The sequence below is a fragment of the Hoylesella timonensis 4401737 = DSM 22865 = JCM 15640 genome (assembly GCF_000455445.1).
Classification (GTDB): domain Bacteria; phylum Bacteroidota; class Bacteroidia; order Bacteroidales; family Bacteroidaceae; genus Prevotella; species Prevotella timonensis.
The window spans coordinates 32,287-123,162 of sequence record NZ_HG417092.1 but is presented as its reverse complement, the minus strand read 5'-3'; the positions used below and the strand labels follow the sequence as shown (position 1 = coordinate 123,162).

The following is a 90,876-nucleotide window of genomic DNA, read 5'->3' as shown; positions in this document are numbered from 1 at the left end:
GAGACCTCTGCAAAACTCATTGTTCAAAATTTGCTCATTTCATCATATTTTTGTACCTTTATAGTATGAAACAATGTCCTTCTTCTCCGAGTTTTGCTGACCTAATAGTTGGTCATCGTAAGGTTAAACAGACCTTTTTCTTTCAAATTGATCAGATAATCGACTGGAATCCCATTCGTGGACTTATTGAAATTGCTTACACCAAAGGCAATCGTCCCACTGGTCGTCCAAGCTATGACAGCCTTGTGTTGTTCAAGACCGAGCTTCTTCGTACATGGTATGGCTTGAGTGACGGCGAGGTCGAAGAGCAGGTAAATGACCGTCTGTCCTTCAGTCGCTTTGTTGGTTTAGGATTGGATGACTGCGCTCCAGATAGTACAACTGTATGCCGTTTCCGTAACATTTTGGTTGAAGCCGACCTTTATGATAATGTGCTGCAAGAGATAAATCGCCAGTTAGAGTTGGCTGGTGTTTTGGTTAAGCGTGGTGCTATCGTTGATGCAAGTATCACGGATAGTCCTCGTCGACCTCGCGGCCGTAAGGAATACGAAGTAGTTGAGGATCGCAATGAGGAATCAGGCAGGGATGTAGCAGAAAACGCAATGGTTAAAGAGATCGTCAAACCCAATGTTGATGGTGAAGCACGTTGGGTAAAGAAGATGGGGAAGCTACACTTCGGTTACAAGCGACATTCGGTTACAGATGAGAACGGTTTGGTGATAGCCGAGGAAACCACACCAGCTAACGAAAGTGATATCAAACATTTGGAAAAGCCATTAGAAAAAGCTAAACTTCCACAAGGTACACCTGTTTATGCCGACAAGGGTTATGATTCTACAGCAAACAAGGATGTACTTAAACGTATGAAGCTCAAGAGTCGTATCATGCACAAAGGCGTAAGGGGACGTAAGCTAACGGAAAGAGAGCAGCGTGTTAATGTAGCTATCAGCAAGACACGGTACAAAGTGGAACGTACCTTTGGCTCTATTCACAGATGGTTTCATGGTGGGATAGCCAGATATGTAGGTTTAGATAAGACTCACGCACAACACATCATGGAGGCTATTGCCTACAATTTATATCGAACTCCAGGGATAATTGTGTCTAATTCTCTCAAATAAAGGGAGAATATGAGATGAAATAGAGCATATACAGCCTAAAAATCAAAAATATAGACCGCAGGTGAGCCAATAGTGATCAAAAACAAGAATAATAGAGAATGGGGTAAGGTTTTGCAGAGGTCTCGGTTCATTGAATAAAGGAAAATGAGAGAAGGTTTTAACAATTTCAAAAGGTGTTAAATAGCAAAATGCAAGTGTAAAAAATTAAAACAAAAAAAACATTGCTTTTCAAAAATGCTTATATTTACAACGTAACAAAACAACTTTTGGATTTTTTGTATTACGATGTAATAGTCTTCTAAGAGTTACGAATAATTGATTTGTAGTTAAACCTTAAAAAGAAAGAGAGGCATGAATGAAAAAGTATGTTATGATGTCTTTATGGGTCGTAGTTGCCACTTTATGTGGTTGTACACAAAAGGTTGGGGATGTTGATGAAAAAGCAAAAGACAGCTCATTAGATCCTAAAACAGAAAAGCTATCCCAAGTAATGTCTTCGGCTTTGGAACAGTTTGCAACTCAAAAGCAACAAGTGGGGTATATCATGTATAATGCTAAAGAAAACAAATATTTTACATGCCCAGAAGATGAATATCAATTTCTATTGGCTTGTGCAAAAGTTGTGGTAAGAGACGATAAAGATGTGCTAACACGCACTGGAGACGATTCGCTTAGTTGGAATAATGGAGGGAAAGGGAGCAGTGTAACCGATGTGACGGGCATTGCAAAAAACATACAATCACAGGTTCCTCATGAGCGCAGTTTTCAAATAAAGACCGTAGAAGCTTCAGACGGAAAGCATTTTACGGTTTATTGGCGACTGATTTAGTAGGTTTTTCATTTCAATACAGAAAATCGTTATGCGATGATTTCTCTTTTTGGGAGAAAATACTTCGTATAACGATTGTTTGATAATATTCATCATCTTCTTTACTTCGAGACGTAAGTACGAATTAAATTAAATGATACTTGTTCGTTTCGTAAATTCAATAATCTCGGGTATATAACCGAATGCCAAACCCGTGACGGTGTCGGCACAACCGTAGTAAACGGCAACGCGACCTGTATTGGGATCATGTACCTCTGCACAGGGGAAACAAACATTAGGTACGTCGCCAGTCAGTTCATACTGTGTTTGTGGCGAGATGAGATAAGGACCTGAACGATAAATTGGCTTCCATGGTTGTTCCAAGTCGAGTAGGGCAGAGCCAAAGCTGTACACGTAGCCATTGCATGAGCGTAGCACACCATGGTAAAACATCAGCCAACCTTCGGATGTCTCAATGGGGATAGGACCGGCACCTATCTTCATGCACTGCCATGCACTTACTTCAAAGGCGGCAGGCGACATGACATGGCGATGCTTGCCCCAATAGACCAAGTCGGGCGATTCGCTATAGAAGATGTCTCCAAAGGGAGTATGTCCCGTATCACTTGGGCGACTGAGCATGGCGAAGTTGCCATTAATCTTCTTTGGGAACATCACACCGTTGCGGTTGTAGGGCAGGAAAGCATTTTCCAATTGGTGGAAAGTCTTGAAATCAAACGTGTATGCCACACCAATGGTAGGTCCATGATAGCCGTTACACCATGTAACGTAATAGCGGTCATTGATAAAGCACACACGTGGGTCGTAACCGTACACCCATTCACCAATCTCTTTATTGTCACACTCAAAACGGAGCGGTTCTTCATTGATGTTCCATTTCACGCCGTCATCACTGAAACCGACGTGTAATACCATACGTCGGTTGGTGTCATCACAGCGGAACACACCTGCGTAACCGTCTTTGAAAGGTACTACGGCACTATTGAAAATACTGTTGGAGGTGGGTAGCAAATTCCTTGGAATAATGGGATTCGCCGAGCAACGCCACATGACTTCTTTACAATCTGCCGCACGGTCTTCCCACGGCATGTTGGGCAAAGGTTGCCCTTGAATGATTAATTTGGACATAGAAATATTATTTAGTTGACGAGTTTACAAGTTTACAAGTTGACGAGTTGATAGTTTTAGTTGATGAGTTGACAAGTTTTTAGTTGACGAGTTGATAATTTTAGTTGACGAGTGGACAAGTTTTTAGTTGACGAGTTGATAGTTTTTGAGTTTCTAGTTATTGAGTTGACGAGTTCAAAGTTGACGAGTTCACCAGTTGATAGTATTGATAACCAAAAGTTCAAACCTCAAGGTTCAATGCTTTCAGCTAATTATTCCCCTCCTTGGGAGGGGTTAGGGGAGGCCTTAAATGGTACAAACCAAGTGATGAGTAAGGCGGGAATGGTACATAGTAACACGAACACGAAGAAGTGTCGATAGCCCAATGCATCGCTCACCGCACCACTAAGCATGCCCGGCAACATCACACCAAGGTTCATGATGCCACTGGCAAAGGCATAATGTGACATCTTGTGCTTGCCCGGTGCAATTTGTTGCATCATGAAGAGCGTCAATCCCACGAATCCAAAGCCATAACCAAAGTACTCCAGTCCAATGGCACTGCCTATAAAGACAAGGTCTTGTGGTTGATAAATCGCCAAGAGGTTATACGCCACAAATGGCACATTGAACACCAATGCCAAAGAGAAAAGTGTCTTTTTCAATCCACGATGTGCGATATAGTAGCCGCCCAAGATAGAACCAATGACGAAGGCAGCAGCTCCAACAGTGCCATAGCACAGTCCAATCTCTTGCTCTGTCATACCCAATCCTTGCTCCGCAACAGGTGCTTTGAGGAAGAGTGGCACTATCTTCATCACAAATCCTTCGGCAAACCGATAGAGAATGATGAAGCATATATAATAAGTAATGTGTTCCTTTTTGAAGAACTCTGCAAACACCATCCATAGTTCTGTCCATATCTCACGGGCACTCTTTCTTTGCTTATCAGATTTTTCGTCTGTTGGAAGCATGAAAAAGTGATAGCATCCCAAAACGAGCATGGTTGTACCAGTAATCAACATAATGAACATCCATGCTTTGGTCACACCGTAGCTCTTGATGAATATTCCTGCTAAGTACACTAATCCTCCTGTTGCAAATATCTTCGCCACGTTGTAAAACGCACCTTGCCAACCTATCCAGCGTGCTTGTTCTTCGGTGGATAGTACCGACATATATGTTCCGTCGGCTGCAATGTCGTGCGTGGCACCACTGATGGCAATCACTGCTAAAATGCCAATGGTGATGGCAAAGAAGTTAGAAAGGTTCAAAGCGAAAGCCAATAAGGCAAACATCACGCCACAAAGCAATTGGGTAAGCACCACAAAAAACTTCTTGGTCTTGTAGATTTCAAGGAAAGGACTCCAAATGGGCTTCAATGTCCAAGGCAACATAATCAGTCCTGTCCAAAAGGTGATTTGCGTATCAGAGATTCCTAACCCCTTGTACATGAGTGAAGTCACCATGTTGAGCACCACAAAAGGCATCCCCATGGCAAAGTATAGCGTGGGTACCCACGCTATGGGATTCAGCTTCTTATTGGGAGAAGTTGTAGAATTTAGGTTCATTTTAGATATGTTCTTTTACAGATGATGTTTATACATTCAATGAACGGGAAAGTTTACAATATATAATAAGAACATAAGACGTTGTCTTTGTAACTCTTACCGTTCATTCAATTGACGTTTAGGGCTTATTCTTTAGGCGTGGGATTTGTCTCTTCATTGGTCATATCCACCACTTCTGTAGGTTCTGTTACTGAAGGTTCTATCTCCGTAGTTTCAATAGCAGTTTCTTCTAAGGTAGGGTTTTGCTTGTATTTTTTGTTCACCGACATCACTTTGAAGGCGTCGATACACTCGATGACACCGTACAGTACGAGGGTCCAACCTAACACGAAGAGCGGTGCAGAAGCAATCCACCTTGGTGCCACGATAGCGATAACTCCGATAGCTAATACAAAACAGGGCAAAAGCCAAAAGATAATGCCTACTCGTAGAATACGATTGATTGTTGCCAAAATAACAAATTGGTTGATAGCTCCTAATATTAAGATAGCAGCAAGGATATATACCAAGCCCGTCATAAACACGGTTGGCATCAGTGCCAATATGGCTCCCAACACCATGCTACCCAACCCAACGATAGGAAACGTGGGACGGAAGCCAGAAATCTGTCGCCCATTGGCATCAAGTACTACGGTTTCGTCTTGATGTTTCTTATCAATAAAATAGGTGATACATGAAATCAAACCTGATAGAAAGAATAAGACACCAATCAGAATGGTTAGCCATGTCACGGTTTCCTCACGATATCGAATTAAGAGAACACCAATGATGATAGCACACAATGAGCGGATGAATGAATTTTGTACTATTTTCATAAAAATCTTTATATACGTGACAAATGTACAAACTATCTCCCATAATTCCAATTCTTTTTTATTATTTTTGCGCAAAATCATAAAGATATGACAATTTTATATTTGGTGAGACACGGCGAAACGGTAGAAAATGTGCAAAAAGTGATGCAGGGACAAACGCCTGGAAAGCTCAGTGAGTTGGGTGAGCAACAGGCGGAACGCCTTTGTGAGCAGTTTCGTTCTGAAGCGATAGATATGTTTTTCTCCAGTGACTTGCAGCGTGCTGTGCAGACTTGTGCGTGTATTGCCGCTCCGCATCAGGCTGTGGTACACCAAACGCCGCTCCTTCGTGAGCGCGATTGGGGCGACTTTACGGGTTGTTATATTCCTGATTTGAAAGACAAGCCTTTTCCTGACAATGTAGAAAGCATCGAAGCACTCAAGCAACGAGCAGCGGCTTTCCTCGAAGAGGTGAGGCGGCGTTGCCCCTCAGGTACTGTTCTTGCGGTGGGGCATGGCATCATTAACAAAGCTATTCAAAGTGTGTTTTATCGTTTGCCCATGTCAGAAATCGCACGAATGAACAATGCAGAGGTGCGAAAGCTACAACTGTAACATTCGCACCTTCTGAAGTTTTGCGTTGTGTGCTAATGACTGACGTCAGTCATTGCCACTGTCTGTTTCCTGAAACAGCTTTAATGCCTATAAAAGAATCTATCATTTTGGATTTCACCTATTTTATTTCTTACCGATAGTATCTACCTTCTTCCCCCAAAGTGAACCGTAGAACCATTGTTATTGTTGCCATTTCCTCTCGGTACAGACCTGCCTATCGAACTCCTTCCCCCTCTTGATGCAGCACCAAAGTTGCGTGATGGAGGCGTTGAGGGGTTGCGCATCACATTGGAACGTTGTGGAGCGTATTGTCTACTTGGACGGGATGATTCGTTCGGGGTAAATGTTCGATTTGGGACAGAGGGTCTGTTATCAGGAATTTGATACGATCTGCTACCACCGAAACTTCCACTCCTGCTTCCGTTGTCGTTGGGTGCAGGCTGTGTAACAGTGGTACGTGTACTACTGCGCCTGCGTCCAAACACCGTGTTGGAATTTTGGTCAGGTACGTTTTGATAATCACGAATAGCTCCCGAGCGATTGTACATGTCGCCATTACCGCTACCTCTTCCATAGGTAGAGATTCTTCTTTGCGGTCCATTGCCAAAGGAGCGACTGCCATTGTTGTAATATCCGCTGTGGAATCTGTCGCGCATGCCAATGCCATTGTTACGATAGTCGTTTCCGTAGCTTCGTCCATAGTACCATGAGCGGTTGCCGTTGCGGTGCCAACTATGACCGCCACGGTAGACGGTGTAAAATCGTGGCGTTCCAAAGTAGAAGTAGTCTCGTCGTGGATAGCGTGCATAAACGGAAAAATGCCAATAGCCTGCATTCCAATATAAGGGACGATAGAAGTAAGTAGCATCGCAGTACAACCGATATTGCCAATCGAAGAGGATGTAGCTCAAGTCCATGTTGCGCCTGTTCCAATAAACGCCATATAGGTCATCGTAATCGTCTATCCGCATCAGATAGTCGAGGTTTATCTCGTAAGCCGCCTCATATTGGTCGTCGGTAAGGTTGAGCTCATAAGCCATCTTGTCCGTTAAGAAGAGTGCCTGCTGACGAGCTTGCCTGTAACTCATGGCACTTGCCGAGACGGAAATAAAGAAGAGTGCTGCGAGGGTAAATATAAGCTTTTTCATCATAATAGGGTTTTGTTGATTCGTAAATATGGTTGTGACGTCACGATGCGGTCTTTAACGACCATTGGTGACGGAGTCTGCTGATTTGACAGCACCTTTTTCCTTTCATCACATTGCAAATATAATGATTCATTTTTTGTGTCCAAAGGGCTTTTCCCTACATCATTGAGGAAATTCCCTATCGTTTACGAATGTTAGCGGTTGGTGAACGTGCCCACAGCGCTTTTATTGAAGTATCATTTTTTACATCGAGCAATATCAACGAAGCAGCATTTGTAAAATTAGGATATGCTACACGGACTCATTATTAATGCTGAATTTTCTTTACAAAGCACCTCTCAAAACTCGCGTGAAAACAACCAACAGCAAAGTTGGTCGCAAATACGCGAGTTATGAGAAAGTTTCATAATTCGTTGTCATTGAATACGTTACGCTTTTAATGCTTCTTTTTCTGCCTATTTTTATCATTTCTTTTCGATGAAAGCATTGAGTTAAGCCTCCTATTTGCATGCTTTAAGGCTGCTGAAGCATGTGAATAACAGCTCAAATGTATGTTTCCAAGACCGTAAAATCATTGTTTCAGCTGTAAAAAGCGTCTTTTTTGTTAAAATCAGCCCATTTTTGCAGTTCATTTGCCTATTAAATTTTTCTATTTTGAAGATTTTAGATGGTCGATTTTTGGTAAAATAACAGGACAAAAACCACTTCTGTCTTTACCAAGTAGCAGCACCCCAATCTATCAAAAAAAGACGAAAAACATCGTTACAGACTTTTATTTTTGATGAAAGGTAGGAGAGGGGTTGCACCTCATTTTCTTTCGTTTTTATCGCCAGAGTGCCTGCGTTTCTTTGCCTTCTTTTTATCGCATGGACATTTTCGTGTTTTCTGTTGATTTCGTTGTTACTATGTTGTTGAACAACAAATGAAAGCTAATCACATCAATTGCTTTCATTTATTGTAACAACAATTACGCTTTGATGAAAGAGTTGTATCTTTGCCATATCTTACCGACAATTACCAGATGAACGAACAAATCAACCACAAAGATGACGATACTCCATAGTAGAACAGTGGGTGAATAGATTAAAAAAGAAAAAATGATACCTAAAAAGGACAAGAACAATATCCCCGATGTAGCTGTAAGCCATTCTTTTCTTTTTCTAATTCTTTGTAGTATTTCCTTATCATTTAACCACCAAAGAGAAATATAAACTCTTTCATTCCTTTATTTCTGGACTTGCGAAAGTTCAGAAATAAATATAGATTTTCACATTGGTTTTGCAATGACTAAACCTCGGAAATATAAAAACAATAAAACCGGTACACGACCTGCCTTTTTCGTTTGTGGAACGACAACGCATCATGCACCGGTGTTATTCTTTTATAAGTTTGCAGAAAGGTTTAGCTGCCTGGTTACTTAGTTGTAATTGCTGTCCTGAACGAGTATGCCGTTTGCCTTGTCTATCTCCGTTTGTGGCAATGGGAAATACTCAAAGGCAGGCTTTACTACCTTCTTATAGTTTGGATAGGCGGGATCCACAGCTCCGTCAACCAACTTTTGTAATAGTTTCCATCGCTTGAGCTGGAAGTAGCGAAGACCTTCGAAGCATGTCTCTACACGCCACTCGTTTCGTATGCGGGTACGCAGTTCGTCCTGTGAGATGCCCTTCTCTATGGCTGGCTGGTGCGAGCGGGCACGCACATGGTTGATGGCCTCAAGTGCCTTGTCTGTCGGGCCGTTGGCTTCGTTCTCAGCCTCGGCAATCATGAGCAGCACATGTGCATACCGCATGATGACAACGTCGGCATCAGAAATAGTGCTGTATTCAGCTACCTTTTTCGAAGGTTGGAGCAGTTTCTTCACTCCGTAACCTGTGAATGATACATTGTTGAACTCAGTTACCTCCACATTGGTGACACCCTCTAGTCCATCACGCTCATAATTTGTGAAACGTGAATTGACCACCGCATCTTTCAGACGCTCATCTCGATTTTGGAACAACTTTGCACGTTCAGCTCTTTTTTGCTCTTCTGACGATGTGCTGGAGTAGAGTACACTCTCGTCTGGTTTGACACTGAGTGGTGACTCTCCCCACTTCTTGCCGTCAGTACACTCAAAAGCGTTGATGAGGTCAGTCGTGGGGTCAAGACAGGCCCATGCGCCATAATAGAGATCGATGCTGTTGGTAATGTTGGGCTGAAGATAGCGCACCGAAAACATTATTTCAGGTGACGAAGCCTGGTTGACTGCCAGGAAGTTGTCACGCGTACGTTTCATCAGGCTCTTCTGTGGGTTGTAATTGCTTATGCCATCCAACGTGGCCAGCACCTCCTTCATCTTGGCCTTGTCTGCGGTGCCGTCGTTGTTGTAGGCATCAAACAAAAGTTCCTTGGCTTTCAGAGCACGTACAGCATCGGCCGTGAAGTGTCCTGCGCCAGCTCCCTCGTTGTAGCCAGTGTTCCACAGCATGCCAATGGCTTTGTCGTAATCGCTGACAATCTGCTTTTTTATGTCCTCACGCGATGCCTTGGGTTGGTACATGTTGGTTGTATTGAGAGTTTCTGTCACGAGCGGCACCTCACGGTAGCACTCGTATAGCCACGAGTAGTAATAGCCACGCAAGGCGTAGCACTCACCAAGCATGTGGTTGCGTTCGGTCTCGTCGATGTCGTTGCCTTTATAATTCTTCAGGTTTTCCATAATGAGGTGTACGCGTGCAATGCCCCTGTAGCAAACGTCGTATACCTGCTTTACAAAGCCATCTGTGTTGGGCGTCATGTCGCCCTGGGCGGTGGTCAGCACAGAACCGTATGTCGTCTCGTTATGACGCACAATGGCGTTGTCGGACAGTCCGTCGAAGCATGGCATGACCTCTGACAGGGCGCCTGGCCATGTGCGTACTACCGAATATGCTCCTGCTATCGCCGACTCAAAGTCACTCTTGCTTTTCCAAAATACGCTCTGTGACGGTGACGAGGGCGGTTGCTTGTCAAGTAAATCGGAGCATGACGACATTCCCAATGTCAGTACTCCTATTGTTAATATGCTTTTCAAATATTTCATTGTCAGTGTTTTTTCAGAATTCTACATTAATGCCAAACGAATAGATCTTATTCTGTGGATACATGGCGTCGCGCCCGTCGCCTGCACGTTCTGGGTCAAGACCTTTGTATGAGGTGATGGTGAGCAGGTTGTCGCCAGAAAAGTATATGCGTACTCTCGACAGTTCCAGCTGGCTGGTCCAAGCCTTAGGGAGCGTATAGCCGAAAGTGATGTTCTTCAGTCTGAAGTAGGATGCGTCCTTGAGCAGGTACGAGTTTGCCCTTGTATTTTTCGATCCTCCCAGGTTACTCCAGTATAGTTTGGGGTGCTTTGCCCCATTCGGGTTTTTCTCAGTCCACATGCCGTCTATGTAGTCGCGGTTGGGAGCTGAACCCTGTATGAACGGCTGGACGCCCCATCCGTTGGTGAAGAACTTCTTGTCAGCCACGCCTTGTCCTATGAGCGACAGGTCGAAGCCTTTCCAGCTCGCGCTTGCATTGACACCGTACTCAAAGCCTGGGAAGCGTCCCGAGAAAGTGCGGCGATCGTAGTCGTTGATCTTGTTGTCGGGTTTGCCGTCGGGGCCAGAGATGTCCTTGTATTTGAGGTCGCCCGGCTGTGTGTCGTCGTTATACTGCTTGGGCGAGTTCTTGATCTCCTCCTGGTCAGCGAACACACCGATGCACTCCAGCATATAGTACTCATTGTAGGGCAGTCCCTCGCGACGTATGTAGTATCCGCTTGTCTCCTCGGCACCGAACTTGGTGAGCTCGTTGCGTGAGCGGTCAAAGTACAGCCCTGCGTTGTACCGCAGTCCTGAGAGCAAGCCGCTCCTGACCATATTGCTGTAGTTGAGGGATAATTCGATACCGGTGTTCGTCACGGTTCCGTTGTTGACGGTTGGTGCCGACAGTCCCAGCAGGCTCGATACCTGTGAGGCGCGCAGGATGTCCTTTGTTTCCTTCTTATACCAGTCAAATGTGATGCTTAGCCCGTCAAGCACCTGAAGGTCGAATCCAATATCCGTGATAGTCGTTGTCTCCCACTTGATGTCACGGTTGGCATATGCTGTTTGCTGATAGCCTGTCACCACGCCGTCGGTCGTCTTTGAGAATGGGTAGTCGCCCACATGGTCTATCATGGCCTGGTAGGGGTACAGTCCAATGTTCTGGTTACCCAGCTGTCCCCAACTGGCACGCAGTTTCAGATTGTTCAGCCAGCCATAGTTCAGCTTCTGCATGAATGGCTCCTCCGTCACGCGCCATGCTCCAGAGAATGATGGGAATACGCCCCAGCGGTTCTCGCTGGATATGCGCGAGGTGCCGTCGTATCGTACATTGGCCTCAAAGAGGTAACGCTCCTTGTAGTTATAGTTCAGCCGTCCGAAAACAGACTGTATGGCCCATTCCTCCTCGCCGCCATTGTTCGACCAATTGGCCGTTCCACCCGCATTGATGGTGGGCAGATTGAAGGCATAGTCCTTTCTGTAAGCTCCGAGCGTCTCTGTCTTCTCGTTCTCCTGGTTGTAGCCTATCATGGCACTGATGTTGTGCATGTTGTCCATAAGGCCCAGGTCGTAGCGCAGGTAGGTGTAGAAGTTGGTGTAGAACACGCGGTTATCCGACACTGTGAGTCCAGCTCCGCCTTTGTCGAGGGTTCCCGACTGTGCGCCTGTGTGGTAGTTGTATATTGGCGTTGGGCTTCCTATCCAGTCTTTTTCCTTGCCTGACCTCAGTCTGGCAGCTCCCTTGGTGTACCATGTTAATCCTTTTAGCAGGTTCACCTCCACCCACATCTGTGTGTTAATGTCGAAGTTTCTGCGGCGTCTCATGGCGTTGTCGCCGATGATGGCCACCATGTTCTTGTTGTGTTCTTCGGCTGGGTAGGCACTGCAGGTCCATCTCCTCAAACCCGATCCGTCATCAGGTAGCCACGGCATGTAGGTTGGGGCTTGCGACAGGGTTGAGAGGAACGCGTCTGACTGTCCCTGGCGTGGCTGGTCTATCTCACCGTACATCATGTTGGTGTATGTGCCAAACCTGATGAAATCGGTCAGTTTAGCCGTGAAGTCAACTGTAGCGTTGTATTTCTTGTAGTCGAATCCACGCATGGTTCCAGGTTGATTCACATAGTTGAGCGCCACGTTGTAAGTAGCTTTGTCCGTTCCACCCGTCATGTTGAGGTTGTGGGTCTGTACGGCAGTCGTGCGGAACATGTAGTCCTGCCAGTCGAAATTAGGATACTTTTCGCTGCCACCGTTCTTGCGGTAGGCTTCGATGACATCGCCTGGGTACAGTTCTGAGAGGTTAGAGTTTTTGCGCGCCATGTTGGCCAGCTCCATATACTCCACCGAGTTGTTCACTCGATTGTACAGGCGTGTGGCCGAGTGCAGGCCCACGTTGCCATGATAAGAGATATGGGTTTTGCCTTGCGTGCCCTCCTTGGTGGTAATGAGTATAACACCGTTGGCCGCACGCGCACCGTAAATGGCTGCCGATGCAGCATCCTTCAGCACGGACACCGACTCGATGACGCTCGGGTCCAGTGCCGACATATCGCCAGGAACACCGTTGATGAGTATCAGTGGGTCGGAGCCTGCACTCGAGAAGGTGCCTTGCCCACGAATACGGAACGATACACCCTCTGAGCCTGGCTGTCCATATCCTTGGTTCACGCGCAGTCCGGGCACTTGACCTTGTAGCATGACTTGTGCGTTTGCCACGGGTCGCTTTGCTATGTCATCGCCGTTGATTGCCGACACGGCGCCAGTGAGGTTCTCTTTCTTCTGCGTTCCGTAGCCCACTACAACCAGCTCTTGCAGGTTGTGAGTGTCCTCCTTGAGAACGATGGTGCCTACCTGTCCGTTTTGCACCTTCACTTGCTGTGGCGTGAAGCCAACATACGTCACGTTCAACGTGGTGTTGGCCATTGATGCGTTGAGCGTAAAGTTGCCGTCTATATCGGTGATGGTACCGTTGGTAGTGCCTCCTTCCATAACGGATGCTCCGATGATGGGATCACCGTTGACGTCAACCACCTTTCCCTTGACGACTGCTCCCTTGTTGCTCTGCTGCGTGACAGCGTTTGACTGACCTGGGGCATTGTCATCCATCGCCAAGGCGCTGCTTTGGCCGCATATAGCTATAAGGGCAAGCAATAGTAATTTGTCCAAATGCTTCATAATTGTTAATTTAGGTTTATATATATTAGTTAGTGTCTTTTATGACCAGCGGGTAACTTTTCTTTTTGTTTAACTTTGCAAAAGTAATAAAAATATTTCAAAAATGGGAACGAGAATCATTTTTTATTGCTGTCCAGTAAAACTTTTTTAAGAGAAGTTCGTATAAAGTAGCTGATTGGATGTGAGGTGGAAATTAATCGGGAAAACCCGTGCCAGTGAATATATCCAATCCGCCCTCTTGTTCCAAGCGGTATATCTTACCGACAATTGCCAGATGAACGAACAAATCAACCACAAAGATGACAATACTCCATAGTAGAACAGCGGGTGAATAGATCAAAAACGAAAAAATGATACCTAAAAAGGACAAGAACAAAATGCTCGATGTCGCTGTCAGCCATTCTTTTCTTTTTCTAATTCTTTGTAGGATTTCCTTATCATATTCAACTTTAATATTTGTGTTTATTCTTTTCATGATAGATATTCCTTTTTTGTTGTAAATGTAGGATTGAATCAAAAGGCTTGAGAATTAATCCCAAAAATTGAAAAAACCGAATGGATATAATGGATAATGAGAGTCATCAAAAGACAAGATGTTACAAATGAGGGCAATCGTACAAACAATAAAGGAATAGGCACAGACGGTGTGCAAGTTAAACAATACTGCTATAACAAAAGTGATGAATGAAAATAAGGCTGTATATGACGAAAAAACTCTCAAATATCTTCTAAAAACGCTATGCTTTTGCATGATGATTCTTCCTTTCTTCTACAAATATAAATTAAAAAATGAGAGTGGTCAACACGGATATCCAGAGTCACCTGAAAAGATGTCCATATCAAGCTCTTTTTCAAAGTCATAAATCTTACCAATGATAAGTAGGTGTACAAACAAAGCAATGGCGAAAACAGATAAGAAAATCAAAAAGAGCATGGGCTTTTCTGTTAAAAAGAAAATACATGAAAGGATGAATGAGAGCAACCATGTTGCGCACATGACAGGTACTCGGTTTCTCCACTTTTTTATTTTTCTCGTCAACTCTTTGTCGTATTCAATTTTGAATTCGATCTCAATGTTTTTGACAGTTTTTTCTTTTTCCATGATAGCTTCTCCTCTCTTTCGCAAATATAAATTAAAAGAGGGATATTGCAAGGAAATAAGCAAAAAACAATATAACATGGATGCGGCTCTTTCCATTTCTAAAAGGTTGTTTCTTGTAGCATCCATCTTTTTACTTTTGTTTCAAAAACAAATCTAATGGATGAAAGCAAATGTAACAAATAAACTCAACAAGGCAATGAACGCAAGCGTTCTGCGAATGCAACAAATCTACCGACATCAACTTGTTGTGTGTCTTTGCCAAATTCGCTTTCAACGAACGCCTGCGTTCTTTGTCTTGTTTTGTGCTTTCGTTGTTCAACAACATTGCCTGCAAAGAAAGAACCGTGGCATGTGCCAAAATGAATTTGAAACTTATATAATAATGTGGAAAAAACTCCGTTATCTGTGCATATAGAAAAACAATGAAACGCCAAATAATATTTTATTGTCTGTTCTTCTTGGCGCAAAGTGTGTGCGCGCAAATGAATTATCAAGAAAAACAAACAGAAAAATTGAATCTCGGAAACAACATGAACTATCATGTTGAGTTCCAAAGTTCTTTTGCCAATGGGCATACACCTTTATGGATGCATTCCAATCGACACGGCTTAGGTTCGTTGGAATCGGTTAACGGCTACCTTCGTTCCAGCATCATCAGACCATTGCGCACAGACTCACTTCGTCGTTGGGGAGTTGGATATGGCGTTGATGTGGCGATACCTTATCATTTTACGAGTAAAGCCATTGTGCAACAAGCCTTTGCTGAAGTGCGTTGGTTGCATGGCTCGCTCTCCGTTGGAAGCAAGGAATATCCTATAGAACTCAAGAACAATGCCTTGAGTAGTGGTTCCCAAACCTTTGGCATCAATGCCCGACCCGTGCCACAAGTACGATTGGCATTGCCCGATTATTGGAGGTTGCCATTCGGAAATAGGTGGCTACATATCAAAGGACATATTGCTTATGGACGGATGACGGATGACAATTGGCAACATGACTTTACGCAACGACAATCGAAATACGTCGATCAGGTGTTGTATCACAGCAAAGCAGGATTTCTGAAGATTGGCAATGAAGACCGATTTTGCCCTTGGTCTTTAGAATTAGGCTTGGAGATGGCAACACTCTTTGGAGGAACAAGCTATCAACCTCGCAGCAATGGCGAGACTAAGGTTGTGAAAGGCAACACCAATATGAGGGCTTTTTGGAATGCGTTTATGCCTGGAGGACATGATGCACCCGAAGAGGGCATTGTGTATCAGAATGTAGAAGGCAACCAATTGGGAAGTTGGCTCTTCCGTATGAATTACGAAGGCGACAGTTGGTTTGTAAGATTATACGGAGAAAAATACTTTGAGGACCACTCGTCCATGTTTCAACTCGACTACGATGGCTATGGAACGGGGGAGGAATGGAACGTCAAGAAGAAAAGAAAGTTTTTTCTCTACGACTTCAAGGATATGATGTTGGGACTGGAACTGAACCTAAAATACAACCATTGGTTACAGAGTCTCGTCTTTGAATATTTGTACACGAAATACCAAAGTGGACCAGTGTACCATGACCATACGCAGAACATGAGTCATCATATTTCAGGGCGAGACAATTTCTACAACCACTATATTTATCCGGGGTGGCAGCATTGGGGAGAGGTAATCGGCAATCCACTGTACCGCTCACCGCTTTACAATGAAAATGGGACTATAGAAATCCAAAACAATCGATTCAAGGCATTTCACTTGGGACTGTCGGGCGAACCTGCAGAGCGGCTCAATTACCGATTCTTGGCAACTTATCAAGAAGGTTTCGGAACCTATAACACCCCCTTTTTCAAGAAACATCACAACGTAAGTTTGTTTTTAGAGACCGCTTACCGCTGGCGATATGGCTGGCGTTTCATGGCTTCCTTCGGAGCTGATTTTGGCGGAATCTTAGGAAATAATCAAGGTTTTCAGTTAACAGTTAGTAAGCATGGGATTTTCAATTTATAGTTTTCAAAAGAGCGTACGCATGCGGCATTTTGCCTATGTAGTGGTGCTGTGCTTGTCTTTATGCGGGATAACCTCCTGCGAAGTGGAGACATCAGGCAACGGGGAGTTAGATGGCTTTTGGCACTTAGAGCGAATAGATACCTTACAGAATAGTGGTTCGAAAGATTTAACTTTGCATCGAATATTTTGGTCATTTCAAGGAAAAATACTGATGCTCAATGATATGGATTATCAACATCCTGAATGTGTCATGACATTCAAACACCACGACCAGCAACTGCTCATAGTCAATCCCTTGTTGTCCGACCGAACAAAAGGCGACCCTCGTATAAAGGATGTAAAGGTGTTAGCACCGTATGGCATTCATCAGTTAGATGAACGTTTTGAAGTAGAGACTTTGAGCAATCGAAAAATGATACTTCGAAGTCAGCGGTATCGACTTGTCTTTATCAAATTCTGAGTTCAATCGAAATGAGCCTTTCAGCAGATGTTTCATTTCTAATTGAAAGAGCCGTGTTATAAATACGATGAAGTTGCCAAAATCTAAAAAATTTTGCCAAAGAGGATGTTGATAAAAGTCTTGGTGAGAATCTTAACATCAAACCACCACGACCGATGTTCCAAATAATACAAATCCAAATCCAATCGTTTTAGCATCTTTTCCATGGTGTCCGTGTAGCCATTGTACAACGTGGCATACGAAGTAACACCGGGGCGGATTTGGTAAAGGTAAACATATCGTGGGTCATGTTTTATAATCTGATCAATATAGAATTTTCGTTCTGGGCGTGGACCGATGAAAGCCATGTCACCTTTGACCACGTTCCACAGTTGCGGCAGTTCGTCCAAGTGGTGGGTGCGCAGGAACTTGCCTATTTTTGTCATCCTGTGCTCATGCTCGTGTCCATACAACTGAGGTCCGTCTTTCTCGGCATCTATGCACATACTTCGAAACTTATAAATGGTGAAAGGTCTGCCGAAACGCCCGATGCGTTCTTGCTTAAAGATAGCAGGACCGCCATCTTCGCGTTTAACAAGGATGTAGCACAACAAGAAAGCAGGTGAGAAAACAATGATGGCAACGAGTGCTATCAGGAAATCGCAGCAACGTTTGATATTGCGTTCAAACTCATTCATCCCATCTGGAATGAATCGTTTATTCTGAATGTCATTGTTATACTTTATATAGGCAGGTATTTGCTTCACCTTGTTAAAATGTTTTATAATATAACGCTGTTTTGTTAAACATATTATATGCTATGCTGTATTTTTATAATAAAGCCGTGTTGTACAGTTGTTACGATGTTCCTCCGTGCCTTTCCGTTGCAAAAACAAGGTATTTTATTTATTGCTACAAAAATTGTCCTTAAATGAAAGCAATGTGACCTAATAAAACATTTTTTTTTGCTAAAAGATATTTATTTCAAAAAAAAGGTTATTTTTGCAAAATAATAAGAAAAAGAAGACTATAAACTGCACAGTTTTGTCTAAATCTATCTAAACAATTGCTACCGGATTACTATTTCAAACAAACGTTCCTTACACCTTATTATATATAGGGTGAAAGAACAAGGAGCGTAGACTTCAAGAATAACCAAAACAACTAAATAATTATTTTTTAACCAACATGAAGAAAAGTAAAATTTTAATGGTAGGCGTACTTGCATGTGCCTTATTTGCAGCATGCAGTGACAAAGACACCAGTACGGCTGGTGCAGCCTTCGATCCATCAAAGCCAATCGTAGTGGACGATTTCTATCCCGACTCGGGTGGTGTTGCCACATCGATGATTATCTCGGGTAGCAACTTCGGCACCGACACCGTTGGACTACGCGTGATGTATGTAGACGAGAACGGCATCGAACACCGTGGCGGATTGGTATCCTCGAACGGTGAGAAAATCTATTGCACCGTGCCAAAAGGGCTTACCTACAAGCGTAACATCGGCATCAAGGTGATGCGAGGAGAAGGAGAAAAAGCTATTTCTGGCGAAGCTCCCAACAAGTTTATCTATCGTACACAGACGGCAGTAACTACCGTGGTGGGACAACCCAACTCTGAAGTACAGCCCACCGTGCCAGGTACGCTGACTTCTACTACGCTGTCGGCACCAGCATACATTTGCTTGGACAATGAAGACAATATTTTCATCTGTGAACGAACTCATCACACGGGTCGAGCTGACGGGTGTCAGGCAAGGAATAGTAAAAATGAGAATAAGGACGGAAACGTGCTGATGGCATCACTAAAACGCAACAATGTGAGGTTTCTTGGTGAAGACTGCGGTGTGGTAAACGCTCCAGCCTTCTCTGACGAGTCGGGAGTGGAGACTATGTATGCACCTTTAGATGCTGGTATGGACTTTTACCGTTACCAAAAAGCCTCCAATTTTGCACAACAGAAATTACGTATCATCAAGACAGAGGATACAAAGACTCTTGATGAGCATAACTGGAAGTTTTGCGTCGTAGTCAACAAAAAAGACCACCAGCTTTATACTGTCATGCACCAAGGGCAGCTGGTAAGAATCAATCCTAAAACACGCAAGGCAACTGTCTTGCTCAAGAAGATTGGTATCCATGGGGCGAACAACAATGGTAGTGACTCGTATTTCGCTTTTAGCCCTACCATGCCCAACCGTCTGTTCATTTGTCAGACCGACAACAACGAGATATGGTATGTGGACATTGATCAGTTGGAAGGAAAAGACCCTAACGAATACCATGGTGAGAAATATGCTGGACGCGCATGCTGGGAAGGAACCAGTGCTGGTAGTGGCTGGGAGGATGGTTTGTTAAAGAATGCCAAGTTTAACTATCCACGACAGATATGTTTCACAGCCGATGGCAAGATGTACATCGCTGACAGTATGAACAGCTGTATCCGTTGTATTGATACCAACCAACCTGACAATAAAGCCACTGTGACCACCGTCATAGGTCTGCCAGGATCGGCTGGATTCAAGGAAGGAGGTCCCGACGTGGCACAGTTCCTTTATCCCCGTGGTGTGGCAGTGAATGCTGATGGTAGTATCGTGTACGTTGCCGACACTGGCAACCGCTGCATCCGCAAGCTGACGATTGAATAAATCCATGAAATAATAGTATATCAAACCAATATGAAACAATTTATCTATATGTTGGCTCTGTTACTCGCTGTAGTCACAAACGGCTTTGCACAGAATGCCAACGACAAAACCAAGAGCAAGACATTCACCGTGTCGGGAGTTGTGGTTGACGAACAGGACGAACCGTACCCAGGCGCCACCATCATCATCAAAAACGTTCCGGGACGAGGAGTGGTTTCCGACTTGGACGGAAAGTTCACCATTAAGGTAGACCCAAACGCCACCCTCGTGATACAGGCTGTGGGTATGAAAACCATAGAGAAATTAGTGACCAAAGATCTTGCTGACCAAAAGTTCGTGCTCAAAGAAGATGCCAGCACCGTTGACGAGGTGGTGGTAACGGGCTTGAGCTCGCAAAAAAAAGTGTCAGTAGTAGGAGCTATCTCTACTATCGACCCCAAGGAATTGAAAGCTCCGGGCATGTCGCTGAGCAACATGCTCGGTGGACGTGTGGCAGGTGTCATCACCATGCAAACCTCAGGAGAGCCAGGTCGTAACCTTTCGCAATTCTGGATTCGTGGTATCAGTACCTTCGGTGCCAACGGGTCAGCCTTGGTGTTGATTGACGGTATTGAAGGAAAACTTGATGATATCGACGTGGACGACGTAGAGTCGTTCTCTATTCTGAAAGACGCATCAGCAACTGCCGTTTACGGTGTGCGTGGTGCAAACGGTGTAGTCATCGTGACGACTAAGCGTGGTGCCATGGGTAAGCTCAGCATTACGGGGCGCGCCTCGGTAAAGCTGTCGCAAATCAAGCGCATACCACAGTATCTCGGTGCTTACGACTATGCCCTGTTGGCTAACGAGGCACGTGCCATGTCAGGCGAATCGGACTTGTACACACCACTTCAGCTCGACTTGATCAAGCACGGACTGGACAGAGACTTGTATCCTGATGTGAACTGGACCGACGAGATTATGAAGAAAACGTCGTTGCAGCAAAACTACTATATGAGCGCACGCGGCGGTGGCGACATCGCACGCTACTTCCTGTCATTGGGTTACCAAGACGAGGGCGCAGCTTACAATCAAAAAGGCAACGTGTTCAATAAGCCGTTGACATACCGTAAGATGACGTATCGTGCCAACATTGACATGAACCTCACCAAGCTCACCACCCTGTACTTTGGTGTTGACGGAAACATCGTGAACTACACCACGCCAGGCGGTATGGGTACCAATGCAGTATGGAACAACATACGCGTGATGAACCCGCTGATGATGCCCGTGGAATATTCCGATGGCACCATACCTACTTTCGGGCGCAACAACTTGATTTCACCCTACGCTGCACTCAACTACTACGGTTACAAAGACCAGAACACAACCCGCAACATGACAACGCTGAAGCTCACGCAAAAGTTCAATGGTGTGTTGCAGGGATTGGAGGCATCGGTACAGGCCATGATGGACCACACCACAGACTTCAACGAGCGACGTATTATCGCTCCCGACTTGTATCACGCCACGGGTCGTAGCGCACAGGGTGCACTTATCAAGAGTCTGAACAGTCGTGCGCTAGACATGGTTTACGGCAGTAGCAACAGCGGATGGCGCAAATACTATCTTGAGGCAAAAGCCAACTGGAACCGCACCTTCGGTGACCATAACATGGGTGCTTTGATTTTCTACTACATGGAAGACACCAAAGGTACCGATTGGGGTAACGATGCCATGGGCATCAATGCCATTCCCGCTCGTAGACAGAACCTTTCGGGACGTTTGCACTACGGCTATAAAGACACCTACTTCATCGATGCCAACTTCGGTTACACGGGTTCGGCACAGTTCAAGAAGGGCGAGCGTTTCGGATTCTTCCCATCTATTGCTGCAGGTTGGATTCCATCCAACTACCAGTGGTTCAAAGATGCGATGCCTTGGTTTTCTTTCTTGAAGATACGTGGTAGCTACGGATTGTCGGGTAACGACCAAATTACAGGTACACGCTTCCCTTACCTCACACTCATCGACCATACGGCACCCACCTACTGGGGCTATCAAGGATTAGGTATTCGAGAGACACAGATTGGAGCCGACAACCTGAAATGGGAGGTATCTAGAAAGAGTGACGTGGGTATTGAAGGAAAATTCTTCAAGGATAGACTCGCCTTCACCGTAGACTTCTTCTACGATGTTCGTGACAACATCTACCGCCAGCGCGTCACCCTGCCAGAATATGCGGGTATGATTACCATTCCATTCTCTAACGTGGGTAAGATGCACAGCTACGGATCTGATGGAAACATCTCATATCATCACCCTATTAACAAGGACATGAGTTTCACTGTACGTGCCAACTACACGTTCTCTGAGAACATCGTTGACAATTTTGAGGAACCTCTCTACGCATACGGTTACCAGAGTTCGAACGGAAAGCCATTGTATATCTTGCGTGGTCTTATTGCTGAAGGACTCTTTAAGAGCAAGGAGGAAATAGAAACCAGCCCCGAACAGATGTTCGGTAAGGTACGTCCTGGTGATATCAAGTATCGTGACGTAAACGGTGACGGCGTGGTGAACAACGACGACCGCGTGCCATTGAGTTACGGCAATCAGCTGCCACGGTTAATGTACGGATTCGGTGCCGATTATACATGGAAAGACCTGACCATTGGATTCCTGTTCAAGGGTTCAGCCAAGGTGGAATACTATCGTTCAGGTCTCTATAATGACTCTGGATGGATTCCATTCTATAACGGTGAGATAGGAAATGTGCTCAAGCACGCCAACAACCCAAAGAACCGCTGGACGCCAGCTTGGTACTCTGGAACTACAGCTACTGAAAACCCCAACGCAGAGTTCCCAAGACTCTCGTACGGAGGCAATAGCAACAATGCTCAACTGTCAACATTCTGGAAGCGTGACGGATCGTTCCTCCGATTCCAAGAGTTGAGCGTGCGCTACAAGCTGCACCACAAGAAATGGATTACCGCATGTGGATTATCTTCTTTAGACTGCGAATTCGTCATGAATAATATCTTCACTATCGACAACGTGAAATACTTCGACCCCGAGCAGGCAGGGGCTAATGGCGCCGTATATCCGTTGCCAATGACATACGCTTTGCAGCTTTACCTAAACTTCTAAGAAATACAAACGATATTACAATATGAAAAAAATCATCATGACCATAGCTGGTGCAGGCCTCATGGCTGCCAGCGGCATGCTTACATCCTGCGACTTTCTGGACGTGGACAATTATTTCCAAGCTACGTTCAAGGAGGACTCTGTCTTCCACAGCAAGCAGAACGCAGAAGGATATTTGTGGAATACCCCACAAGAATTCCCACACGAAGGAAATATTTGGGGAGGCTCGTGGAATCCTGGCGAGACCGCTTCGGACGAGATAGCCGTGAAATGGCAGACGTCAGAGTTTTGGGGCGCACAGTTCACCGTTGGAAATATCAACGAAACCAACATCCCCAACTGGTACTTGTGGAAAAACATGTACGTCATTGTGCAGCGTTGCAACAAGATGCTCGCCAACGTTGACAAAGTGGCAGATATGAGCGACGGCGACCGTCGTGAATACAAAGCCTATGTACACTTCATGCGTGGCTGGGCCTACTATCACTTGTTGATGAACTGGGGACCGCTGCTCATCGTGGGCGACGAGATTATCCCTACCGATAAAGACAGCGAGTACTACAACCGTGAGCGTGCTACGTTTGATGAGTCGATAGACTACATCTGTAACGAGTTTGCCCTCTCACTAAAGGGTATCTCTGAACCGCAAGATCAGTCACTCGCTTATTTCTCGCGTCCTACCAAGGGTGCCGCATTGGCATTGATTGCTCGACTTCGACTCATTCAGGCATCGCCCACCTTCAACGGAGGAGATAGCGCACGTCGCTGTTTCAATGGTTGGAAGCGTAAGAGCGACGGTGCTAATTACATCAATCAGGACTATGATCCCAACCGGTGGGCAGTGGCAGCCGCAGCAGCCAAGCAAGTGGTAGACATGAACTACTACGAGCTACACACGGTGAAGGCTGATAAGGAATTCCCCTATCCACTTGACAACGTAGACGAATCGTTGCGTAACAAGGAATTTCCAGAGGGTGTGGGAGGTATCGACCCCTACCACTCGTTTGCTGACATGTTCAACGGTGAGGGATTGCCAATGGTGAACCGCGAGTTTATATGGGCTCACGCAGTTTCGGGTAGCGTAATTCAGTACACACAACACTGCTTCCCAGTGGGTGGTGGACTTGGTGGCTGGGGTGGTCTGAGCGTGCCACAACGCGTAATAGACTGCTTCTTAATGGCAGACGGAAAGTTGCCAGCTAACTCCAGCTTGTATGACGCTGATTTTGAGAACACCACAGAGAAGGCACAAAATCTCTCTACTTTCGTACTTAAGTCGGGCATCCCAAATATGTATGCCAACCGCTCGGCACGTTTCTACGCAAGCATTGGTTTCCCTGGACGTGTATGGGAGATGAACTCTGCCAGTGCCGACGGTTCCAAAACCAATAAGCAATTCTGGTACGACAACAGTGACGGAATAGCAGGAAAGGCAGGAGCGCAGAACAATCCTAATGACGTAAACATCACAGGATATACCTCGGTGAAGTATGTACACCCAGACGACTCATGGGCACCCAATACGAATGGAGTGATGAAAACGATGAAGCCATATCCTATCATCCGTTATGCAGAAGTTCTGCTCGAACTGTGTGAGGCGATGAACAACATTGAGGGCAATCCAACGGTGAAGACATGGAACCGCAGTGGAGAGCTGGTAGACGTAAGCATCAGTCGTGATGCAGAATTCATGGCGAAGTATTTCAACATGATACGCTACCGAGTAGGACTCCCCGGTGTAGAAGCCTCTACCCTGAATGACAAGAATGCTTTCGAGAAGGTCATCAGGAACGAGCGACAAGTTGAGTTGTTCAATGAAGGCTACCGCTACTTCGACACTCGACGTTGGGGAACGTATCTCGACGAAGATGCTAATAGTAGCAACTGGCGAGGATTAGATGTAAGTAAAGATCGCGATGATACCAACTCCAACGGAGGTTTTTGGAACATCGTGCAGATAGACGAGCAGAACTATAGAGACCGTATTGCCAAACCTAAGATGATATTCTTGCCGCTCAACCATTACGAGTTGCTTAAGCTGCCAAAGATGGATCAAAACTGGGGATGGGAAAGATAATCACAAACCATAGACAAACAAAATGATGATGAACAATAAGATTTATAAATTGTTGCTGCTGGCTGTCGGCATCACGCTCTTCTCATGCGAGACATACGACTTCGACCAAGAGCAATACAAGAAAGAAAGCTACTTGCTGCAAAACTCAGACGGTGTGTACGACAGGCAGTGCGTAGACATGGAGGCAGAGACATCCACAAATGGTGCCGTCATCAACTTGGTGGTTGGTATCAGCGGATCACAGCTACCTTCGGAAAGCGTACCTGTGAGTATCGTACACTCCGACTCGCTGTTCAAAGTGTTCAACAAGTCGAACTATGACATCGACTCCACACGCTTTGCCAAGCTGTTGCCCGAAGAGTGCTATGAAGAACCTGCACTCAATGGTGTGATAAAGGCTGGTGAGTCACAGGTAAAGTTTCCTATCAAGCTCAAGAACCTTGACAAGCTGTCGCCAGATAGCATCTATTTCTTGAACTATAAGCTGGATCCAAAATCCACTACACCGTTCAATAATAAGAAGAAAGAGGTGTTGCTGCGCATTCATTGGAAGAACGAGTTTGCTTCTACCAAAACGCAAATTACATACAACTACAACAGCACCACAGTGGTAAACCTGAGCAACAGTGAGACAGCTCGTCCAACCAATACGCTTAGAGCTTTTCCACTTACGGTGAACTCTGTTCGTATGTTGGCTGGTAATGAGGATTATGGAGACTACAAGAAGGCAGCTCCACAAATCAAGCAGAAGAGTGTGGTCTTTACCGTGGGCAAACAACTGCAAACCGACCCTAAGAAGCGCGAGGCAGTAGTAACTCCCTACAATGCAAATGAAATGGAAGTAGTCATGCTCACCCCCATCGGGGAATACGACAACACTTTCTACCTCAACGAACTCGTTGCACTGGGAGGCGGCAACTCCACCTATTATAAAGAGTTTCGTGTACATTACAAGTATCGCCTACTCAACCCACAGAAAGATGGCACCAACAAGCCAGGTCCTTTCAAGGAAGTGAAGGCAAAGCTTCGCCACCAATACAACCCAAGGGCAGAGCAATTGTAAGAAACCTTAAACATTTAGAAAAATGAAGAAAAATAAGATAATCATTGCTTCGGCAATGCTGGTCGCAACACTTACTGCGACGTTCACAGCCTGCTCGCCCGACTACGAGACGAACTTTGACAAGTCTCTGCTTGAAGTTCCTCACAAGAGCCAGGCACTCATCACCTTCCAGCGTGAAGGTGGTGAGCGGACTATCGATGTGGTAACCAACGTGGCGAAAGAAAACTGGAACGCCGAAGCGAACGCTGACTGGTGTACGGTGGAAAAAGCCAACGACAAGGTACTTGTTAAGGCTGGTACATACGATGGATATCAACCACGCAAGGCTGTGGTAACCATCAAGTACGGACACCAAGAGTATAACGTTCAGGTGATACAGGTAGGACACGAAGCCACACTGAATCTCGTTGAAGATGGTGGTTTCATTATGCGAAAGAATGGGTTCATGGCATACGTAGAGGGAAATGAGACTGAGTTTATTGCTCCCGTTTCCACCAACCTCAACATTGACCATATCCTTGTACCAGACACCACGTCATGGGTACACTTCGATGCTAATGAAAAGTTGGAAGAAGATGCACAAGGACGAAAACTCATCAAGCTACGCCTCGACCCCAATAAGACCAAGGCTGACCGTTACTGCACCATGATCTTGCAATCGTCTCAAAACTGGGATGCTACGCAAGAATTTGTCTTGATACAGAGCCGCGTAGGATACAAGGTAATCCCTTGCTACGGCAATACGAGTTACGAAATCGGCGACTTGGGTGGCAAGATACGCATCCCTTATGTGCAAAACGAGAAAGACGGCAAGTGGACTGTCACTGTGTCCGACAATGCTGCTTCGTGGTTGCATGCAGATAAACAGTTGCTGAGTAACACCGATGGTGAACTGTCTGGAAAGGTTGATATGAACCTAAGTGACCAGCCACGTACGGGTACTGTTACCTTGAAGAGCGAAAACAACGACAGGTTATACGTTGTTACTATCAAGCAGAACAAGTTTACACCTGTGCCACCATTCAATGTTGTCAATGCCAAGACTAAGGCAGAGAAAGGACAGATTACCCTTACTTGGGATCAACCTGAAGTAGTGAACTATACCAAGTTGGTCATCACCATGCACAACGCAAAGTTAGGTAAGACGGTGAAGAAGACACTCACCGACATGAACAACAACTCCATTACCTTTAAGAACACCTTCAAGTTTGCTGGAGAATATGAGTTCACGATCCTTTCTTATGGTCCTACAGGTTTGGAAACCAAGCAACCCGTGAAGGTGACAGGTACGTCAGACGTATGGTCCGAGCAAGTAAGTGTAACGCTCACCGAAGACATGATTACTGCCAATGCTACACATCCAACAGATGGAAAAGGTATCCCTGGTTTGATAGACAATAACACCAACACGTACTACCACTCTCAATGGGAAAAGAATTCATCCGATGGAAAGCCACACCGCATACAGATACACCTAAACAAGCCATCTGCTGGCGAGTTCTACTTCGACTACATGGGTCGTGGCAATGGTGACGGTGGTGGTGACGTGAAACGAGCCGAAGTATTTGGAAGTCACTCTGGTGCCGATGCCGATGGTGCATGGACAAGTTTGGGTATCATTACCTACAAACTGCCAGAAGGACGTGGAAAGCAGGGCGTAGCTCAAAACCACATCAAAACTGCCGAGAGCTATGAGTACTTGCGGTTCGTACCTTTGGCACGCCGTAACAAAGATCCTTTAGGACTCACTGGTACCAGCTCAGACTGGTTCAACATGTCTGAACTGCGTCTCTTCGAGGTGCATGATGAGGCATGGGCACAGAAAAATCTTGAAACCATACTTGGAGCAAAAAGGTTCTAATATGGAATAGTGCCACAAGCTGGTACTATACCCTTAGCGAAAGACATGCGCTTTCTACATAGTTAGTGCATGTCTTTTTTTTTACAAACATTCATCAACTACCTAAGTCAATGAAAACAAGAAAAATAACAAGCTGGCTGATCATGCTATGTTGCACAATATTTGGCTTCCTGCCAGTTAGTGCCACCAATTATAGCGCACCAGCAGACGGAAAGGCATATCGACTGTGGAATACTAACTACGCAGGACACCTGATGTACGAAGACCAAGCGACAAGTCAGCTTAAGACTACCGCCACTGTCAACGACAACGACTTTTACCAAGTGTTTGTGCTGACCAAGAGCGGTGAGGGGTACACCCTGCGCAACGTGGGTTCAGGAGCCTACGTGGGAACCGTGTACGAAAATGAGACCATGTATACCACAGGTAACAACCCCTTTACCTTTAATATAAAAAGAAATACTGCACGTACCGATGTAGAATGCTACAATCTGATGCACTCTACTGGCAGATTCTGTATGCACGAGGCACAGGGACAGCGTGTGGTACGTTGGTTCCCCACCACCACTTCGGAATCTAACCGCCCTTCAGAGTGGCAGTTCGAGGAAGTGACCCTCACCCCAGAGATGCAGCAACGCTTGAATGAAAAGCAACAGCTCATACCGGCCGCTTACTACATCATCAACACCCAGCGCAAGCCTGGTACTGAATTATATATGTACGAGGGTTCCGACCATAAGTTGAACATCCGCAGCAACAAACCATCTTCAACTAAGTTTGACGACGTGTGGGTGATGAGGGTGATAAACGGTCAGTCGATTTTGCAAAATCTTGGTACGGGACGTTACGTACAGAAACAGTCCACCAAGTACACCAACTATTACACTGGTGCCAATCCTTACGCTTTTTGGTTCAAGCGCTTTGGATTTGTCAACGGCAATACCTATTGGGACATCGCCAACACCAATGACAATAATGAAGGCCTGCATGGCGACGGTGACTTGAGAGTGGTGTCATGGAGCCCCGCAGCTCCTGGTGGCCAAATCACGCCTTCCGAGTGGGTTATTAGAGAAGCAGGTATCAGCAACGATCAGGTAAAGCAACGCCTCACACAACTATCAGGAGCGAAACGCCCAGAAGACGGCAAGTACTATCGCATCGTGTGTGTTGATTACAAACGACCGCTTAAGATAGACTATGCAAACGGCACTGTCACCACTGAGAACACTACCATTGCCAATGACTATGCGCAAGTGTGGAAATTGGTGGCCAAAGGCGACCGGTTCGACTTGGTGAATGCCTACACCAATCAAATGATACAGCGACAAAGCGGAGCCTTGAGCCAGCCATATCGTACGGCAGCTAGCTCCAACGGAGGGTTCAAGTTCAATGAGGTGAATGATCCTTTCAATCTTATGTTCACCATGGACGATGTCTTTGGCGTGGGCATTCATTGCGGACAGTCGCAAGGTTATCAGGCTGTGGGCTGGCATACGTCGGCATCCGCCAACAATTGGGTGCTATATGAGGTGAAGGTTGACGAGGAAAAATTACGAAAAGCGCAAGAAGAATATCAAGCATTCCACAACCTGAAAGACAATGCTAATGTCCATTGGCAGAAGTTGTCCAAATATTTTGCTGACGCAGCTGCCACGAAAATAGCTCCTGCATATGCTGGTAAATCTAACGAAAACCTAAAGACAGAGATGCAAAACGATGGCATTCCTGTTATTTTGCAGAATGTCGTGCTGAAGATTAAAGACCAGGCATGGACAACCTATGCCAGTGGAAATAACTGGGAAGAGCGTTTCCGCATTGCTTCCTACAAGCCCTACTCCGACAACGACCACTGGGCATGGAAGGTGGGCATGAGTTATAAGTTTGGTAACCTTACCAATCCTACTGGCATTACGGCTTACCCCAAGAATACCCTTTTGTTGTTCGTGGATAGCGACGTGCCAGCCAACGCCACCCTCGAAGCCGAGACGGTGGAGCTGTGCAGTGTAGAGGGTAACCGCATCAAGCTGAAGAAGGGACTTAACGTCATTGCCGTGGAGAAACAGGCCAACCTGTTCATTCGCTACATAGTAAACACCCACAACACGGGCATGAAGCTCGCCCAGTTCCCAGACATTAAAATACACATAGAGGGCGGAAGTGTCAATGGATACTTCGACCTGACCAAGGGTGACGACAACCAAGTGTGGAAGGACCTGAAAAGCGACGGACTGCTGCAGGCACAGGCTGTGAACCTGAAGACCAAGAACGTGGTGTTCCACATGAACGCTGCCAAGGTAAAGGCCACTTGTCCCGGTCCCATGGCCAATCTACTCAAGATTTGGGATGGAATTGTGCAGATGGAGGTAGACCTCAAAGGACTACAAGCTAAGGTAGCTGACCGATGCAACAACGTGCTCAATGCCACCAGCGTACAAAGCAACTACATGTACGCCACCACTTTCGGTTCCTACTACGAGGAGGGAACGCTGTCGAGTGTTATGAACTACGAGAGCATGCGCCTGGGTGGCAGCATCTGGGGACCCGCACACGAAATGGGACACTGCCATCAAAACCTCATCAACATACACGGATGTACGGAGGTTTCTAACAACCTGTTCTCCAATGTAGCCGTGTTTAATCAAGGTGTTATGACCTCGCGCGGTAACGGTAGTAGCCAGTATATTTCCGAACAATACGTAGCGGGTAACCATTTTGCCGATTATAGTATTTGGTGCAAAACACAACTGTATTTCAAGCTATGGCTGTATTTCCACGCAGCTGGTAACCAGCCCGATTTCTACCAAAAGCTCTTCCAGCTACTCAACGACGACCCGATGAAGAAGCCCTACGATATCAACGGTCCCGACGAATGGCTTAAGTTTGCGCTTAAGTGCTGTGAGGCAGCCAACGCCGACTTGTCCGAGCTGTTCCAGATGTACGGGTTCTTCGTCCCAGTACACCAAAAAGAAGTGGACGACTACGGCAAGAAACGTCTTACCGCCACGCAGGCACAGATTGACGCCGTGTTGGCAAAAATGCACGCCTATCCCAAGAAGTTAGGCAACATCGTGTTCATAGACGATCACATACGACGCTCGCCAGCCACCTATGAAGGTGCACCAGCCGGCACCATGCGTCGCGACTATGACGACTGGGTAGCCATTGGTAAAATGGGTGATCATGGACAGTGGGAAGACTTCAAGCCCAGCGCTCAACAACCTGGTGGCGCACGTCTACTACAGTGCGTGAAGAATAACGATGGCACCATGAGCATAGCCTTTGACAATGTGCTGCCTGGCACCATGGGTTACAAGTTCTACGATACTAAGGGTAACCTGTTGTTCATAGCCAACACCGACCGTGTACAACTACCCTCCGCCGTAGTAAACAAACTGGGAGGAGAACAGCCTGTAATTAAGGTTGCACAAGCCAGCGGACTCGATGCGTTGGTAACAACGGCCATTCCTTCTGGTATTGATGCCATTCGCAACTTGCCAGCCAACGCAATGGTAGACGTGCACACCCTTGACGGCGTATGTGTGGCACGCCATATAACCATAGCTCAGGCCAACAGCCAGCTACCGCAAGGTGTATATATCATTACGCAGCTCGACACCAAGGCCAGTCACACTGTGCACATGGGCCGATAGTGCTTCATCTGAGGTCATTCGCCACAGGCGAACCTGTAAACAAAGTTGGAAGGGAGAGAATAAGCAAACAAGTAGTTTGTTATTCCCCTTTCCAGCTTTTGAAGCCCTACTCAAAGGAATACATACGGTGATAATTTTTAGAACCAACCACTAACAAACAAAATGGTGTGTCCAAATGGGCACACCATTTTTAAATGCACAAAGCAGGCATTCAAGTATCATTGTGGTAAAGGTACATTTTCGTCTTTACACCGTTTTTATATGTTCTATTCCGCAGAAATCGAAAATGATTTTGTCTTGCTTTTTAGTAAGCTCTTTGAACTTAGAGTGAGCTACGAGAAATGCCACAATGTCAGCTTGCTCAAAAGCATCATGATATGGAGTAAGTTTAAAGATAGAATGAGCTTGTATGTTTGGTTCCGAAACCATCAAAGTTGCATCGTGACAGTTCTGCATGATGTTGCCTACAATTTGTTGGGCAGGACTTTCTCTTAAGTCATCAATGTCTGGCTTGAATGTAAGACCCATTAGTGCCACATGGGGTATTTTGTTGTTTTTTAGCTTGAAATCAATAATGGCTTTTTTAATCTTGTCTGCACACCATTCAGCCTTATAGTTGTTTATTTTGCGTGATGTTGCGATAAGTTGACTTTCTTCTGGAAATTTGGAGATGATAAAATAAGGATCAACAGCAATGCAATGACCGCCTACGCCACAGCCTGGGCGAAGAATGTTCACACGAGGGTGTTTGTTGGCCAATTCTATTAATTCCCAGACATCAATACCAGACTTATCACAGATGATTGACAATTCGTTGGCAAAGGCTATTTGTACGTCACGACTTGAGTTCTCGGTGAGTTTGCACAACTCGGCTGTTTTACAATTGGTGGGATGAAGACTTCCTTTCACAAAATGACGATAAAAGCTCATCGCTTTTTCAGTGGACTGTTGGTCATATCCTCCAATCACTCGGTCATTGTGTATCAGTTCGTAAACAATGTTGCCAGGTAACACCCTTTCAGGGCAGTATGCGATGTAGATCTTTCCTTCCAGTTCGGGTCTTTCCTTGAAAATAAGTTTTTCCATCTTTTCTGTTGTGCCAACTGGTGACGTCGACTCGATGATATATAGGTCGCCTTCCTTGAGGAGGGGTATGATGGTGCGTGTGGCCTTTTCTATAAATGATATGTCTGGCTGGTGATTGCTGTTAAATGGGGTCGGTACTACAATCAAGTAAGCATCTGAGACAACTGGTGTTGTACGGGCGTAAAACTTTTTGGCAGAGATTACGTCTTTCAGCATGGTTTCCATCATAGGTTCTATGATGTGTAATTTTCCTTGATTGGTTGTATCGACAATTTTTTGGTTAATATCAACTCCTATTACATCAAGACCAGCTTGAGCGGTAATAATAGCGGTGGGAAGACCTATGTAGCCTAATCCCATAAAGCAGACTTTCATTTTCTTTGTTCTTTTATGTTTCTATATTTTCGTAAAACGTATCAATTTGTGTTTTATTGTCCTAATATGTTTCTGATAATCTCTACAATTCGCTTGCTTGCTTGTCCATCTCCATAAGGATTGTTGGCTTTGCTCATGAGACTGTACGAATGGTCATCAAGTATCAATTGCGACGCTTCGTCAACAATTTTTTGGTAATTGGCTCCAACCAGTTTTACAGTTCCTGCCAAAACCGCCTCCGGTCGTTCGGTAGTATCACGCATCACTAATACTGGCTTGCCCAAGCTGGGTGCTTCTTCCTGAACACCTCCGCTGTCTGTCAGCACAAGGAAAGACTTTTCCATTAAATAGACAAAACTAAGGTATTCTAATGGCTCGATGAAAAATAAGTTTTGAAAGTCATTCAGGTTTTCTCCAAATACCTGACGTATGGGATTCCGTACATTTGGATTCAAGTGCATGGGATAGACGAAGTCAACATTGGGATGTTGTAAGACCAACATCTTGATTGCCTTGCAGATGTTGTGGAATCCATCTCCGAAATTTTCTCTACGGTGACCTGTGATGAGAACCAGTTTCTTGCTTTCGTTCAGTCGGGAAACGTCGTATCCACAGCCGATGAGGGTCTGCCGTTCTCTATCTGCAAGTTGCTTGTCGCATTTCAATTCATTCACCACCAAGTGGAGTGCGTCAATAACCGTGTTTCCCGTGACATAGATGTTGCTTGGGTGTACATTCTCTTTTAGAAGGTTCTCTCTGCTGGTTTCAGTAGGTGCAAAATGATAAGATGCGATGCGCCCTGTTATTTGTCTGTTCATCTCTTCAGGCCATGGGCTGTAAATGTTGCCAGTACGCAGACCGGCTTCTATGTGTCCAACAGGAATTTGTTGATAAAAAGCAGCCAGTGCGGCGGCTGTACTGGTTGTGGTATCTCCATGAACAAGTACAAGTTCTGGGCGGGCCTGCCTTAACACGTCTCTCATGCTGAGCAGCACACGAGATGTGATGTCGTATAGATCCTGTCCTTGTTGCATGATGTCCAAGTCGTAGTCTGCAGTCAGATGGAAAACATCCATGACTTGATCAAGCAACTGTCGATGTTGGGCAGTGACGCATACCAAGGTGTTAAATATATCAGATTTCTTTTGAAACTCTTTAATGAGTGGTGCCATCTTGATAGCCTCAGGACGAGTTCCAAAGACCAGCATGACGGTTTTCTGTTGTCGTGTCATTGATCTTATTCTTAGTTAAACTTATTCAGAAAAGAAGTAAAACGTGTCATCTGTTCGTCAAAATTAAAATGCTCTTGTGCAACGTGACAACAATTCTCGGTGAGAGAAATATATTGTTCAGGTGGCATTTTTGACAGTTTGATCAAGTTCTCTTCTAAGGACAGATAATCTCTTGGTTCTGAAACATATCCCAGCTGATAGTTCCTCACAATCTCCGCTCCTTCTCCTCCGCCGCAAAATAATACTGGAATGCCTAATGGAATGATGTCAAACAACTTTGAAGGGACTGCTCCTTTAATATGTACCGTCAGGGGAATCAAAGATGCGTCATAGGAACGCAAGATGTTTTCCATCTCCGATTTGGGGGCTACTCCATGATAAAACACATTGGTGTTATGTGTGTCTATGTATTGTTTAATGACGTTAGCTTGGTTCCCACCTCCGTATAAATGCAATTCGACGCCAATATTCTTGAAATCAATGAATTGAATTATCTCAAGTAAATTCTGGGCAACTCCTAAGAGTCCAGCATATACAACCTTGAGATTACCTTTGCTGCGACGTTTGCCCATAGCGGTTTTGTATTTCTGTAGATTCCTGTAGAGAAATTTAGGTGTTTGCTCAGAGAACATGGAGATATGCCGTATCGATTCATTTGATTGAGCCATGATACCATCGGCTTTTTTATAGACGAAACGTTCCATCCATGCGAACAATTTGTATGAAAGACTATTTTTACGCATGGCTCCTAACTCTACAGCTGATAGAGGCCACAGGTCTGAGACATTGATAATCGTAGTACGTCGATACAAGCATTTAAATATTAACATTGCAGATGTTGCTACGGGCAATGGTGGGCATTGGATAATGATATGGTCATAACGCCTTATACGCCTGAAATGGAATGCGAATCCCCAAATCATCAATGCAAACGACAGAATACTCCAAGCTCGCAGCAAAGGCTTCTTGCTGACAGTGGCGTACATCCAGTATCTGTAGACATGACAGTTGTTGATAGCCTCAGACATGTACAGGCAGTTTCTGTAACCGTCAAAAAGTTTTCCTTTGGGATAATTTGGCAATGACGTTAGTACGTCCACTTGATTTCCCTTTGCTTGTAGTGCCTCGACTAAATTAGTAATCCGTGAGGGCGCTGCACCTATTTCAGGATAGTAGTATATGGAAGTAACAAGTATTTTCATGTTGCGTTATTTGATAATGTCAAACGAAAGGGAATCGAGCTTTATTTCACACAACTTTCCATCGTATTTTCTGACAGCCATGGGCGAACATAATATATTTGCTTGCTTGTCCGCCTCTTCTATCTCAGGGAACTCCACCTGGCCATATTGGCAAAGTCTCATAGGCCAAATATCCTTCACGAGACGAACAATGCGATTTACTTGTAAGTCGTTGGTGATGTACAGGACATCAACATGCTTGCTTTTAATTCCTTTCCCCAGTCTGTAATCAAACATGGAAAGAAGCCTATGTCCCAAAACCGACGGATATGATTCTACTGTGGTGGAGATAACCAATCCGTTGTTGAGGTTGGTGCCATAGATTACAGAGCCATGTAAGTCGCACACCTTTTTCGGCTTTTTGTCATGGTTGTCAACAAAATATAAATAGTTGTCTTGCATCGTTGCATCGGTAGCGTAAAGCAATCCTTGAGGAAAAACTCTCCCTATCACGCACCTATAGTCTTGCTTCCCTATAAGAAAAGGCTTTACTTCAGAGAAATCCGTATTTGCCACGTAGATACCAGCCATTTTCTCAAAATCGCCTGTAAAGATGAAAAAGCGCTTATGATATTCGTCATATACAATGTTATGAATGTGACGGATTGTTCCAGCAGGAAAGGTATGGACGATGGTCAATCCCTTTTTCTTCGTATATTGGTAAATGTTAATTTCTTCATGATTGGAATTCTGTCCATAATCTCCCCATAAAATTTTGTCATCTCCGTACGAATACATGGAACACAAGTGAAGAGGATTGCTAAATCCTTTTCTGCATGGTATGATTTCTTTGAAATCGCCTTCCTTTACGCTGTATACATATAGACGTTTTTGGAAGACGATAATGAATAGGTCTGAACAGACTCTTGCCATACATCTTGGCTCAAGTCTGAACATCCTGTTCAAGATTCGTATAGGATAACAGGTGTATTTCACTCCAGACAAAGGGAACTTCCGTAAGGGAACTCCATCGACGCAGAGACTTCGTTTGTCATAGGAGTATAAATGATGTTCTTTTGTGATATATAATATCTTTACCATTTTGTTAGCAATAAAAGATGTATTCCCTAACAGTGCCTAACATGCGAGTTACAATGAAACATAAATTATATTTTCCTGTAGAAAGCAGTCTCACATATCTTTTTAGTAAACTTCCCATGATTTGTACACGCTTCATCCAGTTCATGGCCGTATGAGAAGATGAATTTTGTCTAATTCGCCTATAATAAATGCATTCTTCTGAGGCAAGGACGATACCACTTGTCTTGTTGCTGATGTTTGCCATGAACCAAGAATCCTCACCTTGTGTGAGTTCAATGTCAAACCAAATATCCGTGAGGATTGCCTTAGGGATTAGTTTGCAACATGCAGAACTCATAAATTTTCTTCCTTGTAACACTGACAACCATGATTTTTTATCATTTTTCTTGTTCAAGAAGGATTTGCCAATATAATCTGGTTTTGTGTCATTTAAGCTGTTATCATAAAATGCTTTTACATTGCTCGCCACAATTTGAAGCGGGTGATTGTAACTTGTTTGGTACAACTCTGAAAGATAGTTCTCTGATACGATATCATCATCATCAATAAAAGCGATGTATTCTCCCTGTGCATTGTCTAAGCCTATGTTACGGGCATTCGATACGCCTGCAACATCAGTTTGCAAAAGCAAGGTTTTGACTCCCTGAAACTTTTGTTGCAAAAACAACTTAATGTCAGTATGATAAGGTTCGTTGCATCCATTCAGTACTATAATAACTTCGTAGCGTTGTTTGTCTATATCCTGTCTGGCAACACTCTCCAAGCATCTGTAAATATAGTTGTCTGGTTTGTAGGAGGGTATGATGACAGAAATTAAATCGGTGCTCATAAGTGATTTATTTATAATTCCAACGAGTTGTCTTTATTTGTACACCTCTGAATTTTGTAACGCTATCAGTTCAAACAAATATTTATTGCGTGCTATTGTTTACTTTATCTATTAGCTATTTTTTTCTTATTGCAAAGATAATTATATTTTTTGATTAAGGATAGTATTTATTCAAAAGTGTTGTACAGAGGGCACACTGCACGGACAGCAGTGTGAGCTTGGCTATCTGTTTTCTTTGCAATATGACTTTTTGTTTTGTAGTTGTCATCATGCTGGCGCAACTTTATTCAAAACCTATTTTAAATCAAATTGCATTTGTCAGTAAATTTAAGATAGGGTGGAAAGGAGGGAATGAATAATAATTTTTCTACATCTTGTAATCTTTATCTGCTTACGGTTTTGTTAAAATAATTTTCAAAATAGTTCTTCGAGCTTTCCCAAAGTGTTCATTATCGAAAATTTTTCTTTGGCGTAGCGGAAGGCTTCGTTACAATATATTTTCCGTACATCTTTATCTTTCATCCGATAAAGTGCACGTACAATATCGGCTGCGTTTTTAGGTCTGATAACAATTCCTGTCTCACCGTCTTTTATAGTCTCCGTATTGCCTCCTACGTTAGTTACAATTGCTGCGCAGTGCATGTTAATAGCCTCAAGGAGAGCCATAGAGTGATTTTCATTGAGTGTAGGAAAAAGGAATATGTCGCTATCTTTGAGAAGCTCGTAGACGTCTGTTCTATTTCCGAGTAGAAATAAACGTCTTTCGGCAATTTCTTCTTTACACAACTCTTGATAGTGATGTAGATAATCGCCACTTCCTACAATGACAAAAACAAAGGCTGAGTCTTTGAAATTTTTGAGAGTTTCAATAATATATTGATGTCCTTTTCTAATAACGACACGTCCAACAGAGATGACTATGATTTTATTTTCAGGAATATTCAGTTCTTTTCTGAGCTTTCCTGAGCTAATATTGTTGATGTCAACATTAGGGAAAGTATTGTATATTACACCTTTGTTAGCTCCAGCCTTAGCCAGCTTTAACGGTTTCACAATTTTCTGTTCTGCTTGGCAAACCGTAAAGATACTATCAGCCATTCTTATTTCCAAGGGTTCTATAATGTATTTAAGAATTGTTTTCCTAAAGGTTCTTTCTGGTACATCCCAGTCGGACCCGTGGATACAAACGATTGTCTTTTTGACATTTGAAAGTTTGGCAGCCAAAACCATTAAAAAGCCAATATATTGCAAGCCCCGGACGAGAGCTACATCGGCATGCTCTGTATTGATAAGTTTCCAATAAGTGAGTACGAACTTCATGCCTTTGATAGGATTGAAATGTAGCACACTTTCGCTGATGCCTATTTCTTTAATCTCGTACTTCTTCGAGAGGTAGGAGCTCAAGATGTTCTGATGAACGGTTTTTGGTCCACCTTCTTTATATTTGGTATCAACTAAAAGAATCTTCTTCATTTTATAGCATTTGTTCTTGTGTCCCGCAATGGGTTGAAAGTTCTTCTCCACTGCTTTTATTTAATTCTTTATGATGTTCAGAGTAATACGTTTCGCTGTGTGCCGCAACGAGCATGAAAAAGGATATAAGCCAAATAGCATTATAAAATACGAAAAATACACCGTCCAAAACATAGATTAGTCCGAACGTAAAGAAATAAAAGTACATCTTGTCATCGTACCGTTTATAGCGTTTCCATTGACGAATCGTGAAAGACATCATCAAAGCTGCGTATAGGATCAGTCCTATAATCCCCATATTCACGAATGCCTCCAAATAGGAATTGTGTGAAATCTGTCTTCTGGACGAAACCCCTTGATAATTTGCACTACCCACGCCCAATGGCATGTTTTTCAATGCCACTTTCGTTGCATCTCGTACCAACTCCATCCTGCTGTCGTCAGCTACATTTTTTTCGGCTCGTTCTTTAAGGAAACTGTTGTCGTATGTATTTATAATCTTCCCCGATAGGGAAACCATGACGGTTAAGGCAACCAGGCTGAAGTACATCTTTTTTCTCATGGATGACCCTTTGAAGTATCGTTGGTATATGAGAAGTGAGTATAACGGAACTTGTATAATCATGACTTGTCTTGAGGCGGTGAGCAACGAAACGCCAAAAGAAGCTGGAATCATTATCCAAAACAAGAAGAGCCATGTGCGTTTCATCCATTTATTTTTAGAAATTTGCCAGAGCATGAACAATAGATATGACACATAAAACGTATAATATGCCATGGTATTGGCATTGAGAACCTCATCATTCAGTCGGTCGCTGTCATCGACCATCATTGTGAAGATGTTGTGAATGGCGTAATTCCATGCGCTGAGGTATAATAGTACATATACAAAATATAAGTAGGGAATAAGTCTTAATTTTCTTGCAAAGATAGAGATACAATAAACAAAAAGGAACGCACCTAAAATCATGTGTAATTCTGTGCTGGCAAGCTCTTTGTTATCTGCCCATAGGTAGGCTATACAATCCCAAACAAAAAGCCCGTACAGCAATTTTTCATAAATATTTGTATGAAACCCCTTGTTAAATAAGGTGGCTATCATGCATGCTAAAGGTATAGCTAAATATAATCCGACAGTATTAGCCGCTGGCGAATAAAGACTTACAAAGGCTGCAAAAAAAAGACATGCAATGCCAATGTAATAGTATAAATTGTCTTTTATGTATCGTATGCGTTTCATTTACATTTAGTAAGACCTAAACAATTACTAATCCATGGATAAATTCTCAATAATATCAGTAGACATTTGATTCTGTCCTTTTTTGAATTGTTATTGTCTAGGAGAATCTTCCATTCTATATTTGGATAATAATTCTTCCATATATAGTAGTATTTTTTTTTGCTTACAAGGGGAAGTATAAGACTCTTTGTATGGTAGCATGTATGTGCAATAGCCCCATTTATAGACTTATAAAGTTCTGTTCTTTTATAGAAATCAACAATAAGTTCAAGATTAATTGAGGCTTGCACAAATTTGTTGAATACAATAGTGTCACCTTTCATTTTGACCATCGATTGTTCATGCTGATAATAGAAGTATAAAGGCTGTTCAACATAACAATTTTTTTTACTGAAATATGCAAGTTGCATGGTTAGAGTAAAGTCTTCTCCCATGGATTCTGTGGGATAATGTATCGGATTTGACAGTAATGTTCGCTTGAATAATTTATTACATGATGACCAAGGAACTCTCTGGTAAAACATATCAGTGATAAATTTATCATGCATAGAATTTATCATACCTTTTTTCCTCTCTAAGATATTGTCGTATGCATAGTATAAATCACATACAACAATGTCTGCATTTTCATTAGCCCCTTTTGTGTACATAGTTTCATAGGTAGATTTGTCTACCCAGTCATCACTGTCGCATACGGCAAAGTACTCACCCCTGGCATACTTAATCCCTTTTTTTCTTGTTTCTGCTAAACCTCTATTTTGTTCAGAATTTATAATACGGATGTGTTCTTTTCTTTTTGGGTAATTCTTAATAATGGAAGTCAGAATTTCCATAGACCGATCTTTGGTACAATCATTGACAAATATATATTCGATGTCTTCAAGTGTTTGTTCAAATAACGTTCTTGCACACCGTTCTATATATTTCTCAACACCATATATGGGAACAATAACAGAAATCTTATAATCCATATCTTATTTTTTTTATATTATTTTTTTTTTGAAATATGTTTTTAGTGCAGACTGTTCTTTTCTTGTAAGCAGAAGAAAGTAGCTGGTTGGTACAGCTACAATTACGTCGAGAAAACATACGAATAATAATCTCATGAATGAACTATCAACATTCCATACAGCAAAGAGAAGGGTTAAGGGTATAATACATGTTAGTACCATGCAAGGGCAAAGTACTTTTTTCAGATAAAGGCAGAAATTAAAATTCACAATTTTGTGAGTGAAGTACAGGCAGACGCATTGGTTGATTATGGAGAAAATAATGGTTATTACAAAAGAGCTTATAGCTGAAAAACCAGTTCGTAGAAAAATATAACAAAATGGTATTAAGCATAAGTTCACTAAAGTACTACCTATTTGATAATTTTTTAATTTTCCTGTAGCTTGTGTAATTTGAGTGCAAGGTGTATTTAGCGTGCAAATTAGTGTGTCAATAAGGAGTAATATTGAATATGCTTCAGAATTAATGGGGACATTTGCCCCTAACCATAATTTCAAAACATAATTAATTTCTAAACAGAGGGGACATATCAATATAAGTATGGCGGCAAAACATATTTTTGACTCTGTAAACATCATGGATACCGCAAGCTTTTCGTTTTCTTCAGCAATAGCATTTGTTATCTGTGGTGAAAAGGCTAACGTAATATTTGCGGAGAACTGTCCCACAGCACTACTTATTTGCATAGAGATTCCGCGTGCGGCATTAACGATAGGACCGAAGAAATTGTTCAACAACAGACTGATACCTTGTCCTCTAAGCATGAATGCCAGCGTGCCCATCATGTTCCATCCCGTAAATGCCAACAACGAACGGGCAGTTTGCCGGCTTATCTTTCTACTTAAATGAATATAACGGAAAGACAGTTTGGCATATCCATGGTACAGCAAAAAATCAAAGATGGCAATTCCAAGCAAGAAATATGCGTACACAGAGATATGCTCGCCACCGATGTAAGGTAACGCCATAGCCGCTGCTACCTTTAGGCTGATGTCAATCATGCTACCCGCTGCGTAAAATCCCATTCTCTCTTTGGCAAGGATAAGTCCTGTGGCTGGGATTTGAAGGATAATCAAAACCAACGAAAGGGTAGAGGCATGAAACAGTATTTTAGCAGCCTCTATGCGGTCGGCAGGCACCACTAAATAGTGATAGAGATACCATAAGCCAACCGATTCCAATAAGATGAAGGTAAGCACTGCTACCAGTAGATTGATAATACAGCCTGTTGCAAAAATATCTTGAATGCCTTGTTCCCGTTTGTGAGTACCCTCATAATTGTAATAGCGTTGCAAGGTGGACGCAAGCGTTGTGTTGAAAAAGCCAAAGAGAGACACCAGACCAGCGACAACCATATATATGCCATAGTCAACAACACCAAGCGTGTCTAACAATATACGTGAGATATACAGGTTGGCCAGCAATACAAAAAACATCCTGATATATAAGAACATCGTGTTTTTTGCTATCCTCTTATTGTTGGCTTGATAGGTTGTCATCTTTATATTAGGAAGCCTTAGAAAATTAAATCCCTTGAGACATAGACTGTTGTTATGATGAATGCCAAGAAAAGCATACCTGCCACGAATATCATTCGTTTGGGACCCGCAGGCTTCAGTGGAACAGTGGCATTGGTCACAACGGTAAATACGGGAGTTTTTTCTTGAACTTTGGCTATGGCAGCCTGCAATTGTGTGTTCAGTGTACTGTAAGCGTTAAACTTGAGTTGCATGTCGTTTTCCAAGTCGTCTTTCTTTGATTTAAAGCTTTCCAGCATAACTTCCATATTCGCATCTGCATAACTGCCGTATGCTTGGCGCGCCTTTTCGTATGTTTGTTTAGCTTTCATGGTTAGTTGCTTGTAATAATCCATGTCGTGGCGTGCCTTACTGGTTCGGTATTCTGTGATAAACGTTTGTAGTTTGTTACGTACCGTGTCAGCCATTGTAGCAGCTATCAAGGGGTCTTGGTCTTCTACTGTTATGGTGATTAAGTTCGTTTTTTTGTCCACACTACAGCCAATTTTGTTCCGAATAGCGCCAAAAATATCATTTTCTCTTTTTGTAAGTTGAAACGGATCTATCTGTTGGCTTTTCGATGAAGGTTGTACTTTCTTCATGAAAAGTTTTTTTACAGCAAAAAGAGGAATCATCAACGGGTTTTGCTTCTGATGCTTGTCCAAATAATTATAATAGGTGGTGTTGATATCGCCATCAATATTTGTAACTTGTGTGTTAACCAGTTGAAGAATAAATCTATTTGATTTTAAGAGTTCTGGGTACAGTTCAGGTGAAATTGCATCCGACAAAACCGTGTTGTTCAAGTTAAAGCCCATTGACGCAGCGATGTCAGAAAGGCTACCTCCACCATTAACATTTCCTAATTCTGGAGCTAATGTCACTCCACTTCGATAATATCTGGGCACAGGAAGTATTAAGCAACACGCCACCACAAAGGTAGAGGACAGAACAATGGTATAGATCCACTTTTTATGAATGATTCGTTGAACGATTTCGGAGAGATGTATTTGTTCATTTCTTTCTTTCATCACACTTCTTTTTTAGCACAAATCAATGAATTGTTGATATCACAGACAAACTTATTTCACCATATTTGCAATTGTTGCTATCATGGCGGCAATGCTGGTGATACCACTACCAAGGCTCATGGTTTCTGCAATGCTCATCTTTCGAGATAGCTTGCTGGGAACTACAATTTCGCAACCTGGTTCTATTTTTGCTCCTTGTGAAACCTTGTTTACCATACCGTTCATGTAGATGATATAAGCGTTGCTCTTGCGGGCATTTTGAGCAAATCCTCCTGCTGCATTGATATAGTACTTGACTTTCTTTCCTTTTTGGTAGGCTATCGTGTTAGGATACATCACGGCACCATTAATCTTCACCGTTGCACTGTATTGGGGAAGAATCAATCGATCACCCTCTCGCAGCACAATATTGGCATCGCTGTTGGGATTAGCAATAGCCTTATCTAATTCAATGCCTACAGGGAACGAGCGCGGAATCTCAAACTTCCTAAGCTGAGTATTGGAGGTGTTTTGTCCTAATTGTTGGATTCCAGCTGGATTATTGTTGTTTGCTGCCATTTGTAACAGCTGTCGTTGTAGTTCTTCTTCTTGCATCTTCAAGGCTGTCTCCATTCTGGAGCGTTCCATATCGTTGGGTACTCTTTCCAGTCGTGCGCCTCTGACGTATGCCAAATCGGTTACACCGCCTGCTGCTTCCAGCAAATCGGTGAGTCGCATGTTGCGTTTGTTCAAGGTGTAGACACCATTAAACATCACTTCACCTTCTACACTTACGTTCTTCTGGTCACTATAACCCGGACTCTTACGAACATAAACCTCATCATAGGGTTGTAAAACAAAACCGGGTTCACCGTCAATCACAAATCCATCTTTCAGGGCAAAGGTATATGTCTTGGCGATGAGCGAGTCGGTGGTAAGTGCTTTGGGGTTGATGATGCGACGTGCCACATCCACTTTCACGGTAGATGCCGTTTCTTTTAGACCTCCTGCTTGCAACACGAAATCCTCTAACGTCTCATTGTCGGCATAATTGTAGATACCAGGATATTGCACTTCGCCATGAATGGTGATGGTGCGCTGGTTCATTTGCTCTTCTTTGGTGGGAATAAACAGCACGTCATTCTCCTGAAGAGGCACATCGGCAACAGTGCCGTTCATGATGCCCGCCACGTCTACCGACAGTACTTTCAGTGTGCGATCTGTTTTCAAGCGGTGGATAATGGCGCGGTTGGTGAAAGCTTCTTCCTTCAGTCCTTCGGCATGTTGTATCAGTGTGCGCACGCTGTTGATGTCGTTACTCAATTGATACATACCAGGGCGGAATACTGCTCCTTTGATTTCTACCGTGTTGCTGTAACGCTGAATGATGGAATCTACCGATACCGAGTCGCCGTCTGCCACATGAAAAGAGTTCATGTCAAACTCTGCCACATTAAAAACAGCGTATTCACGACCCGTCTTTCGCAACACACGTACCGCCTTTTTGTAAGCGTCTCCGGTAAATCCTCCTGCATATTTCAAAAGGGTACCCATGCTTTCGTTGCTCTTCATTTCATAGAACATGGGGCGTTTCACCTTACCTGTGATGTTCACTAAACAGTCGTACGGTCCCACATAGATTACATCACCATCTGCTAAGCGTACGTTGCCTCTCATTTTGCCGTTCAAGATATAGTCGTAAACATCGGCAGTAGACACCAACTTGTTGTTGCGATAGATTTTGATGTTACGTAGGGTTCCTAAGTTATTGGTTCCTCCAGCCATGTACAGCGCATGGAAAACCGAAGCAAAGGCTGACACGGTGTAAGTTCCTGGTGTCATTACCTCGCCCATGACATTGATAGTAATGGTACGACTCTGTCCTAATGTCAACCGCACCTTGCTGCTGCTGTATCTTGCACCCAATTGTGTACGCAGGCGCTGATTGGCTTGCGCAATGGTCAGTCCGCTGACCTGAACAGGTCCAAAGCCCTCAATGTTCACATCGCCATCTGGCGATACCGTGCTTTGTATCGATTTTTGCGATGCCCCATAGATGTCAATATAAACAGCATCGCCTGGACCTAAACGGTAGTTTTGCGGTGTAGCGATGTTCATACTGGGTTCGAAGGTCAGCTCTTCGTTGTTGAAAATGTCACGACCAAAAACTTTCCGCCTCTCTTCTTCACGCTTTTTCAAAATCTGTTTGAGCCATTCAATGGAGTCGGTGGGCGTGATATACTGCAATTCATTCTGCATGCGCAGAAAATCTTCGCTATTTTCGTCATATTCTGCTTTCCATGATGGTTGTCCTTGAATGCGTTGCACAGACTGTTGCTCCCTATTGTCTGTTTTATTTTTGATGGTATTAAATCGTTTTGCTGCTTGATGTGAATTACCATTGGCTTCTCGCATCCTGCTCTCTGCCCGAGCAACGGTTTGGTCAGCCACATTGCCCAGTCCGCTTTGCTTGCGCTGTCGTTCATATTTATCCCTTACCCTGCGTATCTGCTGTATGTTCACACCTTTCTGCATCAGCTTGGTAACGATTTGTGCTTGTGATGTGCCAGCGGCATTTTCCTTTAAAACAAATTCTAAAATTTGCTCATCTGTCATGCTCGACTGGGCGTGAGCAGCAATTGGACAGAGTGCTAAAAAGAGGATATAGATAACGAATCTTTTCATATCAAGAATAGTGTAACTTTTACTTATCATCATGCTCAAAGTTATAAAAATATCATTTGGACAAACTTGTCAATTATTCTGCAAAGTGGAAAGGTGGGTTCAGATCTGTTCTATCTTGAAGAACTTTCCCTTTCATCCTTCGTTTATATTATTAACTCTTTTTTTGCTTAAATGTTGCAAAGGTAACAATAATTATTGAAGAGACTGCGTAAGATTTTCAATAACTCTCGACATTTCCCTCTTTTTTGCGTCACAAAAAACGCTGAATATAGTTTCAACACCCAAAAATGATAGGCATATCCGCTGCAAAAAGGGAGAATTCCCCCAGCATTGAAAGATGATGCTTGCAAAACAATGATTTTGCTTTTAACTTTGTATCTCATAGGATGAAAAGTGCAAAATAGTTTGTTTTGTGAGATAAAACAGCCTGTTTTATACTCCAATACAGTCTGTTTTCTACTGTTATCATCATGTATCAACCACTTAAAACCATGAAACAATGTCAATATTGATTAGACTGATGCAGTCAAAATTCAAAAACAAAGTGCAGCAAAGTAAATGGTATGCCAAGGTCGTGTCGACAGGCGAAATCCACACGGACGAGTTGGCAACTATCATTGAATCGAACACTACCTTCAAAAAAGGCGAAGTACAAGGTTTGATTACCGAGTTGGTGGACGAGCTAAAACAGCAACTGTCTGATGGAAAGACGGTGGTATTGGATGGCTTCGGTCGTTTTCATCTAACGGTAGAAAGCGATTTGGTAGCCCAGCAAGCCGACTTCAATATCCATCAGCATATTCGTCGCATTAAATGTAAATTTCTACCAGCCGGCAATAGACAGGCACATACGGGTATTATTCAGCAAAATTTCAGTAAGGATGTGGAGGTGGAATGGATTCCGGGAAAAGCCAAAAGGCACTCATAGAGCGTACCTTTTGGTCTTCTTCAGCTGTCGAGACAGCGGTTGCCATTGTCTTTTACACCGTTACTTTCTAAAGCCTATCGAAGCAAATGGAAGGGCAAGTCGCAATGAGCTGTGCCAATATTCCCAATTGTGCACGCCATTGCGAATACGAAGCTCGCTCTTGATGCCTGCTTTGGCATAGAGTTGGTGAATCTTAAAGGATAGGTCAACCAAATAATCGTCATCTCCGCAATCGAAAAACCAGCGAACAGAGCGCAACTGTTGTTTCGTTGTTTCGTCAGCGTTTGTGATGAAATCAATTGCCGAATGGTCGCGTACCGATTTGGAAACATAGTACAATTTGTCTTTCCCATGTGGGGCAACCTCTGGTTCTTTATTATCTAACCAAGCACTCATGGCATAGCATGACGAGAAAAGCTCGGGATGGCGTTGGCAATACACCGTGCTACCGCCTCCGCCCATTGAGAGTCCCATAATGGCACGATGATTCTTGTCCGTGTAGGTGTGATATTTTTTCTCTACGGCAGGCATCAGTTCGGTAAAGAAGAACGTTTCATAGTTCCAACCAGGCATATTGAAATAGCCATTCCACTGATTTCTTACATCAGGATTTCCTGCATTGGGCATAATAATCACCATAGGTACAGCCTCCTGAGTTTCTATCAATTCGTCGGCTACTTCTTTCACATTTGCCTTCGAAGCCCAATCTTTATAAGTGCCATACAGCCCATGCAGCAAATAAACAATAGGATACTTTTGTGATGACAGTTCATATCCAGTGGGCAAATAGACATTGTAGGTCATCGTACTATCCAGCACATTGCTGTGAATACTGTCGGTAATCACTTTACCAGCCCATAATGGCGAGCTCATCCAAAAGAGAAAGACGAATAAAAAAAGCTTTTTCATTGTACTATTGTTTTAATTTATAACTATTTGTAGGTTGTATCAATGACTAAAGAATGCAATGGTTGTCAGTAGCCCAGCATCAGTTGCATCCATACAAAGGTATATATTTTTTTATAATCAGATGGGGTGGGGAGATAAAAAAGCCTTATAAATTGAGGTTGAAAAGCAAGATTTTTCGTATTCTATTTGCAAAACCATGAAAAAGTAGTATCTTTGCAAATCAGAGGCAAAGACTTGCGCACTCTTCACAAGGAAAGGTTGTAGAGTTTCGTGGACTTTGTTCTTGATACTACCACTTTTTCACGTTCATCACGTTGGTGTAGTGAAATCATCTTGGGGTTGACTGGATTTGACAGCGGGATGAAATGGTATGTAAGCACGCGGAGCATGGTTTGTTGGCTCCTAAATCTTAGCAGGCAACAATTTAATTGGCGAAAACAATTACGCTCTCGCTGCCTAATCGAAGTACAGTAGATTACTGGCTTTATCCCGTCAATAGTTGATGGGACGAGACATCGCTCCAAGGATGTGGTTCCGAATCTGAGGGTTGAGCGGTGCAGGTAAATCGGAAATAGTTTGTTGATGCCTCGCTCGGCAAATGAATTTTTAGAGGATAAGGTTATGGTTGGTGGTCTGGGTCTTGCCATAACACGAAAACTAAAGGCCAGAATAAGCGTGTAGAAAGCGTATGGTTTCCCTGTTTGGACGAGGGTTCGACTCCCTCCAGCTCCACATTCTGCAAGAGCCTGTCAGTAAGTTACTGATGGGCTTTTTTGATGGACAGCGTATCTTGCTCATGAAGAATGATTGATTGCGACCTTTGTTTTTTCAACTATTTTTTGCAAATCTTACAGAAAAGTCATACCTTTGCCGTCGGTTTACAAACAGTAAGCTAAGGGTGCTCACTTTTATTCGTGGGCTGAGAACAAACCTTCTGACCTGATCTGGGTAATACCAGCGTAGGAATCGACCAAGAAGCCAAGTGGGCGAAGTTCTTTAACAGCTAAACTTTGCACTTGCTCTCTCCCTTATTTATGTATTTATTGATGACTTATTTTTATCAATGAAAAAGTTTTTATGGGCAGTGTTTGCGATGACTGCCGCCAACGTGTATGCGGTGCAACCTATTGACACCTTGCATACTTACGAGTTACAGGATGTACAAGTAATTTCTACTCGTGCCAACAAGAAGACACCTATGGCGCATTCGGACTTGACACAAAAGCAAATCAAGCAGATGAACCATGGCAAGGATATTCCGTTCTTGTTGTCTACCTTGCCATCAATTACCCTTACTTCCGATGCGGGTAATGGTATTGGGTACACCTCGCTGCGTGTGCGTGGCATCGATCCCTCGCGCGTGAACATCACTGCCAACGGTATTCCGATGAACGATGCCGAGAGTGCAACCCTCTTTTGGGTGAACATGAGCGACTTTGCCTCGAGTGTGCAGAGCATGCAGCTGCAACGTGGAGCTGGTACGTCTACCAATGGTGCGGGTGCTTTCGGTGCTACCTTGAACATGCAGACCGAGAACATCGGTACCAAACCATTCTTCGGCATCGACCTTTCGGGCGGTAGTTACGGTTCGCACAAGGAGACTTTGCGCTTCGGAACAGGACTTATTGGTGGCCATTGGGGCATACAAGGGCGCCTTTCTGATATCGGTAGCGACGGCTATCTGGATCGTGCTTCCACCAAACTCAATTCGTATTTCATTCAAGCGGGCTACTTCTCGGACAACACTATGGTGAAGTTTGTTACCTTCAATGGCGTGGAACGTACTTATCACGCATGGTACTACGCTTCCAAATACGAGCAAAGTTTGTACGGACGCACCTACAATTCGGCCGGTGAGTATATCGATGCCGAGGGTAACGTGAAATATTACGACGGACAAACGGATAACTACCACCAGCAAAACTACCAGCTGCATTGGAGTCAACTGCTTGGAGACCAATGGAAACTCAACGTTGCCTTGCACTATACCAAGGGCGACGGATACTACGAGCAGTACAAAGGAAAAGGCAATTGGTATCAATATCATCTGTCTAAAGACACCAAGTTGTTGGGCGACTTAGTGCGCCAAAAGAAGATGGACAACGATTTTTATGGTGCTGTAGGTTCTATTAACTATGACAACAACCGTGGTTTGACCGCCAACATCGGTGGCGGTTGGAACAAATATGTGGGCGGTCACTTTGGAAAAGTCATTTGGACGGGTGCTCCTTTCTATCAGATAGAAGATGCCAACGGCAAAAAGAAGAAGGTGTATCAAATGGGACCCTCCACATTGGAGCCTGATAACGAGTATTACAACAACGATGCCAAGAAGGTGGACGGCAATGTTTACGGAAAGGTAAACTGGGAGTTCGTAAAGGGTTTGAGTGCCTTTGCCGACTTACAATATCGTCATGTGGGCATTAAGATGACAGGTCCTTCCGATGCATGGGATGACAATAACAAGCAGGTTGTCTTCAATCTTGACCAAAAGTTCAATTTCTTCAATCCTAAGTTTGGACTCAATTATCAGGCTGATGCCAACAACCGCGTGTATGCATCGTATGCCATTGCGCACAAAGAACCTACCCGCAACAGTTTTGAGCAAAACCTTGACACCAAGTTGGAGGCAGAGAAATTAGGCGATTTGGAAATAGGTTACCAGTTTGCCTGTGCCAAATACAGCGCAGGTGTCAACCTATATTATATGAATTATAGCAATGAATTTGTGCTCACTGGCGAACTGGATGCCATCGGTGAGATGAAGACAAAGAATGCAGGTCGTAGCTATCGCATGGGTATTGAATTGGAATCGGCTTGGCAGCCTGTCGACTGGTTCACTTGGAACGTTAATGCCACCTTCAGCAAGAACCGTGTTAAGGACTGGATGGTGAAGTTGGAAGACAAGAAGAACGTTTCTTTGGGCGACACACCTACCAGCTTTTCTCCAGATCTTATCTTCAACAACATCTTCTCATTCAACTACAAAGGGTTGTCTGCCAATGTTCATACGCAGTATATCGGTGAGCAGTATCTCACCAATACAGGACTGAAAAGCTATCAAACCAAAGACGACAACCGTCAAGACATTGACGTGAGCATGATGTTGGGCAGCATCTTTACTACCAACCTCAATGTGGCTTACACCTTTGCCTGTCACAAGTTGGGCTTGAAAGAGGCTACCGTTGGCTGTACTGTCTACAACCTTTTCAGTGCCAAATACGACAATAACGGCTGGGCAGCACCTAGTTTTAAGAAGGATGCACAAGGCAACGTCGTAGCTACCTATGGCAAAAACGGACAGTATATGGCTGGCTTTGCGCCACAGGCTCCTATCAACTTCATGGCAAACTTGTCATTGACGTTCTGATAAATATCAAATCTTACCCACCTCTTTGGCGTAGAAAAGCACAAGGGGGTGGGCTTATTTTTATAACATGACATTCGATTGGTTGGATATAGTCACCACCATTTTGGGACTTGTCTATATCTATTTGGAATATAAAGCCAGCATTTGGCTGTGGATAGTGGGTATCGTGATGCCTGCCATGGACGTGTTTTTGTATTGGAAGCATGGCTTATACGGAGATGCGGGCATGGCAGTGTATTACACATTGGCTGCTGTTTACGGATATATTGCGTGGAAGTGGGGCAGCAAACTCTTCAATCAAAAAAAGCAAGAACTGCCCATTACGCACATGCCCGGCAAGCATTATCTGCCCACTTTCGCGTTCTTTGCCTTGGCGTGGGGCGTTACTTATTATGTGTTGGTGCGCTTTACCAACAGCAACGTACCTTTATTAGATAGCTTTACCAATGCACTCAGCTTCGTTGGCTTATGGGCTTTGGCGCGCAAGTATGTAGAGCAATGGCTCTTTTGGATAGTGGTCGATGTGGTTTGCACTGTGCTGTATGTGTACAAGGGCATTCCTTTCAAGGCAGGATTGTACGGACTTTATGTCGTTATTGCCGTGTTAGGGTACTTTAAGTGGAAGTCGATGATGAAACAAGCAGCGTCATGAACTATCAGCTCAGCAACTCATCAACCAATTTCGACGTGGTGGTTTTGGCAGGCGGTGATTATCCGCAGCACCCTATACCCACCCAAATCTTGCAACAAGCGCCACGCATTGTATGTTGCGACAGCGCCATCGAGTTGCTACATCCCTCGTTATATAATAAGGTGGAAGCTGTGGTTGGCGATGGTGATTCGATGTCTGAGGCTGCCAAACGACAATTTCATGACGTGCTGCATGTTGAGCATGAGCAGGCAGACAACGACCTTACCAAGGCCACCCGCTATTGTGTCAGCCACAACTACAACCGTATCGCCTATTTGGGAGCGACGGGCAAGCGCGAAGATCATACCTTGGGAAACATCTCCTTATTGTTGCGTTATTTTCAAACCTACGGCGTGCAGCCTGTCATGGTGACCGATTACGGCACGTTTGTGCCTTGTCATGGCGATTGCACCTTCGAGTCGTTTGCCAAACAGCAAGTAAGTATTTTTAATTTCTCATGCCAGCGTATCGAAAATAAGGGCTTGCGTTGGCAATCGCATGCCTATCAAAGTTGGTGGGAAGGCACACTTAACGAGGCAGAAGGTGCATCGTTCAGCATTCAATCTAATGGAGATTATTTGGTTTATCGCACCCACGAGCCCAAATAAACCAATCGTGCAGACTTAAAAAATCGCGAAAAATCTTTACCTTTGCAGCGATTTTTTAATAAATAACAATGGTAAAAGAACAGTTTAACAAGCGCAATCCGCTGTGGTTCAAGCATTTTAACCGCAAAGGATATTCGCTCTTCGCTGCTCTTGGTAAAGAAGTTTTGATTAGTGTTCTCAGCGTAAGCACATTGACTTACGCGAAGGCAGACGGTGTAAGTGTACACCGTAACTTGCCCAACGACCTACTTACAAGCCAAGCAGTGAAACTGAGCGAAGTAGTCGTCACAGGCTCTCGCGCTCCGCTGACCGTCAGTCAGCAATCGAGAATGGTAACTGTACTGAGCCGAAAGGATATTGAATCGGCTCCGGTACAAAGTGTGAATGACCTATTGAAATTAGCAATAGGGGTAGATGTCCGCCAGAAAGGTCCCTTGGGAGCATTGACCGATGTGGGTATCCGTGGCGGAAACTCGGAGCAGGTCACCATTCTGTTGAATGGTATCAATATCTGCGATGCGCAAACCGCGCACAATGTGTTCGACATTCCTGTCGATTTGAGCGAAATCGAACGCATAGAAGTCTTGGAAGGCCCGGCAGGTAGGGTTTATGGCACATCTTCTTTATTAGGTGCCATCAACATTGTTACCAAGGCAGCAGCCCGCACTTCACTCACAGCTCGTATGGAAAGTGGCTCATATGGTTATCTCTCCACAGGTCTAAGGGGCAACATCGCCCGTAATAATTGGAACAACCAGCTTTCTCTCTCGGCTACTCGAAGCGATGGTTATTCACGCAGCAAGGCAGGAAACCTGAATGCTGATTATCGTACGTTCAAGTCATTTTATCAAGGAAGCTATCAAGACAGTTGGGTTGATGTGAAGTGGCATGCCGGCATGAGCTTGAAAGATTTTGGATCAAACACGTTCTATGGCGTGAAATGGGACAACCAGTTTGAGCATACTTTCAAGACGTTCACAGCCATACAAGCCGAAAACAAGCAAGGTAAATTTCACCTTCGCCCGTCTGTTTATTGGAACCGAGGCATGGATAGGTTCGAGTTGTTTCGTGGAGAGCCTAACAAATATCCCTTCAACTACCACCGAACCGACGTGTATGGCGTCAATCTGAATGCCTATTTTGATTGGGTTGGAGGTAGAACAGCCTTTGGTGCTGAGCTGAGACACGAAGACTTGATGAGTGGAAACCTTGGGGAGAAGCTCGAGAACCCACAGCACATTCATGGCACTGACCGTCAGTACACCAACGGATTGCAACGCACCAATACGCAATTTGTATTTGAACATAACGTGCTGCTCAACAGGTTCACCCTCTCGGCGGGCTTGATAGCCGTTAAAAACAGTCAAGCGAACATGAACATGCGTGTGTATCCAGGGGTAGATATGAGCTATCGCATCGGTGATGCCTTTAAGCTTTATGCCTCGTATAACACCTCACTGCGTATGCCATCCATGACGGAATTGTTCTATTCTGTAGGTGGTCACAAGGCAGACAAGCACCTCAAACCAGAGGAACTGTCCGCCCTCGAAGGAGGTATCAAGTTTGGCAACCCTTACATCAATGCCAAGGCAGCCGTGTATTACAATCATCACAAGAACCTGATAGACTGGATACAAGACGGTACACGCAATGAAAAAAATGAATTAGTGTGGAAGAGTGTCAACTTTGGCGTGATTAATTCATTGGGTGTTGAGAGCAGTTTCGACTTTAATTTCCTGCGCATTCTGCCATCACAGCATTTCTTGAAGAATGTGTCTTTAGGTTATTCCTTTATCCATCAAGACCACAAGGAGGAAAAAGGCATTGTTAGCAAATATGTATTGGAGTATCTCAAGCACAAGTTGGTGGCTGATGCACAGCTGCATCTCATGGGTAAATTGGACTTAGGCGTGTCTTGTCGCTATCTCGACCGTATGGGAAGCTACAAGGACCGGGAGGGAGTAGCCCACTCGTACAAGCCTTATAGCGTGGTGGACGCACGTCTGACGTGGAACGAAAGTAACTGGAAGGCGTACCTCAATGCCAACAACATCTTGAACAAGACATACATGGACGCAGGTAATGTGCCACAACCAGGAATTTGGGTAGTGGCTGGTGCTGCCCTTACCTTATAATAGTTCATCTTTTATTTACTATTATGATAGTCGTCAACAGGAGGTTCTAACAGTGCCTCCTGTTTTCGTTTGCTGTTGATTGCCATCGCATTCTGCCATTTCCTCCACCTTACAATCATGTTTAGTGAAGGGTAGAAAAGCGGTGTGTTATTTGTAGGATAAGAGCCATTGTTTTCAAAAAATGAGTATCTTTGCAGTTACAAGGGAGAGTTCCTTGGTATATATCATCAATACCGTGTTTCATGAAAGTACGATTGACTAACATTTTCTTCTTATTACAAATGATTTTACCTTTTCAAAGTGTGCAAGGTGCAAGTGTTGATTCTGTGTTGCAGCGCAAGATGTTGCAAGAACAACAAACGTTTTTAGCTCGCATGAAACCGGGATTACAGCATCTTCAAATGTTGGCTGTACGTGCAGCAATCAATGGAGATGACACACAATTACAGCAAATACGACAGAGTAGGAACCATGCAAGCAAGTTACCTGATTCGCTGCATGCTTTTTATCCTACACCCAACATTTGTATATATACGCCCAAAAACGCTGTGCGTCAAAAGCGTCCCCTTTTGCTTTATCTGCATGGTGGTGGTTGGTGCTTTGGTAGTATTAACAGTTGTGCACAATTTTGTGCAGCGGTCGCTATAGAAGCCAATTGTGTTGTGGCAGCACTCAATTACAAACTCTCCCCCAAACATCCTTTCCCAGCCCCTTTGGAAGATTGCCAAAGAGCCATAAAATACCTTCGTAAGCATGCCGCAGAATGGGGATGCGATACTACACAAATAGCAATAGGGGGTGATAGTGCTGGTGGCAACTTGGCTTTGGCAACGGCTTTGTCGGTACAAGGAATTTCCAAAGTGATACCCATTTATCCTGTTACAAAGCTTTTTACCGAGCACACCGATTTATGGGCAACGTATGGGAAAGGTTATGGCAATGATGCCGAACTACTTGAAGCCTTTAATGAAGCCTATGGTGGGCAGCAAGTGCGGCATCCACTGGCGTCCGTAGGATTGGCAAGTGACGAGATGTTGAGTCAATTGCCACCAACTCTCTTTATTTCGGCAGGTCATGATATCTTGTTCGACCAAACCAAAGAATTGGTATGTCGACTGAAAAAACTTCATCGCCCTGTTATTTATGAGGTATATCCCACTGCCACACACCTGTTTATTACCGTACCGGGACAACCTACAGCCTTTCACGAAGCCGTGAAAAGTGTCGCTCTGTTCCTGAACAGCGCTTATTGATGTTGCATAACGACCTGATGTGTGCTTGCTTGGAGAATTACTCTTGCTGTGTGGCTCGGTAATCTAACGGAAGAAAGGAGTACCAGTTCTCGTTCGACATCATTTTCAAAGTTCCACAACTGTAATGCCAGCCCCACCAAACTGTACATGCTCGTCCCGATATTGCACCACGTTGGGGACGCTTGAGAGGTAGTCACGAATGAGTTGGCGCAAGATACCGTTGCCTTTCCCATGCAGGATGCGTACCTGGCTCACTCCCATTAAGATGGCATCATCAATGTAATACTGTACGGCATTCAACGCCTCGTCGCCTCTCATGCCTCGTACATCTAACTCTTGCTTAAACGCTTTTCGATGCGTGTCTATCGTGTCGCGTGTTGTTTTACTTACCTTCACCGCCCCCAATCGTTCTTCACGAGAGGGCGCAGTTGATGTTTGTGTCGCATGTTCCAATCGGGTGATCCGTACCTTGGTACGCATATCGCCAAAGACTACAGTAGCCATTTTCCCCTCTACCTGCACTATTGTTCCCACCGTTGTCAGTCCAATCATGCGCACTTCATCGCCCACAACAAAGGTGTCAGCACTCTTCTTAGTTGCAGCAACCTGTTTGTTGGCTTGCTCTTCCTTTTGCTTTTGTGCTTCACGGTCATTTTTTCGTTTCTCTCTTCGCTCCTTGCGCTGTTTCATTTGTGCTACCTTTTTGGCAAAATCCTCATCACTCATCACGCCACTTTTGGCATTTGTAGTCTCTTGTTGCAACCCCTTTTCAAAGGTCTTCAGTTCTTGACGTATCTTTTTGGTAGCTTCTTTTTCTGCCTGCTGTTCCCTTATTTCCCGAATGGCATTCTCTATGCGCTTGTTACTCTCTTGCAACAAATCGTCCGCTTGCTGCTTGGCACGCTTGACAATCAACTTTCGTTCTTGTTCCAAGTCTTTGATGTCCTGTTCATATCGTGCCGTTTTTCTCTCTAATTCTTTCTCGAGTAGCCGAACTGTTTGGCGTTTATTCTCCCAATATCGCTTGTCACGCACGATATCTTGCAAATATTTATCGCTTTGGATGTAATCTGTTCCAACGATTTCGGATGCCTGACGAATCACCTCTTCAGGTAAGCCAATCTTCCTACTTATCTCAATAGCAAAGCTACTTCCAGGCTGTCCAATCGCCAATTGGAACAAGGCTTGCATCTCGTGGCGGTCGTATAGCATCGCACCATTCACCACCATGGGGTGCGAGTCGGCAAAATGTTTCAGGTTTTGGTAGTGTGTGGTGATGATTGCCCACGCCTTTTTGTCGCAAAACTGTTGTAGCACCGCCTCGGCAATGGCACCCCCTATCTGCGGTTCGGTGCCCGTTCCGAACTCGTCAATCAGTAATAGCGTGCGGTCGTTTGCCGTTTTCATCATGTTTTTCATGTTCAATAGATGACTCGAATAAGTACTCAAATCGTTCTCAATGCTTTGTTCATCGCCAATATCTATCATGATATGCTCAAACACCCCTGCCTTCGAACGTTCGCCAACGGGTATGCACAGTCCGCATTGTAGCATGTATTGCAGTAGACAGGCGGTCTTGAGACACACCGACTTACCACCAGCATTCGGTCCAGAGATGATGAGGATGCGTTTCTCGGCAGTCAGTGTAATGTCCAATGGCACCACTTTCTTGCCTTGTTTGGCTAACGACTGGCGCAACAAGGGATGCACCGCACCTATCCAGTCGATGAGTGGTTGTGCTTCAATCGTGGGGGCTATGGCTTTTGTCTGTTTTGCCAATTGTGCTTTAGCGTAGATAAATTCGATGTTTCCTAACATGCGATATGCCTGCAACAGTTGCGGAATACGTGGTCTGATGCTTTGCGTCACGGCTGTCAAGATACGTATTACCTCCTTGCGCTCTTCGGTTTCGAGTTCTCTGATGCGATTGTTGGCTTCTACCACCTCGGTAGGTTCGATAAATACGGTGCGCCCTGTTGCCGACTCATCGTGCACAATTCCTTTTATTTTTCGCTTCATGCCGGGAGCAATAGGTATAACCAACCTACCGTCACGTAAGGTAGGAGCCACGTCTTGGTCGACAAGTCCGTCACTCTGTGCAGTGCGCAAGATGCTATTGAGTGTGCGCGAAACGCTCCCTTCGGCTCGCTTCAATTCCATACGGATTTGTGCCAAAGCAGGTGTGGCGTTGTCACGAATATGTCCTAATTTATCCAAAATCTGGTCAATACGCTGTAGGATTTGTGGAAACAACGTCACCTTCTCCGTTAGCTTCGATAAAACAGGATAACGATAGGGCATGGGTGCCGAGTCGATGTCCTCATCATTTTGCGACTCATCGGACAAGTTTTCTCCATCCTCGCCTTGTCTGAGCAAGTTCACCATGCGAAAGATGGTGTCTAAAGAGCGACGCAAATCAAACAGTTCTTCTTCTTCCAAGTGTGTGTTCTCCAATCGTATGCGTGCCAAAGCCGCCCGCATATCGAAGAAATATTGTAGCGGAAACCGCTCTTCTTCTTCCATTACTCTTTGCAACTCGCAGATTTGTTGCAGCCATTGGCTAATTTCTTCTATGCGAGTGGAGTAAGTCATCTTATCAACCTGTTCTTGTCCCATGGTCGATAAACATGCGTTTTTGAGCATTGCCCTTATTTGGTCGAAGCTAATTTTGCTTTCAAAGTTGTGTGGATAAATCATGTTGCAAAGTTACACATTTTTCCTTGTTTCGCCATGTGAAAGTTCAAACAACAAGTAAAGGTTGTTCACGCAATGTAAAACGTGCATCAATATGTCCTCATTCGCGCATTCGGTGATCTGAAATTGAACCCATCAACAAGAAAAAATATCAAGAAAAAATGACTGATATATGAGGCATGTGATGCAAAAATAAACTGTCAAATTATTTAACAAAAGGCACTTCATAACTCGCGTATTTTGAACCAACCGTTCCGTTGGTTGCAAATACGCGAGTTTTGAGAAAGTTTGATAACTGCTTTTAACACAATCTGTTATGAGAATTGAGCAAATATAGCGACGATTTTTTCAATCAATTTGTGGTGAAAATGGGCAAAAAAGTGCTGTTGAAACAATGCTTTAGCGGTTCAATTGTATGTGAATAGTGTGCCAATTCGCATGTGATAGTGGCATTAACTCAATGCTCTAAGAAAAAAAGAGGGCTATTTTTACAAAATAATGTGGTGTTTGATGCTTGTTTCCTCCTTTTCTTTTCCTATTTCATCATTTTTCAATGGCTGTTTTTTGGTTATTTATTTTTACAAAAAGAGGGTGGAGGTGTGGCTTGAATAGTGCGCCATACAGATTGATTTGCATAGTGATTTGATGTTCGTTTTTCGGTTGGTGATTTATCACTTTCAGCTGTGTTGCTGCATCGTCACACTCGGTTACCATATATGGGCATGAGCAATAAAACTTAAAAACGATGATTGCCTTGTTAGATTTTTTTGTAAGTTTGCAAGGAATTAGAGAGGAGTTGAACGAGGTGACGAGTTCACAAGTTGACGAGTTGACGAGTAAACGGATTGACAAGTTGACGAGTAGAATAATTTATAATTTGAGAAGATGTTATTAAATATTATTTGGATGATCGCAGGCATCGCTTTGGTGTTGTGGGGAGCCGACAGGCTTACCGATGGAGCAGTGGCGATAGCTGAGCGTATGCATATATCACAAATGGTGATAGGACTCACGATTGTGGCAATGGGAACATCGATGCCCGAGTTTTTTGTGAGTTTCATGTCGGCTTTGAAAGATACGCCAGACATGGCAGTGGGTAATGTTGTTGGTTCTAACATCTTCAATACCTTATTGATTGTTGGTTGTGCAGCCTTGGTGACACCCATAATGATACTGCCTGCAACGGTGAAAAAAGATATTCCTTTTGCCATGGTGGCTTCGGTGGCTTTATTGCTCATGTGCTTAGATGGAAACATCTCGCGCATAGATGCGATGGTGCTGTTGGGCCTGTTTGTGGTCTTTATGTACATCACCTTGAAGGGCGCTAAAGAAAATGAACAATCCATGCAACAGACGTCTGCCAAAGCTGGCAAGCCTTTCATGTCGGTAGTGTGGATTGTTGTGGGGTTGGTGTGCTTGGTGTTTGGTAGTAACTTGTTCGTAGATGCGGCTACCGTTATTGCTCGTCAGTTAGGAGTAAGCGATGCGGTCATTGGTTTGACGATTATTGCAGGCGGCACATCGTTTCCTGAATTGGCAACGAGTGTGGTGTCGGCACGCAAGGGACAGAGTGGCATTGCCATAGGTAATGTGTTAGGCTCAAATGTATTTAACATCCTCTTGATACTCGGTGTTACGGGTGTGATGAGTCCTATGACGCTTCAAGGCATTACTACCGTGGATTTGGCGATGTTAGTGGCATCAATGGTGATGCTGTGGTTGTTCTCATTTACCAAATATACGCTTGCACGATGGGAAGGTGCGGTGCTCACAATCGTGTTTATAGGCTATATCAGTTATTTGGTGATGGGGGTGCTGTAGCAAATGGCACCATTGTTCATCGATAGACAAGAAGACAATAAGATATAAAATAAGGTAAGAATGAAGTAGCAGGACTTGCATTCTTACCTTAAGTTTTTGAACAATTTGCCCGTTGACGATAGAACTCTGTCAGTGATGATTTATCAAATCAAAGTTCCATTCGTGCAGGCTTGTGATTTACTTTTCTTCCTCGTCAGACTCTTTACGAGCGAGCAACTCTTCGAAATTAGTCAGCTCATTTTGTACAAGGATGTCGTACCACTGCAATAGCTTTTTGATGTCGCTATCGTGCACACGGTCCTCATCGAATGAAGGCAATACCTTTGCAAAGTATTCACGTAGTTCTTTGCCCTTGGCTTTTTTATAATTAAACGATACAGGTTTAGCGTTTTCTATTTCGCCCACACTCTTGAGAACCTTCCATAACTCCACATCGTCAGCATCGGTGTACATGGCAATGTCTGACAAGCTGGTTACGCGGTCTGATGCGAAAGCGGGTATTCTGCGACGTTTGTCATCAAGAGATTCAACGATTAAGTTTGTTTTCCCTCGTGAAACCATTTTATAAAGTCCTGGTTTTCCTGCGATAGAAAGGATAGTTTCCATTGTTGTTTAACGTTTTTGTTTTATATGTGATAATCTATTTTTTTGAATATACAATCTATTTGTTGGTCGAGATTGGTATCATCGTCATTGTTAATCGTAAAGGTACTACGCTTCACAAGTTCTTCTTGAGGCCATTGTTTGTCAATCCAGTCCATCGCTTGCGCTTCGGTGAGCTGGTCACGCTGCATGACACGTTGCACACGTGTCTGTAAAGGAGCGATGATGCTGATGATGATGTCTGGATGAATCAATTGATCGAAGTGTGCTTCAAAGAGGATAGCGCTCTCAATCCAGTTGTAGGGAGAGTGCAGAAAGTCGGCTGCTACGGCAGGATGTACGAGCTGCTGAATGGCTTGTTGATGCTCTTCTGATGCCAACAAGAATTTTGTCACGACAGATTTCTGAAGTTGGTTACCTTGGTAAACATCAGCACCAATGAGCTTTTTGAGTCCTTCTTGTAAGACTGAATCTTGTTGCATGAGACGCTTGGCAGCAGCATCACAGTCATAGACCGTTATTCCTCGTTTGGCTAAAAGTTGTGCGACGTAGCTTTTACCCGAGCCAATGCCTCCTGTTATCGCAATAACTTTTTTCTTTTTTCCCATGACTAATCAAGCAAGTTGTTTTTATTGCTGTTCAATGAGGTAATCCACTTCTTTTATTTCCAATCGGGCTTGTCTGACTTCTGTAGGGAAAGTGCGCAAGTGCAGTGTACCTTTCTCAGAAGTGTGTTGGCTTAACTCATGATAATCCACCACCACTTGGAACTGGTCTTCGTGAAGATTTCTAAAGGCGTGAGAGCCAATATTGAAGAGTACTCTCACCTTAGAAGGAAAGGTTCTAAGTCTCTTTCCAGGCGGCATATTGATAGCCACAATAGGAACCTCCATGCTCTCTTCGGTCAAGATATCTGGAAACAGACCTATTTTCACCTTGGCAGGAACAGTTTTAACGCCAATCATTTTGCTGAGATTCACCTCTTCAATAACCGTATCAGCGAAGTTTGTAAAGTGCAACTTCTCTGTTTCGATGTATCTGATGCTGTCCAAAAGATTCTTTTGAGCATAGACGGTTACCTTTTCAGGCCAGAACTTTATCCGAGCGAGATAGTAGTTCTTGGCGGGTAAAATCTTCCCGTCCATTCGTACTGGCACTTGTTTAGAGCGTCCAAAATTGAAATAAAACTTCAGCTGTTCGGGTTTTAGGTTTACAATCTTTGATGAATTGGAAAGTCGTTGATAGAGAATGTTCTGTACATCTGTCATAGGAACCATTCCTTGCCCCGTCTTGTTGTTGGCATAGGTACTGAAGTTCAAGTTGATAGTTCTAAATCTGTTGCTATTCAGATAACCTATGAAAGCGAATCCTTTATCGCGTACAGTCATCACGACCGTATCGTTCATCTCGGTTGTAATAATGGTATTCTTCGGCACATTGACTAACCGGATAGGCACACTAATCTCTTTTTCGTATGTCTCATCAAGTGTCATGGATAACCAAAACGATCCACTGAGCAATAAGAAAAATAAAAATATCAGAAATTCCTTGTTGACTATACTGAACAGGAAATTTCTGATAAGTGAGCTTATACGTTTAATTTTCGAATACATCCGTCTTTTTAAGCGTTCGTAGTGTTTTGAGAAGCAGTGTCAGCATACAGGAAATTCTTGTCTACCTGAATGACAACACCGCGTGCTATCTCAACATCAACCTTGTTGGTTGTAAGGTCAATGCGCTTTACAGTTCCATAAATGCCGCCACTCACAATGACTTTAGAGCCTTCTTGGAGCGCATTTTGAAACTTCTTAATTTCTTTTTGTTTTTTCTGTTGTGGACGTATCATGAATAACCACATGATGGCTAACATGGCAACCATAAAAATAAGCATGCCTGATCCGCCTACACCTCCACCTGCTGCTTGTGCAGCTAATACTAATGTTGTCATATCTGAATAAATAATTTAATGTAATCTATTAAAGTTCGTCATTTGTTTGATTGGCATCAAAGTTTCTTTGAACTCTGTTAGTAGAACGTCGCTGTTTGGGTTCTGGTAAAGCCTTGAGCAGTTTACCCGTGTCTACTAAATAGCGAGCAATAGCGTCTAACATTCCATTGATGTAGCCACCGCTCTTTGGAGTGCTGTACAATTTTGCCAAATTTACATATTCATTGATGGTCACAGAAATGGGAATGTTTGGGAATGTAAGCATTTCGGCAATGGCGATTTGCATGATGACCACATCCATGTATGCTAATCGGGAGAAGTCCCAATTGCGACTCGTTTCGCTCATGTACCGCTGATAAGTGTCCGCATTAAGGATAGTGGCACGGAATAGCTTACGTGCAAATTCGCGATCTTCTTCATCTCTGTATTCTGGCAGTAGTTCTTGTTCACTCTTATTTGCAGCATCAAATCTTTTAATCGTTTTAACAACAAACGTATCTACCACCTCTTTATCATCATTCCAGTACAGACTTTTCTCTTCAAGGAGTGCATCGATGTCACTATTCTCTTGAATAAGTTGCTTGTAGAGCTTGCGCCAAACCTCCCTATCTGCTTCATAGGAATCGTCAGGATTCTCCATATACTCTTGATATATGGATGAGCTTTCTATCTGTGTACACATCTTTCGAATAAATTCGATATCGTTGTCCCAGCTTAATTTTTGCTCCTCAAGAAAGGTATTCAGCATTTTGTTTTCCTCAAGCTGTACAGCAAATTTGTTAAAAGCAAACTTTTGTGAAGGAGCTTCTAACCCCTCACGATTTGCTTTTTGTGTAGCTATCTCAACTCTGTGACGCTCTTCATGCGTTATCGCTACAATCAATTCCAAGAGATAGTTATAAAGATCGTATGCCTTCGACAAGCAGAAGAGGAGTTCCTTTTCGGCACTGTCTATATTTTTGTTTCCGTTTTGATAGTATGCGTAGGTTAACTGGACTATCTTTATCCTTATTAGTTCGCGATTAATCATCCTCTAATTAAATTTGTGTTTCAATCGTTATCTCGATTTATTCTTGTTGCAAATGTAGAAATTTTATCCATTATATGCAAGTAAACCAAGCGTATTATGGCGTTTTTTTATAGAAACTTTGCATATTCCAAATAATTCATGTAACTTTGCACCGCTTTTTTGAGCACATCAGTGACGCCAAGAAGGTTTTGAAGATGTACAAATAGTTGTATTTTACAAACCCATTGATAAATCTTGGCAAGTAGATTTTCTACTTCTCTGTGTGATGGCGAATTAAGGCAATATTAAATTTATCAACTTAATTTAGAGTAACACATTATGAAAGAGATTAATGTTTCAGGTCAGAAGCGTGAGGACCTTGGAAAGAAAGCTTCAAAACATTTGAGAAAAGAAGGTTTAGTACCTTGCAATCTTTATGGTGAACAGAAAGAGGATGGTAAGCCAGTAGCATTGGCATTTGCTGCTCCTATGTCTGAACTTCGCAAGATTGTTTACACTCCACACATTTATGTTATCAATCTGAATATTGATGGCGAGCATCATACCGCTATCCTGAAAGAACTTCAGTTCCATCCTGTTACAGATGCTTTGCTACACGTTGACTTCTATGCAGTGAACGATCAGAAGCCTATTACTATAGGTATTCCTGTTAAATTAGTTGGATTGGCACAAGGTGTACGTGATGGTGGACGTATGAACTTGTCTGTTCGTAAAATCAACGTTACCGCTCCTTATCAGCAAATTCCCGAACATCTCGATATTGATGTTACCAAGTTGAGAATCGGTAAGAGTATTAAAGTTGGTCAATTGAGTTTTGACGGATTGACGATGGCAACTTCTAAGGATGTTGTTGTATGCTCAATTAAGATGACACGTTCGGCTACTGCTTCAAGTGATACTTCTGATGAAGCAGAGGAAGAGGGTGGAGAAGAGTCTGCTGCTGAAGGAGAAGAAAAGGCAGAGGCTTAGTATTGATGCCAATTGATATAATGAATTAGATTCAATGAATAAATACTTGATTTGTGGACTGGGTAATCCTGGCAGTGAATATGCCGATACCAGACACAATACAGGATTCATAGTATTGGACGCTTTAGCTAAAGCGTCCAATATTGTTTTTGAGGATAAGCGTTATGGCTATGTCGCAGAGACCTCAATAAAAGGACGGAAAGTCATTTTATTGAAACCGACTACCTTTATGAATCTCAGTGGCAATGCCGTTCGTTATTGGTTAAACAAGGAAAATATAGAGCAACAAAATCTCCTTGTTATCTCTGATGATATCTCGATTCCATTAGGTGAATTTAGATTAAAGGCAAGTGGTAGTAACGGTGGTCATAACGGATTAGGGCATATTCAACAACTCATTGGTCAAAATTATCCACGACTTCGTATGGGAATAGGGAGTGACTTTCAGCGTGGAGGACAAGTTGATTGGGTGTTAGGACGCTTTTCAAGTGATGAAGAGAAGATACTCCAACCAACCATTGATATTGCGCTTGAATTGATAAAAAGTTTTGTTTTGGCAGGTATCAACATCACCATGAACCAATTTAACCAGTTGGGAAAGCATACATCGTCCTCAAAATCTCCCATTGAAAAAACGGATTAACGACATTTCAAATGACAGAAAATGCAGCTAAGGCATCGACATTGCGAGTAAAGGATACTGGTTCGGCACGCATTGATAAATGGTTATGGGCGGCACGGATATTCAAATCACGCTCTATTGCTGTTGATGCGTGCAAGAATAATCGCGTTACAATTAATGGTGTGAATGTGAAACCAAGTCATATCATCAAGCCTGGTGTGCAAATTGATGTGAGAAAACCACCCGTTGTTTATTCTTTCAAGGTGCTTAAGACCATTGAACAACGTGTGGGGGCTAAATTCATTCCAGAGATTTATGAGAATGTTACCGATCCAAAACAATATGAATTGCTGGAAATGAGTCGTATTAGCGGTTTTGTAAATCGTGCTCGAGGCACAGGAAGACCCACGAAAAGGGATCGTCGAAAGATGGATGAATTCATCGAACCAGCTCTCTTTGGATTTGGAGATATCGATGATTGGGATCATGAAGATGATGATGAATAGCTTATTGTTTATTTTCTTTTAACAGATAAAAATATGAAATCTACCTCGTCCTTAAATGCTCTACATACTCGACCTCATCGAGTTGCTATTTTTGTTTCCGGTAATGGCACCAATTGTGAGAATATTATTCGATACTTCGCTCAATCGACAACCATTCAAATTTCGCTGGTTTTGAGTAACAAAAGCGATGCTTATGCCTTGACGCGAGCCAAACGTTTAGGCGTTCCTACTATCATTGTGCCCAAAAAAGACTTCAATGACGCTTCCATATTATTACCTATTCTTCAAAGTAATGATATTGATTTTATCGTGTTAGCTGGATTTTTATTGATGATTCCCAATTTTCTTATAGCCGCTTTCCCCAAGCGTATGATCAACATTCATCCAGCTCTTTTACCTAAATTCGGTGGGAAAGGAATGTATGGGCATCATGTTCACGAAGCCGTAAAGGCTGCTGGAGAAACAGAAACAGGCTTTACTGTACATTGGGTGAGCGATGTTTGTGATGGTGGAGAAATTATTGCACAGTATCGAACTCCATTAGATTCGACGGATACTGTTGAAGACATTGCCGAGAAAGAGCATCAATTGGAAATGAAATACTTCCCATCGGTGATTGAAAAGGTGATTACTGAAGCCTTTTAACGCTTTGGTATTTCACCCTTTATCAATATCTTCCTCTATTCCAGTGTCCTCTTCTTTGGTCTCTCCAACTTCCTCTTCCCTGTTGTAATCCGCCATGTCGGGGGCCGTTCCGATTCATTTCTTGGCGTGCTTGTTTGCCTCCAAACAAGTTCAGACGGTAGATGACGTGCAACATGACATAACTGTTTATGCTGTTGTATTCCGTATCACTGCGACGAATGGCATCAACGGAGCGTGTAAAGTTGCTCTGATTGTTCAGCATATCATAGAATTGGAGGGATAAAATCAGGTTGCGTTTCTTCAAGAAACTATGTGATATTTGGGCATTCCATACGAGTTCGTTTGTATTAAGCGACTGGTCGTTATATCCTCTTCTACTATTTTGATGAATATCTGTCGACAAGTTGGTTCCCCAAGGGGTAGTTATGTTCACATTGAGTCCGTACGAATATCTCCACGTATCTAAGTTGTTCCTACTTTGAAGTTGATTCCTGGTGTGGTCGTAATTAACCATTCCGTCGAGTTCTACCTCTAACCAGTCATTGCGAAAGCTCATGGCAAGTCTTTCAGTCAAACCCAATGTGCGTGTCGTGTTTTTCTCGGAATCGGCTTTGTTGTTCAAGCTAAGGTAGCCCACTTGGTTATTATATCTTACTTGTGTCCATGTGTTGACGTTCCAGATACCTGTGGTGTCTATGGAACGATTGTACATCAATCCGCCATTGATGTTCCAATTTCCATTGATATTCTCAGGTCTTACGGTTCGTCCACCTGTGGTTTCGTCATACGTCACTTTGCTACTGATGCTATTGCTCGTGGTTTGATAGTTCAAAAAGGTCATGACACTTTGTTGATACTTTTTGATATAATTGTTGTAAGTTGCTCGAAGATTATTGGAGAAAGACGGTTTCAGTCCTGGATTTCCTTTCGTAATGTTCAACGGATCACTATCATCTGTAATGTCCAACATGTCAGTCATAGCTGGTTGTGACGTATAACCTCGATAATCTACCTTTAAGTTACTCACCTTGGAGAATCGGTATCTAAATCCCAAGGTTGGCGTTAAATTGTTGACAGTACGTGTGGTATCGGCGTTGATGCTTTGATAATGTTGTATGAAATGTGATTTTTGGGGCTGCAACATCATACCTACATTGAAGTGATATTTTTCCCGAATCATTCTGAACATCAACTCTAAATCATGGGTGTAGTTTTGATATTCAGAAAATCTACTTAACTCTCTATTCTCGTAGGTTTCGTATGGCTTTTCAAGTCTACTTAAGTAGCTGTCCCAGTTGCGATACGTGGGTGTGATGTCTTGAAAGAACGACTCGCCTAAGTTACTGAAGTCATACGTCGATCGGTCGCTTTTGTAATAGCTATAGTTAAATTTATAACTCAATTGTAAGAACGTTGCCTTCCATAGCGGTTCACTGTAAGTCGCTTGCAAACTGTAATTCCAATTCTTGGTAGGTGTGAGATTGTACCGATTGGTTTGATAAGTGGAGTCGTTTCCCAGTGCATCTTTTATTTTATAAAGGTGTACATTGTTCGTCGACAAGTTCGTATTGTCATTTTCTGTGTAATAGGCGTCGGCGCGAAGGGTTGCATTTCTGCCTTTCTGACCAAACTTCCGATTGATTTGCAAGGCGCCTCCTAACTGTTTGTTCTTTCCATAGTTCACAGCTTGAAGGCTACGCTTGTTGACAACCAAATTCTTCTCAGCCAGCTCGTCCAATGATTCCAGCGCAAGCGGGTCGGTTACATACAAGTACGGATCGTCTTGAAACGATGCCGAATTTCTCCAACTTCTACCATCGTTCTCCGTGTAACTCAGTCTTGGTCTAAACATGATGTTAGTCATGGTGTCAGGCATCCATTCTAATCTCATATTTGCATTCCAGCTATTTCTGCGGTTATAGCTTTGGTTGATGTTGTTGGAGAAAGCTCCTGTTTTACTAACAAAGTTCTCTATTGATGTGCGGGTGGCAACGTCATCGTCTGAATGATTCCAACGAATGCTTCCATTTAACTTCAGTTTGTCTTTTTCTTCATAATTGATATTGAAGCCTGACATTTTCCTCGCATTAAGTCCATTTCTATTTCTTCCAAATCCTCCACCACGACCACCAAAGCCCATATCGTCTGAATTGTTTGCATTACCAAATCCCATGATGCGCAGATTGTCTTTGAAATAAGCAGCCATGAGACGTTCCGCATAACGATTTTTAGTGCCTAATGCCAAATCTACATTACTCATCCAACCTTTGTTAGCTCCCTTTTTCAATCCAAAATCCAGTACAGTTTGTTCGTTACCGTCATCAATTCCTGTCACTTTAGAAAAATCACTCTTCTCGTCGAAAGTCCTTATTTGCTCTATGACGCTGGTAGGAAGATTCTTCATTGCCGTTTTTGTATCGCCCGTCATGAATTCTTTTCCGTCGACTAAAATCTTTTTTACCTCTTTTCCGTTGATGGTAATCTTCCCATCATCATCTACTTGTGCACCGGGAATGCGCTTTACTAATTCTTCCGCAACCGCTCCGTCGGGTGTCCGGTAAGCAGACGCATTATAGATAAAAGTGTCCTCTTTCACCACAACTTTCATGGCTTGCCCTGTAATTGTGGCTCCTTTTAACAAGACTGCATCTGTTTGCATGTTGATGATTCCTAAGTCAAGGTTCTTGTCTTGCGACAGATGGAAATTCTTAAAGAGGACTTTATGACCGACACTCGATATCTTCAGGATATATTTACCGTTTTTGGGTACGGTTAATATAAATTTCCCTTGCTCGTTTGACAGTGTTCCGAGGACAAAAGTACTATCCAATTTTAATAATTGAATAGTCGTTTGTGTCATCGGATTTCCCGTGTCTTTATCCTTGAGGGTTCCTGTAACCTTTCGTTCTTGACCTATTGCAGCAATGGAAGTAATGAATAATATCAATACTAAAAATAGCGTTCGCTTCATCAGTGTAACTTCAAAAAAAATAATTGATTCGTTATGTTCTTTTGATGTATTTCTCTTCGAAAGGTTTAATCTTGTTTCAAAAAACTATTCTTCGGCTGACTGACGATAAGCTATCTTAACCCAATTGCTATTGAAATATAAAAATGTTTGATTATTTTGATTTTTTTTGTGTCCCTTAGAAAATATATTTATATTTGCAAAGTTAACAAAACTATTTACTAACAAAACAAATTGCCATGAAGGTTCATGAATATCAGGCGAAAGCCTTGTTTGCACAGTACCATTTGCCAGTAGACAAGAGTGTATTGTGTCGGACGGTCAATGAGGCCGTATCAGCTTACCAATCCTTAGGATCAGAGCGTGCAGTTGTAAAGGCACAAGTGCATACAGGTGGTCGTGGAAAGGCTGGCGGCGTGAAGGTTGCTAACGGAGAAGAACAACTTAGAGAATATGCTTCTCAAATTTTAGGTATGGATATCAAAGGCTTTACCGTCGATCGTATCTTGGTAGGCGAGGCTATTGATATTGCGTCAGAGTATTATGTAAGTATTGTCATCGACCGAAAAGTTAAGTCTGCCATTCTGATGTTAAGTCGTGAGGGTGGTATGGACATCGAGTCGGTTGCTAAAAATACACCAGAAAAAATTCATAAGATACCCATTGATCCGCTCATTGGCATGCCCGATTACTTGGCAAGAGAAGCTGCTTTTTGCCTTTTCGATGACAAAGCGTTAGTGAAGCAGGCCGTTCCAGTTTTCCAAAATCTGTACCGTCTCTTCAAAGAGAAAGATGCTTCGTTGGCAGAAATCAATCCATTAGTAGTGACCAAGAGTGGAGAGGTAAAGGCGATTGATGCCAAGATGACTTTCGATAACAATGCTTTGTATCGTCATCCTGATGTTTTCGAACTCTTTGAGCCTACGGCAGAAGAGCGCAAGGAGCAAGATGCCAAAGATAAAGGATTTAGTTATGTCAACCTTGGTGGTGAGATTGGATGCATGGTCAACGGTGCCGGACTGGCAATGGCAACCATGGATATGATTAAACTGTATGGAGGTAATCCTGCCAATTTCTTGGACATTGGTGGTAGTTCTAATCCTACGAAGATTGTCGAGGCGATGAAACTCTTGCTCAGTGACAGTCATGTACGGGTGGTTCTCATCAATATCTTTGGTGGTATTACGCGTTGCGACGACGTAGCCAAGGGATTAATCGAAGCGTTTAAGATGCTCGATACCGACATGCCAATCGTCATCCGACTCACTGGTACCAATGAAGCGGAGGGTCGCGAGCTATTGAAAGGAACCAAGTTCCATGTGGCTAAGACCATGAGCGAGGCTGGTAAAAAAGCCGTAGAGTTGGCTCAACAGTGCATGAACAAATAAGATATCTAACCATGTTAAATCTATAAAGCGATGAGTATTTTAATTAATCACGATACAAAGTTAATTGTCCAAGGAATTACAGGACGCGATGGCAGTTTCCATGCCACGAAAATGAAGGAGTACGGAACCAATGTGGTAGGTGGAACTTCGCCTGGCAAGGCTGGACAAGAGGTTGCAGGGATTCCTGTTTTTAATACGGTAAAAGATGCAGTGAAAGCTACGGGTGCCAACACTTCGGTGATTTTTGTGCCAGCAGCTTTTGCCAAAGATGCCATGCTCGAGGCTGCCGATGCCGGCATTCAGTTGATTATTTGTATTACAGAGGGCGTACCAACGCTCGATGTCGTAGAGGCTTATCGTTACATCTCCGACAAAGGAGCCAAGTTGATAGGTCCTAACTGCCCGGGATTGATTTCTCCTGAAGAAAGTATGGTGGGCATTATGCCAACCAATATCTTTAAGAAGGGGCACACGGGTGTGATTAGTCGTAGTGGAACATTGACCTATCAGGTGGTTGCAGACCTCACTGCTGCTGGCTTTGGACAGTCTACTGCAGTGGGTGTAGGTGGTGATCCCATCGTGGGTTTGTATTTCCAAGACTTGTTGGAGATGTTCCAAAACGACCCAGAGACAGACAGTATCGCCCTTATTGGTGAGATTGGTGGCGACGCAGAAGAGCGTGCAGCCGACTATATCAAACAGCATGTGACCAAACCCGTGGTGGCTTTCATCTCTGGACGCGAAGCTCCGAAGGGCAAACAAATGGGACATGCGGGTGCCATTATTTCCAGTGGTTCGGGAACGGCTGCTGAAAAGATTGCTGCCTTTGAAGCCGCAGGAGTGCCAGTGGCTCGCGAAACCTGTGAAATTCCTGCCTTGTTGAAAGAGCGTATGTAACAGCTGTCAATATCAGAGAGCAAGTATGATAAGATGATGTGTCACACTTGTCTTTCCTACTTATTCCTGATATTGAGATTCAAGTATAAAGATAAGCCCCTTATAGCATGTAGATACCACTATTATTTACATACTATAAGGGGTTTTATGCAATGGGTCAATAGAGATAGGAGTGGGAGAGAGTTTCTCTCCTAACATGCTTTACAGATTTTGCTGTTTGTTCTATGTTACCTGTCAATAGATGATTAACTTTGTTATCGAAATTTGTATTCTCAAAATCATCATCATTATATTATTATCAATCTAATTATTTTATCGATATGGAATCTCGCTTCCTGTTTATTTGCAGCATGTTCGTGATATTCACGCTTAATTTATATGCTCAAAATTCATTACTCTTTAAAGGAGACTTCATGTACACTAATGTCACTGTATCACATAATGGGAACTCTCGGAGTGTATCAGCCTTAATAGATACTGGTTCTTCAGTCTGTCTTATAGATTCTACTTATGCAGTTGATTCCTGCAACGTCATAGTAACAGGGAGTAATGCTACTATCGGGAACACTGCAGGCAAGCGCATCAAATCTTTTGATTTTAATATAGACTCTGTTTCTATTGCTGGCATTTCATATCCTAAGGTGCGATGTTTTGTTGTTGATTTAGCCGGTAAATTGCAACATCTTGCTCCTAAATTTATTTTAGGTGGGGATTTCCTAAAGAAAGAGATTTGGTGTTTCGATCTAAATAATCGTATGATGAAGCGTAGCGATGTCCCTAAAAAAGGAAGTTCAATACGCATTAAATGGAAAAATCATGACGATTATAGAGATGTCGGTTTGAATTCTATATACTTTAAGGGTAAGATAGAAGGGAAGAAGACCCGTATCTTTTTTGATACAGGTAGTTGGAGCAATAACCTTCCCAAAACTTTTGGAATAAAAGCTACAAGAGAAATAGAAAAGGAGAGAGGAGATATTGCCCATAAACTAAAGATGAAGAAGTGTGGGCTATGCGAAGGAGTAAGTATGGAATTATCTCAAAATAGATACTTACTTGATTTTATTTTGACTAATGATCAAGAACCTCGTGTGAATGCGTCTTTCTTATTTGGAAAATCTTTCATTTTAGACTATTCACATAAAACGCTTCACATATTAAGATGATATACTCATCTTTCCTCATCATACGATAGAAGTGGTACACGGTTCTTCCCTTTAAGAAAGGTTATTGATTGTAAAAAGAATCTTTCCCTTTTGTTTCAACAATCAATCTAACTCGAAAGACGAATCGTGTGGTTTGAGTTCTTTGTTTATCTCATTTGCTTCATTGAGAGTAACAACAATTACGTTTCAATGAAAGAGGAAAGTCTTTTTTCCCTTGCCATATTTTGGTAAAGGAAATTATTGTTTTTGTCCTGTTATTTTACCAAAAAACGGTCATCTAAAATCTTCAAAATAGAAAAAATCAATAGGCAAATGAACTGCAAAAATGGGCTGATTTTATCAAAAACGATGCCTTTTCAAGTTGAAACATTGATTTAACGGTCTTGTAAACATACATTAGAGGTACTGTTCACATGCTTCAGCAGCCTTAAAGCATGCAAATTGCACGGTTATCTCAATGCTTTAGCCGCCAAAAGAGGGTGAAAATAGGAAGAAAAGGAGCAGAGTTAAACATAACAGGTTAAATAACAAGATGTTATGAAACTTTCTCATAATTCGCGTATTTGCGACCAACTTTGTTGTTGGATGTTTTTACGCGAGTTTTGAGAGGCACTTTGTAAAGAAAATTCAGTATTTATTATCCTCCAATACAACGTATCCATAATATTATAAATGCTGTATTATGGGTGTTCTTCTTTGTAAAAATATGACTCTTCAAAGGTAGAGTGATAGAGATGGTGTGCGATATTTAGCTGTTTTGAGAAAAAGAACGGTCGTAAATGAGTCTTTCTTTCCCCTTTTTTGTACCTTTGCATCGCAACCGCTTTACATGGTTGTCAATCGTTCATACTCTGTTATCATTGCGTGCATGTCGTTATATCTTCCATCCCATTTTCCAGCTATCGAACGCTTGAAATCTGAAAACATCTCGGTAGATGTCGGAGATTTCAGGGAGCAGCATCTACCTTCTGCTCCTATTAAGATAGCCGTATTGAACTTGATGCCTACCAAGTTACAGACCGAAACCGATATTTTGCGGTTGCTGTCGGCATCACCTTTGGATATTGAAGTGGCATGGATGAGGCTTCGGTCGCATACGCCAACGCATGTGCCAGCGGCTCACATGGATGCTTACTATCACTATTTTGACGAATTGTCGTCGCAGTCGTTCGATGGACTCATCGTGACGGGCGCACCTGTAGAGCATTTGGATTTTGACGAAGTGGATTATTGGGACGAGCTGACGCAGATATTTTCATGGGCGAGGGCTTCGCTCAAATCTACCTTATATATATGTTGGGCGGCGCAAGCGGGCTTGTATTTCCATGAAGGTATTCACAAATATGCGCTTCCGAAGAAAATGTTTGGCATCTTCCCTCAACGGGTGCTGCATCCCGAAGTACCCATTTTCCGTGGGTTTGATGATGTGTTCTGCATGCCCCACAGTCGCCATACCGAGATTAGAAAAGCGGATATCGTGCATTGCCATCAATTGGTGCTGTTGGCAGAGTCGGAAGAGAGTGGGGTGAGTATGTGTATGACGAAGGGCGGAAAGGAGTTTTTTATCACGGGACATTTGGAGTATGCTCCCCGTACACTCGACCAAGAATACCTGCGAGACTTAGGAAAACGCAACGATGTGGAGCAGCCCAAGCATTATTACTTGGACGATGACCCTGCAAAGCGTCCTGTTGTTACGTGGCGAGCACATGCCCATTTGTTATTTATGAATTGGATCAACGAGTATTTGAGATAATTTTCAGCATACGTATCCATAAAAAGCAACATCATGCGAACGTTAGAACTCTTGGCTCCTGCCAAAAACTTGGAATGCGGAAAGGCTGCCATTGACCATGGTGCCGATGCCGTGTATATCGGCGCAATGAAGTTCGGAGCACGTGCATCGGTGGGCAATGATATTGATGACATCCGTGAGTTATGCTTGTATGCCCACCAGTTTGGCGCAAAGGTGTATGTGACGGTGAATACAATTATCTATGAAACGGAGTTGGACGACACTAAACATCTCTTGCGAGCATTGTGCCAAGCCAAGGTAGATGCGCTGTTGGTGCAGGATATGGCAATATTGCAATTGCTGCCAAGCGATGGGTCGTATGTGCCAGCACTACACGCCAGCACGCAAACAGACAACCGCACGGCGGAAAAAGTGGCTTGGTTGCAGAGCATAGGCTTTGAACGAGCGGTGTTGGCACGTGAACTCTCATTGCAAGAAATAAGGGAGATACACCAACAAGTGCCTGAAATGCAACTCGAAGCTTTTGTGCATGGAGCTTTGTGTGTGAGCTATTCGGGGCTTTGTTACGCATCGCAGCACTGTTTTCACAGAAGTGCGAACCGAGGAACGTGTGCACAATTTTGTAGAATGAAGTTCGATTTAATAGATGCGAACGGTCAGGAAATTGTGCATCAGCGGCATCTTTTGTCACTCAAAGATTTGAGTCAGATAGATGAGTTGGAGGACTTGGCGGACGCAGGCGTGTGTTCATTTAAGATAGAAGGTAGGTTGAAGGATATTGACTATGTAAAAAATGTGGTTGCTGCATATTCTCAACAACTCAACAAGATGATAGAACGACGCTCGGGCGACTATCGAAGAGCCTCAATAGGGGAGGTGTCGTACACGTTTACACCCAATTTGAAGAAGACTTTTAACCGAGGATATACCAATTATTTCTTGCATCAGCGGCAACCAGACATTTACTCTCCTCTTACGCCTAAGGCTTTGGGCGAGTATGTTGGCAAGGTAAAAGAGTTGTCGCATGGCTCTTTCAATGTAGCAGGTACAGCGAGTTTCGCCAATGGTGACGGTTTGTGTTTTATCAATGACAGGGGAGAATTGGAGGGATTCCGTGTAAATCGAGCGAAAGGCAACCGTCTTTATCCCTTGAAAATGCCAACCCAATTGAAATCAGGCATGTCGTTGTATCGCAATAATGATGAGGCTTTTAACAAAATTCTATCAGGAAAAACGGCAGAACGTAAAATACCCATTTCGTTATCCCTGTCAATTTCTGACCACGGTTTGATGTTAAAAGCGAGTGGGAAAGGGCTCCGAGCGGCAAAGGAAGTGGTGGAAATAGAGACACAGCTTGCTCAAAAGCCACAACGTGATAACATTTTACGCCAGCTGGGGAAGTTGGGAAACACCCCTTATGTGGCAGCGCATATCGAATTGGATGAAGAGGTAGTGCGTTATTTTATTCCTTCGAGTGTCTTGGCAACCTTGCGCAGACAGGTTGTCGCACAACTTGAAATAGAGCAGTCGGTTTCTTCTGCAGCCCCAAAGAATATTGTGCGCAAGAAGGCACAATTGACTTGGCAACCCGAATATCAAAAGTTTCCTTATATTTACAACATCTCCAACTCTGTTGCCAAATCCTTTTACAAGCGTCAAGGACTCACGATGATAGAAGACGCATACGAGGTGAACCCACAAAGTAAGTTGCAATCTACAGCGCAGCACGCTGTGTTGATAATGCAGTGCCGCCACTGTTTACGTTATAGTTTAGGCTATTGTGTACGCAAGGGTGGTAAGAAACCCACATGGAAAGAGCCACTCAGACTTAGATTGGCAGACGGAAAGATGTTTAGATTGGAGTTTAAGTGTGACGAATGTCAAATGAACGTTTATGCAGATGAATAAGAGGAACGGATTTTTTGCCATCTTTCATCCAAGTTTTTACTTGGGAAAAATAGGACTCATAGGGCTACTTGGGGTAATCATGTTGAGTTCGTGTTATCATCGATCTGCACAAAAATCGGAAGCATTGATACCTATGAGTCAGGATCAAGTAGACTCATTACACTTCTACTCATCACATCATTACACCAACAACTATAATTTTATAGTGAAGAGTGATTCACTTGTCTTGTTTGAACAACAACCCGAAGAGGTGTTGTCAGGCTTGCTTGTGGACACATTGGTATTAAAACGCCATAGTCATGTGGTGGTGGCAGACATTCGTATGCTTCCCACAGACAGCATAGATTCAGTGTGGGTGCAGCTTGCGAGCGACCAACATACCTTTGGATGGATACATGAAACGCAACTCTTACCGAGTGTCGTCCCTGACGATCCTATTTCACAGTTCATTTCTACTTTCTCGGATACTCACCTACTCATATTCTTGATTGTTATTTCCTTGATAGCCATAGCCTACTGGATGCGTCGCCTGTTCAAAGAAAAAGCATGGATTGTGCATTTTAAGGACATCCCTTCGTTCTATCCAACCTTGCTTTGTATCATGGTAGCTATTGCTTCTACCTTGTATGCCAGCATACAAAATTTCGCTCCTGATATGTGGCGTCACTTTTATTATCATCCCACACTCAATCCATTTTCAGTACCCGGATTGTTAATGGTGTTTCTATGTATGGTTTGGGGAATGCTTATCGTGGGATTAGCAGCTGTGGACGATGTTCGTCATCGACTCCCTTTTACCGATGCTGTGATGTATTTGAGTGGGCTTTTGGCAGTGTGTGCGGTCAATTATATTGTCTTTGGACTGACAACTTTGTATTATATTGGGTATCCATTGCTCCTACTGTACGTTGTTTTTGCAATTCGCCAATACCTTCACCATGCCCGCCCTCAATATGTTTGTGGTCATTGTGGGCAACCTATCCCAAGCAAAGGCAGATGTCCTCACTGTGGTGCATATAACGCATAGAGGCAAACTTGATAATTCATCATAAATAAGGATTGGAGCAAATGACTTTTTTAGCTACTTTTGCACTTAACAGATTGTTGAATATTTAAGTAAGAATTCGTTAGGTAAAAAGGTTCTCGGATAGTTTTTCGAGAGCCTTTTTAAGGTTTAATGATTGTCCATGGGAGTCGATTTCTTATGAGAAAAAGTTGTTGGTACATTCATCTTTGCTGTTAAAATCAAAACTTTAGGATAAAAAGAGGGTAGAAAATTCGGATTTTACATTAAAAAATGTTTACTTTGCAATAATATCGTGTGCCCGTTGAATGATACGACTCAATTGACAATGTATTTATGAAAAAAGCACTTATCTGGATTGTAAGCATCATAGGTATTCCTGCATTGCTACTTACCCTCGTTGCAATCCTGCTCTATATGCCACCTGTACAGCAATGGTTGGTACAGCAAACGACCCGTTATGCTTCTAAGAAGTTGGGCTTAGAGGTGTCGATAGACAAGGTGAGGTTGGCATTTCCACTTGATTTAAGCATGGAGAACGTGCTTATTATCAGGCCCAATGACTCCCTACCACAGTTGAAAGACACGATTGGGTTTGCGCAACGAATGGTCGCAGACGTACAGTTGTTGCCTTTGTTCAAAAAGAAAGTGGAGATTGATGAGCTGAAGTTTGAAGGCTTACACCTCAATTCATCCGATTTTATTGCTGCAGCTCATGTTCGTGGCACTATCGGACAGTTGGCATTGGTCAGTCATGGAATAGACATCAGTGGTTCGGTTGTCAATGTTGATAAATTAGCTTTGGAAGATGCAAAGTTAGTGGTTACCTTGCCAGATACTGTTCCCGAAGATACCAGTCAGTCCAAATCAATTTGGAAAATAAATGTAGATGATTTACAAGTCCGTCACACGGATGTTACTGTTCATTTCCCAGGAGATACTCTTCAAGTGCGAACATACCTTGGAAAAGCAAAGGTTTCAAAAGGTTTCTTTGACCTTGGAGAAGGAAATTATCAAGTAGGAAGGTTCGATTGGACAGATGGTGAGCTGAATTATGATAATAAATGGAAGGGCAGAACGAAAGGAATAGATTATAATCATCTTGCTCTAAGTAATATTGAGGTAGGTATAGATGCGCTTCAATATTATGCGTCAAAGCTCAAATTGAATGTCCGCCAAATGGCTTTTAAGGAGAAAAGTGGCTTTGATTTACAGAAGTTGTCTGGTGCATTGGCATTAGATTCTACAAAGCTGTATATGCATCAGGTCAAGATGAAAACATCATCATCCAATTTATTGGCAGATGCTGACATGGATTTGAATAGCTTTGCAAGTCAAAATCCAGGTAAGCTGAATTTGACACTTCATGCGTCTTTGGGCAAAAACGATTTGATAAGATTCATGGGAAGTATTCCTGTGGATGTTCGAAAGCAATGGCCTCGCTCTCCTTTGGTGATAGATGGGAAGGTTCAGGGCAACCTTCAACGCATGAATTTCCATGATTTACGGGTGAATTTGCCTACAGCTTTCAAAGCAAAGGCGACAGGTTATGTTGCCAATCTCAACGACATTGACCACTTGAAAGCTGATGCCATGTTGAACGTGAGCACTGGAAAGCTTGATTTTGTAAAAGCCTTTATGAGTCCAGCAACTCGTAAGCGTGTCACCATTCCGCAAAATATTGACTTCAAAGGACACGTAGCAGTAAATGGTCAACAATACACTTCTACCTTTAAGGCGCAACAGGGAGGGGGCGTCTTGAATGCCAACGTACAGTTGGATGCATCGAAACAGAGTTATCAAGCGAAGCTTAATGCAAGTCGATTGCCGTTACAACATTTCCTGCCCAATCAAGGTTTACATCCTTTCTCGGGGAAAATTGACTTGAAAGGACATGGCTTTGATTTCTTGTCTCCTAAGACGAAACTGATTGCCAAAGCTCAAATTGATAAATTTTCGTATGATAAGTATCAGTTGGATGCGACAACTGCCGATGTCACTGTAAAGAATGGGCATGCGAAAGGATTGATACATAGCAATAATTCTTTCATGAGAGGCGACGTTAAGTTTGATGCGTTGACAAGCTCGAGACATGTGCAAGCCAATCTGCAAACAGACTTACGGCATCTTGACTTACATCGACTGATGGACGACTCTCTTGTTGTAGGTCTGAAAAGCAAGTTAAACATCTCCACTGATTTCAACAACAACTATCGTATTGCTGGCCATATTGATGACCTCACTATCCTTGATAATGGGCGTCGTTACCATGCTGAACCCATCAATCTGAATGTCTTGACGCGACGAGATACGACAGATGTGAACTTCGAAACAGGAGATTTTCAATTGATGTTACAGAGTGGATATGGGTATCAACGGTTACTTAGCCACAGTAATGGTTTTATGAAGGAAGTGCAGCGACAGCTAAAAGAGAACTTGATTGATGAACCAAAATTGCGAGCTCATTTGCCCAATGCTAATTTTCACCTTCATACAGGTAATAAAAATGTATTGGTCAACTTCATGCGAAAGTATGGTATCGAATTAAATCAAGCCTCGGTAGACTTCTTTTCATCGCCTCATGAGGGCTTAGATGGGCGGTTACTTATTGAAAAACTATTGGTTGATAGCATCCAGTTGGATACAGTAAATCTAACGTTGAATTCCAATGAAGAATGTACTACATACGCTGCCCGAATCGAAAACAACGCTTTCAATCCCCAATATGTTTTCAAAGCCATAGCGCAAGGCAACTTGAGTGAAAAAGGAACAAGTCTTCGTACAAAATTATTTGATGAACAAGGGCGTTTGGGCATCGCTTTAGGTCTGTCGGCTGAGTTAGAACCGAATGGAATACGCACCCATTTGGATAGCACCAAACAAGTTTTAGGTTATAAAGATTTTGACGTCAATCAAGATAATTATCTATTTATTGGCAAGAATAAGCGTATTTCTGCCCAAATGAGCCTACGCTCGAAAGACGGTACAGGTGTACAGATATTGTCTAACGACAACCATGCAGATGTGTTGCAAGATGTTACGTTCTCTGTACATAAAGTTACTTTGCAAAATATCTTGAGTGCAATTCCTTATGTACCCAATATTGCTGGAACGCTAAATGGTGATTTCCACGTGATTCAAACCAAAGACCAATTGTCTATTTCTTCATCTGTCGGAGTGCAAAATATGTACTATGAGAAGAGTCCAATGGGCAATCTGAGTTCTGAATTTGTATATATGCCTAAGTCTGACGGCTCTCATTTCATCGATGGTGTGCTTTATAGTGAGGGACAAGAAGTAGCGAAGGTGTCCGGTACTTATGGTAAAAAGGACCGTTTAGATGCCAAGCTCACCTTGGAGCGACTGCCACTTCAGTTGGTAAATGGCTTTATTCCTGACAGGATTATTGGATTGCGAGGCTATGCAGATGGCGATATCATGCTCACGGGTACGGCTTCGAAACCTGATATTGATGGTGAGGTGTTCTTGGATTCTTCTTATATTTTCAGTGAGCCTTATGGCATAGAGATGCGCTTTGCCAATGACCCAGTGAAGATAGCTCATAGCCAGTTAAAGTTTGAAAACTTTGAGTTGTTTGCCAATAACAATAGTCCTCTGAATATTTATGGAACGTTCGACTTCTCTAATTTGGATAAAATGATGCTTAACATTCGCATGAGAGCCCAAAACTTTGAAATCATTGATGCCAGAGAAAACCCACGTTCAGAAGCCTATGGCAAAGCCTTCGTCGACTTCTTAGGTACGATGCGAGGACCTGTTGATAACCTTCGCATGCGAGGTGTGCTGAATGTTTTAGGGACAACGGATATGACTTATGTGCTTAGAGACAGTGAATTGTCAACCGACAATCAGTTAGAAGAACTGGTGAAATTCACCAATTTCAAAGATTCTGTCGTAGAAGTGGTTCAACGTCCTAAACTGAGAGGGTTTGATATGTCCTTAGCTACAACGATTGATGAGGCAGCGCACATTGTTTGTATGCTCAATGCTGACCATACAAACTATATAGATTTGCAAGGTGGTGGTGAACTTCGAATGAATTATAATCCTGTAGATAATTTCCAACTAACAGGTCGTTACACGCTGAATACAGGAGAAATGAAATACTCTCTGCCTGTCATACCCCTCAAAACGTTCGACATTCAAAACGGTAGTTATATAGAATTTTCGGGCGACCCCATGAATCCAAAGCTTCATATCACTGCTACTGAGGATATCAAGGCAACAGTGAACGAGGGAACTGGTGCAGGTAGAGTGGTGGACTTTGATTGTGGAGTGAAGTTGTCTCAAAACTTAGACAATCCTGGCATCGAATTTATCATCAATGCTCCAAATGATGTTACCATTCAAGACGAACTGAACACCATGACTGTGGAAGGCAGAGGTAAGGTCGCCATCACCATGTTGGTGTCAGGGATGTATCTCACTGATGGTAACATGGCTTCGTTCTCAATGAACAATGCCTTGAGTTCTTACCTCGAATCGCAAATCAATGACATTGCTGGGTCAGCCATGCGGTCCATGGGACTTGACTTGGGAATGAGCATTGACAATAGCACCACTGCCACGGGTGGTATACATACGGATTATAATTTCCGCTTTTCAAAACGCTTGTGGAACAACAGATTGCGCGTGATTGTAGGTGGAAAGGTGTCGTCAGGAGAAGAGATAATGGCGGATAGAGACGAGTATTTCTTTGACAACGTGGAACTTGAGTACCGTTTGAACCAGAATGCAAGTCAGTATCTCCGCCTGTTTTATAACAACAACACCTACGATTGGTTGGAAGGACTCATCGGGGAATATGGCGTAGGTTTCACATGGCGTCGTAAATTGGCACATTTCAAAGATATCTTTAGGTTCAAGAGTGATAAAAAAGTCTTTGACCCTATACAACCTCAAAAGAAAGATTCTATCCCAAATGAAATACAGAAAATGCAATAATTTTATTCTCTTATGCGCACTTCTATCATTGATAGTTACGGCATGTTCTACCACCAGCGCTATTCCTGATGGTGAACAACTCTTTACGGGTCTGAAGAAAATAGAATTTGATGATGCTGACAAGAGCGAACATGCAGAATACACCAAGTCTGAAATGGAGTCGGTATTGGCAACAGCTCCTACAGGTGCTTTTCTTGGAAGTAGTTATTACCGAACTCCCTTCCCTGTAAGACTATGGATATGGAATGCATTGTCTCAAGACACCAGTGCCGTTAGTCGATGGTTAACACGTGCTTTTGGGTCACGACCCAAACTCTTGAGCCAAGTAAATCCAGCTCTTCGGAAGTCGGTAGGTGAACTCCAATTAAAGAAATTGGGTTATTTCCATGGGAAAGTAGACTATGAGATTGTTCCACAGAACCATCCCAAGAAAGCCAAAGTGGCATATCGTGTCCACATGGGACCGTTGTGGCAATTGGACTCCATTCGCTATCTGAACTTCACACCCCATGCAGATAGCTTAATTCAGGCAACACATGAAGATGCGCTCATCAAGAAGGGGAGTCCCTTTAGTGTGCCAGCACTCGAAGCAGAGCGTCAACGTATCAGTCGTTTGTTGCGCAACAATGGCTATTATTATGCCAAACCAACCGATGCGTCTTATTTGGCAGATACCTTACAAGCACCTTGCAAGGTACAACTGCGTTATCAGCAAGCTGATAGCTTGGATGCAATGGTGAAGCGCCAGTGGTATATTGGTAAGGTGAATGTGAATTTACGGAATGAGTTTATCGAAGAGTTGACCGATTCGCTCCAGCAACGTATCTTTACTTTGCACTATCATGGAAGTAAAGCACCGCTACGTCCCGGAGTGATATATTCTGCTTTGAAGTTGCGTCCGGGGCAGCTTTATCGGCTTTCTAACCAAGAGATGTCGAATGATTACATGCACGCAACAGGACTATTTAATTACAGTAGTTTCAAATTTACGCCCCGAAATCATTCGCCTCTGTGTGACACACTCGATGTAGATATCGATTGTGTTTTCGACAAGCGTTATAGTTTTTATGTCAATGCCAATGCCAAAGGAAAAACATCCAATCGCTTTGGACCAGAACTGGTGTTGGGTTTCACCAAACTGAATGCCTTCCGAGGTGCAGAGAAGTTAGACATCAATTTGCATGGGTCGTATGAGTGGCAAACAGGACATCATGCAGAAGGCTCCTCGTCTAAAATGAATTCGTACGAATATGGTGGAGATATTTCTGTTATCTTCCCACGAATGTTGACACCGAAGAATCTCTTTTGGACAGCTCAAAGGCGTTCTGTCCGAGATAGCCTGCGAAAAGATGAAGGCAGAAGAATAAGTAAACGCCGCTTTTATGGGGTTCCAGTGACGATTTTAAGAATGTCGAATAACATCTTGAATCGTGCAGATTATTTCAAGCGGCATGTCATCTCTGGCGATTTAACCTATCAATTTAACACCTCACCTCAGTCTTATCATGAGTTTAGCCCACTGACGTTGTCCTACGAATACATGACCAGTCAGACAGACTCGTTTAGGGTTCTCTTGGACAAGAATCCATACTTGCAGATTTCTATGCGCGATCAGTTTGTGCCGAAGATGAGTTATTCTTATCAATATACCAGTCCTCGAGGCTATCGTAGTCCGATTGCATGGAAGACCACTGTTAGCGAAGCCGCCAATATCCTCTCTCTTGGGTACATGGCTGCTGGTGAAAAATGGAACCAAAAGAATAAAAAGATGTTCAAAAACCCTTATGCTCAATTTGTTAAAGTGGAAACAGACTTTGTGAAATTGTGGCGTATCGGTGAGAATCATTCATTGGTAGGGCATATCAATGCGGGCGTTGTTTATAGTTATGGCAATGCAACGGAAGCGCCATATTATGAACAATTTTACGTGGGAGGTGCCAACAGTGTTCGTGCTTTCAATGTAAGAAGCATCGGACCGGGGAAGTACAGACCCCAAAATAAGCGCATGTCGTATGTCGAACAGACAGGAGATGTGAAGTTCCAAACCAACCTTGAGTTCCGTCCTCACTTATTTGGTGATATTTATGGAGCCATTTTTTTAGATGCAGGCAATGTCTGGACGTTGCAAAAGTCGGACCAACGACCCGGTGGAAAACTACGATGGAAAAGCCTACTCACAGACATGGCGGTAGGAACAGGCTGTGGCATACGTTATGACATGAAGTTGTTTGTCATTCGTTTGGATTGGGGTATTGGTATCCATGTGCCTTACCATACAGAGCGCAAAGGCATTTATAACATCCCTTCGTTTAGGGACGGCAACAGTTTTCATCTCGCTATTGGCTATCCATTCTAATATTTTTACGCATTCTCTCTAAATTGTTGACAGAAAAAGGCGTTGAGGTATGAACCCAAAATAGACTGTTTTCTATGGCAAAACAGTCTGTTTTGGTGTGGAAAACAGTCTGTTTTACGCCTTTGACCGATAGCAATAAGGAGACATCTCTCACAAATTAGTTGTCACGGAGCTTTCTAATTATCTGATGAAATGTCTTCATTTGTGCAGGATTTTATTATCTTTGCATGACAAACAAATGCAGTAAACAATAGAATCATTCTACTGTCGATATTCTAACTCTAAAAATTATAAATAATGAAACCTACATTATTATTGCTTGCAGCTGGTATGGGTAGCCGTTATGGCGGTCTGAAACAATTAGACGGCTTAGGACCTAACGGTGAAACGATTATGGATTACTCCATTTATGATGCTATCAAGGCTGGCTTTGGGAAGATCGTTTTTGTGATCAGAAAAGACTTTGAAGACGATTTTAGACAGAAGGTGTTGTCTAAATACGAAGGACATATTCCCGCTGAAGTTTGCTTTCAGGCTATGGACAAGCTGCCAGAAGGCTTCACAGTTCCTGAAGGTCGTCAGAAACCTTGGGGTACTAACCATGCCGTTATGATGGCAAAAGGCTTGATAAATGAACCATTTTGTGTGATTAACTGTGACGACTTCTACAATCGAGATGCCTATATGGTGATGGGAAAATTCCTTTCCGAACTGCCAGAAGGCTCAAAGAATCGATATTCAATGGTGGGCTTCCGTGTTGGTAACACACTCTCTGAAAATGGAACTGTGGCACGTGGCATTTGCTCGAAGAACAATGAAGGACATCTTACAGAGGTAGTAGAGCGTACCGAAATAATGCGTGTGGACGGAACGGTATGTTATAAGGACGAAGAAGGCAAGTGGGTTGCTGTAGAAGACAATACCCCTGTTTCGATGAATATGTGGGGTTTCACCCCCGATTATTTTGAGTACAGCGACGAATACTTCAAGGAATTCTTGTCTGACGCTAAGAATATGGAGAATTTGAAGGCAGAGTTCTTCATTCCTTTAGTGGTCAACAACTTGATTCATGCGGGCACTGCTACGGTAAAGGTGCTGGATACAACCAGCAAATGGTTTGGTGTGACCTACGCAGCTGACCGTCAGGCTACCGTTGACCGCATTAAAAAGTTAATTGATGAGGGTGTATATCCCAATCGGTTGTTCTAAGTTTTATTAGTGATTGAGTTGTTGGGATTGAAGTTTTCAATGCATTTTTGTGACTAAGTTCACGAAACCAACGTAACTGGTCACATTAAGAACGCAGCCATTGATGAGTATTGTGGCTCGTCAACTAAAAACTTGAAACTCAACAACTCAAAAACACTTTCGTTTATATGAATATTGACATTCTTGCTCCAGCAGCGTTGAAGTTGTTGCAGCAACTCATCTCTGATGCACAACACATTGTTATCTGTGGGCATAAGTCACCAGATGGCGATGCTTTGGGTTCGTCTTTGGCTTGGTGTGATTATTTAACAAATCAATGTGGCAAGCAAGCTACGGTAGTTGTGCCAGACGCTTATCCCGATTTTCTGCAATGGCTTCCCAATAGTCATCGTGTGATTCGGTATGACAAGCATCCTGAAGAAGTAAAGGAATTGTTTGCGAAAGCCAATTTGGTGTTTTGCCTTGACTTCGGCACAACCAATAGAGTGGATGAAATGCAAACAGTGTTAGATGCCTGTACTGCACCACGTGTAATGATAGATCATCATACACAACCCGATATGGAAACGGTACTGTCGTTGTCGGAAACCACCGCTTGCAGTACCAGTGAACTGATTTTTAGGTTGATTTGGCAACTGGGAGGCTTCGAGTTGATGAGTCGTGATTGTGCCATAGCGATATATTGCGGTATGATGACCGATACAGGAGGCTTTACATACAACTCCTCACGCCCCGAAATCTTCTTTATTATCAGTCAGTTGTTGACAAAAGGCTTTGACAAAGATAAGATATATCGCAACGTATTCAATAACTACAGCCAGTGGGCTATACGTCTTCGGGGCTATATCATGTTTCAGAAATTGAACGTGTTTGACGATTATCATGCATCTTATTTTGCCATTTCACGACAAGATATGCGTGATTTTCATTTCATCAAGGGCGATGCCGAAGGCTTGGTGAACATGCCTCTTTCGATAAAAGGAATGAAATTGTCTATTTCTCTACGCGAAGATGACCGTCGAGAGCAGTTGGTGTGGGTGAGTTTGCGCTCGGTAGACGACTTTCCATGTAATGAGATGGCAGCACTTTATTTTAATGGAGGTGGGCATGTCAATGCCAGTGGCGGGCGTTTACATTGCTCGTTAAGTGAGGCAGAAGAAGTGGTGAGACAAGCGATTACGCATTTTGAGGATTTATTGAAACGTTAATCAAGTGCCTGAAGCGTGCTTTTCACACCGTCAATATTCCTTAAAAGGAAAGCGTATTCCTTTGTCCTTTTGTCGAGTTTGCTTATATTTGCACATTAATAATAGATGATTAAATCATGAAGAAAATAGTTTTTTCCCTCATAACCATTCTTTCCGTTTGCTTTTTTGCATCATGTAGAGACCGCCAAACCTATGCAGACCAAAAAGAAGCAGAGCGCAGTGCCATCAATAAGTTTATTGCTGATTCGGCTGTAAAGGTGATTTCAGAAACGACATTTGCCTCACAAGATTATACTACAAATGTAGCGCAAAATGAGTATGTGCTGTTGAGTAGTACTGGTGTGTATATGCAAATTCAGCGCAAAGGAACGGGTGAGAAAATTAAGAATGGTGAGACAGCGAATGTGTTGTGTCGCTTTACAGAACGAAATCTGATGACAGATTCTGTTCAACTATCCAACCAAGGTCCCTATTATTCAGCGATTGTAGATAAGATGATGGTGCGTAATACCAGCGGAACCTTTACCGCATCTTTTGTAAAAGGCGAGAGTTTGATGGCTTTAGCTTATCGTAGCACAGAAGTTCCATCAGGGTTATTAGTTCCGTTTTCGTACATTCGTTTGGGAAGACCAGCACATGAGGGTGACGAGATTGCACGCGTACGCCTAATCGTGCCGCACTCCAGTAACCATTCGTATGCACGACAAAGTGTATATCCTTGTCTATACGACATTACCTACCAGCGAGGTAAGTAACGTGTAGCGGGTGTCTTAAAGCGTAAAAGTTTACTCTAAAATATAAAAACCATGACATTAATTAAGTCTATTTCTGGTATTCGAGGAACGATTGGAGGACGTTCTGGCGACACGCTGAACCCTTTGGACATCGTTAAGTTTACATCTGCTTACGCAACTTTCATACGTCGGAGCGGAAAGTCGAATAGCCAAACAATTGTAGTAGGACGTGATGCACGCATTTCGGGTGAGATGGTGAAGAACATTGTGTGTGGAACATTAATGGGAATGGGCTATGACGTTATCAATATAGGATTGGCAACGACGCCAACTACCGAGCTTGCAGTAAGAATGTCTCAAGCGGCAGGAGGAATTATCATCACCGCAAGTCATAACCCAAGACAGTGGAATGCGCTGAAACTACTTAACCATGAGGGTGAATTCTTAACCAAGACTAACGGCAACGAGGTGTTGGATATTGCTGAAAAAGAAGATTTTGAATACGCTGATGTTGACCATTTGGGTAAGTACACAGAAGATAATTCTTATGATCAGCGGCATATTGATGATGTTTTAGGACTCAAACTCGTAGATTTGCCTGCTATCAAAAATGCAAAGTTCAATGTAGTGGTTGATAGTATCAACAGCGTAGGTGGCATCATTCTGCCTAAGCTATTGGATGCACTGGGTGTTCAGTACACGTTTCTTAACGGTGAACCCACGGGTGATTTTGCGCACAATCCAGAGCCATTGGCTAAAAACCTTGGTGGTATCATGAGCGAGATGGCAAGCGGGAAATACGACTTAGGTATCGTAGTAGACCCTGATGTTGACCGTTTGGCATTTATTTGCGAAGACGGAACCATGTTCGGTGAGGAGTACACGCTGGTAAGTGTGGCAGACTATGTGTTGAGTCATACGCCCGGCAACACCGTATCAAACCTCAGTTCTACACGTGCATTGCGTGACATTACAGAGAAACACGGAGGTAAATACGTTGCCTCTGCGGTTGGAGAAGTGAATGTAACCACCAAAATGAAAGAGGTTAATGCTGTTATTGGCGGTGAAGGCAATGGGGGAGTGATATATCCTGAAAGCCATTATGGTAGAGATGCCTTGGTGGGCATTGCTTTGTTCTTGTCTTCTTTGGCACATAAAGGTTGCAAAGTGAGCGAGCTTCGCAAGTCTTATCCCAACTACTGTATGGCGAAAAACCGTATTGACCTGACACCGGAGACTGATATCAGTGCTATCTTGGATCGTATCAAGGAGATGTATGCGGATGAGAAAGTGACGGATATTGACGGTGTAAAGATTGATTTCGCTGATAAGTGGGTTCACTTGAGAGCCAGCAATACCGAGCCCATCATTCGTGTTTACAGTGAAGCGGCAACGCAAGAAGAGGCAGAAGCATTGGGACAAAAACTCATGAACATTGTATATGAGATGCAATAAGGATTAACATTTTGCACTCATTCGTACCGATAACGTACACAAAAGCATCAGCGTCATACTATTGCACTGGTGCTTTTGTCCTTCTTATTCTATTGTTCAACCCCATTTTCTGACCTTTTCTTCTAAATGATTTGGTTGTTATTCGTTGTCAATGGTGGGTAAGTAGTCATCTAAGAGCAAAGAAAAATTAGTGCGATAAGCTGCTACCATTGCTTCATGATCTGCCTTTTGAAAACATCTTTCAAATACTTTTGTTTGACTAAATGCAGGATATATTTGTTCATAATGCTCTAACAAAGCCTCTTTAACCTGTCGCTTGTTGGTCATATCTATTTGCTGTTTGGTAAGTATTTCAAGCGCATAGTGGTGAAAAAAGATGGCAACCTCCTTTTCAATCGTATTGAGTGGTATTTCTTGTGACATGGTGTAGTGTGTTTTATTCTTTGTTTTTATTCTTTGATAACGATGCAATGGCTCGAATATTACGCATCAGTCCTTCGTATTTGGCACGCTTTACCGCACTTTTTTTGAAGAGTTTTTGGTAATTCTCCACAGACAAATTCATCCATTTGTCTCGGGTCATTTCTAAAAGTTCCGTCTTTGGCTGCAACTCTGGCGTGTCATTAGGTTTTGAAAAGCGATTCCATGGGCATGCTCGTAAGCATCTATCGCAGCCATAAAGCATGTCACCCATATCCTTAGCTACACCCTCTGCCAGTTCTCCTCGGTTCTCTATGGTCTGGTAAGATAAACATTTGTTGGCATCTAAAGATGAATCTAACTGAATTGCTCCCGACGGACAAGCCTCAATGCAAGCTCTACAATTGCCACAATGGCTTTCCATGGGCTTGTCAAAGGATAGCTCAATATCAAGGAATAGTTCCCCTAAAAAGAACATACTCCCAGCCTTTGGAACAATGAGTTGATGATGCTTTCCCATCCAACCCAATCCTGCTTGCACAGCCCAATAGCGTTCCAGTATGGGTGCAGAGTCACAAAA

General features: G+C 43.2%; 65 protein-coding genes, 1 other RNA gene and 1 riboswitch. Of the genes, 36 read left to right on the top strand and 30 right to left on the bottom strand.

Going from position 1 to position 90,876, the window contains the following annotated elements:
* Window positions 1-65: 65 nt before the first annotated feature.
* Window positions 66-1,121, top strand: coding sequence for an IS5 family transposase (locus tag BN35_RS03980; RefSeq protein ID WP_044071211.1), 1,056 nt, complete (start codon window positions 66-68; stop codon window positions 1,119-1,121).
* 355 nt (window positions 1,122-1,476) lie between these two features.
* Window positions 1,477-1,950 (top strand): hypothetical protein, encoded by a 474-nt coding sequence (locus BN35_RS03975; protein WP_025072540.1) that lies wholly within the window; start codon window positions 1,477-1,479, stop codon window positions 1,948-1,950.
* Window positions 1,951-2,079: 129 nt separating this feature from the next.
* Here BN35_RS03975 and BN35_RS03970 read toward each other — a convergent pair whose 3' ends face one another.
* The 3 genes from BN35_RS03970 to BN35_RS03960 all read right to left on the bottom strand — a co-directional run bounded on the left by BN35_RS03970 (window position 2,080) and on the right by BN35_RS03960 (window position 5,443).
* Complete coding sequence (locus BN35_RS03970; protein ID WP_025072541.1) at window positions 2,080-3,078, bottom strand: glycoside hydrolase family 130 protein; 999 nt, start codon at window positions 3,076-3,078, stop codon at window positions 2,080-2,082.
* A 251-nt stretch (window positions 3,079-3,329) separates the two neighbouring features.
* Window positions 3,330-4,628, bottom strand: coding sequence for an MFS transporter (locus BN35_RS03965; RefSeq protein WP_028900887.1), 1,299 nt, complete (start codon window positions 4,626-4,628; stop codon window positions 3,330-3,332).
* A 125-nt stretch (window positions 4,629-4,753) separates the two neighbouring features.
* A complete protein-coding gene (locus BN35_RS03960; protein WP_025072542.1) occupies window positions 4,754-5,443 on the bottom strand; it encodes an HdeD family acid-resistance protein in 690 nt (229 codons plus the stop codon).
* 87 nt (window positions 5,444-5,530) lie between these two features.
* On the opposite strand from BN35_RS03960, the gene BN35_RS03955 reads away from it, so the two are divergent.
* Complete coding sequence (locus BN35_RS03955; RefSeq protein ID WP_025072543.1) at window positions 5,531-6,037, top strand: histidine phosphatase family protein; 507 nt, start codon at window positions 5,531-5,533, stop codon at window positions 6,035-6,037.
* 143 nt (window positions 6,038-6,180) lie between these two features.
* On the opposite strand, the gene BN35_RS03950 is transcribed toward BN35_RS03955, so the two are convergent.
* The 5 genes from BN35_RS03950 to BN35_RS03930 form a co-directional block, all read right to left on the bottom strand.
* The gene (locus BN35_RS03950) at window positions 6,181-7,188 is read right to left on the bottom strand and encodes a hypothetical protein (RefSeq protein ID WP_028900888.1); all 1,008 of its coding nucleotides are present in this window, start codon (window positions 7,186-7,188) and stop codon (window positions 6,181-6,183) included.
* 1,414 nt (window positions 7,189-8,602) lie between these two features.
* Entirely contained in the window at window positions 8,603-10,249 is a 1,647-nt protein-coding gene (locus tag BN35_RS03945; RefSeq protein WP_025072545.1) for a RagB/SusD family nutrient uptake outer membrane protein, read from the bottom strand.
* 13 nt (window positions 10,250-10,262) lie between these two features.
* Window positions 10,263-13,409 carry a SusC/RagA family TonB-linked outer membrane protein gene (locus tag BN35_RS03940; RefSeq protein ID WP_044071210.1) on the bottom strand — a complete coding sequence of 1,049 codons (3,147 nt, stop codon included), beginning with the start codon at window positions 13,407-13,409 and terminating at the stop codon, window positions 10,263-10,265.
* A 193-nt stretch (window positions 13,410-13,602) separates the two neighbouring features.
* On the bottom strand, window positions 13,603-13,884 hold the full coding sequence (locus BN35_RS03935; protein WP_025072546.1) for a hypothetical protein: 282 nt from the start codon (window positions 13,882-13,884) through the stop codon (window positions 13,603-13,605).
* Window positions 13,885-14,208: 324 nt separating this feature from the next.
* Window positions 14,209-14,511, bottom strand: coding sequence for a hypothetical protein (locus BN35_RS03930; protein ID WP_145992924.1), 303 nt, complete (start codon window positions 14,509-14,511; stop codon window positions 14,209-14,211).
* Between the two features lie 422 nt (window positions 14,512-14,933).
* Between BN35_RS03930 and BN35_RS03920 the strand changes: the two genes are divergently transcribed.
* Entirely contained in the window at window positions 14,934-16,502 is a 1,569-nt protein-coding gene (locus BN35_RS03920) for a capsule assembly Wzi family protein (RefSeq protein ID WP_025072549.1), read from the top strand.
* On the top strand, window positions 16,483-16,962 hold the full coding sequence (locus BN35_RS03915) for a lipocalin-like domain-containing protein (RefSeq protein ID WP_051275171.1): 480 nt from the start codon (window positions 16,483-16,485) through the stop codon (window positions 16,960-16,962). Before BN35_RS03920 ends, BN35_RS03915 begins: the two co-directional genes overlap by 20 nt.
* An 83-nt stretch (window positions 16,963-17,045) precedes the next feature.
* On the opposite strand, the gene BN35_RS03910 is transcribed toward BN35_RS03915, so the two are convergent.
* Window positions 17,046-17,639, bottom strand: coding sequence for a sugar transferase (locus BN35_RS03910; protein ID WP_102938009.1), 594 nt, complete (start codon window positions 17,637-17,639; stop codon window positions 17,046-17,048).
* Window positions 17,640-18,129: 490 nt separating this feature from the next.
* On the opposite strand from BN35_RS03910, the gene BN35_RS03905 reads away from it, so the two are divergent.
* The 6 genes from BN35_RS03905 to BN35_RS03880 all read left to right on the top strand — a co-directional run bounded on the left by BN35_RS03905 (window position 18,130) and on the right by BN35_RS03880 (window position 31,370).
* Window positions 18,130-19,590, top strand: coding sequence for an IPT/TIG domain-containing protein (locus tag BN35_RS03905; RefSeq protein WP_028900891.1), 1,461 nt, complete (start codon window positions 18,130-18,132; stop codon window positions 19,588-19,590).
* A 30-nt stretch (window positions 19,591-19,620) separates the two neighbouring features.
* Window positions 19,621-22,719 (top strand): SusC/RagA family TonB-linked outer membrane protein, encoded by a 3,099-nt coding sequence (locus tag BN35_RS03900; RefSeq protein WP_028900892.1) that lies wholly within the window; start codon window positions 19,621-19,623, stop codon window positions 22,717-22,719.
* A gap of 22 nt (window positions 22,720-22,741) precedes the next feature.
* Complete coding sequence (locus BN35_RS03895; protein ID WP_025072552.1) at window positions 22,742-24,796, top strand: RagB/SusD family nutrient uptake outer membrane protein; 2,055 nt, start codon at window positions 22,742-22,744, stop codon at window positions 24,794-24,796.
* Window positions 24,797-24,818: 22 nt separating this feature from the next.
* Entirely contained in the window at window positions 24,819-25,859 is a 1,041-nt protein-coding gene (locus BN35_RS03890) for a BT_3044 domain-containing protein (protein WP_051275172.1), read from the top strand.
* A gap of 22 nt (window positions 25,860-25,881) precedes the next feature.
* Entirely contained in the window at window positions 25,882-27,720 is a 1,839-nt protein-coding gene (locus BN35_RS12760) for a BACON domain-containing protein (protein ID WP_025072554.1), read from the top strand.
* A 110-nt stretch (window positions 27,721-27,830) separates the two neighbouring features.
* Window positions 27,831-31,370, top strand: coding sequence for a M60 family metallopeptidase (locus tag BN35_RS03880; RefSeq protein ID WP_028900893.1), 3,540 nt, complete (start codon window positions 27,831-27,833; stop codon window positions 31,368-31,370).
* A gap of 246 nt (window positions 31,371-31,616) precedes the next feature.
* Here the strand turns inward: BN35_RS03880 and wecC are convergent, their stop codons facing one another.
* The 11 genes from wecC to BN35_RS03825 all read right to left on the bottom strand — a co-directional run bounded on the left by wecC (window position 31,617) and on the right by BN35_RS03825 (window position 46,110).
* Complete coding sequence (gene wecC, locus BN35_RS03875; protein ID WP_025072557.1) at window positions 31,617-32,831, bottom strand: UDP-N-acetyl-D-mannosamine dehydrogenase; 1,215 nt, start codon at window positions 32,829-32,831, stop codon at window positions 31,617-31,619.
* A gap of 53 nt (window positions 32,832-32,884) precedes the next feature.
* Window positions 32,885-34,063, bottom strand: a complete 1,179-nt coding sequence (gene wecB / locus BN35_RS03870) for a non-hydrolyzing UDP-N-acetylglucosamine 2-epimerase (RefSeq protein WP_036893236.1) — start codon at window positions 34,061-34,063, stop codon at window positions 32,885-32,887.
* 11 nt (window positions 34,064-34,074) lie between these two features.
* Entirely contained in the window at window positions 34,075-35,265 is a 1,191-nt protein-coding gene (locus BN35_RS03865) for a glycosyltransferase family 4 protein (RefSeq protein ID WP_025072011.1), read from the bottom strand.
* A gap of 6 nt (window positions 35,266-35,271) precedes the next feature.
* A complete protein-coding gene (locus BN35_RS03860; protein ID WP_145992923.1) occupies window positions 35,272-36,345 on the bottom strand; it encodes a hypothetical protein in 1,074 nt (357 codons plus the stop codon).
* A gap of 4 nt (window positions 36,346-36,349) precedes the next feature.
* Window positions 36,350-37,174 (bottom strand): glycosyltransferase family 2 protein, encoded by an 825-nt coding sequence (locus BN35_RS03855; RefSeq protein ID WP_025072009.1) that lies wholly within the window; start codon window positions 37,172-37,174, stop codon window positions 36,350-36,352.
* Between the two features lie 414 nt (window positions 37,175-37,588).
* Window positions 37,589-38,647 carry a glycosyltransferase gene (locus tag BN35_RS03850; protein ID WP_025072008.1) on the bottom strand — a complete coding sequence of 353 codons (1,059 nt, stop codon included), beginning with the start codon at window positions 38,645-38,647 and terminating at the stop codon, window positions 37,589-37,591.
* A 1-nt stretch (window position 38,648) separates the two neighbouring features.
* Window positions 38,649-39,749, bottom strand: a complete 1,101-nt coding sequence (locus BN35_RS03845) for an O-antigen ligase family protein (RefSeq protein WP_159099996.1) — start codon at window positions 39,747-39,749, stop codon at window positions 38,649-38,651.
* Window positions 39,750-39,883: 134 nt separating this feature from the next.
* Window positions 39,884-40,858 carry a glycosyltransferase family 2 protein gene (locus BN35_RS12755; protein ID WP_025072005.1) on the bottom strand — a complete coding sequence of 325 codons (975 nt, stop codon included), beginning with the start codon at window positions 40,856-40,858 and terminating at the stop codon, window positions 39,884-39,886.
* Between the two features lie 12 nt (window positions 40,859-40,870).
* Complete coding sequence (locus BN35_RS03835) at window positions 40,871-42,397, bottom strand: lipopolysaccharide biosynthesis protein (protein ID WP_025072004.1); 1,527 nt, start codon at window positions 42,395-42,397, stop codon at window positions 40,871-40,873.
* A 17-nt stretch (window positions 42,398-42,414) separates the two neighbouring features.
* The gene (locus BN35_RS03830) at window positions 42,415-43,446 is read right to left on the bottom strand and encodes a GumC domain-containing protein (RefSeq protein ID WP_028900896.1); all 1,032 of its coding nucleotides are present in this window, start codon (window positions 43,444-43,446) and stop codon (window positions 42,415-42,417) included.
* Window positions 43,447-43,497: 51 nt separating this feature from the next.
* Window positions 43,498-46,110: an SLBB domain-containing protein gene (locus BN35_RS03825; RefSeq protein WP_028900897.1), complete on the bottom strand. Its 2,613-nt coding sequence runs from the start codon at window positions 46,108-46,110 to the stop codon at window positions 43,498-43,500.
* Between the two features lie 499 nt (window positions 46,111-46,609).
* Between BN35_RS03825 and BN35_RS03820 the strand changes: the two genes are divergently transcribed.
* Complete coding sequence (locus BN35_RS03820; RefSeq protein ID WP_025072002.1) at window positions 46,610-47,038, top strand: HU family DNA-binding protein; 429 nt, start codon at window positions 46,610-46,612, stop codon at window positions 47,036-47,038.
* 60 nt (window positions 47,039-47,098) lie between these two features.
* On the opposite strand, the gene BN35_RS03815 is transcribed toward BN35_RS03820, so the two are convergent.
* Entirely contained in the window at window positions 47,099-47,947 is an 849-nt protein-coding gene (locus tag BN35_RS03815; RefSeq protein WP_028900899.1) for an alpha/beta hydrolase, read from the bottom strand.
* A 335-nt stretch (window positions 47,948-48,282) separates the two neighbouring features.
* On the opposite strand from BN35_RS03815, the gene ssrA reads away from it, so the two are divergent.
* The 7 genes from ssrA to BN35_RS03790 all read left to right on the top strand — a co-directional run bounded on the left by ssrA (window position 48,283) and on the right by BN35_RS03790 (window position 56,004).
* Window positions 48,283-48,682, top strand: a transfer-messenger RNA (tmRNA) gene (gene ssrA / locus BN35_RS13015).
* Window positions 48,636-48,758, top strand: coding sequence for a hypothetical protein (locus BN35_RS14060; RefSeq protein ID WP_257009441.1), 123 nt, complete (start codon window positions 48,636-48,638; stop codon window positions 48,756-48,758). Before ssrA ends, BN35_RS14060 begins: the two co-directional genes overlap by 47 nt.
* A 73-nt stretch (window positions 48,759-48,831) precedes the next feature.
* Window positions 48,832-48,931, top strand: a riboswitch (TPP riboswitch).
* Window positions 48,932-49,010: 79 nt separating this feature from the next.
* Complete coding sequence (locus BN35_RS03810) at window positions 49,011-51,317, top strand: TonB-dependent receptor (protein WP_025072000.1); 2,307 nt, start codon at window positions 49,011-49,013, stop codon at window positions 51,315-51,317.
* Between the two features lie 67 nt (window positions 51,318-51,384).
* Entirely contained in the window at window positions 51,385-51,969 is a 585-nt protein-coding gene (gene pnuC, locus BN35_RS03805; RefSeq protein WP_028900900.1) for a nicotinamide riboside transporter PnuC, read from the top strand.
* Window positions 51,966-52,616, top strand: a complete 651-nt coding sequence (locus BN35_RS03800; protein ID WP_025071999.1) for a thiamine diphosphokinase — start codon at window positions 51,966-51,968, stop codon at window positions 52,614-52,616. The genes pnuC and BN35_RS03800 overlap by 4 nt, the downstream gene beginning before the upstream one ends.
* 68 nt (window positions 52,617-52,684) lie before the next feature.
* On the top strand, window positions 52,685-54,751 hold the full coding sequence (locus tag BN35_RS03795) for a TonB-dependent receptor plug domain-containing protein (protein ID WP_028900901.1): 2,067 nt from the start codon (window positions 52,685-52,687) through the stop codon (window positions 54,749-54,751).
* Between the two features lie 242 nt (window positions 54,752-54,993).
* The gene (locus BN35_RS03790; RefSeq protein ID WP_025071994.1) at window positions 54,994-56,004 is read left to right on the top strand and encodes an alpha/beta hydrolase; all 1,011 of its coding nucleotides are present in this window, start codon (window positions 54,994-54,996) and stop codon (window positions 56,002-56,004) included.
* Between the two features lie 105 nt (window positions 56,005-56,109).
* On the opposite strand, the gene BN35_RS03785 is transcribed toward BN35_RS03790, so the two are convergent.
* The gene (locus BN35_RS03785) at window positions 56,110-58,701 is read right to left on the bottom strand and encodes an endonuclease MutS2 (protein WP_025071993.1); all 2,592 of its coding nucleotides are present in this window, start codon (window positions 58,699-58,701) and stop codon (window positions 56,110-56,112) included.
* A gap of 882 nt (window positions 58,702-59,583) precedes the next feature.
* On the opposite strand from BN35_RS03785, the gene BN35_RS03780 reads away from it, so the two are divergent.
* Window positions 59,584-60,519: a calcium/sodium antiporter gene (locus tag BN35_RS03780; RefSeq protein WP_025071992.1), complete on the top strand. Its 936-nt coding sequence runs from the start codon at window positions 59,584-59,586 to the stop codon at window positions 60,517-60,519.
* Between the two features lie 177 nt (window positions 60,520-60,696).
* Here BN35_RS03780 and BN35_RS03775 read toward each other — a convergent pair whose 3' ends face one another.
* Genes BN35_RS03775 through nusB form a run of 5 tightly spaced genes read right to left on the bottom strand, consistent with a single transcriptional unit; the run spans window position 60,697 to window position 64,100 of the window.
* Window positions 60,697-61,125 carry a DUF5606 family protein gene (locus BN35_RS03775; protein ID WP_025071991.1) on the bottom strand — a complete coding sequence of 143 codons (429 nt, stop codon included), beginning with the start codon at window positions 61,123-61,125 and terminating at the stop codon, window positions 60,697-60,699.
* A gap of 20 nt (window positions 61,126-61,145) precedes the next feature.
* The gene (gene coaE, locus BN35_RS03770) at window positions 61,146-61,730 is read right to left on the bottom strand and encodes a dephospho-CoA kinase (RefSeq protein ID WP_025071990.1); all 585 of its coding nucleotides are present in this window, start codon (window positions 61,728-61,730) and stop codon (window positions 61,146-61,148) included.
* A gap of 21 nt (window positions 61,731-61,751) precedes the next feature.
* On the bottom strand, window positions 61,752-62,735 hold the full coding sequence (locus tag BN35_RS03765; protein WP_025071989.1) for a CdaR family protein: 984 nt from the start codon (window positions 62,733-62,735) through the stop codon (window positions 61,752-61,754).
* A gap of 8 nt (window positions 62,736-62,743) precedes the next feature.
* On the bottom strand, window positions 62,744-63,070 hold the full coding sequence (yajC, locus tag BN35_RS03760; RefSeq protein ID WP_025071988.1) for a preprotein translocase subunit YajC: 327 nt from the start codon (window positions 63,068-63,070) through the stop codon (window positions 62,744-62,746).
* Window positions 63,071-63,098: 28 nt separating this feature from the next.
* Window positions 63,099-64,100: a transcription antitermination factor NusB gene (nusB, locus tag BN35_RS03755; protein ID WP_025071987.1), complete on the bottom strand. Its 1,002-nt coding sequence runs from the start codon at window positions 64,098-64,100 to the stop codon at window positions 63,099-63,101.
* 318 nt (window positions 64,101-64,418) lie between these two features.
* Between nusB and BN35_RS03750 the strand changes: the two genes are divergently transcribed.
* Genes BN35_RS03750 through purN form a run of 4 tightly spaced genes read left to right on the top strand, consistent with a single transcriptional unit; the run spans window position 64,419 to window position 66,842 of the window.
* A complete protein-coding gene (locus BN35_RS03750; protein WP_025071986.1) occupies window positions 64,419-65,069 on the top strand; it encodes a 50S ribosomal protein L25/general stress protein Ctc in 651 nt (216 codons plus the stop codon).
* A 34-nt stretch (window positions 65,070-65,103) separates the two neighbouring features.
* Window positions 65,104-65,712, top strand: a complete 609-nt coding sequence (gene pth / locus BN35_RS03745; RefSeq protein ID WP_028900902.1) for an aminoacyl-tRNA hydrolase — start codon at window positions 65,104-65,106, stop codon at window positions 65,710-65,712.
* Window positions 65,713-65,723: 11 nt separating this feature from the next.
* On the top strand, window positions 65,724-66,197 hold the full coding sequence (locus tag BN35_RS03740) for an RNA-binding S4 domain-containing protein (RefSeq protein WP_025071985.1): 474 nt from the start codon (window positions 65,724-65,726) through the stop codon (window positions 66,195-66,197).
* Between the two features lie 33 nt (window positions 66,198-66,230).
* Entirely contained in the window at window positions 66,231-66,842 is a 612-nt protein-coding gene (gene purN, locus BN35_RS03735; RefSeq protein WP_025071984.1) for a phosphoribosylglycinamide formyltransferase, read from the top strand.
* Between the two features lie 22 nt (window positions 66,843-66,864).
* Here the strand turns inward: purN and BN35_RS03730 are convergent, their stop codons facing one another.
* Window positions 66,865-69,813, bottom strand: coding sequence for a TonB-dependent receptor (locus tag BN35_RS03730; protein WP_025071983.1), 2,949 nt, complete (start codon window positions 69,811-69,813; stop codon window positions 66,865-66,867).
* 236 nt (window positions 69,814-70,049) lie between these two features.
* Here BN35_RS03730 and sucC point away from each other — a divergent pair, with 236 nt between their 5' ends.
* The 12 genes from sucC (at window position 70,050) to glmM (ending at window position 89,876) form a co-directional block, all read left to right on the top strand.
* Complete coding sequence (gene sucC, locus BN35_RS03725; protein ID WP_025071982.1) at window positions 70,050-71,198, top strand: ADP-forming succinate--CoA ligase subunit beta; 1,149 nt, start codon at window positions 70,050-70,052, stop codon at window positions 71,196-71,198.
* A 30-nt stretch (window positions 71,199-71,228) separates the two neighbouring features.
* Window positions 71,229-72,095, top strand: coding sequence for a succinate--CoA ligase subunit alpha (gene sucD, locus BN35_RS03720; protein WP_004350736.1), 867 nt, complete (start codon window positions 71,229-71,231; stop codon window positions 72,093-72,095).
* A 413-nt stretch (window positions 72,096-72,508) separates the two neighbouring features.
* Complete coding sequence (locus tag BN35_RS03715; RefSeq protein ID WP_234396675.1) at window positions 72,509-73,261, top strand: retropepsin-like aspartic protease; 753 nt, start codon at window positions 72,509-72,511, stop codon at window positions 73,259-73,261.
* Between the two features lie 868 nt (window positions 73,262-74,129).
* Window positions 74,130-75,017 (top strand): homoserine O-succinyltransferase, encoded by an 888-nt coding sequence (locus BN35_RS03710; protein WP_025071980.1) that lies wholly within the window; start codon window positions 74,130-74,132, stop codon window positions 75,015-75,017.
* A gap of 33 nt (window positions 75,018-75,050) precedes the next feature.
* On the top strand, window positions 75,051-76,925 hold the full coding sequence (locus BN35_RS03705) for a peptidase U32 family protein (protein ID WP_025071979.1): 1,875 nt from the start codon (window positions 75,051-75,053) through the stop codon (window positions 76,923-76,925).
* Window positions 76,926-77,004: 79 nt separating this feature from the next.
* Window positions 77,005-77,952 carry a zinc ribbon domain-containing protein gene (locus BN35_RS03700; protein ID WP_234396677.1) on the top strand — a complete coding sequence of 316 codons (948 nt, stop codon included), beginning with the start codon at window positions 77,005-77,007 and terminating at the stop codon, window positions 77,950-77,952.
* A gap of 333 nt (window positions 77,953-78,285) precedes the next feature.
* Window positions 78,286-82,914, top strand: coding sequence for a translocation/assembly module TamB domain-containing protein (locus tag BN35_RS03695; RefSeq protein WP_028900907.1), 4,629 nt, complete (start codon window positions 78,286-78,288; stop codon window positions 82,912-82,914).
* Entirely contained in the window at window positions 82,892-85,270 is a 2,379-nt protein-coding gene (tamL, locus tag BN35_RS03690) for a translocation and assembly module lipoprotein TamL (protein WP_025071977.1), read from the top strand. The genes BN35_RS03695 and tamL overlap by 23 nt, the downstream gene beginning before the upstream one ends.
* Window positions 85,271-85,567: 297 nt before the next feature.
* The gene (locus tag BN35_RS03685) at window positions 85,568-86,479 is read left to right on the top strand and encodes a glycosyltransferase family protein (RefSeq protein ID WP_025071976.1); all 912 of its coding nucleotides are present in this window, start codon (window positions 85,568-85,570) and stop codon (window positions 86,477-86,479) included.
* A 167-nt stretch (window positions 86,480-86,646) separates the two neighbouring features.
* Entirely contained in the window at window positions 86,647-87,687 is a 1,041-nt protein-coding gene (locus BN35_RS03680) for a DHH family phosphoesterase (RefSeq protein ID WP_028900908.1), read from the top strand.
* 116 nt (window positions 87,688-87,803) lie between these two features.
* On the top strand, window positions 87,804-88,442 hold the full coding sequence (locus BN35_RS03675; RefSeq protein ID WP_025071975.1) for a DUF4827 domain-containing protein: 639 nt from the start codon (window positions 87,804-87,806) through the stop codon (window positions 88,440-88,442).
* Between the two features lie 51 nt (window positions 88,443-88,493).
* Window positions 88,494-89,876 (top strand): phosphoglucosamine mutase, encoded by a 1,383-nt coding sequence (gene glmM, locus BN35_RS03670; RefSeq protein ID WP_028900909.1) that lies wholly within the window; start codon window positions 88,494-88,496, stop codon window positions 89,874-89,876.
* 138 nt (window positions 89,877-90,014) lie between these two features.
* Here glmM and BN35_RS03665 read toward each other — a convergent pair whose 3' ends face one another.
* A complete protein-coding gene (locus tag BN35_RS03665) occupies window positions 90,015-90,299 on the bottom strand; it encodes a hypothetical protein (RefSeq protein WP_025071974.1) in 285 nt (94 codons plus the stop codon).
* A gap of 13 nt (window positions 90,300-90,312) precedes the next feature.
* Window positions 90,313-90,876: tRNA epoxyqueuosine(34) reductase QueG (queG, locus tag BN35_RS14055; protein ID WP_044071207.1), on the bottom strand; the 564-nt coding region annotated here is incomplete at its 5' end.

Excerpts from the sequence above, each read along its gene's own strand:
- BN35_RS03980 (WP_044071211.1), top strand. The coding sequence starts at position 66 with ATGAAACAATGTCCTTCTTCTCCGAGTTTTGCTGACCTAATAGTTGGT.
- BN35_RS03975 (WP_025072540.1), top strand. The coding sequence starts at position 1,477 with ATGAAAAAGTATGTTATGATGTCTTTATGGGTCGTAGTTGCCACTTTA.
- BN35_RS03970 (WP_025072541.1), bottom strand. The coding sequence starts at position 3,078 with ATGTCCAAATTAATCATTCAAGGGCAACCTTTGCCCAACATGCCGTGG.
- BN35_RS03965 (WP_028900887.1), bottom strand. The coding sequence starts at position 4,628 with ATGAACCTAAATTCTACAACTTCTCCCAATAAGAAGCTGAATCCCATA.
- BN35_RS03960 (WP_025072542.1), bottom strand. The coding sequence starts at position 5,443 with ATGAAAATAGTACAAAATTCATTCATCCGCTCATTGTGTGCTATCATC.
- BN35_RS03955 (WP_025072543.1), top strand. The coding sequence starts at position 5,531 with ATGACAATTTTATATTTGGTGAGACACGGCGAAACGGTAGAAAATGTG.
- BN35_RS03950 (WP_028900888.1), bottom strand. The coding sequence starts at position 7,188 with ATGATGAAAAAGCTTATATTTACCCTCGCAGCACTCTTCTTTATTTCC.
- BN35_RS03945 (WP_025072545.1), bottom strand. The coding sequence starts at position 10,249 with ATGAAATATTTGAAAAGCATATTAACAATAGGAGTACTGACATTGGGA.
- BN35_RS03940 (WP_044071210.1), bottom strand. The coding sequence starts at position 13,409 with ATGAAGCATTTGGACAAATTACTATTGCTTGCCCTTATAGCTATATGC.
- BN35_RS03935 (WP_025072546.1), bottom strand. The coding sequence starts at position 13,884 with ATGAAAAGAATAAACACAAATATTAAAGTTGAATATGATAAGGAAATC.
- BN35_RS03930 (WP_145992924.1), bottom strand. The coding sequence starts at position 14,511 with ATGGAAAAAGAAAAAACTGTCAAAAACATTGAGATCGAATTCAAAATT.
- BN35_RS03920 (WP_025072549.1), top strand. The coding sequence starts at position 14,934 with ATGAAACGCCAAATAATATTTTATTGTCTGTTCTTCTTGGCGCAAAGT.
- BN35_RS03915 (WP_051275171.1), top strand. The coding sequence starts at position 16,483 with ATGGGATTTTCAATTTATAGTTTTCAAAAGAGCGTACGCATGCGGCAT.
- BN35_RS03910 (WP_102938009.1), bottom strand. The coding sequence starts at position 17,639 with ATGAATGAGTTTGAACGCAATATCAAACGTTGCTGCGATTTCCTGATA.
- BN35_RS03905 (WP_028900891.1), top strand. The coding sequence starts at position 18,130 with ATGAAGAAAAGTAAAATTTTAATGGTAGGCGTACTTGCATGTGCCTTA.
- BN35_RS03900 (WP_028900892.1), top strand. The coding sequence starts at position 19,621 with ATGAAACAATTTATCTATATGTTGGCTCTGTTACTCGCTGTAGTCACA.
- BN35_RS03895 (WP_025072552.1), top strand. The coding sequence starts at position 22,742 with ATGAAAAAAATCATCATGACCATAGCTGGTGCAGGCCTCATGGCTGCC.
- BN35_RS03890 (WP_051275172.1), top strand. The coding sequence starts at position 24,819 with ATGATGATGAACAATAAGATTTATAAATTGTTGCTGCTGGCTGTCGGC.
- BN35_RS12760 (WP_025072554.1), top strand. The coding sequence starts at position 25,882 with ATGAAGAAAAATAAGATAATCATTGCTTCGGCAATGCTGGTCGCAACA.
- BN35_RS03880 (WP_028900893.1), top strand. The coding sequence starts at position 27,831 with ATGAAAACAAGAAAAATAACAAGCTGGCTGATCATGCTATGTTGCACA.
- wecC (WP_025072557.1), bottom strand. The coding sequence starts at position 32,831 with ATGAAAGTCTGCTTTATGGGATTAGGCTACATAGGTCTTCCCACCGCT.
- wecB (WP_036893236.1), bottom strand. The coding sequence starts at position 34,063 with ATGACACGACAACAGAAAACCGTCATGCTGGTCTTTGGAACTCGTCCT.
- BN35_RS03865 (WP_025072011.1), bottom strand. The coding sequence starts at position 35,265 with ATGAAAATACTTGTTACTTCCATATACTACTATCCTGAAATAGGTGCA.
- BN35_RS03860 (WP_145992923.1), bottom strand. The coding sequence starts at position 36,345 with ATGGTAAAGATATTATATATCACAAAAGAACATCATTTATACTCCTAT.
- BN35_RS03855 (WP_025072009.1), bottom strand. The coding sequence starts at position 37,174 with ATGAGCACCGATTTAATTTCTGTCATCATACCCTCCTACAAACCAGAC.
- BN35_RS03850 (WP_025072008.1), bottom strand. The coding sequence starts at position 38,647 with ATGAAGAAGATTCTTTTAGTTGATACCAAATATAAAGAAGGTGGACCA.
- BN35_RS03845 (WP_159099996.1), bottom strand. The coding sequence starts at position 39,749 with ATGATAGCCACCTTATTTAACAAGGGGTTTCATACAAATATTTATGAA.
- BN35_RS12755 (WP_025072005.1), bottom strand. The coding sequence starts at position 40,858 with ATGGATTATAAGATTTCTGTTATTGTTCCCATATATGGTGTTGAGAAA.
- BN35_RS03835 (WP_025072004.1), bottom strand. The coding sequence starts at position 42,397 with ATGACAACCTATCAAGCCAACAATAAGAGGATAGCAAAAAACACGATG.
- BN35_RS03830 (WP_028900896.1), bottom strand. The coding sequence starts at position 43,446 with ATGAAAGAAAGAAATGAACAAATACATCTCTCCGAAATCGTTCAACGA.
- BN35_RS03825 (WP_028900897.1), bottom strand. The coding sequence starts at position 46,110 with ATGAAAAGATTCGTTATCTATATCCTCTTTTTAGCACTCTGTCCAATT.
- BN35_RS03820 (WP_025072002.1), top strand. The coding sequence starts at position 46,610 with ATGTCAATATTGATTAGACTGATGCAGTCAAAATTCAAAAACAAAGTG.
- BN35_RS03815 (WP_028900899.1), bottom strand. The coding sequence starts at position 47,947 with ATGAAAAAGCTTTTTTTATTCGTCTTTCTCTTTTGGATGAGCTCGCCA.
- BN35_RS14060 (WP_257009441.1), top strand. The coding sequence starts at position 48,636 with ATGGTTTCCCTGTTTGGACGAGGGTTCGACTCCCTCCAGCTCCACATT.
- BN35_RS03810 (WP_025072000.1), top strand. The coding sequence starts at position 49,011 with ATGAAAAAGTTTTTATGGGCAGTGTTTGCGATGACTGCCGCCAACGTG.
- pnuC (WP_028900900.1), top strand. The coding sequence starts at position 51,385 with ATGACATTCGATTGGTTGGATATAGTCACCACCATTTTGGGACTTGTC.
- BN35_RS03800 (WP_025071999.1), top strand. The coding sequence starts at position 51,966 with ATGAACTATCAGCTCAGCAACTCATCAACCAATTTCGACGTGGTGGTT.
- BN35_RS03795 (WP_028900901.1), top strand. The coding sequence starts at position 52,685 with ATGGTAAAAGAACAGTTTAACAAGCGCAATCCGCTGTGGTTCAAGCAT.
- BN35_RS03790 (WP_025071994.1), top strand. The coding sequence starts at position 54,994 with ATGAAAGTACGATTGACTAACATTTTCTTCTTATTACAAATGATTTTA.
- BN35_RS03785 (WP_025071993.1), bottom strand. The coding sequence starts at position 58,701 with ATGATTTATCCACACAACTTTGAAAGCAAAATTAGCTTCGACCAAATA.
- BN35_RS03780 (WP_025071992.1), top strand. The coding sequence starts at position 59,584 with ATGTTATTAAATATTATTTGGATGATCGCAGGCATCGCTTTGGTGTTG.
- BN35_RS03775 (WP_025071991.1), bottom strand. The coding sequence starts at position 61,125 with ATGGAAACTATCCTTTCTATCGCAGGAAAACCAGGACTTTATAAAATG.
- coaE (WP_025071990.1), bottom strand. The coding sequence starts at position 61,730 with ATGGGAAAAAAGAAAAAAGTTATTGCGATAACAGGAGGCATTGGCTCG.
- BN35_RS03765 (WP_025071989.1), bottom strand. The coding sequence starts at position 62,735 with ATGTATTCGAAAATTAAACGTATAAGCTCACTTATCAGAAATTTCCTG.
- yajC (WP_025071988.1), bottom strand. The coding sequence starts at position 63,070 with ATGACAACATTAGTATTAGCTGCACAAGCAGCAGGTGGAGGTGTAGGC.
- nusB (WP_025071987.1), bottom strand. The coding sequence starts at position 64,100 with ATGATTAATCGCGAACTAATAAGGATAAAGATAGTCCAGTTAACCTAC.
- BN35_RS03750 (WP_025071986.1), top strand. The coding sequence starts at position 64,419 with ATGAAAGAGATTAATGTTTCAGGTCAGAAGCGTGAGGACCTTGGAAAG.
- pth (WP_028900902.1), top strand. The coding sequence starts at position 65,104 with ATGAATAAATACTTGATTTGTGGACTGGGTAATCCTGGCAGTGAATAT.
- BN35_RS03740 (WP_025071985.1), top strand. The coding sequence starts at position 65,724 with ATGACAGAAAATGCAGCTAAGGCATCGACATTGCGAGTAAAGGATACT.
- purN (WP_025071984.1), top strand. The coding sequence starts at position 66,231 with ATGAAATCTACCTCGTCCTTAAATGCTCTACATACTCGACCTCATCGA.
- BN35_RS03730 (WP_025071983.1), bottom strand. The coding sequence starts at position 69,813 with ATGAAGCGAACGCTATTTTTAGTATTGATATTATTCATTACTTCCATT.
- sucC (WP_025071982.1), top strand. The coding sequence starts at position 70,050 with ATGAAGGTTCATGAATATCAGGCGAAAGCCTTGTTTGCACAGTACCAT.
- sucD (WP_004350736.1), top strand. The coding sequence starts at position 71,229 with ATGAGTATTTTAATTAATCACGATACAAAGTTAATTGTCCAAGGAATT.
- BN35_RS03715 (WP_234396675.1), top strand. The coding sequence starts at position 72,509 with ATGTACACTAATGTCACTGTATCACATAATGGGAACTCTCGGAGTGTA.
- BN35_RS03710 (WP_025071980.1), top strand. The coding sequence starts at position 74,130 with ATGTCGTTATATCTTCCATCCCATTTTCCAGCTATCGAACGCTTGAAA.
- BN35_RS03705 (WP_025071979.1), top strand. The coding sequence starts at position 75,051 with ATGCGAACGTTAGAACTCTTGGCTCCTGCCAAAAACTTGGAATGCGGA.
- BN35_RS03700 (WP_234396677.1), top strand. The coding sequence starts at position 77,005 with ATGTTGAGTTCGTGTTATCATCGATCTGCACAAAAATCGGAAGCATTG.
- BN35_RS03695 (WP_028900907.1), top strand. The coding sequence starts at position 78,286 with ATGAAAAAAGCACTTATCTGGATTGTAAGCATCATAGGTATTCCTGCA.
- tamL (WP_025071977.1), top strand. The coding sequence starts at position 82,892 with ATGAAATACAGAAAATGCAATAATTTTATTCTCTTATGCGCACTTCTA.
- BN35_RS03685 (WP_025071976.1), top strand. The coding sequence starts at position 85,568 with ATGAAACCTACATTATTATTGCTTGCAGCTGGTATGGGTAGCCGTTAT.
- BN35_RS03680 (WP_028900908.1), top strand. The coding sequence starts at position 86,647 with ATGAATATTGACATTCTTGCTCCAGCAGCGTTGAAGTTGTTGCAGCAA.
- BN35_RS03675 (WP_025071975.1), top strand. The coding sequence starts at position 87,804 with ATGAAGAAAATAGTTTTTTCCCTCATAACCATTCTTTCCGTTTGCTTT.
- glmM (WP_028900909.1), top strand. The coding sequence starts at position 88,494 with ATGACATTAATTAAGTCTATTTCTGGTATTCGAGGAACGATTGGAGGA.
- BN35_RS03665 (WP_025071974.1), bottom strand. The coding sequence starts at position 90,299 with ATGTCACAAGAAATACCACTCAATACGATTGAAAAGGAGGTTGCCATC.